The organism is Lentzea alba, assembly GCF_047445655.1.
Classification (GTDB): Bacteria; Actinomycetota; Actinomycetes; order Mycobacteriales; family Pseudonocardiaceae; genus Lentzea; species Lentzea alba_A.
The window spans coordinates 261,461-376,803 of the sequence record NZ_JAJAEG010000005.1 but is presented as its reverse complement, the minus strand read 5'-3'; the positions used below and the strand labels follow the sequence as shown (position 1 = coordinate 376,803).

94 protein-coding genes (2 of these 94 running past the window's edge) are annotated in these 115,343 nt (G+C 69.1%); 49 read left to right on the top strand and 45 right to left on the bottom strand.

Features of this window, described 5'->3' with window-relative positions; genetic code table 11:
• The 5 genes in view from LFM09_RS11285 to LFM09_RS11265 are tightly spaced (at most 34 nt apart) and all read left to right on the top strand, a layout consistent with a single transcriptional unit that may run on beyond the window.
• Positions 1-961: the 3' portion of a lyase family protein gene (locus LFM09_RS11285; RefSeq protein WP_414096335.1), read on the top strand. It extends 104 nt beyond the left edge of the window; the window shows 961 of its 1,065 coding nt (coding positions 105-1,065); its start codon lies beyond the left edge, outside the window; its stop codon occupies positions 959-961.
• The gene (locus tag LFM09_RS11280; RefSeq protein WP_414096301.1) at positions 951-1,706 is read left to right on the top strand and encodes an alpha/beta fold hydrolase; all 756 of its coding nucleotides are present in this window, start codon (positions 951-953) and stop codon (positions 1,704-1,706) included. The genes LFM09_RS11285 and LFM09_RS11280 overlap by 11 nt, the downstream gene beginning before the upstream one ends.
• Entirely contained in the window at positions 1,703-2,044 is a 342-nt protein-coding gene (gene pcaC / locus LFM09_RS11275; protein WP_414096334.1) for a 4-carboxymuconolactone decarboxylase, read from the top strand. Before LFM09_RS11280 ends, pcaC begins: the two co-directional genes overlap by 4 nt.
• The gene (locus LFM09_RS11270; RefSeq protein WP_414096300.1) at positions 2,041-3,207 is read left to right on the top strand and encodes a 4-hydroxybenzoate 3-monooxygenase; all 1,167 of its coding nucleotides are present in this window, start codon (positions 2,041-2,043) and stop codon (positions 3,205-3,207) included. The genes pcaC and LFM09_RS11270 overlap by 4 nt, the downstream gene beginning before the upstream one ends.
• A gap of 34 nt (positions 3,208-3,241) precedes the next feature.
• A complete protein-coding gene (locus LFM09_RS11265) occupies positions 3,242-4,327 on the top strand; it encodes a winged helix DNA-binding domain-containing protein (protein ID WP_414096299.1) in 1,086 nt (361 codons plus the stop codon).
• On the opposite strand, the gene LFM09_RS11260 is transcribed toward LFM09_RS11265, so the two are convergent.
• On the bottom strand, positions 4,305-5,699 hold the full coding sequence (locus LFM09_RS11260; RefSeq protein WP_414096298.1) for a molybdopterin molybdotransferase MoeA: 1,395 nt from the start codon (positions 5,697-5,699) through the stop codon (positions 4,305-4,307). The two genes, LFM09_RS11265 and LFM09_RS11260, sit on opposite strands and share 23 nt — an antisense overlap.
• A gap of 62 nt (positions 5,700-5,761) precedes the next feature.
• Here LFM09_RS11260 and LFM09_RS11255 point away from each other — a divergent pair, with 62 nt between their 5' ends.
• The 5 genes from LFM09_RS11255 to LFM09_RS11235 all read left to right on the top strand — a co-directional run bounded on the left by LFM09_RS11255 (position 5,762) and on the right by LFM09_RS11235 (position 11,182).
• Positions 5,762-7,003, top strand: a complete 1,242-nt coding sequence (locus tag LFM09_RS11255) for an MFS transporter (protein ID WP_414096297.1) — start codon at positions 5,762-5,764, stop codon at positions 7,001-7,003.
• 408 nt (positions 7,004-7,411) lie between these two features.
• Positions 7,412-8,251, top strand: coding sequence for a formate dehydrogenase accessory sulfurtransferase FdhD (gene fdhD, locus LFM09_RS11250; RefSeq protein WP_414096296.1), 840 nt, complete (start codon positions 7,412-7,414; stop codon positions 8,249-8,251).
• A 76-nt stretch (positions 8,252-8,327) separates the two neighbouring features.
• Complete coding sequence (locus LFM09_RS11245; RefSeq protein ID WP_414096295.1) at positions 8,328-9,197, top strand: ABC transporter ATP-binding protein; 870 nt, start codon at positions 8,328-8,330, stop codon at positions 9,195-9,197.
• Position 9,198: 1 nt separating this feature from the next.
• Positions 9,199-10,266, top strand: a complete 1,068-nt coding sequence (locus tag LFM09_RS11240; RefSeq protein WP_414096294.1) for an ABC transporter permease — start codon at positions 9,199-9,201, stop codon at positions 10,264-10,266.
• Positions 10,267-10,270: 4 nt separating this feature from the next.
• Positions 10,271-11,182, top strand: a complete 912-nt coding sequence (locus LFM09_RS11235) for a Gfo/Idh/MocA family protein (protein ID WP_414096293.1) — start codon at positions 10,271-10,273, stop codon at positions 11,180-11,182.
• On the opposite strand, the gene LFM09_RS11230 is transcribed toward LFM09_RS11235, so the two are convergent.
• Positions 11,179-12,024, bottom strand: a complete 846-nt coding sequence (locus LFM09_RS11230; protein WP_414096292.1) for an alpha/beta fold hydrolase — start codon at positions 12,022-12,024, stop codon at positions 11,179-11,181. The genes LFM09_RS11235 and LFM09_RS11230 overlap by 4 nt on opposite strands.
• A gap of 206 nt (positions 12,025-12,230) precedes the next feature.
• A complete protein-coding gene (locus LFM09_RS11225; protein ID WP_414096291.1) occupies positions 12,231-13,073 on the bottom strand; it encodes an alpha/beta fold hydrolase in 843 nt (280 codons plus the stop codon).
• A gap of 106 nt (positions 13,074-13,179) precedes the next feature.
• Between LFM09_RS11225 and LFM09_RS11220 the strand changes: the two genes are divergently transcribed.
• Complete coding sequence (locus tag LFM09_RS11220) at positions 13,180-13,899, top strand: SDR family NAD(P)-dependent oxidoreductase (protein ID WP_414096290.1); 720 nt, start codon at positions 13,180-13,182, stop codon at positions 13,897-13,899.
• Here the strand turns inward: LFM09_RS11220 and LFM09_RS11215 are convergent.
• Entirely contained in the window at positions 13,862-14,461 is a 600-nt protein-coding gene (locus LFM09_RS11215) for a DedA family protein (RefSeq protein ID WP_414096289.1), read from the bottom strand. The two genes, LFM09_RS11220 and LFM09_RS11215, sit on opposite strands and share 38 nt — an antisense overlap.
• An 88-nt stretch (positions 14,462-14,549) precedes the next feature.
• Between LFM09_RS11215 and LFM09_RS11210 the strand changes: the two genes are divergently transcribed.
• From LFM09_RS11210 to LFM09_RS11175, 8 genes are all read left to right on the top strand, one after another.
• Entirely contained in the window at positions 14,550-16,694 is a 2,145-nt protein-coding gene (locus LFM09_RS11210; protein ID WP_414096288.1) for a helix-turn-helix domain-containing protein, read from the top strand.
• Positions 16,695-16,793: 99 nt separating this feature from the next.
• A complete protein-coding gene (locus LFM09_RS11205; RefSeq protein ID WP_414096287.1) occupies positions 16,794-17,882 on the top strand; it encodes a hypothetical protein in 1,089 nt (362 codons plus the stop codon).
• Positions 17,879-18,178, top strand: coding sequence for a hypothetical protein (locus tag LFM09_RS11200; protein WP_414096286.1), 300 nt, complete (start codon positions 17,879-17,881; stop codon positions 18,176-18,178). The genes LFM09_RS11205 and LFM09_RS11200 overlap by 4 nt, the downstream gene beginning before the upstream one ends.
• Complete coding sequence (locus LFM09_RS11195) at positions 18,175-18,792, top strand: ESX secretion-associated protein EspG (RefSeq protein WP_414096285.1); 618 nt, start codon at positions 18,175-18,177, stop codon at positions 18,790-18,792. The genes LFM09_RS11200 and LFM09_RS11195 overlap by 4 nt, the downstream gene beginning before the upstream one ends.
• A 13-nt stretch (positions 18,793-18,805) precedes the next feature.
• Complete coding sequence (locus LFM09_RS11190) at positions 18,806-19,150, top strand: YbaB/EbfC family nucleoid-associated protein (protein WP_414096284.1); 345 nt, start codon at positions 18,806-18,808, stop codon at positions 19,148-19,150.
• Positions 19,147-19,446, top strand: coding sequence for a type VII secretion target (locus LFM09_RS11185; RefSeq protein WP_414096283.1), 300 nt, complete (start codon positions 19,147-19,149; stop codon positions 19,444-19,446). Before LFM09_RS11190 ends, LFM09_RS11185 begins: the two co-directional genes overlap by 4 nt.
• On the top strand, positions 19,443-20,216 hold the full coding sequence (locus LFM09_RS11180; protein ID WP_414096282.1) for a hypothetical protein: 774 nt from the start codon (positions 19,443-19,445) through the stop codon (positions 20,214-20,216). The genes LFM09_RS11185 and LFM09_RS11180 overlap by 4 nt, the downstream gene beginning before the upstream one ends.
• On the top strand, positions 20,213-21,280 hold the full coding sequence (locus LFM09_RS11175; RefSeq protein WP_414096281.1) for a serine hydrolase domain-containing protein: 1,068 nt from the start codon (positions 20,213-20,215) through the stop codon (positions 21,278-21,280). Before LFM09_RS11180 ends, LFM09_RS11175 begins: the two co-directional genes overlap by 4 nt.
• On the opposite strand, the gene sucD is transcribed toward LFM09_RS11175, so the two are convergent.
• Together sucD and sucC are read right to left on the bottom strand one after the other, a co-directional pair.
• The gene (gene sucD / locus LFM09_RS11170) at positions 21,277-22,155 is read right to left on the bottom strand and encodes a succinate--CoA ligase subunit alpha (RefSeq protein ID WP_414096280.1); all 879 of its coding nucleotides are present in this window, start codon (positions 22,153-22,155) and stop codon (positions 21,277-21,279) included. The two genes, LFM09_RS11175 and sucD, sit on opposite strands and share 4 nt — an antisense overlap.
• Positions 22,155-23,261 (bottom strand): ADP-forming succinate--CoA ligase subunit beta, encoded by a 1,107-nt coding sequence (gene sucC, locus LFM09_RS11165; protein WP_414096279.1) that lies wholly within the window; start codon positions 23,259-23,261, stop codon positions 22,155-22,157. Before sucC ends, sucD begins: the two co-directional genes overlap by 1 nt.
• A gap of 123 nt (positions 23,262-23,384) precedes the next feature.
• Here sucC and LFM09_RS11160 point away from each other — a divergent pair, with 123 nt between their 5' ends.
• From LFM09_RS11160 to LFM09_RS11135, 6 genes are all read left to right on the top strand, one after another.
• Positions 23,385-25,070, top strand: coding sequence for a thiamine pyrophosphate-binding protein (locus tag LFM09_RS11160; protein WP_414096278.1), 1,686 nt, complete (start codon positions 23,385-23,387; stop codon positions 25,068-25,070).
• 9 nt (positions 25,071-25,079) lie between these two features.
• Positions 25,080-26,321: a formyl-CoA transferase gene (gene frc / locus LFM09_RS11155; RefSeq protein ID WP_414096277.1), complete on the top strand. Its 1,242-nt coding sequence runs from the start codon at positions 25,080-25,082 to the stop codon at positions 26,319-26,321.
• Between the two features lie 25 nt (positions 26,322-26,346).
• Entirely contained in the window at positions 26,347-28,497 is a 2,151-nt protein-coding gene (locus tag LFM09_RS11150) for an acetate--CoA ligase family protein (RefSeq protein ID WP_414096276.1), read from the top strand.
• A 115-nt stretch (positions 28,498-28,612) separates the two neighbouring features.
• Positions 28,613-30,106, top strand: a complete 1,494-nt coding sequence (locus tag LFM09_RS11145) for an Nramp family divalent metal transporter (RefSeq protein ID WP_414096275.1) — start codon at positions 28,613-28,615, stop codon at positions 30,104-30,106.
• The gene (locus tag LFM09_RS11140) at positions 30,106-30,543 is read left to right on the top strand and encodes a hypothetical protein (RefSeq protein WP_414096274.1); all 438 of its coding nucleotides are present in this window, start codon (positions 30,106-30,108) and stop codon (positions 30,541-30,543) included. Before LFM09_RS11145 ends, LFM09_RS11140 begins: the two co-directional genes overlap by 1 nt.
• Positions 30,544-30,573: 30 nt before the next feature.
• A complete protein-coding gene (locus tag LFM09_RS11135) occupies positions 30,574-31,587 on the top strand; it encodes a TerC family protein (protein ID WP_414096333.1) in 1,014 nt (337 codons plus the stop codon).
• On the opposite strand, the gene LFM09_RS11130 is transcribed toward LFM09_RS11135, so the two are convergent.
• Both LFM09_RS11130 and LFM09_RS11125 read right to left on the bottom strand, forming a co-directional pair.
• Positions 31,578-31,763: a hypothetical protein gene (locus tag LFM09_RS11130; protein ID WP_414096273.1), complete on the bottom strand. Its 186-nt coding sequence runs from the start codon at positions 31,761-31,763 to the stop codon at positions 31,578-31,580. The genes LFM09_RS11135 and LFM09_RS11130 overlap by 10 nt on opposite strands.
• Positions 31,764-32,012: 249 nt before the next feature.
• The gene (locus LFM09_RS11125) at positions 32,013-32,726 is read right to left on the bottom strand and encodes a GntR family transcriptional regulator (protein ID WP_414096272.1); all 714 of its coding nucleotides are present in this window, start codon (positions 32,724-32,726) and stop codon (positions 32,013-32,015) included.
• Between the two features lie 211 nt (positions 32,727-32,937).
• Between LFM09_RS11125 and LFM09_RS11120 the strand changes: the two genes are divergently transcribed.
• The 3 genes from LFM09_RS11120 to LFM09_RS11110 all read left to right on the top strand — a co-directional run bounded on the left by LFM09_RS11120 (position 32,938) and on the right by LFM09_RS11110 (position 35,547).
• Positions 32,938-33,915, top strand: coding sequence for a 2-dehydropantoate 2-reductase (locus LFM09_RS11120; RefSeq protein WP_414096271.1), 978 nt, complete (start codon positions 32,938-32,940; stop codon positions 33,913-33,915).
• Positions 33,916-34,833 (top strand): LysR family transcriptional regulator, encoded by a 918-nt coding sequence (locus LFM09_RS11115; RefSeq protein ID WP_414096270.1) that lies wholly within the window; start codon positions 33,916-33,918, stop codon positions 34,831-34,833.
• Positions 34,834-34,902: 69 nt separating this feature from the next.
• On the top strand, positions 34,903-35,547 hold the full coding sequence (locus tag LFM09_RS11110; RefSeq protein ID WP_414096269.1) for a hypothetical protein: 645 nt from the start codon (positions 34,903-34,905) through the stop codon (positions 35,545-35,547).
• Between the two features lies 1 nt (position 35,548).
• On the opposite strand, the gene LFM09_RS11105 is transcribed toward LFM09_RS11110, so the two are convergent.
• Positions 35,549-36,439: an AraC family transcriptional regulator N-terminal domain-containing protein gene (locus LFM09_RS11105; protein ID WP_414096268.1), complete on the bottom strand. Its 891-nt coding sequence runs from the start codon at positions 36,437-36,439 to the stop codon at positions 35,549-35,551.
• 112 nt (positions 36,440-36,551) lie between these two features.
• Between LFM09_RS11105 and LFM09_RS11100 the strand changes: the two genes are divergently transcribed.
• The 8 genes from LFM09_RS11100 to LFM09_RS11065 all read left to right on the top strand — a co-directional run bounded on the left by LFM09_RS11100 (position 36,552) and on the right by LFM09_RS11065 (position 46,813).
• Complete coding sequence (locus tag LFM09_RS11100) at positions 36,552-37,616, top strand: aldo/keto reductase (protein WP_414096267.1); 1,065 nt, start codon at positions 36,552-36,554, stop codon at positions 37,614-37,616.
• Positions 37,617-37,618: 2 nt separating this feature from the next.
• Positions 37,619-39,205, top strand: a complete 1,587-nt coding sequence (locus LFM09_RS11095) for a CocE/NonD family hydrolase (protein ID WP_414096266.1) — start codon at positions 37,619-37,621, stop codon at positions 39,203-39,205.
• A gap of 121 nt (positions 39,206-39,326) precedes the next feature.
• Positions 39,327-41,252: a molybdopterin oxidoreductase family protein gene (locus LFM09_RS11090; protein WP_414096265.1), complete on the top strand. Its 1,926-nt coding sequence runs from the start codon at positions 39,327-39,329 to the stop codon at positions 41,250-41,252.
• Complete coding sequence (locus LFM09_RS11085) at positions 41,253-43,022, top strand: NAD(P)H-dependent oxidoreductase subunit E (RefSeq protein WP_414096264.1); 1,770 nt, start codon at positions 41,253-41,255, stop codon at positions 43,020-43,022.
• Positions 43,019-43,942, top strand: a complete 924-nt coding sequence (locus LFM09_RS11080) for a 2Fe-2S iron-sulfur cluster-binding protein (protein WP_414096263.1) — start codon at positions 43,019-43,021, stop codon at positions 43,940-43,942. Before LFM09_RS11085 ends, LFM09_RS11080 begins: the two co-directional genes overlap by 4 nt.
• Positions 43,943-43,981: 39 nt before the next feature.
• Positions 43,982-45,523 carry an aldehyde dehydrogenase family protein gene (locus LFM09_RS11075; protein ID WP_414096262.1) on the top strand — a complete coding sequence of 514 codons (1,542 nt, stop codon included), beginning with the start codon at positions 43,982-43,984 and terminating at the stop codon, positions 45,521-45,523.
• A 14-nt stretch (positions 45,524-45,537) separates the two neighbouring features.
• The gene (locus LFM09_RS11070) at positions 45,538-46,506 is read left to right on the top strand and encodes an acyl-CoA dehydrogenase family protein (protein ID WP_414096261.1); all 969 of its coding nucleotides are present in this window, start codon (positions 45,538-45,540) and stop codon (positions 46,504-46,506) included.
• Between the two features lie 25 nt (positions 46,507-46,531).
• The gene (locus tag LFM09_RS11065) at positions 46,532-46,813 is read left to right on the top strand and encodes a hypothetical protein (protein ID WP_414096260.1); all 282 of its coding nucleotides are present in this window, start codon (positions 46,532-46,534) and stop codon (positions 46,811-46,813) included.
• Here the strand turns inward: LFM09_RS11065 and LFM09_RS11060 are convergent.
• From LFM09_RS11060 to LFM09_RS11015, 10 genes are all read right to left on the bottom strand, one after another.
• On the bottom strand, positions 46,754-48,292 hold the full coding sequence (locus LFM09_RS11060; RefSeq protein WP_414096259.1) for a thiopeptide-type bacteriocin biosynthesis protein: 1,539 nt from the start codon (positions 48,290-48,292) through the stop codon (positions 46,754-46,756). The two genes, LFM09_RS11065 and LFM09_RS11060, sit on opposite strands and share 60 nt — an antisense overlap.
• Positions 48,289-49,317 carry a hypothetical protein gene (locus tag LFM09_RS11055; protein ID WP_414096258.1) on the bottom strand — a complete coding sequence of 343 codons (1,029 nt, stop codon included), beginning with the start codon at positions 49,315-49,317 and terminating at the stop codon, positions 48,289-48,291. The genes LFM09_RS11060 and LFM09_RS11055 overlap by 4 nt, the downstream gene beginning before the upstream one ends.
• Positions 49,314-50,846 carry a YcaO-like family protein gene (locus LFM09_RS11050; RefSeq protein ID WP_414096257.1) on the bottom strand — a complete coding sequence of 511 codons (1,533 nt, stop codon included), beginning with the start codon at positions 50,844-50,846 and terminating at the stop codon, positions 49,314-49,316. The genes LFM09_RS11055 and LFM09_RS11050 overlap by 4 nt, the downstream gene beginning before the upstream one ends.
• Positions 50,843-52,441, bottom strand: a complete 1,599-nt coding sequence (locus LFM09_RS11045; RefSeq protein WP_414096256.1) for a hypothetical protein — start codon at positions 52,439-52,441, stop codon at positions 50,843-50,845. The genes LFM09_RS11050 and LFM09_RS11045 overlap by 4 nt, the downstream gene beginning before the upstream one ends.
• 6 nt (positions 52,442-52,447) lie before the next feature.
• Positions 52,448-53,518, bottom strand: coding sequence for a hypothetical protein (locus LFM09_RS11040; protein ID WP_414096255.1), 1,071 nt, complete (start codon positions 53,516-53,518; stop codon positions 52,448-52,450).
• On the bottom strand, positions 53,515-55,914 hold the full coding sequence (locus LFM09_RS11035; protein WP_414096254.1) for a lantibiotic dehydratase: 2,400 nt from the start codon (positions 55,912-55,914) through the stop codon (positions 53,515-53,517). Before LFM09_RS11035 ends, LFM09_RS11040 begins: the two co-directional genes overlap by 4 nt.
• Positions 55,911-56,087, bottom strand: coding sequence for a thiazolylpeptide-type bacteriocin (locus LFM09_RS11030; protein WP_414096253.1), 177 nt, complete (start codon positions 56,085-56,087; stop codon positions 55,911-55,913). The genes LFM09_RS11035 and LFM09_RS11030 overlap by 4 nt, the downstream gene beginning before the upstream one ends.
• Positions 56,088-56,100: 13 nt before the next feature.
• Positions 56,101-56,283: a thiazolylpeptide-type bacteriocin gene (locus LFM09_RS11025; protein WP_414096252.1), complete on the bottom strand. Its 183-nt coding sequence runs from the start codon at positions 56,281-56,283 to the stop codon at positions 56,101-56,103.
• 92 nt (positions 56,284-56,375) lie between these two features.
• Positions 56,376-59,054: an AfsR/SARP family transcriptional regulator gene (locus LFM09_RS11020; protein WP_414096251.1), complete on the bottom strand. Its 2,679-nt coding sequence runs from the start codon at positions 59,052-59,054 to the stop codon at positions 56,376-56,378.
• 295 nt (positions 59,055-59,349) lie between these two features.
• Positions 59,350-60,081 carry a YqjF family protein gene (locus tag LFM09_RS11015; RefSeq protein ID WP_414096250.1) on the bottom strand — a complete coding sequence of 244 codons (732 nt, stop codon included), beginning with the start codon at positions 60,079-60,081 and terminating at the stop codon, positions 59,350-59,352.
• Between the two features lie 78 nt (positions 60,082-60,159).
• Here LFM09_RS11015 and LFM09_RS11010 point away from each other — a divergent pair, with 78 nt between their 5' ends.
• Positions 60,160-61,467 carry a nucleobase:cation symporter-2 family protein gene (locus LFM09_RS11010; RefSeq protein ID WP_414096249.1) on the top strand — a complete coding sequence of 436 codons (1,308 nt, stop codon included), beginning with the start codon at positions 60,160-60,162 and terminating at the stop codon, positions 61,465-61,467.
• On the opposite strand, the gene LFM09_RS11005 is transcribed toward LFM09_RS11010, so the two are convergent.
• The 3 genes from LFM09_RS11005 to LFM09_RS10995 are packed head-to-tail and all read right to left on the bottom strand — an operon-like array spanning position 61,442 to position 64,740.
• On the bottom strand, positions 61,442-61,726 hold the full coding sequence (locus tag LFM09_RS11005) for a PASTA domain-containing protein (RefSeq protein WP_414096248.1): 285 nt from the start codon (positions 61,724-61,726) through the stop codon (positions 61,442-61,444). The two genes, LFM09_RS11010 and LFM09_RS11005, sit on opposite strands and share 26 nt — an antisense overlap.
• Positions 61,727-61,732: 6 nt before the next feature.
• On the bottom strand, positions 61,733-62,368 hold the full coding sequence (locus LFM09_RS11000) for a TetR/AcrR family transcriptional regulator (protein ID WP_414096247.1): 636 nt from the start codon (positions 62,366-62,368) through the stop codon (positions 61,733-61,735).
• An 8-nt stretch (positions 62,369-62,376) separates the two neighbouring features.
• Positions 62,377-64,740 carry a glycoside hydrolase family 3 C-terminal domain-containing protein gene (locus LFM09_RS10995; protein ID WP_414096246.1) on the bottom strand — a complete coding sequence of 788 codons (2,364 nt, stop codon included), beginning with the start codon at positions 64,738-64,740 and terminating at the stop codon, positions 62,377-62,379.
• A 399-nt stretch (positions 64,741-65,139) separates the two neighbouring features.
• On the opposite strand from LFM09_RS10995, the gene LFM09_RS10990 reads away from it, so the two are divergent.
• Entirely contained in the window at positions 65,140-65,832 is a 693-nt protein-coding gene (locus LFM09_RS10990; RefSeq protein ID WP_414096245.1) for a hypothetical protein, read from the top strand.
• A 3-nt stretch (positions 65,833-65,835) separates the two neighbouring features.
• On the opposite strand, the gene LFM09_RS10985 is transcribed toward LFM09_RS10990, so the two are convergent.
• From LFM09_RS10985 to LFM09_RS10970, 4 genes are read right to left on the bottom strand one after another with little or no spacing between them, the layout of a single operon-like run.
• Positions 65,836-66,420 (bottom strand): hypothetical protein, encoded by a 585-nt coding sequence (locus LFM09_RS10985; RefSeq protein ID WP_414096244.1) that lies wholly within the window; start codon positions 66,418-66,420, stop codon positions 65,836-65,838.
• Positions 66,407-68,008 (bottom strand): substrate-binding domain-containing protein, encoded by a 1,602-nt coding sequence (locus LFM09_RS10980; protein WP_414096243.1) that lies wholly within the window; start codon positions 68,006-68,008, stop codon positions 66,407-66,409. Before LFM09_RS10980 ends, LFM09_RS10985 begins: the two co-directional genes overlap by 14 nt.
• On the bottom strand, positions 68,005-69,147 hold the full coding sequence (locus LFM09_RS10975; RefSeq protein WP_414096242.1) for a toxic anion resistance protein: 1,143 nt from the start codon (positions 69,145-69,147) through the stop codon (positions 68,005-68,007). Before LFM09_RS10975 ends, LFM09_RS10980 begins: the two co-directional genes overlap by 4 nt.
• 1 nt (position 69,148) lies before the next feature.
• Positions 69,149-70,222, bottom strand: coding sequence for a hypothetical protein (locus tag LFM09_RS10970; protein WP_414096241.1), 1,074 nt, complete (start codon positions 70,220-70,222; stop codon positions 69,149-69,151).
• A gap of 200 nt (positions 70,223-70,422) precedes the next feature.
• On the opposite strand from LFM09_RS10970, the gene LFM09_RS10965 reads away from it, so the two are divergent.
• Entirely contained in the window at positions 70,423-70,749 is a 327-nt protein-coding gene (locus tag LFM09_RS10965) for a transcription initiation protein (protein WP_414096240.1), read from the top strand.
• On the opposite strand, the gene LFM09_RS10960 is transcribed toward LFM09_RS10965, so the two are convergent.
• From LFM09_RS10960 to LFM09_RS10880, 17 genes are all read right to left on the bottom strand, one after another.
• Positions 70,741-71,130, bottom strand: coding sequence for a VOC family protein (locus LFM09_RS10960; protein WP_414096239.1), 390 nt, complete (start codon positions 71,128-71,130; stop codon positions 70,741-70,743). The genes LFM09_RS10965 and LFM09_RS10960 overlap by 9 nt on opposite strands.
• A gap of 22 nt (positions 71,131-71,152) precedes the next feature.
• The gene (locus LFM09_RS10955; protein WP_414096238.1) at positions 71,153-71,584 is read right to left on the bottom strand and encodes an HIT family protein; all 432 of its coding nucleotides are present in this window, start codon (positions 71,582-71,584) and stop codon (positions 71,153-71,155) included.
• 12 nt (positions 71,585-71,596) lie between these two features.
• Complete coding sequence (locus LFM09_RS10950; protein WP_414096237.1) at positions 71,597-72,598, bottom strand: alpha/beta hydrolase-fold protein; 1,002 nt, start codon at positions 72,596-72,598, stop codon at positions 71,597-71,599.
• Positions 72,595-74,271: an ABC transporter ATP-binding protein gene (locus LFM09_RS10945; RefSeq protein ID WP_414096236.1), complete on the bottom strand. Its 1,677-nt coding sequence runs from the start codon at positions 74,269-74,271 to the stop codon at positions 72,595-72,597. The genes LFM09_RS10950 and LFM09_RS10945 overlap by 4 nt, the downstream gene beginning before the upstream one ends.
• A gap of 4 nt (positions 74,272-74,275) precedes the next feature.
• Complete coding sequence (locus LFM09_RS10940; RefSeq protein WP_414096235.1) at positions 74,276-85,102, bottom strand: amino acid adenylation domain-containing protein; 10,827 nt, start codon at positions 85,100-85,102, stop codon at positions 74,276-74,278.
• Between the two features lie 30 nt (positions 85,103-85,132).
• On the bottom strand, positions 85,133-86,926 hold the full coding sequence (locus tag LFM09_RS10935) for an ABC transporter ATP-binding protein (protein ID WP_414096234.1): 1,794 nt from the start codon (positions 86,924-86,926) through the stop codon (positions 85,133-85,135).
• 38 nt (positions 86,927-86,964) lie between these two features.
• Entirely contained in the window at positions 86,965-87,993 is a 1,029-nt protein-coding gene (locus LFM09_RS10930; RefSeq protein WP_414096233.1) for an iron-siderophore ABC transporter substrate-binding protein, read from the bottom strand.
• A 94-nt stretch (positions 87,994-88,087) separates the two neighbouring features.
• Positions 88,088-88,921: an ABC transporter ATP-binding protein gene (locus tag LFM09_RS10925; RefSeq protein WP_414096232.1), complete on the bottom strand. Its 834-nt coding sequence runs from the start codon at positions 88,919-88,921 to the stop codon at positions 88,088-88,090.
• 29 nt (positions 88,922-88,950) lie between these two features.
• On the bottom strand, positions 88,951-89,988 hold the full coding sequence (locus tag LFM09_RS10920; RefSeq protein WP_414096231.1) for a FecCD family ABC transporter permease: 1,038 nt from the start codon (positions 89,986-89,988) through the stop codon (positions 88,951-88,953).
• A gap of 14 nt (positions 89,989-90,002) precedes the next feature.
• Positions 90,003-91,067, bottom strand: a complete 1,065-nt coding sequence (locus tag LFM09_RS10915; RefSeq protein WP_414096230.1) for a FecCD family ABC transporter permease — start codon at positions 91,065-91,067, stop codon at positions 90,003-90,005.
• Positions 91,068-91,117: 50 nt separating this feature from the next.
• Positions 91,118-91,567, bottom strand: coding sequence for a hypothetical protein (locus tag LFM09_RS10910; protein WP_414096229.1), 450 nt, complete (start codon positions 91,565-91,567; stop codon positions 91,118-91,120).
• 78 nt (positions 91,568-91,645) lie between these two features.
• On the bottom strand, positions 91,646-94,375 hold the full coding sequence (locus LFM09_RS10905; RefSeq protein ID WP_414096228.1) for a BTAD domain-containing putative transcriptional regulator: 2,730 nt from the start codon (positions 94,373-94,375) through the stop codon (positions 91,646-91,648).
• 55 nt (positions 94,376-94,430) lie between these two features.
• The gene (gene yjfF, locus LFM09_RS10900) at positions 94,431-95,399 is read right to left on the bottom strand and encodes a galactofuranose ABC transporter, permease protein YjfF (RefSeq protein WP_414096227.1); all 969 of its coding nucleotides are present in this window, start codon (positions 95,397-95,399) and stop codon (positions 94,431-94,433) included.
• Positions 95,396-96,376 carry an ABC transporter permease gene (locus tag LFM09_RS10895; RefSeq protein WP_414096226.1) on the bottom strand — a complete coding sequence of 327 codons (981 nt, stop codon included), beginning with the start codon at positions 96,374-96,376 and terminating at the stop codon, positions 95,396-95,398. Before LFM09_RS10895 ends, yjfF begins: the two co-directional genes overlap by 4 nt.
• Positions 96,373-96,525 carry a hypothetical protein gene (locus LFM09_RS10890; RefSeq protein WP_414096225.1) on the bottom strand — a complete coding sequence of 51 codons (153 nt, stop codon included), beginning with the start codon at positions 96,523-96,525 and terminating at the stop codon, positions 96,373-96,375. The genes LFM09_RS10895 and LFM09_RS10890 overlap by 4 nt, the downstream gene beginning before the upstream one ends.
• Positions 96,522-98,060, bottom strand: coding sequence for a sugar ABC transporter ATP-binding protein (locus tag LFM09_RS10885; RefSeq protein WP_414096224.1), 1,539 nt, complete (start codon positions 98,058-98,060; stop codon positions 96,522-96,524). The genes LFM09_RS10890 and LFM09_RS10885 overlap by 4 nt, the downstream gene beginning before the upstream one ends.
• A gap of 135 nt (positions 98,061-98,195) precedes the next feature.
• The gene (locus LFM09_RS10880) at positions 98,196-99,116 is read right to left on the bottom strand and encodes an ABC transporter substrate-binding protein (RefSeq protein ID WP_414096332.1); all 921 of its coding nucleotides are present in this window, start codon (positions 99,114-99,116) and stop codon (positions 98,196-98,198) included.
• 225 nt (positions 99,117-99,341) lie between these two features.
• On the opposite strand from LFM09_RS10880, the gene LFM09_RS10875 reads away from it, so the two are divergent.
• From LFM09_RS10875 to araA, 6 genes are all read left to right on the top strand, one after another.
• Positions 99,342-101,819, top strand: a complete 2,478-nt coding sequence (locus tag LFM09_RS10875) for an alpha-L-arabinofuranosidase C-terminal domain-containing protein (RefSeq protein ID WP_414096223.1) — start codon at positions 99,342-99,344, stop codon at positions 101,817-101,819.
• On the top strand, positions 101,816-103,255 hold the full coding sequence (locus LFM09_RS10870; RefSeq protein WP_414096222.1) for a family 43 glycosylhydrolase: 1,440 nt from the start codon (positions 101,816-101,818) through the stop codon (positions 103,253-103,255). The genes LFM09_RS10875 and LFM09_RS10870 overlap by 4 nt, the downstream gene beginning before the upstream one ends.
• Before the next feature lie 114 nt (positions 103,256-103,369).
• Positions 103,370-104,356: a LacI family DNA-binding transcriptional regulator gene (locus tag LFM09_RS10865; RefSeq protein ID WP_414096331.1), complete on the top strand. Its 987-nt coding sequence runs from the start codon at positions 103,370-103,372 to the stop codon at positions 104,354-104,356.
• A 285-nt stretch (positions 104,357-104,641) separates the two neighbouring features.
• Positions 104,642-106,324 carry a ribulokinase gene (araB, locus tag LFM09_RS10860; protein WP_414096221.1) on the top strand — a complete coding sequence of 561 codons (1,683 nt, stop codon included), beginning with the start codon at positions 104,642-104,644 and terminating at the stop codon, positions 106,322-106,324.
• Positions 106,324-106,977, top strand: a complete 654-nt coding sequence (locus tag LFM09_RS10855; RefSeq protein ID WP_414096220.1) for an L-ribulose-5-phosphate 4-epimerase — start codon at positions 106,324-106,326, stop codon at positions 106,975-106,977. Before araB ends, LFM09_RS10855 begins: the two co-directional genes overlap by 1 nt.
• Before the next feature lie 17 nt (positions 106,978-106,994).
• Positions 106,995-108,503 carry an L-arabinose isomerase gene (gene araA / locus LFM09_RS10850; RefSeq protein WP_414096219.1) on the top strand — a complete coding sequence of 503 codons (1,509 nt, stop codon included), beginning with the start codon at positions 106,995-106,997 and terminating at the stop codon, positions 108,501-108,503.
• Here the strand turns inward: araA and LFM09_RS10845 are convergent.
• A complete protein-coding gene (locus tag LFM09_RS10845; protein ID WP_414096218.1) occupies positions 108,473-109,255 on the bottom strand; it encodes an alpha/beta fold hydrolase in 783 nt (260 codons plus the stop codon). The genes araA and LFM09_RS10845 overlap by 31 nt on opposite strands.
• Positions 109,256-109,465: 210 nt before the next feature.
• On the opposite strand from LFM09_RS10845, the gene LFM09_RS10840 reads away from it, so the two are divergent.
• The 4 genes from LFM09_RS10840 (at position 109,466) to LFM09_RS10825 (ending at position 114,422) form a co-directional block, all read left to right on the top strand.
• On the top strand, positions 109,466-110,239 hold the full coding sequence (locus tag LFM09_RS10840; protein WP_414096217.1) for a hypothetical protein: 774 nt from the start codon (positions 109,466-109,468) through the stop codon (positions 110,237-110,239).
• A 157-nt stretch (positions 110,240-110,396) separates the two neighbouring features.
• Positions 110,397-112,376 (top strand): RICIN domain-containing protein, encoded by a 1,980-nt coding sequence (locus LFM09_RS10835; RefSeq protein WP_414096216.1) that lies wholly within the window; start codon positions 110,397-110,399, stop codon positions 112,374-112,376.
• Positions 112,377-112,405: 29 nt separating this feature from the next.
• A complete protein-coding gene (locus LFM09_RS10830) occupies positions 112,406-113,296 on the top strand; it encodes a cellulose binding domain-containing protein (protein WP_414096215.1) in 891 nt (296 codons plus the stop codon).
• A 169-nt stretch (positions 113,297-113,465) separates the two neighbouring features.
• Positions 113,466-114,422, top strand: coding sequence for a hypothetical protein (locus LFM09_RS10825; RefSeq protein ID WP_414096214.1), 957 nt, complete (start codon positions 113,466-113,468; stop codon positions 114,420-114,422).
• 3 nt (positions 114,423-114,425) lie between these two features.
• Here LFM09_RS10825 and LFM09_RS10820 read toward each other — a convergent pair whose 3' ends face one another.
• On the bottom strand, positions 114,426-115,343 hold the 3' portion of the coding sequence (locus LFM09_RS10820; RefSeq protein WP_414096213.1) for a hypothetical protein. 225 nt of this gene lie beyond the right edge of the window; the window shows 918 of its 1,143 coding nt (coding positions 226-1,143); the start codon falls outside the window, past its right edge — the gene reads right to left on this strand; it ends in the stop codon at positions 114,426-114,428.

Genomic DNA, 115,343 nt, shown 5'->3' with positions numbered 1-115,343 from the left:
TCCGGTGCTGCCGCTCGTTTCTGCCTTGCGTTCGAAGGTTTCCGAGACAGTCCACACCGGACTGACGTCTCAGGACGTGCTCGACACGGCGTTCATGTTGTTGGCGCGTGACGTCTTGGCGCGGGTGTCCGCGGACTTGGAACGGGTTGCTGCGGCGCTCGCTCGGCTTGCGGGCGAGCACCGGGACAGTGTGATGGCCGGGCGGACGTTGACGCAGTTCGCGGTGCCGATCACGTTCGGGTTGAAGGCCGCGCGGTGGTTGGCGGGCGTGCTGGACTCGCTCGACGAACTGGAGGCCGTGTCGCGGAACCTGCCGGTGCAGTGCGGGGGAGCGGCGGGAACGTTGTCCCGGGCGGCTTCTGTTGTGGATCCGGTTGCGGCTGCTTCGTCGTTCGCGGGGTATCTGGGGCTGGTGTGGCCGGGGATGCCTTGGCACACCTACCGCGCACCTGTTACCCGCCTTGGGGATGAGTTGGTGCGGGTGTGCTCCGTGCTCGGGGTTCTCGCTGCGGACGTGCTGACGTTGGGGCGTCCGGAGATCGGCGAGGTCGGTGAGGGTGCGGTTGCGGGGCGGGGCGGGTCGTCGACGATGCCGCACAAGCGGAACCCGGTGTTGTCCGTGCTGGTGAACAGCGCTGCTTTGCAGGCTCCGCAGTTGGGGGCGCAGTTGCATCTGTGTGCCGCGCGGGCGGTCGACGAGCGGCCGGACGGAGCTTGGCACGCGGAGTGGCCGGCGTTGCGGTCGTTGCTGGAGCTGGCGGTGGTGGCCGCTTCCCAGGCCGCAGAACTGGTTGAGGGCCTTGAGGTGCACGAGGACGTGATGGCTCGCCGGGCTGAGGCTGCGGCAGGTGAGTTGCTGGCCGAGGCGGGCGGGGGCGAGGACGTGACGGCGTATCTCGGCGCCGCGGGGTCGTTCGTGGACGAGGTGCTGAAGCGGTGGGAGGTGCGTCGTGGCGACTGAGCTGAGCCTGACCCGGCTCGCGGGGTCGGAGTCCTCGAACCGGCTGCTGCTCGTCGGTCCCTCGCTGGGCACGTCGGTGGCGGTGCTGTGGCGGGATTGCGCGATGGTGCTCGGGGCTGAGTTCGAGGTGATCGGCTGGGACATCCCTGGGCACGGCTCCGGATGTCCGGCCACCGGGCCGTTCACGATCGAGGACATCGCGGACGAGCTCGTGGAACGTGTTGAGGCGCTGGTGAGTGGACGACGGGTGGCGTACGCCGGGGTGTCGTTCGGTGGCGCGGTCGGGTTCGAGCTGGCGAGCCGGAGCGAAGGGCCGTTCGAGAACATCGCGTGCATCGGGGCGGCGCCGCGGATCGGGTCGCCGGAGATGTGGCAGGCGCGGGCCGCGTTGGTGCGGCGGGCCGGGACGCCGGTGATGGTCGAGGGGTCCGCGCAGCGGTGGTTCGCGCCCGGGTTCGTCGAGCGGGCGCCGCGGGTGGCTGGGGCCTTGCTGCGGTCGTTGGCCGATGCGGACCAGGAGTCTTACGCGTTGGCCTGTGAGGCGTTGGGCCGGTTCGAGGCCGGTGCGGCGGTCAGGCCCCTGTCGGTGTTGGTGGGGGAGCACGACGTGGTGGTGTCGGCGGAAGGCGCAGACCACGTTCTCGGCGGGTGTGGGCACTTGCCACCGGCCGAGGATCCGGCGGCGGTGGCGACGGTGCTGATGAAGGTGTTCGAGGAGACGCGGTGTCCTACGACGACGGCATGAAGGTTCGGCGTGAAGTGCTCGGGGACGCGCACGTTGATCGCGCCGCGCCGGACGAGTTCACAAAGGACTTCCAGGAGTTCATCACGCGGTACGCGTGGGGCGAGATCTGGACGCGGCCGGGGCTGGACCGGCGGATGCGGAGTGCGATCACGTTGACGGCGTTGATCGCGCGGGGGCATTGGGAAGAGCTGAAGTTGCACGTTGCCGCGGCTCGGCGGAACGGGTTGAGCGACGACGAGATCGGTGAGGTGATCTTGCAGAGCGCGATCTACTGCGGTGTGCCCGCGGCGAACCACGCGTTCGCGGTCGCCCGGCAGGTTCTCAAGGAGGACGTGTGAAGACCCAGGTGGGCATCGTCGGCGCGGGGCCAGCCGGGCTGATGCTCTCGCATCTGTTGTCCCTCAACGGGATCGACAGCGTTGTGATCGACAACAGGACGCGGCTGGAGATCGAGAACACGGTCCGCGCGGGCATCCTGGAGGCCGACAGCGCGCGGTTGCTCGTCGACACGGGTGTGTCCGACCGGGTGTTGCGCGACGGGCATCCGCACGAGGGCATCGATCTGCGGTTCGGCGGGGAGAGCCATCGCGTCGACTTCCGTGCGCTGGTCGGTGAGTCGGTGTGGCTGTACCCGCAGACGGACGTGTTCGTGGATCTGGCGAACGCACGTGAGCGCGACGGTGGTGACGTGCGGTTCGGTGTCAGCGACACGTCGGTGGACATCAACGAGCCCGCGATCCGGTTTGTCGACAGCGACGGGGTGCGGCAGGAGGTGCGGTGTGATCTCCTCGTGGGCGCGGACGGGTCCCGGTCGATCTGCCGCGCGGAAGTGCCGGAAGCGTTGCGCACGCACAGCTTCCGCGAGTACCCGTTCGCCTGGTTCGGCATCATCACCGAGGCGCCGCGCAGCGCACCCGAGCTGATCTACGCGCACTCGCCGCGCGGGTTCGCGTTGATCAGCCAGCGCACCGAGACCCATCAGCGGATGTACTTCCAGTGCGACCCGGAGACCGATCCTTCCGCGTGGTCGGCGGACCGCATCTGGGAGGAGCTGCAGGCGCGCGTGGCCGGGCCCGACGGGTTCACGTTGAACGAGGGCCCGATCACCGAGAAGACCGTGCTGCGGTTCCGGTCGTTCGTCGCGGAACCCATGCGCCACGGCAACCTGCTGCTCGCCGGCGACGCCGCCCACACCGTGCCGCCGACGGGTGCGAAGGGGCTGAACCTGGCGCTGGCCGATGTCAGCGTTCTCAGTGAGCTGATCGAGCGGGCGTTGCTCAAGAACGACCCCGACGCGCTGGACGAGTACGGGCCGCGGGCGTTGAACCGCGTGTGGAAGGCTCAGCACTTCTCGTACTGGATGACCACGATGCTGCACGCGTTGCCGGGCGCGACGGACTTCGACGTGCGGCGCCAGCTCGGTGAGCTGGGGTCGGTCGTCGCGTCGGAGGCGGGGTCGCGGTTCCTGGCCGAGGGCTACACCGGCTGCTGGCCCGCTTGAGCGAGGCTGGAGCGCCGTCGTCCAGACTGCCCTGATGGACATCGCGGCGCTGCGCCTCGGCAACATCGGGCAGCTCGGGTCGGCCTTGGACGTCGTCCGGTCGCTGGGCGCCGTGCAGGCTCAGGACTACGGCCAGTCGTTGTGGGCGTTGGGCCTGCGCACCTCCGGCGGGATCTCCGACGTCGAGGAGGAGCTGAAGGCCGGGCGGATCGTGCGCACGTGGTTGATGCGCGGCACGATCCACTACGTGCCGGCTGAGGACGTCCGGTGGATGCTCGACCTCTTCGGTGCCCGCGATCTCGCGCGGCTCACGCCAAAGGCCTGGCAGTACCACCGGATGACGCCCGAGCTGATGTCGTTGGCGCGCAAGACGTTCGTGGAGGCCTTGAGCGGCGGCGGGTGTCTTACGCGGCGCGAGATGATCGACCTGATGGCATCCGCGGGTATCCCGGACGACCGGCAGCAGAGCTACTTCACGTTCATCCACCTCGCCCAGGAGGGGCTGGTGGTGCCCGGTCCGCCGCGGGGCAAGGAGCAGACGTTCGTGCTGCTGGAGGAGTGGGCTCCTCAGCAACGTTCGCTGGACCCGGACGAGGCGTTGTCCGTGCTGGCGTCGCGGTTCTTCGGGTCTCACGGGCCGGCGACGGTGGCGGACTTCGCGAACTGGGCCGGGATCGGGATCCGGGAGGCCACGCGCGGGTTCGATCCGGTGCGCGGGTCGTTCGTGCGGGAGGCGTTTGACGGCAAGGAGTACTGGCTGCCGCCTGATCTGGTGCCGGGCTCGGGGGCGTTGATCGTGCCCGCGTACGACGAGCTCGTGATCGGGTACAAGGATCGCGGCGCGTTCTTCACGCGGTACGAGGAGATCCCGATCTCCACTTACAACGGCATGTTCTACGCGACGATCATCGAGGACGGGCAGATCGCCGGGCTGTGGAAGCGGGTCATGAAGAAGACCTCGGTGGACGTGGAGCTGCGGCCGTTGCCGGGGTTCGACGTCTCGTCGTTGGACTCGCACGTCGAGCGGTTCAGCTCGTTCTTGGGGTTGCCGGTGCGGACCCTGGTGAAGGACGCGCCGGAGGTCGGGTCGTCGAAGGTCAGCTGGCGCTCGCGAAAGTGAGCAGTTCGACCTCGCCGCCGTGGTGGCCGGGCGGGACTACTGCGATCGCGTCGGCCAGTGCGGCGCCCCACAGCGAGCCGGGGCGGTCGTGGCCCACGGGGACGCCGGACCTGGTCACGGGAACCAGGCGGGTGTCTTCGGGGTGGGCGCCGACGTCCGGGAGCCAGGTGGTGATCGGTGGGCGGGTGGTGTGGCCGCCGAGCGTGTTCAACAGGGGGTTCAGCAGGGTGAGGACTGCGGCCAGGGCGGCGAACGGGTTGCCGGGGAGGCCGACCACGCAGCGGCCGTCGGGGAGGACGGCGAGCAGCATCGGGTGGCCTGGGCGGCAGGCGACGCCGCTGACGAGGATGTCGGCGTCGAGGTCGGCCAGGACGCGGCGGAGGTGGTCGGCCGGGCCGACGGAGGTGGCTCCGCAGGTGACTATTACGTCGGCTTGGTCGAACGTGACGGCGTCGGCCTGGTCGGCCTGGTCGAACGAAAGCGCGTCGGCGAGGGCGGCCGGATCGTCGCGCAGGTGGGTGGTGCCGAGGAGGTCGGCACCCGTCAGCAGGCTCGGGAGCATGGGGCCGATGGCGTCGCGGACCCGGCCTGGGCGGGGTGGGCCGGAGTGGAGGAGTTCGTCGCCGGTCACCACCACGGCCACTCGGGGGCGGCGGTGGACCAGGAGGGTGTCGTGGCCGGCTCCGGCGGCGAGGCCCAGGACAGCAGCGGTGACGAGGGAGCCGGCGGGGACGAGCTCGTCGCCGGCTGACCAGTCCTCGCCGCGGCGGCGGATGTGTTTGCCGAGCTGGAGGTTGGTGGCGCCGGGTCGGCGGCTCGCGTTGCCGGGCTGGAGGTTGGTGGTAGCGCCGGACTGGTGACCGGTCTGCCCGCTGGGCTGGAGGTTGGTGGTGGCACCGGACTGGTGACCGGTGCGCCCGCTGGGCTGGTGGCTGGTGTCGCCACTGGTCTGGAGGTCGGCGTTGCCGCCCGGCCGGTGGTCGGTGTCGCAGCCGCGGTGCCGGCCGCCGGTGCGGGCGTCGACCTGGATGAGCCGCGTGCCCTCCACCGAGCACAACTCCACCGGGATCACCAGGTCCGACCCGTCCGGCACCGGAGCCCCGGTGGCCACGGCGAACGCCTCCCCAGCCCCAATCCGCACCCCGGGCACCGGATCGCCAGCCGTCACCCGTCCCACGACCGTCCACGGCCCCGGCCCGCGCACCGCGTAACCGTCCATCGCCGAGGTGTCGCAGCTCGGTTGGCTGACGAAGGCCTGCACTCCGGAGGCCAGCGCGAAGCCGGCAGCCTCTGCGAGAGCGACCTCGACGGCCTCCAGTGGCTTGGCCGCTTCGAGTGCGGTCTGACGGGCGAGCGTCCAAGGCATGTTCATGTGGGCTCCCGTGGTATAGCCTACCTCATACTGTATGCAATCCTCGGAACGGGGTGAAGGGCATGCCAGTCGCGACTTACGTACGTGACCACGTCGGCAGGCTCTACCGGGTGGGGGAGACCGACGTAGAGGTGTCGGGTCGCTCGCGCCGGACGGTGTTGTGGGCGGCTTGGGCGGCGATGCTCGCGGCCGGCATCGGGCAGTACGGGTTCGGGGCGCTGATCCCGCAGCTGCAGGACCGGTGGAGTGTGCCGGAGCTGTTCTGGGCCTTGGCGTTGTGGACCGTGTGCCAAGCGGGCACGGCGTTTCCCGCGGCCTGGTTGAGAGAGCAGAAGCGGCTCACGGCCACCGGGGCGATGTGGATCGGCGCGATCCTGTGCGGCGCGGGACTTCTGACACTCGGGCAGGGCCAGCTGATCGGCTACGCGGTCCTGGGCGGCATTGGTGCGGGGCTCGTCTACGCGACGTGCCTTGGGACTGTTGTGCGCTGGTATCCGGAGAAGGTGACGCGGAAGGTCGCGTTCGTCAGCGCCGCCTTCCCGTACGGGTCGGTGCCGTTCGTGCTCGCCGCCGGCTTCTGGTCCGGCAACGGGTTCCTCACGCAGGCGGCGATCGCGATCACGGTCGTCCTCGCGGTGGCGGGAGCCTTGATCAAGGAACCGCCCGAGCACTGGTGGCCGCCGCACATCCAGCCGCGCGAATGGGCGCTGGACCGGGCGCGGGTGCCGAACCGGGCCGCACTCAAGGAGTTCCGGCCGGACGAGGCGATGCGGTGCGGCACGTTCTGGTGGCTGTACGGCGGGGTGGCGTTCGCGGCGGCGGTGTCGCTCTACGACCTGGCTTACCTGCCGTTGTTCGTGGGCAACAAGGTGCTTGGCGTGGTCGCGCTGGCCACGCTCGCTGCGGCCACGGGTACCGGACGCGTGCTGGTCGGGTGGATCTCGGATCGGGTCGGCAGGAGAAAGGCGCTGGTCTGGACGTTGGCGACGGGTGGGCTGGCGCAGTTCGTGTTGCTGTACAGCCAGAACGTCACGGGGCTGCTCATCGGCGCGACGCTCGCCGGGTTCGGCACGGGGTGCTGCTACTCGCTGCTGGTCGGCGTCACCCGGGAGTACTTCGGCGAGTCGAACGGCGCGCAGAACTTCGGCGTGCTCTACACGGCGAAGGCTGCCGGAGCGTTGATCGCCGCGATTGTCCTTGCGTCGCAAGGGGCCACGTTCGCGTTCATCGCGGCCGGGGTGCTCGGGCTGGCGGGTGCGGTGCTCACCGGGCACCTCTCGCAACCGGGGAGGCCGCGCCTGTGAGCCGGGTGCCGACGCTGTCGAAGGGCTGGCATCGGACTCCCGCGGAGGGCTGTTGCCTGATGGAACTGACGTCGGTGCTCGCGGGCGAGGTGTGGTCGGACCGGCCCGCCTGCGTGCATCCGGTGCTGGCGTGCGTGGCGCGGTGTGTCAACGATCAGTCCACGGCGGACGGTCGGCAGAAGCTGTTGCCGTTCGCCATCAAGGTTATCGGCACGGACAGCGCACCGGTCGGGAACAGGCTCACGGCACATTGTGTGCGCAGGGCCGGGATCGTCGTGCCGAGGTGGTGGCCGCGCAACTGGATCGTGGCCAGGTCCGTGCGGGCGTTGACCGGGGACGAGGTGTTGCGGCGCCTGCTCGGGGAGTGTGTCGCGATCTGCAGGGAGGCTCCCGAAAGGATGGATGCCGATGGGACGAGTGACGAGCCGGCGGCGCGTGGTGCGGCTGGTGGACGACGCGGTGACCGCCCGGCCGGACACGCTGGCGGTCGAGGAACCGCTGGAGATCCGCGTCCGGGGCAAGTCGCTCGCCGTCACCATGCGCACGCCGGGTGACGACTTCGACCTCGCCGCGGGCTTCCTGGTCAGCGAAGGCGTCGTGCGGCACCCGTCCGACATCGCCTCGATCCGCTACTGCGCGGGTGCGACGGCGGACGGTTCCAACACCTACAACGTGCTGGACGTCGGCCTGTCGGAGGGTGTCGCGCCGCCGGATCCGTCGATCGAGCGCAACTTCTACACGACGTCGAGCTGCGGGTTGTGCGGCAAGGCGAGCCTGGACGCCGTGCGCACCACGGCGACCTGGCAGGTGGCGGCCGACCCGATCAGGATCGACCCGCGGATGATCACCGAGTTCCCGACGAAACTCCGGGCGGCACAACGGGTCTTCGATCGCACGGGTGGCCTGCACGCAGCCGGGCTGTTCGACGCTCAGGGCAACCTGCTGTGCCTGCGGGAGGACGTCGGCCGGCACAACGCGGTGGACAAGGTCGTCGGCTGGGCCACGCGCAACGGCCGGCTGCCCCTGACGAGCACCGTGCTGATGGTGAGTGGACGGGCGTCGTTCGAGCTGGTGCAGAAGGCGGTCATGGCCGGCATCCCGGTGCTCACGGCGGTGTCCGCGCCGTCGTCGCTCGCCGCCGACCTGGCCGAGGAGATGGGCGTGACGCTCGTCGGGTTCCTGCGCGGCACGTCGATGAACGTCTACACAGGAGGGCACCGCCTCGGAGTCACGGCCGGGGCGCGTTAGCCCGATCAGCGTCCTCCGCGCGGATGATGCCGCGCGGCGGACGCGATCTTGAACGCCGCCGCCTACCGTTCCTCCCATGTTGACTGTGAGGGGGATCAGCCGGAGCTTCGGCGACCACCGCGTCCTCGACGAGGTGAGCTTCGACGTGCGGCCAGGCCGGATGACCGGCTTCCTGGGCGCCAACGGCTCCGGCAAGACGACGACGATGCGCATCGTGCTGGGGGTGCTCGCCGCGCACGGGGGTTCGGTGAGCTGGCAGGGCGTGGAGATCACGCCGCAGAACCGGCCGCACTTCGGGTACATGCCGGAGGAACGCGGGCTGTACCCGAAGATGAAGGTCCGTGAGCAGATCACGTGGCTCGGGCGGTTGCACGGCGTTGAGCGGACGGTCGCGCAGCGCAACACCGACCAGCTGCTCGACGACCTGGAGCTGACCGACCGCGCGAACGACCGGCTGGAGCAGCTGTCGCTGGGCAACCAGCAGCGCGTGCAGATCGCGGCCGCGCTCGTGCACGACCCGGACCTGCTGATCCTGGACGAGCCGTTCTCCGGCCTCGACCCGATCGCCGTCGACACCGTGCTGGACGTGCTGCGCAAACGGGCCGCGAGCGGTGTGCCCGTGCTGTTCTCCAGTCACCAGCTGGCGATCGTGGAACGGCTCTGCGACGACGTCGTGATCATCTCAAAGGGACGGATCGTGGCGAACGGATCGCGCGAGGAGCTGCGCGGCAAGCACGCGGGGGACCGCTACGAGATCGTCGTGGCGGAGGACGCCGGCTGGGTCCGCGACGTGCCCGGCACGACGGTACTGGAGCTCGACGGGCCGCGCGCGGTGTTCGAGGCGGCACCTCAGCACGTTCTCGCGGAAGCCGTGAAGCGCGGCGAGGTCCGTTCGTTCACGCCGGTCGTCCCCACGCTCGACGAGATCTTCAAGGAAGTGAGCTGACATGGCCAAGGCGTCGTTCAGTCAGGCGACCTGGCTTGTCGCCGAACGTGAGATGAAGACCTTCGTCACCACGAAGGGCTTCTGGATCGGGTTCCTCGCCACGATCGTCGGGTTGTTCGCGCTCACCATCCTGCCGACGGTGTTCGGTGGCGACGACCCGAAGGTCGCGGCGGTCGGCTCGGCCGTGCAGGTGGTGCAGGGCAAGCAGCTCGACGTCCGCGAGGTCGCCGACGTCGCCACCGCGTCCGAGCTGGTCCGTGACGACGAGGTCGAGGCCGCGATCGTGCCGGACGGCAGCGGCATCAAGGTCCTCGCGTTGAACGACCCGCCGGACGACGTGATCTCCCAGCTCGTCGCGGCGCCGCCGGTCGAACTGCTGGACGCCTCGGAGGTGAGCTCCGGCCAGCGGTCCGTGACGGTGGTGGTGTTCGGGCTGATCTTCCTGATGTTCGGCATGGGCGGCGCGGCGATCGCGCAGAGCACCGTGACCGAGAAGCAGACCCGGATCGTCGAGATCCTGGTGTCGACGGTGCCGGTGCGGGCCCTGCTCGCGGGCAAGATCCTCGGGCACGTGATCCTCACGCTCGGCCAGGTGGTCGTGTTGGCGCTCACCGCACCGATCGCGCTGCGGGTCGCGGGCCAGGGCGAATTGCTGGCGGTGGTGGCGCCCGCGCTGGGGTGGTTCGTGCCGTTCCTCATGCTCGGGTTCGTGCTGGTCTCGTCGATGTGGGCGGTGGCGGGCGCGCTGGTCAGCCGGCAGGAGGACCTCGGCTCGACGATGGGCCTGGTCATGCTGGCGGTGATGGGTCCGTACTTCGCCGTGCAGTTCTTCTTCGAGAACCCCACTGTGCTCGCCGTGCTGTCGTTCGTTCCGTTCACGGCCGGGGTCGCGATGCCGGTGCGGATGTTCGCGCAGCAGGCCCAGCCCTGGGAGGCGCTGGCCTCGCTCGGCATCCTCGCGGCGACCGTCACGGTGATCCTGCTGATCGCCTCGCGCCTCTACACCGGCTCGCTGTTGCAGACCGGCGGGCGGGTGAAGCTGTCCCGCGCGTGGGCACCTGCAGAATAGGCGCATGATCGCTGATCCGATTCGTCTCGCCGTCGTCGGCCTGGGCGCCATGGGCACCCGGATGCTGACGGCGGCGCAGGCACATCCCGACTACACCGTGGTCGCCGGCGTCGACGTCGTACCCCGCACGCTCGACGTTCCCGTGGTGAGCTCGTTGGACGACGTGCTGTCCGATGTGGACGCGGTGTACATCGCGACCCCGCCCGCCCTGCACGCGTCGCTTGCGGCCAAGGCGTTCGCGGCGGGCAAGGCGGTGTTCTGCGAGAAGCCGTTGGCCGTCGACCTCGGCGAGGCCCGCGCGATGGCCGAAGCCGCACAGGGACGCCCGAACGCGGTGAACTTCGCGTTGTCGGACATGGTCGCGACGATCGAGATCGAACGGCGGCTGCCGGAGCTCGGCGCGCTGCGGGGCGTGGAGATCAGGCTGCAGTTCCCGCGCTGGCCGCGGGCGTTCCAGGCGGAGGCGGCCTGGCTCGCGCGGTCCGAGCAGGGCGGGTTCGTCCGCGAGGTGCTGTCGCACTTCATCTACCTGACCGACCGCGTGCTCGGGCCGCTGACGGTCGAGTCGGTGTCCTCGGACTTCCCCGAGCCCGGTGCCGCCGAGGTGGCGGCACGCGGCGTGCTCCGGGGCAGCGGTGTGCCGGTGCACGTGTCGGCGTTCTCGGGACCGGCCGGTCCGGAGATCTACGAGTGGACGGTGTGGGGCACCGAACGCTCGCTGCGCCTCGACCAGTGGGCCTCCCTGTCCACTTCGGACGGTGGGCCGTGGGAGCCGGTGTCGTTGGAGCAGACCGGTTCCGACTACTCCCGGCTCACGCTGTTCGCGCAGGCCGTGCGGGGCGAGCACCCGCGCGACCTGGCGGACTTCGAGAGCGGCCTGCGGGTGGCCGAGGTGATCGAGGCCTTCCTGCGTTAGGACCCGCGGACGTGTTCGAGGATCGCCTCGGCCAGCACCGGGTGCATCGCCGCCGGGAGGCTGTGTCCGAGGCCCTCGAACTCCCGCAGTCGTGCGTTCGGCAGCAGGTTCGCCAGGTGGCGGCCGAAACCGAGCGGGTAGAACGGATCCTGGCCGCCCTGGAGGATCAGGGTCGGGGTCTCGGCCTTGCGCAGGTCGTCGGCGCCGCGCGGTAACGCAGTGGCGCCCAGCCGAACGTGTCCGGTGGCCGGGAGGAACGTGCCCGCGTGCGCGATGGCGCGTTCCTCCAGCCGCCGGTACTGCGCGGCGTCGAACGGCAACACGTCGCCGTGCAGCACTCGCCAGAGCGCGACCCGGCGCGCCAGCTCGGACTCCTCGTCCGCACCCGGCTCGGCCAGCGCGATCATCCGGCTGATGCGTTCGCCCTGGTCCTGCGCCTCCTCCGTCGACCCCATGTCGAGGGAACCGGTGATGGCGAGCGTGAGGGAGCGCAGGCGTTCGGGGTGGTCGACGGCCAGCAGCTGACCGATGAGTCCACCCATCGACACGCCGACGACGTGCGCGCTCTCGACGCCGTGCGCGTCCAGCACCGCCACCGCGTCCTGGGTGAGGTCGGCGAAGTCGTAGGTGGCGTCGGGCACCGTCGTCGACTTCCCGGTGTCGCGGTGGTCGTACCGGATCACCCTGTGCCCGCCGTCGAGCAGCAGCCCGACGAACTCCTCGGGCCACCCCATCGCGGACGCGTTCGCGCCCATGATCAGGAAGATCGGCGTGGCCGCCGGGTCACCGAGGTCCTCGCTCCACAGCCGGACCTCTCCGGTCTCCACGACTCGTTCCGTCACAACGTCCTCCCGAACTTGATCAACGGAACCTCACGCTACACAACGAAAAGTCCGTTGACCTGGTTCGGCAGGATCGGGGAACGGGCATCTTGGTCGTCACGCTCGCGGGGCGCGGCCATGTCACGCCGACACTCGCGGTGGTCGAGGAGCTCGTGCGGCGCCGAGGCAAAGCCGGGGCGGCGCCCCACGGGCCGCCGACGTGATCCTCAGCCGAGCACGTCGCGCAGCTTGGCCCCGAACTCCTCGGGCTTGCCCGCGTAGCCGAACTCGCCGCCCATGAACCCGCCGTGGTGGCTGGGGAACACGGTGGCCTCCTGACCGAGGAGCTTCGCGGTGTGCACGGCGGTCCGCGCGGTGAACGCGTTGCCCGTCTCCTCACCGACGGCGATCACGATCCGGGTCGGCGCGGCCGCGAGCGCGTCCACCTTCACCTGGTAGTCGGTGATCGCGAGGGAGTCCCGTGACAGCAACGGGTTGTCGCGCGTGCCGTCGTCCTCGGAGGGCATGCCGAACTGGGCGGGATCGGCCGGCGGCTGGGCGAAGTACTCGTCGGTGTACTCGCCCTGCCACGACGACATCACCATGAACTGCGCCATGCCCGCGCCGAACCCGCTGGCGAAGTAGGCGTCGATGAAGCCGTCGCGGGCGCGGCGGGCGTCGGAGGCGTCCGGCAGCACGTCGATGATCGGCGGCTCGTGCGCCACGAGCGTCACCACGTCGTCCGGGTAGGTCGCGACGAGTTCGAGGGCCGTGACCGCGCCGCCGCTGGACGCGAACAGGTCGACCGGGCCACCGACCGCCTGGATCACCGCGTGCACGTCCGCGGCCTGCAGCTCCGGCGTGTTCAGGGTGCTGCCGTCCGAACGAGTGCTTCTGCCCAGGCCGCGCGGGTCGTAGGTGATCACCGTGCGGTCGCGGAACTGCTCCTTGAGCGCGTTGAAGCCGCTCGCGTCCATGGGCTGGCCGATCATCATCAACGGACGGCCGCCCTCGCCGTGCACGTCGTACGTGATGGCCGCTTTGTCGGTTTCGAGAACGTGAGTCGCCATTGATTCTCCCCAGTGGAGTAGGTGTGAGCAGCCTAGTCACAGACGTGAACCCGTATCGGCTGATAGGCCGATCGACCTGCATGTATTCGGCTGTTATCAAGATCGCATGACGCGAACAGCAGTGGTGACCGGCGGCGGCACGGGCATCGGCAAAGCGGTGGCGGCCCGGCTCGTGGAGCAGGGTCTGGACGTGGTGATCACGGGACGACGGGAGGACGTCCTGAAGACGGCGGCCGAGGAGATCGGCGCGCGGGCGGTGGTGTTCGACGCGGCGGACCCGGACGCGGTGGAGGCGGCGCTGAGCGATCTGCCCGCGAGCGTGGATGTTCTCGTCAACAACGCGGGCGGCAACATGACTCGCAGGCTGCCGGCGCCGGAGAACTTGGCGGACGTGCGGAACCTGTGGCTCGCGAACTACGAGTCCAACGTGATCAGCGCGGTGCTCGTGACGACCGCGCTGGAACCGAGGCTGGCCGACAACGCCCGTGTGGTGACGCTCGGCTCGATCGCGGGCCGGCGGGGGTCTGGTGCCTACGGCGCGGCGAAGTCGGCGGTCGAGGCGTGGACGGCGGACCTCGCGTTCGCGGTCGGAGCACGGGGGATCACGGTCAACGTCGTGTCGCCCGGCGTCACCGAGGACACCGAGTTCTTCGGCGGGACGCTGTCCGAGGAGCGGCGCAAGAAGCTCGTGGGCAACCCCGCCAACGGCCGTGCCGGGACGCCTGCCGACGTGGCTGCCGCGGTGGCGTTCCTGACCTCGCCCGAGGCCGGGCACATCACGGCCCAGGTCATCGGGGTGAACGGCGGAGCCGGGCTCGGACGCTGAACCCGATCACCACGAGCAGCACGACGACCAGCGCGATCCACGAGAACTCGGCGAGGTAGTGCTCGGCCGCCTCGCCGACGAAGTAGACCGCCGCCGTCGTGCCACCGGCCCACGCGATGCCGCCAGCGGCGTTGGCCAGGAGGAACTTTCCGTAATGCATGCCCATCGTGGCCGCGAGCGGACCGGACAGGATCCGCAGCAACGCCACGAAACGGCCGAAGAAGACCGCCCAGGCGCCGTAGCGTTCGAACAGCGCCTGGGCGCGGCCGATCTTGTCCGCGCTGAAGTGGCTGGGGAACTTCTCGCCCGCCCACCCGAAGATCCGCGGCCCGAACCGCTTGCCCAGCGCGTATCCGACGCTGTCGCCGATGATCGCGCCCGCCGACGCGCAGACGCCGACCAGGATCGGCGAGACACCGTCGTGGTGTGAGGCCATGAGCGCCGCCGTGACGAGGACGATCTCGCCCGGCAACGGGATCCCGACGCTCTCGATGCCCACCACCAGGCCCACGACGACGTAGACCAGCAGCGGTGGAACGGTGTGGAGCCACTGCGTCAGCACACTCTCGATCTTCCTCCGATGGCCGGATCCGTGCAGGGGAACGCCCCAGGCTCGATAAGGTGTGGATCACTGGGACGAGGGGGCGGTTGTGGCGAGCCAGTTCGGCTTACTGCTGCGTCAGTGGCGGCAGCGGGCGGGCTTGAGCCAGGAGGCGCTCGCCCAGCGCGCTGCCGTGGGGATTCGCACCGTGCGCGGGCTGGAGACGGGCGAGCGAACCGATCCGCGGATGGGCACCGTGCGGTCGTTGGCCGATGCCCTGGAACTGACCGGGGCCGAGCGGGCCGAGTTGTTCGCTGCGGCGGGTCGCGACGAGCCGATGCCCGTCGAGCCGGTGCGGTTCGACCCGTTGGGTGAGGCCGCCGAGACGTTGAAAGCCGCGGTCGAGGCGCGGTGGCGGCGTGAGGAGGAGCAGCGGCAGATCCACGACCCGGTGCCGTTGCCGGTGCGGTGGGACGCGGCGCCTGAGGAACTTCGCGACAGCTGGCTCAACATCGGCGGTGAGGTGGAGCTCGGTGCCCGGCTCGACCAGGTCGTCGAGGTCCACCGGCGGGTCGGGTCGCGGCGGCTGGTCGTGCTCGGGAGGGCCGGTGCCGGGAAGACGGTGCTGACCACGCGGTTCGTGCTCGACCTGCTGGCGGCGAAGGACGTCTCGGATCCCGTGCCGGTGATCTTCAGCCTCGGGTCGTGGCATCCGGAACGGGTCGGGCTGCGCGACTGGCTGGCCGAGCAGCTGATCAGGGACCACCCGTTCCTCGGGGCGCCGGGACCCAGCGGCGGCACGCTGGCCGCGGCTCTGGTGGACGCGCAGCGGGTGTTGCCGGTGCTGGACGGGTTCGACGAGATCGCGGCCGGGCTGCACCGACCTGCTTTGAACGCGTTGAACACCACCACTCTGCCGTTGCTGCTCACGAGCCGTGTTGACGAGTACCGGGACGCGGTGGCGGGCACTGACGTGCTCACGTCGGCGGCCGCGGTGGTGCTGGTGGACCTGACGTGCGACGACCTGGCGGACTACCTGCCGCGGACCACGCGCAAGAGCGGGCCGGCCGGCAACGTGTGGAAGCCGGTGCTCGACGAGGTGCGCATCGGCGGACCGCTCGCAGCGGTGTTGAAGACGCCGTTGATGGTGGCGCTGGCACGGCGGATCTACAGCGACACCCCGGATCACGACCCGGCGGAGCTGCTGCGGTTCCACTCGTCCGAAGAGATCGAACGGCACCTGCTGGGCAGCTTCGTGCCGGCGGTCTACGGATCCGAGGCCGAGCAGGTCAAGCCGTGGCTCGGGTACCTGGCTGATCATTTGAGCGGGCTCGGTTCGCACGACCTCGCGTGGTGGCAGATCGGCACCACGTCGAAGCGCCGGGCGTCGATCATCGGGCTCGGTGTCGGGGTCGCGGTCGGGGTGGCGGACCTGCTGGTCGAGGCTGCGTTGCTCGGGGCGCTGACCGTTCGCGGGTTGTTGTTCGCGGTCATGATCGGGGCGGTCACCGGGGTGTTCTCCGGCCTGGCGCACTGGCGGGCCGTGAGGATGGCGCCGCTCGAACCCGTGCGGACCCGGCTGCGCCTGCTGGGCAGCAGGGCGGGGTCATCCGGCTCCGCGGCGGGAGGGCCGCGGGTGTGGGAGCGGATCTGGCTCGGGCTGCGGTTCGGCGGGGCGGTCGGGGCCGCGTACGGGGTGGTGCGCGCGATGGCGTACTGGCTGGTCACGGACTACCGGATGTCGGTGGGGGTGCTGGTCGACGTCGGGGTGTTCGCCGTGGTCTTCGGGGTCGGGGCCGGGTTGGTGTTCGGGCTCGTGGCCGCCGCCGAGGCGCCGTTGGACGTGCGGTCGGCGGGGAGCCCGTTCAGTCTCCTGAAGGCGAACCGGCGGGCGGTGCTCGTCATGGTGGCGATGTGCGTGCCGGTGTTCGCCGTGTTCGTGGCGGCGGTGACCGGGGTGGTCGCCGGTGGGCTGACGGCGCTGCGGTTCGACGTCGCGTGGAGTCCGCTCACGGCGCTGGCGCTCGGGCTCGTCGGCGGTATCGGGGGCGGGCTGGCGTACGTGCTGAGCCTGACCGCGTGGGGGCAGTGGGTGGTGTTCGCCCGCGTCTGGTTGCCGTTGACCGGACGGCTGCCGTGGGGGCTGCCGGCGTTCCTCGACGACGCGTACCGGCGTGGCGTGCTGCGGCGGGCCGGTGCGGTCTACCAGTTCCGGCACGCGCGCCTTCAGGATCACTTCGCACGTTTGCGCTGATCAGAGCGACCGGCCACAAGTGGCCGGTCGTCTGGCCTGTCCTTCGTTTGGCCCTGCTGTGATCGTTTCCCCTGCCGGACGAGGGAGGGGAACGCAGGGGTGTCAGGCAACGAAACGCCGCCGCCGGACGCGATCAACTGGGAGGCGTACAGCCACGAAGAACTGCATCGGATGCTGTGGCAGGACGCCGATGTCGCGGACGTGAGCACGGTCGCCGAGGAGTGGACGCGCCACCGCGCCGCATTGGACGCGCACGCCGAGGTGCTGAGGGAGCAGCGCACGGCGTTGCTCGACGGGTGGCAGGGTGCTGCCGCCGAGGAGGCCGCGGGCCGGCTCACCAAGCTGGCCGAGCGGATCGAGAAGATCAGTGCGCTGGCTGCTGCGGGGCAGAAGGCCGCGCAGGACTCGGCCGACGCGTTGGCGGCGGCTCGGGCAGCTATGCCGCCACCGCCGAACACGGCCACCATGCCGGCCTTCGCGGGATTGCCGACGGCAAGTCCCGCGCCAGCCGGGTTGCCGAGCGCTCCAGCGCCCTTCGCGTTGCCGAATGCGCCCGCGCCGATTGGGCTGCCGGGTGCTCCGGCGCCGTTCGCGTTGCCGAGCGCTCCCGCCCCGTTCGCATTGCCGAGCGCTCCGACCATGCCGGCCGGTGCGACCTCGGGCTTCTACTTCTACTTCGGTGCCGCCTCGGCGGACCAGCAGAAAGCCCAGGCCGTGCGCGCGATGCAGACCTACGAGACCAGTCTCAACGGCAGCGGCCGCCTGATCGACGACGCCCGCGGCAACGTCCCCCAGGCCACCACCACACCACCGTCCAGAGCCACGTCACCGGTGAAAACCCCCAGCTCAGGCGGCGTTCCGTGGCAACGCCTGACCGGTGGTGGCGGCGCGGCCACCACGCGCGTGCCCACGACCGGCGCCATCAGCCCGGTCAGCCAGCAGACCCAGCTGAGCCCGGGCATGCGCACCGGCGTCATCGGCCACCCGGCAGCGCTCGCCATGTCAGGCCAGATGACGGCGGACAACACCGCCCGCTCCAACGCGCAGGCCAGCGGGATGGCCCCACCAGCGGGAGCCGGTCGCAAGGACGAAGACCAACCGCACGAGAACCAGATGCCGACGCTCGACCACGGCCTGTTCGTGGTCGAGGGACGGGTGTCTCCGGCAGTCATCGGGGAAGAAGCGTGAACGGCTACGAGGTCGCACCAGACCTGCTGCACGACCGGATCAAGACCCTGACCAGGCTCGCGGAGCTGACCGGTGACCTGGTCGCGACCGCGAGCCGGCTCGCCGAGCGGCAGCCGTTGCTCGGCACCGCCCCGCCCGCCCAGGACCTGTCGCACCGTCTCAAGTCGGCCGGGTCGGGCCTCGCCGACGAGGTGAAGGCCGCCGAAGGCGAGGTCCGGGCGTTCCAGCAGATGCTCGGCGAGATCAAGACGGTCTACACCGCGGCCGAGGAGCAGGCCGCGAGGACGCCGCGATGATCGCCTTCGACCTCGTGGAGATGGACCTGCTCGCCACCCACGCCGGGGTGCGCTGGCCGTTCCCGCTGCGGGTGCCGTCTTTCGGCACCCGAGCGAGTGAACGGGACGCGCTCCTCGCCGAGGCGGCCCGCGGACTGCAGGCCCGCGGCCTCGCCGAAGCCCACGGACCGATCGGGATGGCCGCCGAACTGGTCACCGCATTGAGAGGACACACCAGCGTCGTGGACCTCGTGACAGGCACAACGGGTGCGGTCGCGATGGTCTACGAGGACCAGGCGGTCGTGTGCGCGCAGTCCGAGAGCACGGTCCGCGTCATCCACGTCGCCGCGGAGACCTGCGGCGACGAGCTCGCCGCGTTGGTCCCGGAAGCCAGGGCCGCCCAGCTCATGCCGATCACCCTGCCACCGGGTGCGGCGCTGGACCTGGAGCCCACCGGGCAGGGCCAGGCCGGGGTGATCAAGGCAGGCGAGCGGCGCGAAGTGTCCTGGTTGGACAGTGCGACCGGCCGGGTCAGGGTCGACCGCGGCGAGGACGGCTGGGTCAGCGTGAACCCGATGCGGCACAACGACCTGATCCGCGTGATAGGTGAGCTCGCCGCGATGGCGCGAGCGTAGAAGAGGGGGAGAAGTGGATCCAGCACAGTGGCTGGCGGACTACCAGGAACGGCTCGAACGGGCCGCGTACGGCGCACGAAGCGTCAGTGCGAGCCTCGCGGAGGTGGGCGCCAGCGCGACCTCGCCACGCGGTGAGGTCACCGTGACGGTCAACGCGGCGGGCGTCCTCGGCGACGTCGCGCTGACCCCGGCGGCCCGCAAGCTCGACGTAGACACGCTCGCGATGCTGATCGTCAGCACCGCGCGGGAGGCGCAACGACTGGCGAGCGCCAGGATGACCGAGGTGATGGCGAACTACCTCGGCGAGAGCGACGCGCTGCACCAGATCACCTCGCACCAGCCGGAGGCCGTGCGATGACGTTCACCGTCGACCACGAGCAGTTGCGCCGGCACGCCGCGACGCTCGCCGGTTGCGCCGACCAGCTCGCCAACACCGGTACCGCGCTGCCGAACCAGCTGGGCCAGGAGTCACTCGGTTCGTTCTCCCAGTTCCTCACGTCCGGGCTGGGCAACGCGATGAACGAGACACTGCAAGCCTTCGCGCATGTGGCGTCCACAATGGACAAGGTGGGCGAGGGCATGCGGCAGACCGCAGACCTGTACCAGCGCACCGACGACGACAGCGTCGTGAACCTGAACGGGGCCGCCCGATGACCACCGCGACGGACGCGGGCACGATCGCCGCCCTGCTCAACGAACTGCGCACCACCACCAGCTCGATCGCCAACGACGAGTGGCTGTCTCAAGACCTCGCTGCCACGCCCAAGGCGAACATGAACGAGCTCGGCTCGAGCGGGAAACCGCTGCAGGCGCTGGACAGCGCGGGTGTCGGCTTCCTCACGCCGATGATCTCGTTCCTCGAAGAACCGCTGAATCAGCTGCGCGGCAACCCCGACGGCGTCCAGCAGGGCGCGGGGGAGTTCCAGGACGCGAGCAAGTCGGCGACCACGGTCGCCGACACCTACCGCGAGAAGGCGAGCAGCGAGACCAGCGGCTGGACCGGCGACAGCGCGACGGACTACGCCAAGACCGGCAAGGAGATCGCCGACGGCGTGCTGTCGGTGGCCGAGACCGCGCTGACCAACGCGACCGCGATGATCAAGGCCGGCGAGGTGGTGGCCCAGGTCGTCGCCGAGGTCACCCGGCTCATCACCGAGGCGCTCGGGAAGATCGTGCCGATCATGACCCAGGCGATCGCGGCGGCGCCGGCGACGTTCGGGCAGAGCATCGCCGCCGCCATTCCGCAGTGCGTGCAGATCGCCGTCGACTGCGGCGTGCAGATCGCGGGCAAGCTCGCCGAGCTGCTGGCTAGTGGCGAGAACCTGATCAAGCTGGTCGAGGGCGCGCAGGCCGTGCTGAAGGTCGTGAAGCAGGCGCTGTCCGTCATCGGTGACAAGAGCACTTCCCAGGAGGCGACCGCGTGAAGCGGCTGATCGCAATCGTCGCGGGCGTCGCGCTCGCCATCAGCGTCGCGCCCGCGAAGGCGGACGACGCGGTGCAGACGGTGCTCAACCAGTTCCAGGCCCAGGCCGGACCCGGTGCCGCCGTGCACTTCGGTGGCGGCACACGCTCGGCCGGCACCGCGAAGATCCACGAACAGCGTGCGATCACCGCGGCCGACCACTTCCGGATCGGCAGCCAGACCAAGACGTTCACCGCCGTGGTGGTGCTGCAGCTCGTCGACGAGGGCCGGGTCGAGCTGGACGCGCCGATTTCTCGTTACCTGCCAGGCGTTGTGAACGGCAACTACAACGGCGACGTGATCACCGTCCGCCAGCTGCTGCAGCACACCAGCGGCATGGTCAACTACGTGCGCGACGCACGCGCCAACCCCGACGGCACGTACAGCCTCGCCGAACTGGTCCGCTCGGCCATGGACGAACCGGCCCAGGCCGCGCCCGGCGCCGCGCAGCTCTACTCCAACGTGGCGTACCTGGTGCTGGGCCTGCTGATCGAACAGCTCACCGGCAAGCAGGCGGCCGACGCGATCACCGAACGGATCATCAGCCCGCTCGGCCTCACGCAGACGAAGTTCCCGGCACCCGGCAACCGCGCGCTGCCGAACCCGTTCCTGCCCGGCTACATCGGCGGCCGCCTCGGCCCGATCTTCTTCTGGACCGAGGCGACCACCGCGATCGAACTGTCGTTCTGGAGCACCGCCGGCGCGATGTCGTCCACATTGGACGACCTCCAGCGGTTCTACCGCGCACTGATCGGCGGCCAGGTCGTCTCACCCGCGGCTCTCGCCGAGATGAAGACGACCTGGGGCCAGAACGGCACCTACGGGCTCGCCCTGGTGAAGCTGCCGCTGACCTGCGGCGGCGTGGCGTGGGGCCACAACGGCGCCCTGCCCACGGGCCACCACTCGTTCACGCTGGTCACCGACGACGGCCGGTACGCGTCGGTCGTGACCAACAACAACGGGATGAACTCGAAGCCCTCCTCGTTCGACGTGGCAGACAAGGCGCTCTGCTCAACGGGCAGCTAGCTGGTCAAGATGGCCCTGGCCAGGGCGGCGGTCTCGGAAGGCGTCTTGCCGACCTTGACTCCCACCGCCTCCATGGCCTGCTTCTTGGCCTCCGCCGTGCCCGAGGACCCCGAGACGATGGCGCCCGCGTGGCCCATCGTCTTGCCCTCGGGCGCGGTGAAGCCGGCGACGTACCCGACGACCGGCTTGGACACGTTGTCCCGCACGAACTCCGCGGCCCGCTCCTCGGCGTCGCCACCGATCTCGCCGATCATCACGATCAGTTCGGTCTCCGGATCGGCCTCGAACGCCGCGATCGCGTCGATGTGCGTGGTGCCGACGATCGGGTCGCCGCCGATGCCCACGCACGTCGTGAAGCCGAAGTCCTTCAGCTCGTGCATCAGCTGGTAGGTCAGCGTTCCGGACTTCGACACCAGCCCGATCGACCCAGGCTTGGTGATGTCCGCCGGAATGATCCCCGCGTTCGACTTGCCAGGACTGATGATGCCGGGGCAGTTCGGCCCGATGATCCGCGTCGAGCGGCCCTGAGCGTGCGCCCAGAACCGCGCGGTGTCGTGCACCGGCACGCCTTCGGTGATCACCACCGCAAGTCCGATCTCGGCGTCGATCGCCTCGATCACCGCGTCGCCGGTGAACGCCGGCGGCACGAACAGCACCGACACGTTCGCGCCGGTCTGCTCCATCGCCTCGGCGACCGTGCCGAACACCGGCAGTGACACGTCGTCGAACGAAACCGACGTACCGGCCTTGCGAGCGTTCACACCGCCCACGACCTGAGTGCCGGCCGCCAGCATGCGACGGGTGTGCTTGGAGCCCTCCGACCCGGTCATGCCCTGCACGACCACGCGGCTGTTCTCGTCGAGGAAGATCGCCATCAGGACTCCTTACCGGCGCCGGCGAGCGCGGCGGCACGCCCGGCCGCGTCGTCCATCGTGTGCGCCACGGTGATCAGCGGGTGTCGTGCGTCGTCGAGGATGCGGTGCCCGGCCTCGGCGTTGTTGCCGTCCAGCCGCACGACCAGCGGCTTGTCGGCGCGGTCGCCCAGGAGCCCGAGCGCTTGCACGATTCCGTTGGCCACCGCGTCGCACGCGGTGATGCCGCCGAACACGTTCACGAACACGCTGCGCACCGACGGGTCGGACAGGATGACGTCGAGACCGTCGGCCATCACCTGCGCCGAGGCACCGCCGCCGATGTCGAGGAAGTTCGCGGGCGCGGCGCCGGCCAGCGCGACCACGTCCAATGTGGACATCACGAGCCCGGCGCCGTTGCCGATCACTCCGACCGTGCCGTCGAGCTTGACGTAGTTGAGCCCCTTCTCGGCCGCCCGCACCTCCAGCGGGTCGCCCTCCGCGCTGTCTGAGGGCCGTGTGTGCCGGAACGACGCGTTGTCGTCCAGCGTCACCTTGCCGTCCAGCGCCAGGACCTTGCCGGATTTCGTGAGCGCCAACGGGTTCACTTCGACCAATGTCGCGTCCTCGGAGACGAAGACCTTCCACAAAGCGGAAGCGACAGCGTTCACCTGGGCGGCGATTTCCGGTGAGAACACCGCAGATGCGTCGAAGGACGAAGCTGGCATTCGAGTGATCGAATCCGCCATCTCCTCGATTTCCATGCCACCGGTCGCCGACACCATCGCGATGAATGTCCTGTTGGCACGATCAAGAAGAAACGACAGGTAGTACTCCTCGGCGATCTCGCTCGCCTCGGTCACCAGCACCTTGTGCACGGTGTGGCCCTTGATGTCCATCCCCAGGATGGCCGAGGCCGCCGCAAATGCTTCGTCGGGCGACGAAGCGAGCTTGATGCCGCCGGCCTTCCCGCGGCCGCCGGTCTTCACCTGAGCCTTCACGACAACGGTTCCGCCCAGCGTTGCGGCCGCCTCGCGCGCGGATTCAGGAGTGTCCGCCACGAAACCACGCGGAACGGGGACCCCGTACCGCTCGAAGAGGTCCCGTGCCTCGTGTTCGAAAAGATCCACCGTCTACGTCCTCTCGCCGAAAACTTGCGGCCATCTATGGACATCCGGTTGGCAGCGGAGTAACGATATGCCTACCTCATACGGTATGCAATCTACAGTCGAGCGCTAAGGGGCTGATCGCCGATGACGAGTTCCGCGGAGCCGGAGTCGATCTCTGGGGGCCATTTGGTCGCCAAAGCGCTCAAGGCTGAGGGCGTCGACACCATCTTCACGCTGTGCGGTGGACACATCATCGACATCTACGACGGTTGCGTGGACGAGGGCATCGCCGTCGTCGACGTCCGACACGAACAAGTAGCCGCGCACGCGGCGGACGGCTACGCACGCATCACCGGCAAGCCCGGTTGCGCCGTGGTCACCGCGGGGCCGGGTACCACCGACGCCGTCACCGGTGTCGCGAACGCGTTCCGCGCGGAGAGCCCGATGCTGCTGATCGGCGGCCAGGGCGCGTTGAGCCAGCACAAGATGGGCTCACTGCAGGACCTCCCGCACGTGGACATGATGACCCCGATCACCAAGTTCGCGGCCAACGTCCAGCACACCGCCCGCATCGCGGACATGGTGTCGATGGCGTTCCGCGAGGCCAACGCCGGCGCACCCGGCCCGTCGTTCCTGGAGATCCCGCGCGACGTGCTGGACGCCAGGGTGCCGGTGTCGCAGGCACGCATCCCGCAGGCCGGCCACTACCGCGCGTCCACGCGCAGCGTCGGTGACCCGGCGGACGTCGAGAAGCTCGCGGACCTGTTGGTGCACGCCAAGAAGCCCGCGATCCTGCTGGGCAGCCAGGTGTGGACGACGCGCGCCACGGACTCGGCGATCGAGCTCGTCCGCACCCTCAACATCCCGGCCTACATGAACGGCGCGGGTCGCGGCACCCTGCCTCCCGGCGACCCGCACCACTTCCAGCTGTCGCGCCGCTACGCCTTCGACAACGCCGACGTGATCGTCATCGTCGGCACGCCGTTCGACTTCCGGATGGGTTACGGCCGAAGGCTTTCCGCGAACGCGACGGTCGTCCAGATCGACCTCGACTACCGCACGGTCGGCAAGAACCGCGACGTCGACCTCGGCATCGTGGGCGACGCGGACCTCGTGCTCTCCAGCGTCACCCAGGCCGCGTCGGGCCGTGAGGACAACGGCGCGATGGGCCGCAAGGTGTGGCTGGAGGAGCTGCAGGCGGTCGAGGAGAAGGCCCGGCAGAAGCGCTCGGAGCACCTGCGCTCCGACGACATGCCGATCCACCCGTACCGCCTGGTGAGCGAGATCAACGACTTCCTCACCGAGGACTCCATCTACATCGGTGACGGTGGCGACGTCGTCACGTTCTCCGGCCAGGTCGTGCAGCCGAAGTCGCCCGGCCACTGGATGGACCCCGGTCCACTCGGGACGCTCGGCGTCGGCATCCCGTTCGTGCTCGCCGCGAAACTGGCGCGCCCGGACAAGGAGGTCGTCGCCCTGTTCGGTGACGGCGCGTTCAGCCTCACCGGCTGGGACTTCGAGACACTCGTCCGCTACAACCTGCCGTTCGTCGGCATCGTCGGCAACAACTCGTCGATGAACCAGATCCGCTACGGCCAGGCGGCGAAGTACGGCCTGGAGCGGGAGCGCGTCGGCAACACGCTCGGCGACGTGAAGTACGACCAGTTCGCCAAGATGCTCGGAGGCTACGGCGAGGAAGTGCGCGACCCCAAGGACATCGGTCCCGCGCTGCAGCGCGCCCGCGAGTCCGGCAAGCCGTCTCTGATCAACGTGTGGATCGACCCCGATGTGTACGCGCCCGGAACCATGAACCAGACGATGTACAAGTAGGTGAGCCCTGTGACTGCTTCTGGGACAAAGGCTTTGGAGGGCGTCAAGGTCCTCGACATGACGCACGTGCAGTCCGGTCCGTCGTCGACCCAGCTGCTCGCCTGGCTGGGTGCGGACGTCATCAAGCTGGAGACGCCGGGACGGGGCGACATCACCCGCGGCCAGCTGCGCGATCTGCCCGATGTGGACAGTCTCTACTTCACGATGCTCAACTGCAACAAGCGGAGCATCACGCTCAACATGAAGGCGCCCGAAGGCAAGGAGGTCTTCGAGAAGCTCATCGCCGACGTCGACATCCTCGTCGAGAACTTCGGCCCCGGCGTGGTCGAGCGGTTCGGCTACCCGTGGGAGAAGCTGCACGAGCTCAACCCGAAGCTCATCTACGCGTCCATCAAGGGCTTCGGCCCCGGCCGCTACGCCGACTTCAAGGCCTACGAGGTGATCGCGCAGGCCATGGGCGGTTCGATGAGCACCACCGGGTTCGAGGACGGCCCGCCGCTCGCGACCGGTTCGCAGATCGGTGACTCCGGCACCGGGATCCACCTGGTGGCCGCGATCCTGGCCGCGCTGTACCAACGCACGAACACAGGCCGTGGGCAGCGCGTCCAGGTGGCGATGCAGGACGCGGTGCTCAACTTGTGCCGGGTGAAGCTGCGCGACCAGCAGCGGCTCGCCCACGGGCCGCTGGGGGAGTATCCGAACGAGCAGTTCGGGGACGAGGTGCCCCGCTCCGGCAACGCATCCGGTGGTGGCCAGCCCGGCTGGGCGGTGCGCTGTGCCCCCGGCGGCCCCAACGACTACATCTACGTGATCATCCAGCCGGTCGGGTGGAAGCCGCTGACCGAGCTGATCGGCAGGCCGGAGCTCGCCGAGGACCCCGCGTGGGCGACGCCGGAAGTCCGGCTCTCCAAGCTGGACAAGGCGTTCGCGCTGATCGAGGAGTGGACGGAGAAGCACACCAAGTGGGAGGTGATGGACAAGCTCAACGCCCACAACATCCCGTGCGGACCCATTCTGTCCACAAAGGAGATCATTGAGGACGAGACGCTGGCCGAGCTGGGCACCGTCGTCGAGGTCGACCACCCCGAACGCGGCACGTTCAAGACGGTCGGCAACCCGCTCAAGCTCTCCGACTCGGTGACCGAGGTGCAGCGTCCGCCGCTGCTCGGTGAGCACAACGACGAAGTCCTGAGCGCGCTGGGCTACAGCGCCGACAGGCTGGCCGAACTTCGCACCGCCGGCGTCATCTAAGAATCCTTTAGGGAGACGAAATCTCATGCCGGACAACGGCTACGACCGCGCCGCGGTCGAGAACGTACTCGCGAAGGTGCGGGCGGAGGGACGCTCGTCCCTCACCGCACCGGAGGGCAAGCGGGTCTGTGACGCCTACGGGATCGCGACCCCGGCCGAGGCGCTGGCGAAGTCGTCCGAGGGCGCGGTCGCGTTCGCCGAGGAGATCGGCTACCCGGTCGTGCTCAAGATCGTCTCGCCGGACATCCTGCACAAGACCGAGGCCGGCGGCGTGCTGGTGGGCCTCAAGAACTCGGCCGAGGTCGCCGAGGGCTACCGCACGATCATCCACAACGCCGAGAACTACAAGGCGGACGCCGACATCACCGGCGTCCAGGTCCAGCAGCAGCTGCCGACCGGGAACGAGGTCCACGAGGTCATCGTGGGCGCCACGACCGACGAGACGTTCGGCAAGATCGTCGCGTTCGGCCTCGGCGGGATCCTGGTGGAGGTGCTCAAGGACGTCACCTTCCGGCTGGCGCCCACGAGCAACTCCGAGGCGCTGTCGATGGTCAACGGCATCGCCGCCGCGGAGATCCTGAAGGGTGTCCGCGGCGCGGAGGGCGTCGACGCGCACAAGCTCGCCGACCTGATCCACCGCGTGTCGGATCTGGTGACGGACTTCCCGCAGCTGGCCGAGGTCGACCTGAACCCCGTGCTGGCGACGCCTTCCGGGGCCACCGCGGTCGACGTGCGGATCCTCGTGGACGAGAACGCGGGCAAGGAACCGCATCGCTTCACGCAGGACGAGATCCTCACCTCGATGAACCGGATCATGAAGCCGGCCGCCGTGGCCGTGATCGGTGCCTCGAACGAAGAGGGCAAGATCGGCAACTCGGTGATGAAGAACCTCGTCAACGGCGGGTTCGGGGGCGAGATCTACCCGATCAACCCCAAGGCCGACGAGATTCTCGACCGCAAGGCGTTCGCGAGCATCGCCGATGTCCCAGGAGACATCGACGTCGCGGTGTTCGCCATCCCGGCCAAGTTCGTGCCCGCCGCCCTGGAAGAGGTCGGCAAGAAGGGCGTCGCCGGCGCCATCATGATCCCGTCCGGCTTCGGTGAAACGGGCAACCAGGAGCTGCAGGACGAGATCGTGGGCATCGCGCGCAAACACGGCGTGCGCATCCTCGGTCCGAACATCTACGGCTACTACTACACGCCGGAGAACCTCTCAGCGACGTTCTGCACGCCGTACGACGTCAAGGGCGGCGTCGCACTCTCGTCGCAGAGTGGCGGAATCGGCATGGCGATCCTCGGATTCAGCCGTTCCGCGGGCATGGGCGTGAGCGCGATCGTGGGTGTGGGCAACAAGGCCGACATCGACGAGGACGACCTGCTGACGTTCTTCGAGCAGGACCCGAACACCCAGCTCGTCGCGATGCACCTGGAGGACCTGAAAGACGGTCGTTCCTTCGCGGAGACGGCGAAGCGGGTGTCCACAAAGAAACCGGTCGTGGTGCTCAAGGCGGGACGAACCGACCAGGGTGCCAAGGCGGCGAGCTCGCACACCGGCGCACTGGCCGGCAACGACCGCGTCTACGACGACATCCTCAAGCAGAGCGGCGTGATCCGCGCACCCGGCCTGAACGACCTGCTGGAGTACGCGCGCGGCATCCCGCTGCTGGCAACGCCGAAGGGCGAGAACGTCGTCATCATCACCGGCGCGGGCGGCTCGGGCGTGCTGCTCTCGGATGCCTGTGTCGACAACGGGTTGTCGCTGATGACCATTCCGGACGATCTGGACGCGGCGTTCCGGAAGTTCATCCCGCCCTTCGGCGCGGCCGGCAACCCGGTCGACATCACCGGCGGGGAACCGCCGTCGACGTACCGGAACACGATCGCGCTCGGTCTCGCCGACGAGCGCATCCACTCGCTGATCCTGGGCTACTGGCACACCATCGTCACGCCACCGATGGTGTTCGCGAAGCTCGTGGTCGACGTCGTGGAGGAGTACCGGGCGAACGGGATCCACAAGCCTGTCGTGGCGTCGCTCGCGGGCGACGTCCAGGTGGAGGAGGCCAGCGAGTACCTGTACCGGAACGGGGTAGTTGCGTATCCGTACACAACGGAGAAGCCTGTCGCAGTGTTGGGCGCGAAGTATCGGTGGGCGAGGGCCGCCGGACTGCTGGGCTAGCGGCAGCGTGAGTTTGTAAGGGAGAGATGGCCCGTCCGCGACCGTGTCACGCCCACGGTCGCGAACCCGCCAGGGAGGTCAACGAAGACAGCCGGTCCTCTGGAGGTTGTTAACCGTGGATGATCCAAATCTGGTCGCCCGCACCGACGTCACCACACCGCCTGAAAAGGAACGCGTGTGGCCTGCGGGCAGGCTGGAAGCGATGCCCATCAGGAAACTGCCCGACGCACCACCGTCGATCCACCTGCTCGGCCCCACGGTGTTCCTGGTGGCGCTTGGCGTGGGCATGGGCGAGTCCTACATGTGGCCGCGCCTGGTGCTGGTCTTCGGACCGGACATCAGGTGGCTCTTCCTGGTCGGCGTGACGTTGCAGGCCGTCGTCATGCTGGAGATGGCCAGGTACGCGATGGCGACGGGGGAGAGCATCTTCTTCGGCGCCGCACGCGTGTTCAAACCGATCATGTGGTTCTTCTTCGTAGTGGCGATACTCGTCTACATCTGGCCGGGCCATCTCTCCGCCGGGGCGGCGGCCCTGGAGAAGATAACCGGCATACCGTGGACGGTGTCGGCCTGTGTGGGCCTGATCCTGGTCGGGATCCTGTTCAGCCTGGCCAAGGTCATCTACAACCTGCTCGAGAACCTGCTGTCCATCCTCATCGGACTGCTCGTGGTCAGCACGGCCGTGGTGGCGGCGATGGTCGGCACCTGGGGCGACCTGACCAGCACGGTGACCGGCATGTTCCAGTTCGGGTACTTCCCGGCGCAGGCCATGTCACCGGAGTGGTTCCCGATCATCGTCGGCTCGATCGCGTTCGCCGGCCCGTCCGGCATGCAGCAGATGTGGTACACGCTGCACCTGCGCGACAGCGGAGCCGGCATGGGCGCGCACATCCCGAAACTGCGCGGGTTGCGGCACGCGGGCGAGGAAGAGCAGATGCCGTCCCGCGGCTTCATGTTCGACACCGACGACAAGGCGGAGCTGGCCAAGTGGAAGGGCTGGCGGCGCTGGGTGACGTTCGACGCCTTGCTGTTGTTCTGGGGCATCACGATGCTCGTCACGGTCTCGTTCACGGTTCTCGCGCAGTCGGCGAGCCGGACTTCACCCGACGTCAAGGCGTTGATCGAGTCCGGTGAACGCGAGGCGGCACTCAACGCCATGTCGGACGCCTTCGCGTCAGCAGGCGGACCGGTACTGGGTGGCGTGTTCCTCGGGTTCATCGCGTTGATCGGCCTGAACGCGACGCTGGGTCTGTTCGACTCGTTCTCCCGCGGCCAGGCGGACATGACGTACCACTTCGTCAAGGGCGCGAAGAGGTTCCGCATGTCCCACCTCTACGCGGGATTCCTGTGGGGCGTCATCACGTTCGGCATCCTGATCCTGCTGTTCGGACCTGCCGACGGACCTGGTGCGATCCTCGACGTGCTCGCGTTCCTGTCGACGTTCGCCATGGGCGCCTACTGCGTGGTGCTCCTGCTGGTGAACAACCGGATGCTGCCCAAACCCATCCGGCCCAAGCTGATCACGAACGTCATCATCGGCTTCGGTGCCGTGTTCTATCTGGGCATGCTGTTCTTCAGTCTCGTCAAGTTCGGTGTCGTGGTGGGCTGATGATGCAGATCCGCGAAGGCTTTCTGAAAGAGGCTGTGCCGGGCGCGTTCGTCGGGCTGGCCGCCGGGCTCATCGCGGGAGGGCTGGCCGCGCTCGTCGGCCAGCCGCTCGGGTGGGCTCTCGTCACCATGGTCGCTCTGGGGCTGCCGCTGGGCGCGTTCGGCGGCGGTTTCGGTCTGCTGGTGGCGGCCGGTCGGCTCCCTGCCGGGCGGTTCGCCCCCGTGGCGCTTTACTGGCTCGTGGCGTTCCCGGCAGCCAGGTTGCTGCACGAGATCTCCGTGAGCCTCGTGCTCACCGGTCAGGTTCGACTGCCCTCGGACCTGGCCGGTTTCCTCGCCTACCAGGGGATCGTGAGTTTCGGCTGGGCCATCGGATTCCTGTGGCTGCACGAACGCATCGCCATGCGGCTGCGTTCGAAGACCACCGCTGCCCGCTGACCTTCCCTTCCGCCGAAGGAGCCATGCATGTTGGATCTGCCTGTCTGGGTTTGGGTCGCGACCATGGGCGGGATCGCCGCCGTGATCGCGTTCGACTTCTATCTGGTAGCACGGAAACCGCACGAGCCGTCGTTCCGCGAGTCGTTGTACTGGGTGCTGTTCTACGTCGGCCTGGCCGTCCTGTTCGGACTCGGCGTCACGTTGTTCGCCGGGCCTGGCCACGGCGGTGAGTTCTTCGCCGGCTGGATCACCGAGTACTCGCTGAGCGTCGACAACCTGTTCGTGTTCGTGCTGATCATGGCCAGGTTCGCGGTGCCGCGGGAGTACCGGCAAAAGGTACTCATCGTCGGCATCGTGCTGGCCCTGTTGCTACGCGCTGTCTTCATCGCCTTGGGAGCACAGGCGATCGCGCGGTTCGACTGGCTCTTCTACCTCTTCGGCGCCTTCCTGATCTACACCGCGTGGAAGCTCTTGCGGCAGGAAGAGACCGAGGAGGCCGAGTTCTCCGAGAACGCCGCGTTGCGCGCGGTGAAGAAGGTCGTGCCGGCGACCACGACCTATCACGGCGCTTCACTGACGACCGTGATCGACGGCAAGCGCTTCGTGACGCCGATGCTGATCGTCATGGTCGCCGTCGGCACCACGGACCTGCTGTTCGCGGTGGACTCGATCCCGGCGATCTTCGGCCTCACCAAGGAGCCCTACCTGGTGCTGACCGCCAACGCGTTCGCGTTGATGGGCCTGCGCCAGCTGTTCTTCCTGGTGGGTGGCCTGCTGGATCGCCTGGTGCACCTGAGCAAGGGCCTCGCGGTGGTGCTCGCGTTCATCGGGCTCAAGCTCATCTTCGAGGCGATGCACCACCACGGCGTCTCGTGGGCTCCGGAGATCCCGATCGTGGTGTCGCTCGGGGTCATCGTGGTGACGCTCGCCATCACCACGGTGTGGAGCCTCCACACCTCCCGGCGGGCCGCCCAGTCCGCCGTGGAGGGCGCTGAGAGTGCACAAAGGAGCGAAGAGGCTCCCGTGAAGGACACTCAGCCGTGAATCGTGTGGCCTTCGGCGTCCTTGCGGAGCGTCTTCGCCACGGCCGCGACGGCCTCGGAGTCCTTGCGCTGCTCGTTGAGCGCGGTGGACAGTCCGAGGCCGAGCGCGCGGCCGTCGGCGGAGAAACCGGCTCGCGGCTCGGTGAGAGAGCGCGCGAAGTTCTTCAAGCGAGACATGGTTTTCCTACTCTCCCTGTCGATGGTCGTCACTCCCGGGGCGCGCAGAAGCCCAACTGGGACTGTCGCACGGGAGTAGCGAGGTTGCGGCTGGGGCCTTCGCCACCGGGTACCCACTACGGGTCCTCTTCGACCCCACCCTCGCTGCGATTCAGCATACTGCGTTTTGTATGCAATCGGCCGCCATCGTGTCGCGGATCACCCGTGTGGCACCAAATGACCGATTTCAGATGATCTGAGCGTAATGACTTACTTACTCTCGGTGGTCTTCCGGTCGTGGTAGGTCTGCCGGGTCTGCTCCGCGTGACGGTGCATGACCTCGCCTGCTCGCTCAGCGTCACCGTCGGCGATGGCCGCGATCAACTCAGCGTGTTCGTTCCACGAGTCACGGCTGCGCGGACGGGCGATCGGGGTGTAGTACCAGCGGACCCGGCGGTCGACGAGCCCGATCATCTCGGACAGGACCTTGTTGCGGCCGATCGCCGCGACGGCCGCGTGCAGGTTGGCGTTCGCCTCGACCAGGCGTTCCACGTCCTCGGCGGCCAGGGCGTCCTCGCCGGCCTTCTGCAGCTTCTTGAGCTGCTTCACGTCACCCGAGGTGGCGTGTTCGGCGGCGAGCTTGGCGGAGTAGGTCTCCAGCACGCTGCGCACGGCGAGCAGCTGGTCGGCCTCCTCCTCGGTCGGGGTGTGCACGAAGGCGCCCTGGGCGGGGCGCAGGTCGACCCAGCCGTCGGTCTGAAGCCGTTGCAGGGCCTCGCGGACCGGCTGCCTGCTCACGCCCAGGTACTCGGCGAGCTCGGCCTCCACCAGGTGCTGGCCGGGCGCGAGGGTGCGGTTGACGATGAGCTCGAGCAGAGCGTCGTAAACGGCCTGTCGCAGCGGTGCCGGCCGTTCGACCCGGCGGCTCGCCGCGGCGCTGAGCGGGCCGCGGGCGGCCCGGCGGCCACTGGGCAAAGAGGTCATGCGGGACAGAATACAGCTTTTGGCATACAAAAAGCAGTAAGTGCCCGCCTCATGGGTCCTGTTCGCGATAGTCGGACCTGAGGCCGCCAGGAACCACCTCAGGCCTGACTCTCATCGAACGAGACCCCCGAGGCGGGCACTGGAGGAATCGTCGGGTTGTCCGTATACTGTATGCAATCTTGCCAGGGTATGTGGCAGAGCGGGGCGTGACATGAAGATCGCTGTTCTCGGAGCCGGAGCGATCGGTGCCTACGTCGGTGCGGCGTTGCATCGTGCGGGCGTGGAGGTCCACCTGATCGCGCGGGGAGCCCACCTCGCCGCCATGCGGGAGCACGGCGTGCGGGTGCTGAGTCCTCGTGGTGATTTCACCGCGCGTCCACATGCGACGGACTCACCGTCGGAGGTGGGCGAGGTCGACTACGTGTTCCTCGGTCTGAAGGCGTACTCGTACGCGTCGTCAGGCGATCTGCTGAAGCCGCTGCTGGGACCCGACACCGCGGTGATCGCGGCGCAGAACGGGATCCCGTGGTGGTACTTCCACGGCATGGCGGGGCATCCGCTGGAAGGACAGCGGATCGAGGCCGTCGACCCCGGTGGTTCGGTGACGGCCGTGCTGCCGATGGAACGGGCCATCGGGTGCGTCGTCTACTGCTCTACCGAGATCGAGTCGCCGGGTGTCATCCGGCACCTCGAAGGCACGCGGTTCTCGATCGGGGAGCCGGATCGGAGCATCTCCCCGCGGTGCGTCGCGCTGAGCGAGGCGATGATCGCGGGCGGGCTGAAGTGCCCGGTGGAGAAGGACGTCCGCGAGGACATCTGGATCAAGCTCATGGGCAACGTGGCGTTCAACCCGCTGAGCGCGCTGACCCGCGCGACGATGGTGGAGATCTGCGACCACACAGACAGCCGCGACCTCGTGGCCCAGATGATGGCCGAGACCCTGACCATCGCGCGGGCCGCGGGCTGTGACCCGCAGATCTCCATCGACAAGCGCATCGACGGGGCCCGGCGGGTCGGGCACCACAAGACGTCGATGCTGCAGGACCTGGAGGCCGGCAAACGGCTGGAGATCGACGCGATCATCGGCGCGGTGGTGGAGATCGCCGAGCTGACGCGTGTGCCGGCACCGACGTTGCGGCACGTCTACGCGGCGATCGACCTGCTGTCGCGCACTTCGTTGGTGTCCTAGTTGCTGCTGCGACAGCTGGAATATCTGGTCGCCCTGGCCCGCGAACGCCACTTCGCCCGTGCCGCGGAGGCCTGTCACGTGTCCCAGCCGTCGCTGTCGGCGGCGATCAGCAAGCTCGAACGCGAGCTCGGGGTGCCGATCGTGTCCCGGGGCCGTCGCTTCGAGTCGCTGACGCCGGAGGGGGAGCGGGTCCTGCTGTGGGCGCATCGCATGCTCGCGGATCGCGATGCCCTGCAGCAGGACCTGTCGCGCATGCGCGAGTCCCTGTCCGGGGTGTTGCGGATCGGCGCGATCCCGACCGCCCTGCCGGCCGCTCCGCTGTTGACCACGCCGTTCTGCGAGCGGTACCCGCACGTGCGGATCACGTTGGAGTCGTTGTCCTCGCGGGAGATCGTGCGACGGCTCGACGAGTTCGAGCTCGACATCGCGATGACCTATGTGGACAGTTCGGCACGCGCCGTGCCGTTGTACGAGGAGCGGTACGTGCTGCTGACTCCCGACGACGAGGAGATCGCCGCGCGGCCGGTGGCCCGGTGGGCCGATGTGGCGGCGCTGCCGTTGTGCTTGCTGTCCCCGAAGATGCGGAACCGGCGGATCCTGGACGGGATCTTCGCCGATGCCGGGGTGCAGCCGGTGCCGGTGATCGAGGCCGACACGGTGGCGACGTTGTACGCCCATGTGGCCACTCGGAAGTGGTCGTCGGTCATCGCGCACGCCTGGCTGCAGATGTTCGGCACGCCGGAGGGGATGCGGGTGGTGCGGATCGAGGATCCGCAGCGGGTGCCGCAGATCGGGCTGGTCGCAGGGGGCCAGGTCTCGGTGCTGGCGCGGGCGATGCTGGGGCTGACGCGCGGCCTCGACCTGCGGGGTGAGCTGGATCGCATGCTGCACAAACATCTCGACAGACGCCACCTGTGACGCGGAGGTAGGCTCTCGGGGCGTGTGGCCGAGCGGCCCGCGGTTTTCTGGGGGGAAGCAAAGTTGTTCATGAGGTTTTGTGCTGCCGTCGCGGCTGTGGCCGCGCTGACTTCAGCCTGCACCAACGCGGCTCCGGTTCCAGCTCCTGCGCCCGTCCCGCCGCCGACGACCACCACCAGCGCTGCTCCTACGTTGGCGGAGCTGGACGCGCGAGCCAAGGCAGCCCTCCCTGCGCCTGCGGCCTTTGACGCTCTCGGAGGCAAGTACGACGACGCCACCGCTGCTCTCGACGACCTGCCCATGCCCCTGGAAGGCCAGGCGATCGGCGAGGTCTGCGGCGCACTGTTGCGCGTGGACAAGGGCACGTCGGCGGCGCGTTCCCGTTCCTGGTCGGGCGGGGTCTACCTGCTCGAACGGGTGCACGTCACGTCTGAGCAGCCGGCGAAGGCGCTGGTGCCGGTGGTGCGACAGCAGGCAGGCGTCTGCGCGCCGGGCGGCGAGTTCGCGGTGACCACGCCTGAGGGTGTCGAGGAGTCGTTCGCTTATTGCGAGCCGAACGACGGTGCCGGTGCACTTCCGTGGACCTGCCAGGTGGCGCTCGCGCGGGGCAACGTCTTCGCGCTCGTGTCCATCAGCGGTCAGAGCAAGAAGGCCCTGTCGGGGCAGCTCTCATTCGTGTTGCCGATCGTCGCGGAGCCGTTCCTCAAGGCCTGACTCACTCCTGGACGATGGACGCGTTCTGCAGCCGGAGCGCGTCCTGTCCCGGTGGTGCGCCGAACATCCGCCGGTACTCGCGGCTGAACTGCGACGGGTTGTCGTAGCCGACGGAGTACCCGACCGCGGCGACGTCGTGCGGCGCCGAGACGAGGGCGGCTCGGGCCCGTTGCAGCCGGATCTGCTTCTGGTACTGCAGCGGGCTCATCGCCGTGACCGTGCGGAAGTGCCGGTTGAGCGTCGAGACGCTGGTGCCGATGTCGGCGGCGAGGTCGTCTATGCGGATCACCTGGTCGTAGCGGTTCTTGATCCAGGCGATCGCGGCGGCGACCAGGGCCAGGCGGCTGTCGGCCGTGCCCGCCTGTCGCATCAGCGCCGCCTGCGGGCTGTTCAGCAGCCGCCAGTGGATCTCGCGGCGCACGGACGGCCCCAGCACGCGCAGGTCACGTGGCTCGTCGAGCAGCCGCAACAGCCGGACGAGCGCGTCGAGCAGCTTGTCGTCGGCGTCGCTGATCTGCATTCCGGGCCCGTCGTGCGGCCGGATCGGGCCGGGGCCGCCCTCCACCAGCAGTTGCGCGATGGTCGCGGGTTCCAGCCTGAGCCCGAGCGCCAGAAACGGCTTCGACGGGCTGGCTTCGGTGATGTGGCCGGTCAGGGGCAGGTCGACCGTGACGACCGAGATCTTGCCGGGGCTGTGCTCGAAGACGTGGTCGCCGAGCATCGTGCGTTTGGTGCCTTGGGCGACGAGGGTGAGTACTGGTTCGGTGACCGTGCCCATCGGCTCGGTGACCCGGTCGGAGACGAAGGTCAGCACGCCTTCGGTCCACAGTGGACGACCGTTCGGCCCGGCGTGCCGGATGATCCGCCGGCGGATCTCGTCCAGGTGGTCCATGCCTCGCAGTCTTGCACGCTTGTGGAGTGATCGGCGCGAAGTTGAGCGGATCGTGCAACGGTTCGAGCCCATCGGCCTAGGTGATGGGCCTTGGGGCGCCTTGAATTGAGCCATGTCGCTGGATTCGTACATCACTCTCGGCCGGTCAGGCCTGCGCGTCAGCCCGTTCACCCTCGGCACCATGACCTTCGGCGAGGACCACGGCTGGGGGAGCAGTCCCGAGGAGTCGTCGAAGATCCTGGGGTCCTACGTGGACCAGGGCGGCAACTCGATCGACACCGCCAACCTCTACACCAACGGCCACTCCGAGAAGATCATCGGAGACTTCCTCGCCGGCCGGTCCTCGCTGCGCGACCGGCTCGTGCTCGCCACGAAGTTCTTCGGCAACCTGCACGCCGGCGACCCGAACGGCGGCGGCCCCAGCCGCAAGGCGATCGTGCACCAGCTCGAAGACTCCCTGCGCCGCCTGCAAACCGACTACATCGACCTCTACTGGCTGCACAACTTCGACCCCGTCACCCCGGTCGAGGAGACGTTGCGGGCCCTGGACGACCAGGTGCGGCTCGGCAAGATCCGGTACATCGGGTTCTCGGACGTGCCGGCCTGGGCGACGGCGCACGCCGCCACTCTCGCGCAGTGGCACGGGTGGTCGCCGATCATCGCGTTGCAGCTGGAGCACTCGCTGCTGGAACGCACCCCGGAAGGTGAGCTCATCCCGATGGCGCAGGCGATGGGGATGGGTGTGATGCCGTGGTCGCCGTTGCGCGGCGGGTTCCTGTCCGGCAAGTACACCTCGGGCGGCGCTCCGGTCTCCGGTCGCGGTCGTGTGCCGAGTCCGGAGGAGTTCGTGGTGATCGACGCGGTCAACGCTGTGGCCGCGGAGATCGGTGTTCCTGCCTCTCAGGTCGCTTTGGCCTGGTTGCGCGGACGGTCCGGGGTCAGCTCGGTGGTGATCGGCGCGCGGCGGTTCGACCAGTTCGAGATGAACCTCGGTGCGTTGGACGTGACGCTCACCGACGCACAACGGGCCGTGCTGGATGAGGTTTCGACGCCGAAGCTGAACTTCCCGGCGGAGAACAACCGCGAGCTGGCCCCGCACCTGCAGTTCGCGGGGGCCGCGGTCGACGGCCGGTCGTCCACGATGCTGCCGATGTTCGCTTCGGGCACGAGGTACTGACCATGAGCGTGGCGAGTGCGGTGCTCGGCCGGGTGTGGGGTCTGCCGCCGAGGCGCAACCGGGTGCGGGTGGACCGGGCGATCGAGGTGACGATGCGGGACGGGGTGCGGTTGCTCGCCGACCACTTCGTGCCCGTGACCGCTGAGCGCGCGCCCACGATCTTGGTCCGCTGCCCGTACGGCCGCAGCGCGCCCTACACCCTGCTCCAGGCGCGCTTCTACGCCGAACGCGGCTACCACGTGCTGTTCCAGAGCTGCCGCGGCACGTTCGGATCCGGCGGTGTCTTCACGCCTGGGGTCGACGAGACCCGGGACGCGCAGGACACCGTCGCGTGGCTGCGTGACCAGGACTGGTTCGACGGCAGGCTCGCGGTCCTCGGCGGCAGCTACCTCGGGTTCACGGGCTGGGCGCTCGCCGCCGACCCACCGCCCGAGCTGACCGCGATGGTGGTGATGATCGGCGTGCACGACCTCGGCGCCGCCATGTACCGCCAGGGACCGTTGGAGCTCTACAACGGACGCTCGTGGGCGGACCTCATCGCCGGTCAGGAGTCCACCGGCCCGCTCAGGGGCCTGGTCAGGGCGATGCGCGCGGAACGCAGGCTGGCGGACGAGATGACGCGGCTGCCGCTGAGCGGAACCGGTGTGCCGTGGTACGACGACTGGGCCCGGCGGCCGGACCTCACCGACCCGTACTGGGAACGGTTCCGGGTCACCGAGGCGCTGCGGCGGTCCACCGTGCCAACTCTGCTCATCGGTGGGTGGCACGACTTCTTCCTCAACCAGACGATCGAGCAGTACGAAGCCTTGCGAGCACGGGACGTCGACGTCGCGATGACGGTCGGACCGTGGACTCACCTGAACGTGGACAACCGGATTTCGTTGACAGAAGGCATTTCCTGGTTCGACGCGCACACCGCCCGGCGAGCTCCCGCGCGTCGCGGAACACCGGTGCGCGTGTTCGTCGGCGGCGCCGGCTGGCAGAACCACCGGTCCTGGCCACCGCCGGACACCCGGTCCGCGACCTGGTACCTGCACTCAGGGCAGCGGCTCGCCGAACAGCCCTCCACTCAGGACTCCTCAGGTACGGCGTTCCGCTACGACCCGCGGGACCCCACGCCGTCGGTCGGCGGACGGGTGATGGCGCTCAGCGGTGGTGCGAAGGACAACCGGAAGCTGGAGGCACGCCCGGACGTGCTGGTCTTCACGTCCGAACCGCTCACCACCCCTGTCGAGGTGCACGGCTCACCCGTGGTCGAGCTGCACGTGACCTCGGACAACGCCAACGCGGACCTGTTCGCGAGGCTCTGCGACGTGAGCCCGGCCGGTCGGTCCACGAACGTCACCGACCAGATCGTGCGGTGTGACGGCCGGGAGGCGGTGCGCATCACCCTCGATCCCACGGCCCACCGGTTCGAGGCCGGTCACCGGGTGCGGCTGCAGGTCTCCGGTGGTGCCTTTCCCCGCTTCGCCCGCAACCTCGGCACCGGTGACGATCCCGGTACCGGCACGACCGTGCGGGCGGCCGCCCGCACGGTCCACCACGACGCCGGACGGCCATCGCACCTCTCCCTGCCCGTCCGCGGTTGAAGCTGCTCCTCTCCCACGCGGTCGCGGCAACCGTTTTCTCGCTGCGACCGCGTCAAGAAAACACGGCAGGGGGTAGCGCATACCGCAGATTGCATACAGTATGGACGCAGGAGGTGTCGTGATGAGCAGGCGGAAGAAGACCGAGCCCTACGTGCGGCTCACCCAGCCGCTGGTGCGCGACGCAGGCATCCTGCGCCCGGCCACCTGGGACGAAGCGCTGGACCGCGCGGCCGAGGGGTTCCAGCGCAACGTGGCCAAGCACGGACCGGACGCGTTCGGGATGTTCTCCTGTGCCAGGGCCACCAACGAGATGAACTACATGGCGCAGAAGTTCACGAGGGCGGTCATCGGCACGAACAACGTCGACTCGTGCAACCGCACGTGTCACGCGCCGAGCGTGGCGGGATTGGCGAAGGTCTTCGGCAGTGGCGGCGGTACCTCCTCCTACCAGGAGATCGAGGACGCCGACCTCATCATTCTGTGGGGTTCCAACGCGCGTGAGGCGCACCCGATCTTCTTCCAGCACGTGCTGAAGGCGGTCAACAAGGGCGCGAAGCTGTACGTGGTCGACCCGCGGCTGACCAGCACCGGCAGGTGGGCGCACAAGTGGTTGCGGCTCAACGTCGGCACGGACATCCCGCTGGCCCACGCCATCGCGCGCGAGATCGTCGCGTCGGGGCTCACGAACATGTCGTTCATCGAGCGGGCGACCGAGGGCTTCGAGGAGTTCGTCAAGGCCGTCGAGCCGTGGACGCTGCCGGTGGCGGAGCTGGAGACGGGCGTGCCGGCCGAGCTCATCCGCGAGCTCGCGCACGCCTACGCCAAGGCCGACCGGGGGCAGCTCAGCTGGACGCTCGGCATCACCGAGCACCACAACGGCACGGACAACGTGCTCAGCCTCATCAACCTGTCGCTGCTCACCGGGCAGGTCGGGCGCTACGGCGCGGGGCTGAACCCGTTGCGGGGGCAGAACAACGTCCAGGGCGGCGGCGACATGGGGGCGATCCCGGACCGCATGCCGGGTTTCCAGGACATCACGGACCCGAACGTGGCGGCCAAGTTCAACGCCGCCTGGGGCTCGAACATCCAGCCGAAGAAGGGCTGGAACCTCACGCAGATGCTGGAGGCGATGGAACGCGGTGACATGACCACCGTGTACATCATCGGTGAGAACCCGGTGCAGTCCGAAGCCGACTGCGAGCACACGATCAAACGACTGTCCAATCTGGACCACATCGTCGTGCAGGACATCTTCCTCACCAAGACGGCGAAGATGGCGCACGTCGTGCTGCCCGCCGCGGCCGCGTGGTGCGAGACCGACGGCACGTTCACGAACAGCGAGCGTCGCGTTCAACGGGTCCGCAAAGCCCTCAACCCGCCGGAGGGGGCGCGCGACGACATCGAGATCATGAGCGAGATCGCCGCGCGGCTCGGGGCGAAGTGGCAGCACATGACCGGTGAGGCCGTGTGGGACGAGCTGCGCAGCCTGTCGCCGTTGCACACCGGCATGTCCTACCAGCGCCTGGAAGAGCTCGGCGGCATCCAGTGGCCGTGCCCGAGCGAGGACTCGCTGGAACCCAGCTTCCTGCACGGCCGGCTCTGGGAGGAGGACCCGGTCAAGCGCGGCATGCCCGCGACGTTCTCGCCGGTGCTGCACAGTCCACCGGTCGACGAGCTGACCGAGGAGTTCCCGTTCCGGCTCACCACCGGGCGCCGGCTCGACTCCTACAACACCGGCGTGCAGTCGCACGGGTTCGAGTCGCCGCTGCGCAAGGGCGAGACGCTCGACCTCTGCCCGCAGGACGCCGAGGCACTCGGTGTGCAGGACGGTGAGGAAGTGCAGATCACGTCCAGGCGCGGGCAGATCCAGGCGCCGGTGCGGATCGACGACGGTCTGACGCCCGGCCTGGTGTTCATGACGTTCCACTTCCCGGACGAGATCGACGTCAACATCATCACGATCGAGGCGACCTGCCCGATCGCGGGCACCGCGGAGTACAAGGCGGCGGCGATCCGCATCGACAAGCTTCCGGTGAAGGTGGGCTGAGTGGACCTCAAACTGCTCGACGTCGAACCCACCGAGGCGGAACGGGTCGTCGTCGACCTGTTCACCGGCATGGGGCGGGACCAGCTGCTGCCAGCCCTGCACGCGGTCAACGACCGGGTCGGCTGGATCAGCCAGGGCGCGCTGAACCACATCTGCCGCGTCCTGCACATCCCGCCGGCCGAGGCGTACGGGGTGGCGAGCTTCTACTCGCTGTTCTCGCTCACCGAACGCCCGGCGAAGATCACGCACGTCTGCGTCGACCTGGCGTGCCAGGTCAACGGCGCGAAGGCGTTGTGCGACAGGCTGACCGACGAGCTCGGTCCGGCCGGTGCGAAGAGCGGCTGGCTGCGCAGCCCCTGTCTAGGGGTGTGCGAGAAGGCTCCGGCGGCGCTCGCGTTCGAGGCGGGGGAGGTGGCGAAGGAGCAGCTCCTGGCGCCCACCCACGCCGGTGAGGTGATCGCGGTGGCGGCCGCTGGTCCCTCCCACTCCGACGGTGAGCGCGCGGAGGTGCCGCAGGCCGGTGACCCCGGCCTGCGGCTGCTCAAGAGGGTCGGTGTCGTGGATCCGGAGTCGTTGGACGACTACCGGGCGACGGGCGGGTATCACGCGCTGCGGACGGCGCTGCTGCTCGGGCCGTCCGGGGTGATCCGCGAGGTCAGCGACGCGAAGCTGATGGGGCGTGGCGGCGCGGCGTTCCCGACGGGACGCAAGTGGGACGCGACCGCCCGCCAGCCGGTCCGGCCGCACTACCTGGTGTGCAACGCGGACGAGAGCGAGCCCGGCACGTTCAAGGACCGGCTGCTCATGGAGGGCGACCCGTTCGCGGTGATCGAGTCCATGACGATCGCCGGGTTCGCGGCCGGGTGCTCGCGCGGCTACCTGTACCTGCGCGGTGAGTACCCGCGGGCGTTGCACCTGCTGCGCAACGCGATCGCGAAGGCGCGCGAACGGAACTTCCTCGGCGAGAACATCATGGGCCACGAGGGTTTCTCGTTCGACATCGAGATCCGCCGCGGCGCCGGCGCGTACATCTGCGGTGAGGAGACCGCGATCTTCAACTCCATCGAGGGCTTCCGCGGGGAACCGCGCTCGAAGCCGCCGTTCCCGGTGGAGGTCGGTCTCTTCGGCAAACCGACGGTGGTCAACAACGTGGAGACGCTGGTCAACGTGCCGGTGATCCTCACGGAGGGCTGCGAGGCCTACACCCGGATGGGCACCGAGGGCTCCACGGGCCCGAAGCTCTTCTGCCTGTCCGGGAACGTGAGTCGTCCGGGCGTGTACGAGGTGCCGTTCGGCACCACGCTCGGGGAACTCCTCGATCTGGCGGGTGGCGTGCCGCCAGGCCGGGAGCTGCGAGCGGTACTGCTCGGCGGGGCGGCAGGCGGGTTCGTTCGCCCGGACGAGCTCGACCTGCCGCTCACCCTGGAGGACGCGCGCGCCGCCGGCACCACCCTCGGCTCCGGTGTCGTGCTGGTGCTGGACGACACCGCCGACCTGGGCAGCTTCCTGTTGCGCATCGCCGCGTTCTTCCGCGACGAGTCGTGCGGGCAGTGCGTTCCGTGCCGGATCGGCACCGTGCGGCAGGAAGAGGCGATGCACCGGCTCGTCGGCAAGCGTCCGCTGAGCACCAGTGCCAAGGATCTCCAGCTGCTGCGGGAAGTCGGGCAGGTCATGCGCGACTCGTCCATCTGCGGTCTCGGGCAGACCGCCTGGAACGCCATCGAATCAGCCCTCGACCGGTTGGGTTACGCGCAGGAGGCGACGTCATGACGATCGTCGAGATCGGCCTTCCGAAGCGACTGGTCGAGATGACTTTGGACGGCGAAAGCGTTCGGGTGCCTGAAGGTGCGACGATCCTGGACGCGTGCACGGCTGTGGGGAAGTCGATCCCGACGCTGTGCTACGGCGACACTTTGAAGCCCGCCAACGCCTGTCGTGTCTGCATGGTCGAGGTAGAGGGATCGCGCACGCTCGTGCCGTCGTGCTCGCGCAAGGTCGAGCCGGGCATGGTCGTGCACACGGAGTCTGACCGGACCAAGCACAGCCGCAAGCTGGTGCTGGAACTTCTGGGGTCCGCCACGGACCTTTCCACCACGCCGCACGTGGACGAGTGGATGTCCGCGTGCGGTGCCGACCCCTCCCGGTTCGGGCCTTCCGCTCCTCCCTCGGAGGACCGCGACGACCGCCGTCCGGGTGAGCACGAGGAAATTGACGGTTCGGTGGCCGCGACGGTCCGGCAACCGACCAAAGTGGACAATCCGCTGTACGTCCGCGACTACGGCAAGTGCATCATGTGTTACAAGTGCGTCGACGCGTGCGGCGACCAGTGGCAGAACAGCTTCGCGATCTCGGTGGCCGGCCGCGGGTTCGACGCGCGGATCTCCACGGAGTTCGCGACGCCGCTGCCGGACAGCGCGTGCGTCTACTGCGGCAACTGCATCGAGGTCTGCCCGACCGGTGCGCTGAGCTTCAAGCGCGAGCACGACAAGCGCGAAGACGGCACCTGGGACGAGTCGAAGCAGACCGAGACGACCACCGTGTGCACGTTCTGCGGCGTCGGGTGCAACCTCACCCTGCACGTGCAGGACAACGAGATCGTGAAGGTGACGTCTCCGCACGAAAGCACTGTCACGCACGGAAACCTGTGCATCAAGGGCCGATTCGGCTGGCAGCACGTGCAAAACCGCTGATCAACTGGGCCAGATCCATTTGGCTGGGAGGGCGCTCCGATGTCGTTGATCTTGAAGCCTGGCACCTCGTGGGACGAGGTCTACTCGCAGTGCGTGAAGATCGCACCCGAAGCGTTCCACGACGATCGGCTGCTCAACCACTTCGGCGGCGGGTGGAGTCGTTCCGGCGAACCGATGCCCGCCACCACTCCGGTCGACGGCTCCACCATCGCGGGCCCGCCGTTCCTCGACTTCGACGTCGCGGGCCGCGCGGTGGTGGCCGCTGTCGACCAGCACATCGAGTGGCGCAACGTGCCGCCGGCCGAACGCAAAGCACGTGTGTCCTCGGCCCTGGACGCGCTGACCGAGCACCGCGACCTGCTGTCGTTGCTGCTGGTCTGGGAGATCGGCAAGCCGTGGCGGCTCGCGACGGCCGACGTCGACCGCTGCATCGAGGGCGTGCGCTGGTACGTCGAGGAGATCGACTCGATGCTGGCGGGCCGGGAGCCGTTGTCCGGCCCGGTCAGCAACATCGCCTCGTGGAACTACCCGATGAGCGTGCTGATGCACGCGATGCTCGTGCAGGCGCTGGCGGGCAACGCGGTCATCGCCAAGGCGCCGACCGACGGTGGCGTCAGCTGCCTGACTTTGGCCACGGCGCTGGCGGTGCGGTCCGGCCTGCCGTTGACGTTGGTCAGCGGTAGCGGCGCTGAACTCGCGCCGGTGCTGGTCGGGTCGTCCTTCCTGGGTTGTGTGTCCTTTGTGGGCGGTCGCGATGTCGGCAGCGCGATCGCGGCTCGGCTGGTCGACTCGAACCGGCGGCACGTGTTGGAGCAGGAGGGCCTGAACTGCTGGGGGATCTGGGAGACCGACTCCTGGGACATGCTCGGCACCCAGATCCGCAAGGCGTTCGACTACGGCAAGCAGCGCTGCACCGCCTATCCGCGGTATGTCGTGCAGCGGTCGTTGTTCGACAAGTTCCTGGACGTCTACCTGCCCGCGGTGCGGGACGTGACGTTCGGGCACCCGCTCGCCGTCGCTTCGCCCGGCGACGAGTTGCCCTCCTTGGACTTCGGGCCGTTGATCAACGACGCGAAGGCCAAGGAGCTCGGTGACGTCGTGGACGAGGCGATCCGGGCCGGGGGCGTGCCGCTGTACCGGGGATCGCCGGACTCCGGCCGTTTCCTGCCGGGCCAGCAGACCGCCGCGTACCTGGCTCCGGTGGCGATCCTCGACCCGCCGCGGTCTTCGGTGCTGCACCACGCGGAGCCGTTCGGGCCGGTCGACACGATCGTCCTGGTGGACACCGAGGCCGAGCTGCTGGCCGCGATGAACGCCTCGAACGGCGCTCTGGTCGCATCTCTGGCCTGCGACGACGAGGCGACGGCCCGCCGGCTGAGCGCGGACGTCCAGGCCTTCAAGGTCGGCATCAACAAGCCGCGTTCCCGTGGTGACCGGGACGAGGTGTTCGGTGGGCGCGGGGCTTCCTGGCGCGGTGCGTTCGTGGGCGGTGAGTTGCTGGTCCACGCCGTGACAGAGGGACCTCCCGGCGAACAGCCGTACGGCAACTTCCCCTCCTACTCGCTCTACCCGCCAACGTGACCTACCGCGCGGACTTGCTCCGCATCGTGCAGAACGTGGTGGCGCCGTCCGCCGCCGATGTCGACCAGCACGCCAGATTCCCGCGCGCCGCCCTGAACGCTCTGGGGGCGCGCGGCCTGCTGGGAATGACGATCTCCCGCACGGTCGGCGGGGGAGGACAGGATCTCCGGTCGGCCGGCCGGGTGGTCGAGCACGTCGCTCAGGTCTGTGGCGCAACGGCTTCGGTGCTGCGCTCGCACTACTCCGCGGCCGCGGTCCTGGATCGTTCCGGGCCACACTGGCTGCGGGCGGAGATCGCGGCCGGCCGGCATCTGTCGACGCTGGCGGCTTTCGGTTCGTCCGGTGCGATGTCGACGCACGGCGACGTGGTGCAGGTGCGGGCGCGCAAGAGCTGGGTGATCGCGGCGGGCGAGGCGGACAGTTACGTCTGGTCGTGCGGCTCGGAGTTGTTGCTGGTCCCGGCCGAGGCTCCGGGGCTGTTGGTCCCCGCGGACCATGCCGGGATGGGGCTGCGGGGGACGGTCGCCACGTGTGTGGAGGCGGATCCCGTGCGGGTGCCGGCGTCCAACCGGCTGTGGTCCGAGGAGCTGGCGTACCCGTGGTTCCTGGTGCTGGGCGCTGCCGTGTCGCTGGGGTTGATGGAAGGTGCGCTGGCCGCGGCGGTGGGGCACCTGGGTGGCGGGGACTCACGGACGCGGTCGGACCTCGCTCGGATGCGGCTGCGGACCGACTCGGTCCGGGTGCTCTACAACGACACCCTTTCCGCCGTGACGTGGCATCCGGACCGGTCTGCCGACCGGGTTCGGCTCCTGGCGGTCACCGCCACCGAGGCCGCCGTGGCGGTGACGGACCTGGCGATGAAGGTGTGCGGGGACGCGGCGTTCCGGCGGGACCTGGGGATCGAGCGCAGGTTCCGGGACGCGCGGGCGGCCGCCGCGATCGAGCCGACCGTCGACTCCCTGTTGGATTCGGTGGAGATCTAAATGCTCGTTGGTCAGGGTCGCGGGCATGTCCAACGGACCGCAGGTCACTGTCAAAGGACCTCTGCTGGGGGTGCTCGCACTGATCCTCGGGGCGGTCGGGGTTGTGGCGACGTTCCTCCCGATCAACCTGGATCTGGTGCGCCCCTACGTGGCGTGGATGTTCGGGTGGCCCGGAATCGTGGTCGCGGTCTTCGGTCTCCTGGGACAGTGCAAGGGCAAGCCGCTGGCCGGCATCGGCGCGATGCTGTCACTGCTGGCGTTGGCCATCGGGGCGATCGCGCTCGGCAACCTGGTCGGCCGGGCCTGAGGCCAGAGGCAGCAGGTAGACGAGTGCGTCGTCCACGCCGTCGAGTCCCATGACGTCGTGGGCGATGTCGTCGTAGAAGCCGCCGATCAGCCCTGTGCGGATGCCCTGGTTCGCCGCTGCGACGGTGAGGTTCTGGGCTAGATGCCCGGCTTCGGTGAACGCGAACCTGAGTGCTCTTAGGCCGTAGGTCTGTCTGAGGCTGCCGATCCTGACGTAGAGCGCCAGGACGGCTGGGGTTTCCGTGAGCTCGGTGGTGTCCTTGCCGAACCACATCGAGGTGGCTTCCAGGTCTTCGACGGTGGGGGCGTTGCCGAGCCGGATCAGGGTCCGGTCGATCTCGTTGACCTCGTAGCGGCCTGGTTCGAGGCCTTCCACGTTCAGCGCTGTCAGTCTCAGTCGCGCGCAGTACTGGGCGCCGGCGCTCGGGTACGGCCATCGACCGTCGGTGGGGGACATCGCTGTCCACAGCAGTTTGCCGAGCTGGTCGGCGTTGAGGGTGCCTTGCAGGTTTCGGCTGGTTTTGCGTGCTTGGAAGATCTCACTGACCGCTGGGTCCACTGTGGACTTGAGGTCGGTGGTTGGTGGCCGGGGTGCGATCCACGGCTGCGGGGTGGCCTTGCGGGGGAGTTGGTCGGTGAAGCCGGGCAGGAACTTGCTCGCCTCCAGGTAACGGCGGTCCGGGGCGGTGGCGCTGTCCTCGTGGAAGTCGCCCAGGCCGGTCGGGCTCAGGGCGGCTGCCGCGGTGGCCCAGCAGATCATGCGTTCCTCGTCGGGGCTGATGCCGAGGCGGTTGAGCAGCATGTGCAGCTGGGAGGCCCAGACGTGGGGGAGCCAGGTGCCGATCTTGTGCTGTGCCGTGCGGATCGCGGTGGCCCAGTGTTCGTTCGGCTCGCGGTGCCACCTGTCGGCGATCGCTTGTCCGCGTTGGGCGATCAGCTGGTGGGCGGCGGCGTGGGTGCCCAGGCTGATCGGGTGTTCCTGGACGTCGCGCCAACCCGTGCCGAGGCTGCGCAGCCAGGCGGCGGCTTTGGGCTGGGTCAGATCCAGGGCTTTGGCCGTGTCGATGGTCAGCTGGATCGCGGCGGTGAGGCGGGCGCTGTCCGTGCGGGCGGCTTTGAGCACCGCCACGGCTACTTCTGTGCTGCGGCAGAACACTTCTTCGGCGATGGGGAGGTTGGCCGGGCCGCCGTAGCGGGTGGTTTCCGGGACGTACTCGACCTCGCGGACGTCGCCGTGCGGCAGCCAGTCCGGTTGGTCTGGCTCCGTGGCGAAGTCCTGCTGGGCGATCAGGTCTTGTACGACGCTCTGGAGTTCGCCGGGGTCGCCGTTCACCCTGATGCGCAGGTGTGGGCCGGTTTCCCAGTACCTGAGGAAGTACCACTCGCGGCCGGCCATGGCGGGGGCGAGCGTGTCGGCGATGAACATGTCGACGTCCGCTCGTTTCCACGAGACCCTGCAGTGCAGGCCGGTCCAGGTCACAGCTGCTCCAACGGGGTCAGGTCGTAGGGGAAGCATCTTGTTCTCTGCCTGCCGGCCAGGAGCACGTACAGGAGGCTGTGGCTCGCTGGGGCTCCTGCTTTGGCTTCCAGGCTCTGGTCTTCGACGCTGCGGACCGGTCTGCAGAACATCCCCGCCTCCGCCGCGGCTTCGCACACGTTCTGGGCGGTGCTGCCGGCTTGCCTGAGGAGGTTGCGGTAGTTGCCTTTCCGGACGTCCGCGGTCATGACCAGGGCCAGGTTCATGCCGGCCACGTCGGTGTTGGTCCTCGGGTGGCCGTACGTGCTCTGGACCTCGCTCATGGCGTCTTTCAGGGTGTGTTCTAGCGGGTTGAGGCGGTACCAGCCGTCCTCCACGCCTTCGACGTTGCGCACGGCGAGGTTGTGCGTCAGGTGGTGGTCGATGGCGGCGATGAACTTGTGGAAGGCCTTGTTCGGCAACGGTCTTGGGTCGGCTGACAGTCCTCTTGGGCCGATACCTGACGTTCTTGGTGGTGTCTTGATCCGTGTGGTTTCACCGGGCTGGAGCGTGATGCCCTCTGGGTCGGTCTTCGTGTTGAGGCCCATGCGGTTCGCGTGGTTCGTGAGGGCTGCGAGGACGTGTCCGGCTTCGAGTTCGGCCAGGGCGTCGCGGAAGTCGCCGTAGCCTTCGGAGAGGCGTTCCGGGTGGGTGGTGATTTCCAGCCTTGCTCGGGTGAGGTGCTTCGGGGCTGTGCCGATCAACGCTCGTCTGGCGGGATCGAGCAGAGTGTTGTTCAGGGTGACGTCGACGAGGTAGGCCGCTCGGGGTGACGGGTAGGCGCGGTGGTCGTTGTACTGGTTCCACGGCTCCCAGCGCTGGGGTGTCATGACGTCGATCAGCAGCTGTGCGACGGCTGCGGGGAACTCGCCTTGCAGGGTTTGGAGCGGGATCCGGGGGCCCGGTGCCGGCGGTGTTCTTGGTGTCGGCCCCGGCTCGATGTGTTTGCCCGGGCCGTGCGCGTAGGCGGCTTCGAGTTGGCTGCTCATGGGAACGGGTGGGGGTGCAGGTGGGCCGGGGTGAGCCTGGGGAGGCCGGTGGTGCGGCGGTTTCGGTGGCCGAACGTCATCGGAACCGTGCCGGGCACGATCACCTTGGCCGAGTGCAGGCCCAGCTTGTTCACGATCACCGGGTCGGACTGGTCGACCGCGATCAGCTCCAGACCCAGGTTTCGGAGGTGCTCGGTGTGGTGGCCGAGCAGGTCTCGGAGGTCTGTGTGTTCGAGCTTCGCGGTGAGCTCGACCGGGTCGTTGTCGCTGACCAGGAACGCGTGCCTGGCCTGCGCTTCCGGCAGGGTGTTGACTGCGACGTGGTCGTCCATCGTCCTGACCAGGCCGGGGTTTTCGAGGAGTTCCCTGGTTCTGCGGTACTGCTCGGGGTTCGCCCTGACTCGGTCGGCCATCGTCTCGACGTCCACCACGACCTCGGCCGCCGCTGAGAGCATCGCCTTGTGCGGGTCCGGGTTGGCGCCTGCCGCGAAGAACGCTCGTGGCAGGTCTCTGTCGGTGCGGGCCAGGCTGAGGACCGCGGGGATGCCGATGTCGTTGGTGGCGTCGAGGAACAGCAGTTCGTAGCCGAGTTCTTCGAGTCGGTCTCTTAAGTGCGGCAGGACCGGGTCTGAGTCCGGTGTCTTGAGTCGTGTGAGTGGCGTCTTGCCGTACCAGGCCATGAGGAACGCGTCTCGTTCCGCGACCTCGAACAGGCCGTGCAGCACGGCTTCCGTCAGGCTGTTGCCCAGGCCGCAGCCGTTGGACGTCTCGTAGAGGAAACGCTGGGTTGGCGGCGTTCTTGTCGCCCAGTAGGCGACCTGCTCCGGCACGGCGATCGGCCTGTTGTGGGTGTAGGACCAACCTTCTACCCAGCGCATCTTCAGGTCCGGTGTGTAGCGGTGGCCAACATCGGGGAGCCCGAGGCGTTCTGGGTCGAGGGCGTGCTGCAGTTGGGCGTAGGAGGCTTCGATGCCGGGCTTGGTGCGTGGGCGCATGCCGTTGTGGCGCTCCACCGCCTCGAACAGAGCGACTCTCTCGGCTTCTTCGAACGTGTACGTGCGCCCGTAGCCGGCTTCGGGCGTGGCGAAGTCGCGGACCAGTTCGGCGCTCATCATGGCCAAGGGCAGGTGCCCGGTCCGGAACGTGCCGATGATCGGGCCGTGCCGCCGGTCGACCAGTGCCGCCTTCAGGCCTTCTACCGTGGTCTTCTCGTTCGGTTGCCGCAGCGCGCCTTTCTCCACCGGGACGGGTCCGTTAGCGGTCTCTTCTGGTGGTGGGCCGCAGCTGTCGTTGACGTGATGGGTCGCGACCACGCCCAGATCGGTGCGAACGGCGATCACGGTGTCTTCGCAGTCCTGCTTCGCGAGAACCTCGATCAGCGGGGTGAACGCCGGCGCGATGAGCCCGCCGGTGTTGAGGTTGTCGCGTGGGACTTCCGGGCCCAGTGCGGCCAGTCTTGCGTCTTCCGCGCAGGCCACGCAGGTGCCGCTGGTCGGGCCGATCAGGACCAGGCTGCCGTCCAGCCTCACCTCGCACCGTCCAGGGTCGATGGCTCGATCTTGATGTTCGGTAGCGCTGCCAGGGTGGTTTGGAGGGCTTCCTCGCGGTCACGCACGTCGGCGGGCCACAGCCATTCCGGGGTGATCCAGTCGGGCTGTTCGTCGTCGACTTTCTGGGGAGCGGCGCCGTTGAGGTGGGCGGTGCCGTCGCGTCCGGCCTGGGCGTAACCGGTGGCGGCCAGGGCGGCGAACGCGACCGCGTCTCCGGCGGTTGCTTCGATGCTCCAGGCCAGGATTCGCTGCTGGTGGCGGATTTCGGCTTTGAAGGCGTTCGGGGCCAGGCGTTCCACGGTCGCCTCGGCTGGTACTGCGAACCTGAGGGTGAGTGCTTTCCACCAGCGGCGGGCTGTTGCGTGGGTGGCCCATTCGCGTTCTGGGACTGGCTCGCCTTGATGGAAGCGGGCGGCCAGGCGCAGGGCAGAGCCGCGGGCGTGGGACTTGGTGAGGCCGACTACTCCGTCGGTCTTGATGGCGTTGAGTGCGGCGTCCAGGCGGGCGGCTTCTGCGGTGGTGCCGATGCCCAGGGCGTCGCCGCTGGTGGCCAGGTTTGCCGGGACCTGGGGGAGGGCGCCGAACCTCGGTGTTTCCACGGGGCCGAGTTCAGGGTCGACGAGGGCTTCGAAGGCTCGCCATGGGTCGTCGGTCGTCAGGTGGGTGGCGTCGAGTGTGCGCTGAGACCGGGTCAGGAGTGGGTGGTACGTCGCGCGGAGTGGGTCGAGCCGCGCGACCAGTGCCATCGGGAAGGTGGTCTCTGGCACGGCTTCACCGGGGTGGACGACGAACTCCGTGGACGGGTCGGGCAGGCCGGCCACCGCACAGATCAGGCGGTGTACTGCCGCGGATCCGATGAGTGCGGCGAGCACCTCGGTCGGTTCGCCGGTGAGACCGAGCCGGTCAGCTACATCAATAGCTTCAGTGTTGACCAAATTCAAGCGCGGCTCGGTGGGTGGTAGGACATGACCGACATCGGCACCACAACCCGCCAGGACGAGGAACTTGCCTGCCGAGACGACGAGCGAGGAGTCGTCGGCGGCTACGAGAGAAGTGTCCGCCGCGCCGACGTGCGGGGTGCCTCCGGTCGTCTCCACCGCCACGGACCCTGCCGCGGCAGTTTCCCCGCCCGGTACCACTACGACCGCAAGTCCGGCCGCCGTGGCCGCCCGCACCGCCATCCCCGCCAGCACCCCGGTCCCGGCAACCGTGACCGTCACGGCCCGCAGTCGCCGCCAAGCCTCCACCGGACGATCGGCCACCGACTCCAGCCAGGCCGCGATGTCCGGAGCCGGAGCGTCCGGACCCCACTCCTCCGGCACCTCGACGAGCATGTCGTGCGCCCGCAACTGCTCCAGGATCATCTCGACCGCCGCCCGCACGGCGGGCGCCGTCCCCTCTGGCACGCCCAGGTCGGAGGCCGGCAGACCCTCGGCCAGTTGTGGAGCGAGGCGTTGCCACACCTTCCACAGCCCGGCGCCACCCGTGATCGTGCAGCTGGACGCCCACCCGCGCAGGTGCAGGCCGTCGGGCGCGGGCGAGGCGTGGACGACAGGACGCAGACGTACCAACAAGAGCCGTCACCCGGCCTTCGACATCGCGGCGAACTGGTCGGACCACCGCACGCCCATGACCTCCTGAGCGGCTTGGGCGAGCAGATGGGCGGCTGCGTAGCGTTCCATCGGAGTGATGTCGAGGATTGCCAGCAGCTGGTAGAGGACGTTGGTGCCGAAGCGGTAGACGGTCAGCGGGCGGCGGACGGCCGGCTGTTCGACGTCGACGGTCCACAAAGCCGTGTGGTAGTCGCTGAACCGCGGCCGCTCGGCGTAGTTGTAGCGCTGGATGGCGGCGGGGTCGCCGATCTCGTAGGCGCGTTCGCCGTAGCGAGGGTTCAGGCCGGAGTCCAGCAGGCCGGCGTCGTAGCGCTCCTCGGCGGCCAGGCGCATGGCGATCGTCCACGTCTGCCAGGCGGCTTCCAACGAGTCGGTGGGATGGCCGGAAGCCACTCGCGACGCCAACGCGCAGGCGGCGTCGGAGTTCTTGGCCCACACCGCGTCCAGAGACGTGCGGACCTCGCCGGAAGGGTCGCTGGCGAGCAGGAAGTCTTCGACGTGCGAGAGGAACGAGTGGTAGCCGTACTCCAGGCCGGGCGGGAAGCGGCTGGCGTGCACGGCCATCGCGGTCAGAGCCAGCACGACCCCGGATGAAGAAAGAGACGCGCGGAGAGCCGGCACGCCGAGACGCAGGCCGACAGCGCGCAGCTCGACTTGCGCGGGGGTGAGGAAGGCCGGCAACCGGGGTGAGGAGGTGGGTTCGATGCGGACGGAGTTGTTGGGGTACAGCGGGGTGAACGGCGGCAGCAGCAGTTCGGCGACCGCGGCCGAGCGGGCGTGGGCCAGCTGGGCGTCCGCCGAAAGCTCCACAGTGGAGGGATGTGTTGTCAGATAAGATCGCAGCAGGGTGGCCAGAAGTCGAGCGGGAGCGGAGCTGGAGAGGCTCACGCGGAGGTGCGGGCCGTGCAGCCAGTGGCGTTCGACGTGGCCGACCGTGCCGGGGAACGCGGCTGTCACCGTGGAAAGGGCCGGGAGCACGCCGTCGTGGAGCAGTGCGGCCTTGAGAGGGTCGTGGTAGTAGCAGACGACGTCGGTCATCCGGCCCTCCGGTAGGTCTCCGCGATCACCTCTAGCACCTGGCCGGACGGGGCCGGGAGGGCTTCGGTCAGCTGGACGCGGTCGGGGTAGCGGGTGAGCAGGCGCGGCAGGCAGTGCAGGTGCAGGGCGTTGGTGAAGTCCACGTACTGGGGTTTCGGGGCGTTGAGGCGGCGTTCGAAGTCGGCGCGTGAGGTGATGGAGCCACCGGTGCCGACGAAGACGGACGCCGGCAGGTCGTACCGGGCGCGCAGAGCGGCGACCGAGGCCGCCGAAGACACTGGCAGTGAAGAGAACTCCCACGAGCGACGCAAAAGCACGACGTCTCGGTACGTCAAGCGGTCGGCGATACGCGCGCCGTCACGCTCCACTGTGGATTGCAACGGGGAGAGATCGGCCCAGCCGCAGGCCAGGTCGGCGTGCAGGGCGGCCACGCGGTCAGGCAAGGACATCGGCATGAGGTAGCCGAGGTAGAGGACGTCCACGACAGTGCCGCCCCGGCGCAGGCGCAGCTCGTCGGCACCGGGGTCGTGGAAGACCTCCAGGGCGTCCGGGGTGTGGTCGGACCAGCGCGGGTCCTCGCCGACGTCGAAACGGCCGAGCATCGGGTGGAGGTTCGGGTTGAAGCCCTGGACCGGGCGGTACTCGGTGAAGCCGCGCGGGAAGAGGCCGTCCAGCTGGGTGCGCACGGACGCGTAAGCCTCGGGTGGCAGCAGGTCCAGGAAACGGCCGGGGAACCGGCCGAAGCCGTCGTAGACGTGGTTCACGACCAGGCCGTCGGATAGCGGCTGGGTGAAGAACGAGTAGGAGACCGGGCGGGTCTTCATCCACGCGGGCAACAGGTCCGCGGCGGCGGACACGGCCTCGTCGGTGATCACGCCGTCCGTCACCAGATCCGCCACCTGGGCCCGGCTGGCGCTCAACCCGCCGGTCAACGCGTCGACCAGCGCGGCCTGCAACAACGGCGCGCACGCGGCCGGGCGGGCGACGCCGCCGTGGCCGAACTCGACGACGAAGCGGTCGCGGGCGAACCGGCGGACGGCCAGCTGGCGGTCGAACAGCATCAGCAACGGCGTCAGGTCGGCCAGTGAGCGCATCGACGAGTACCCGTGCGCGCGGCCGAGCCGGACCGGTTGGGGGAGCACGACGTCCTCGCTCAACGGCACCACGTCGCCCACCTCGAACCCGACGAGCGAGCCGAGCTGCTCCCAGCGCGAGGTCAACGCGGCCAGGGCGGCGGGGCGCGCGACAGCGTCGAGGGAGCCGAAAGCCGTGGTGTCGCGGTACAAAGACGTCACAAGATCCGCAACAGCGGACTGGTCTCGATCACGGAGCCAGGACGCCAGGGCGAGGCAGGCAGAAGGGTCCTGCGGGTCGACCGGCCACACGGGTACGAGCAGCTTGATCGTGAGGAGCAACGCGACGTAGTGCTGGGCGCGTTCGGACTCGCCGTCGGGCAGCCGGGTGGCGAGCGCGGTCGTCAGCTCGGCCGGGCTGATGCCCTTGGGGTTCGCGCCGGTCAGCCCGACGAGGAACCGCAACGGCGGCGAGGCGGCGACCGAGACGCTCTCCTCGATGCCGACGTACGCACGCACCGCGCCACTGGCGGGCACATCCCGCCGGAAATGCAGCGAACCGTCGTCCTCGAACACGTCGGGCGCCAGGCGGTGAGGCAGGTCGAAGAGCCGAGTGCGGTCGGCGACCAACGCGGCGATCAACCGGGTCAGCAACACCCCGTTGACCCGCGTCACGGCGACCGGCGAGCCCCAGTCGGGATCGCCGGCGTGGGCAGACCAGGTGCCCCAGCCGACGGAGGCGTACCAGGAGAACGGACTGGTCTTCGAGGTGGCGCGCAGGGCATATCGCAGCACGGTCGGCTCGGCCTTGCGGGCACGGCGATCGCCAGCCCCCGCACGGGCCAGCCCCTGCCACAGGTCACGTCCACTGAGGACGGATGCCCGCCGCACCGCCTCCGACGAGCACACCGAGGCCAGCACCTCGCGTTCCGCGGCCAGAGCGGCAGGAAGCGCACGTTCGATCTCCGAGATCAGCGAGGCTCGCGACGACATCAACGACAACCACGACCCCAGCTGCGGAAACCGCGACACCAGAGAGTCAGCGGCGGCAAGCAAGGAGGGGCGCGGCGTCCGTCCGTTGTGGACGTCACGGCGCAACGGCAGCACGACGCGCTGGTGGTACGAATCCGGATGGGTCCCCGCGCTGTCGTGCAGCAGAACGGACACCGGACCGGCGAGTTCCAGCAACGACGACTCCACACGCGCCAGCTCAAGAACCGCCCGCCGGAACGGCGCCGCCTCGGCAGCGCCGTCCGGGTGCGGCAGGGCCGCCAGGCGCACGAGTGCGTATGGCGCGAGTTCTCCCTGCACGCGATCGGTCATGCGGGCAGCTGCGGCTGGTGCGGTTGGCAGCAGCAGCACGAGGAGCTGCCGCAGGAACAGGACGAGCCACCGCCCGACGCACCGGACTCGGGCAGTGCCACGGAGTCCCGCATGGAAGTCACGGCGAGCTCACCGAGCTCGAGGTCGTCGAGGTCGAACGAAAGGTCCTTCATGAGGGCAGTCCTCTCAGAGGGCGGGGATCTCGGGCTGGGGCTGGCAGCAACAGCAGGAGGAGCTGCCGCACGAGCAGGAGTTGCACGAGCCACCGCCGGAGGCGCCGGACTCGGGCAGCGCCACCGAATCCCTCATGGAGGTCACGGCGAGTTCGCCGAGTTCGAGGTCGTCGAGGTCGAACGAGAGGTCTTTCATTAAGTTGTCCTTCCCGAAAATGGCCGGGGGGCCGTTCGGGCAGGTTGGCAAAGCGCGATCCGGCACGGATCGCGCTTTACTTGATCGCGCCGCTACAGCCGCGAACGGACCTCGTCGGCCTTGGGCTCGCCGAGCTCCTCGAACAGCGTCACGGACTCCACCCAGCACTTCTCCGCACCACGGCGGTCACCGAGGCCCTCCAGCGCCAGCCCGAGGTTGTCCAGCGACTCGGCCTGCCCGAAGAGGTCGCCGATCCGCCGGAACGTCTCCAGCGCGCGGTCGACGTACGAGACCGCCGAGGGGAAGTCGGCCAGCCCCCGGTACACCTCGCCGATGTTGTTGAGCAGGATGGCCTCGCTGTAGGGATCCTTGATCGAGGCTCGAAGTTCCAAGGAACGCAGATACCGCGCCAATGCCTGATCGAACCGGCCGGCGTCGGCGTGCATCAGGCCGATGTTGTTCAGCAGCACCGCTTCCGTGTGCGAGTTGCCCAGCGAGCGGGCGATCTCGGCGGACTGCTCGTAGCACTCCAACGCGTCGTCGACCCGGCCCGTGACCATGTACGCGATGCCGAGGTTGTTGAGCACCCGCTCCTGCCGGGCCCGGTCGCCGAGCGCGCGGAAGATCGTGAGTGCCTGCAGGCTGCACTCGATCGCCTCGTCGTGGCGGCGGATCTCGCGCAGACCGATGCCGAGTGTGACCAACGTCAGGCCCTCGCCGACGCGGTCACCGGCCGAACGCGCGGCGGCCAGGGCCACCGTGTGGGTGTCGATCCAGTCGGCCCAGTGCTTGCGCAGGTTGAAGAAGTCCCACAGGCATTGAGCCAGGCTCCAGGAATGCACCGGCAGGCCGTGCTGCGCCGCGTCGCGCACAGCCGCCACCAGGTTCGCCCGCTCGGTGTCGCACCACCGCAGCGCGGCGTCGCGGTCGTCGAACGTGCGCGGGTGCACGGATGGATCAGCGGTGGCGATGTCGAGTTTGCGCACCGGGTTGAGCTGCAGTGAGGCGTGCCACGACGTGTGCACGTACCAGTCGAGCACGCGGCGTCGTGCCAACGCGCGCGCAGGCGGTGGTTCCGCGGCGACAACCTGCTCAACGGCGTAGGTGCGCAACAGGTCGTGCAAGCTGTAGCGGCCTGGAGTGTGCTGCTGGAGCAGGTGCTCGTCGAGCAACGTCTCCAGCAGGTCCTCGGCCTCGTACGCGGTCAGCCCGGCGAGCGCGGCGGCGGAGTCGGCGGTGACGTCCTCGCCGGGGTGGAGACCGAGAAGTCGAAAAAACCGCCTCTGGTGGTCCGGCAACGCCTGGTACGAGAGGTCGAACACGCCTCGCACACCGAGACCGCCCCCTCGTTCCAGCTGTGCCACCAGATCGGCAACAGTCCACTGTGGTCGGCGAGCGAGTCGTTTCGCGGCCAGGGCGACCGCGATCGGCAGGTGCCCGCACAGCTCGGCGACCCGCGCGGCGCCACCGGGATCGGCCGAGATCCGGTCGGCACCGGCGATGCGCGAGAGCAACGCGATGGCCTCGTCAGCGGTGAAGACGTCCAGGAAGACCGACTTCGCCCCGTCGAGCCCCATCAGGCTGCGGCGGCTGGTGATCAGCACGAGACAGGAGGCACCACCCGGCAGCAACGGCCGGACCTGGTCCTCACCCGCCGCGTTGTCCAGCAGCACCAACGCCCGCTTGCCCGCCAGCCGGTCGCGGTACAGGGCGGCCCGCTCCGCCAAGGACTCCGGGATCTGCCCGCCCGGCACACCCAGCAGACGCAGGAAGCTCTCCAGCACAGCGGAAGGATCGGCAGGCAGCTCATCAGCGTCGAACCCGTGCAGATCGGCCCACAGCTGGACGTCCGGATACCGTTCCACGAGCTGGTGTGCCGCCCGGACCGCGAGCTTCGTCTTGCCGACACCCGCCATGCCCTCGATCGCGGAGATCACCACGGTGGTGTGCGCCTCCGGAGAGCACAGCCGCCGCAGCTCCGCCTCGCGCCCGGTGAACTCGGCGATGTCCATCGGCAGCTGGCGGTGCGCGTTCAGAGCCGCGGGCGATGGCACCCGGCTCTCCAGGATCACCTGCTGCAGCTGCCGCAACCGCGCGCCTGGTTCGACCCCGAGCTGTTCGACCACGTGCTTCCGCGCTGCCGCATAGGCTTCCAGCGCCTCGCCACGCCGGCCGGAGCGGTCCAGCGCGAGCATCAACTGCGCCCACAGTTCCTCACGCAACGGCTGTTGTGCCGTCTCCCGCCGCAGCCGGTCGATCACGTCGTCGAACCGGCCCAGCTCCAGCGCCGCCCTGGCGTACCGCTCGACGGCGGCCAGCCGACGTTCCCGCAGCCGCGTGAACTCCGCGTGCAGCAACGGTCCCGCGTTCGGCGCAGGAGTGCCCTGCCACTTGGCCAGCGCCTGCGCGAACAGGTCCGCCGCCGCTTCGGCATCACTCTCGGCGGCGGCTTCCTCGCCTTGGCGCACAAGGGCGTTGAACGTGTCCAGGTCGAGCTCACCGGGTTCGACGACGAGCTGGTAGCCGTGGCCCGGCCGGGTGATCAGCCGGTCGCCCAGGACCTTGCGCAACCCCGCCACGTACGTGCGCAGGTTCGACTCGGGCGACACCGGCGGCGCGTCCCAGACCGCGTCGGTGAGCTGTGCGACGCTGACCGCCTCGTTGGCGTGCAGCAACAGCATCATGAGCACCGCGCGCTGCCGGGGGCCGCCCAGCTCCAGCGATGTGCCAGCCCGCCGGACCGTCAGCGAGCCGAGCAGCAGGAACTCCACCGGTGTATCTCTCCTCGATGCACTGAGAACGTTCGGATCCGAGTCATCCTCGCGCACTTCAACGGCTTCTGTGCGCGGCCTGGGCGAAATCTGTGCGCACCGCGTGACACTGTCGTCCCCAGATCCGGTACCTGCGCCGTCCGGGCCCGAACACCCGGGACAGGGGGTCGGCGCAGTTGCCTGGTCCGGTTCCCCCAAGAACCCGGCCGGCGTGTGAAAGTCACCGCACACGTCGGCCACCTCGTAGAGACCGGTGGCCCGGACGGGTCCCCCAGACTGCACCGGGCCACCACCTCTACTCGCGCACCGCCATGGGAACGCCGAACCGAACGGGCACGCCCGGCGAGTGCAGCACGCTGACCGGTGGACCCGAGGGGGCGTCCAGACCGGCCGCGGCCACCAGCCCGTCGTCCAGCTCCAGCAGCCCGGCCTCGTGCAGCGGCCACTCCGGGTGGTCGTTCGGGAGGTAGAGGGTCCGGCCGTGCCACGCCACGTGCAGTCCCCATCTCGCGGTCAGGAACCGCTCCAGCTCACCGGCCTTCAGTGCAGGCCCGGTCCTGACGACAACGCGACTCGACGCGCCACGAGGCCCCGGCCAGATGCGCCGGCACGTGTAAGTGAGCACGTCACCAGCGCGTTCCAGCCGCATCGACGACCACTTGTACGGCAGCCGCGCGCTGATCGTGGCACCGAGCACGGGCACGAGCCTGCTCGCGTCGAGAGACAGGAACACGACCCCGCGCCTGCCCGCCGAGTCGACGGAGTACAGCCGGACGTTGGTCTCGCAGAACGTGCCCACGTACGGCAACCGCGGCCCGACCCGCCCGCCGATGGGATGCATCCGGAACGGCACCAGCCCGAGGTACGTGACGCCGTCCAGCACGTCCGGCACCGTGCCGGCGGGCATGAACCCGGCGACCGACTCGGGCCGCGCGGCCCAGTGCAGGAACGTGACGTCACGCCACCACTGGCTGACCGCGGCGAACGGCACAGGACGCGGTGTCAACGGCGTCACCGGCTCCGTCATGGCACCGAACGTACCGCTGAGCGGGCGAGTTCTCGTCCACGTGACGCGGCCGCAACTCGAAGGCACTAGAAGAGGTGCATGGAAACCGCCGTGAAGCATCCGGTCGACCAGGTGCTGCCACCTGCCCGGCTGGGACTGCTCGGTTTGCAGCACGTCCTCGCCATGTACACCGGCTGCGTCACGGTGCCGCTCGTCTTCGGCGCCGCCGCGGGCCTCGACACCCACACCATCGGCCTGCTGGTCAACGCGGACCTGCTGGTAGCGGGCCTGATCACGCTGCTGCAGGCGCTGGGCATCGGCACCGTCCTGGGCATCCGGCTGCCGGTCGTGGCGGGCGCGACGTTCACCGCCGTGACGCCGATGATCCTGATCGCCGGCCAGTACGGCGTGCAGGCCGTCTACGGCTCGATGCTCGCCGCGGGCGTGTTCGGGATCCTGATCGCGGTGCCGTTCGCTCGCGCGGTCCGGTTCTTCCCGCCCGTGGTCACCGGCTCGGTGATCACCGTGATCGGGTTGTCGCTGATCGGGGTCGGCGCCGGGCTGATCACCGGCCAGGACCCGGCGGCCGCCGACTACGCGTCGCCGCGCAAGCTCGCGCTGGCGTTCGGCATCGTGCTGGTGATCGTGCTCGTCGGCCGGTTCGCCCGCGGCCTGATCGGCCAGTTGGGTGTGCTGATCGGGCTGGTCGGCGGCACGATCGCGGCGATCTTCCTGGGCATGACCGACTTCTCCGACGTGGGCGGTGCCGCGTGGCTCGGGATCGCGCAGCCGTTCCACTTCGGCGCGCCGCAGTTCCCGCTCGCCGCGGTGATCTCCATGTGTGTCGTGATGCTGGTGACGTTCACCGAGTCGACCGCGTCGATGCTCGCGGTGGGCGAGATGACCGGGCGTCAGGTGACTTCCCGCGACCTGGCCAGGGGATTGGCCGCCGAGGGCGTCTCAGGCGTGCTGGGCGGGGCCATGAACGGCTTCCTGGACACCGTTTTCGGGCAGAACGTCGGGCTGGTCGGCATCACGAAGGTGAGCAGCCGGTACGTGGCGGCGGTCGCCGGCGGGATCCTGGTGGTGCTGGGGCTGATCCCGAAGCTCGGCGAGATCGTCGCGGCCCTGCCCGGACCCGTGGTGGGCGCGGCCGGGCTCGTCATGTTCGCGACCGTCGCCGCCCTGGGCATCGGGATCCTGCGCAGGGTCGACTTCGAGAACACCGGGAACCTGCTGATCGTCGCCGTGACGATCGGAGTGGGGCTGCTCCCGGTCGTGGCACCGAAGATCTACCACTCGTTCCCCGCCTGGGCACAGGTGATCGCGGGCAGCGCCATCACCAGTGCGGCGCTGACCGCGTTCCTGCTCAACCTGCTGTTCAACCACACTCGTCGGAACACTTAGTGGCTTCACGACGGTGCGGTAGCGGACGACGCGGCTCACGGACCCCGCTGCCGTCACCGCCGCCCTCGACCCAGACGGTCACGACATCCCAGCGTTCGGCGTGCGTGCCCGCGGCAGGGCGCTGCGCCACCACGACGCCGTTCATCAGGGGATGGGGACTGTCCGGATCCGGACCCTGCAGGAGCAACCCCGCGTCGTGGCCTGCCAGCCACGCGTCAAGCGCCTGCTTGCCGTGGAAGTTCGGAACTACTACTGCCACACGACTTCACCCGCTGACGACGGTACCCCACCGAGCGCGCAGCGTGTCCGTGAACGCCTCGAATTCTGCCGCCATCGAGACGTTTTCGGGCTCCAGCAACCACTGCTGCTGCAGGCCGTCGATCACCGCGATCGTCGTGCGCACGATCGTGCCGACCGGGGCGTCCTCGCTGATCTCGCCGCGCTCCTGTCCGATGTGGACGGCGTCGGTCAGCCAGTTCCGGATGCTGTCGTAGTGCTCGCGGACCCACGCGTGCGCGGGGTGGCCTGGCTCGATCGCCTCCGCCGCGAGCCGCACGAACAACCCGACCAGCTGCGGGCGGGTCGAGTTGCGGGCCACCAGCGCCGTCAGCGCGTCGAACGCCGCCCAGCCCAGCGGCGGCTCGCTCGTTCCGGACAGGAAGTCGCCGTCCTGCCGGTCGCGTTCCTCGAGCACCGCGGCGAGCAGCGCCGCCTTGCTGGGGAAGTGGTGCAGCAGACCGGACTGCGAGAGCCCGGTCTTCGCCGCCACCGCCGCCACCGACGTGCCGCGGAACCCGGACGTGGCGAACAGCTCGGTCGCGACGGCCACGGCCTTGGCCCTGGACTCCTCGCCCGAGATGTCGACCCGCGACCTGGCCCGGTACTTCGGTGGGAACGACACGGCTCACCTCACTCCTGATCGGCCCGCAGGGTAACGCGAACGTCGCCCAGACCCCGCGCGATGAGCACCTCACCGCCGGTCAACGGGTGCCAGCCGTCGTCCCAGACCCGTTGGACGCGCGGTGAGCACTGGACCTCGACGACGGTGGTCTCACCGGCCGTGAGGTCCGCAGTGGCCCAGCCGATGAGGCGGACGGGTTCGTGTTCTGGGCGCAGGTAGACCTGGACGACCTCGCGGCCGGGCCTGGAACCTGAGTTCGTCAGCTCCACCGACACCGAGCTCACGATCCCGTCCACAGTGGACAGTGTGGCCGGGCCGTAGGTCCAGGTGGTGTAGCCGAGGCCGTGGCCGAACCAGAAGAGGGGGTTGGTGGCGGCTCGGTAGCCGATCGCGGTGCCTTCGGCGTAGGGGAGGACGCCGTCGACAGGCTGCACCGGGAGAACCGCGTCGGACACCGCCGCCCCTGCACCGGCCTCAGCCACCTCGTCGGTGCGCGGGAAGGTCGTCACGAGTCGCCCGGCAGGTTCGACGTGCCCGAGCAACGCCGCCGCCACCGCGTCCCCTGCCTCCTGTCCCGGCAATCCTGCCCACAACACCGCGTCGACCTGCGACAACCACGGCATCAGCACGGGCGTCGCGGCGTTCACCACGACCACAGTGCGTTTCGCAGCCGCCGCCACCGCCGCGACGAGCGCGTCCTGCTCACCGGGCAACGCGAGCGTGGTCTTGTCGAAACCCTCGGTCTCCTGCTCGTCGGTGAGGCCGACGACCACGACCGCCACCTCCGCCTCGCGCGCGGCCCGCACCGCGGCACCGATCACCTCGGCGGGAGGGCGGGGAACCGGCTGGGCGATCAGGCCGACCAGCGCGGCAGCCTCGCGCACGCGAGCCGTGATCCGGTCGCAGGGGGAGACGACGACCTCGGTCGTCCAGAACGGCGGCTTCAGCAGCGCCTCCTCCACGATGCCGTCCGCCCAGGCCAGGCGCGTGGCGTGCTGCCCACCGGAGACCTCCAGCGTCCAGTCGCCGAACCCGCGCACGCCGACCAGCATCCGCGTCGGCTCGGACAGCACGACCTCGCCGGACACCTCGATCGACGCGGCACCCTGCGCCCAGCCGCCGTACGCCGCGAGCTCGGCGATCTCCATCTCCCGCGACGCCAGCACCGCTCCGGACGCGTCGAACGTCGTGGCGCGGATGTCGCGCAGCACTCCGGGACTGGGAGCGGCGTGTCGGAACCGCACCTCCACACCGTCCACAACGGACACGTCGTTCAGCGCCGAGTTCAGGCCGTCGGCGATGCTGATGACGTGCGGCGGCCGCAACCCGGCCGAACCACCGCCCTGCGCGACGGTGTCGAGCGCGTGCCTGCCGATCAACGTGACCCGCGAGGTGTCGGAGAGCGGCAGCACGCCGTTGTTCGTCAGCACGGTCATGCCACCCGCGGCGAACCTGCGCAGCTGCTCACGGCGAACCGCGCTGTCCGGCGCGGGCACATCGACGGGCCACGCGCGTTCGCCGCCGAAAGCGCCGGTGCGGGAGGCGAGGAGCAGCAGGCGGCGCAGGTGGTCGTCGATCACCGACTCGGCGACCTCGCCCGCCTCGACCGCGGCGACGAGCTTGTCCTCCCACGGCCCGCCAGGACCGGGCATCACCAGGTCGAGCCCGCCGTTCGCGCTCGCGGCCGTCGAGGAGGTGGCGAACCAGTCGGACATGACCAGGCCGTCGAACCCCCACTCGCCCTTGAGCACGCCCTCCACCAGTTCGGTGTGCTCGGTCGCGGGGATGCCGTTGACCTTGTTGTAGGCCGCCATGATCGCCCACGGAGAGGCGTCCTCGACGACGATCTCGAACGGCAGCAGGTACACCTCGCGCAACGTCCTCGCGTCCAGCGCCGAGCTCACCGTGCGCCGCTCGGTCTCCGACTCGTTGGCCACGTAGTGCTTCGGGGTCGCCGCGATGCCCTTGTCCTGCAAGCCACTCACGTAGGCGGCGGCGAGCACGCCCGTCAGCAGCGGGTCCTCGCTGTAGGCCTCGAACAGCCGGCCACCGAGCGGTGTGCGGTGCAGGTTGATCGTCGGCCCGAGCACGACGTGGACCTGTTGTGCGGCCGCCTCGTCCGCGAGCACCTCGCCGACCTCGCGGGCCAGCGCGGGATCCCAGTGCTGGGCGAGCAGCGTCGCGTTCGGCAGGACGCAGGCGATCACACCGCCCCTGAGCTCGGCGCCGCGCACCCCGGTGGGCCCGTCGGACAGCTTCAGCTCGGCCAGCCCGATCGCCGGCTCCGGCCACAGGGCGAAGAGCGCGGAACCGGTCAGCAGTCGCACCTTCCGGGGCAGGTCCAGGCTCGCGATCGCCTTCTCGATGTCCATACCTGGGAGAGTACCGACCGAGTGCTCGGTCGGTATACCTCACCGTGATCGGTGCGTTATCGCGCGGTTACGTTGGGGTGAGCGTGAAGGCGTCGGCTCTACGTCGCGAACGCATCGGTTCCCAATTGGACAAACTGGGGCGGGTCGTGGCCGGTGCGGCACGAGATCTATTCACGACTTTGGGTTTTTCCGTCTCCTGAGCGGATTTGAGACGTCGTCCTCACGTCGGTGATCCACAAAGGATGGCTGTGAGCTGCTGTTCTCGTCGGCAAAATGCGAACGAAACGCATGTTTAGCACTGGTTCCGGTCTGGTTGCCGGGCTGTGGTCGGCCGTCGACCGGGCGGCGTATTACAGTTCGTCCATGTCCCGACTGGGTGTGGCTTTTATTCCAGTTTTGTTGGCATCGCTAGCCGTTCCGGCGCTCGCCGCGGACGGCTCGACCGTGAAGACCGTGGAGGACGCGACCGTCACGATCGACAGCGTGCACGCCACCGAGAACGGCTCGGTGGTGGTGGGCGGCAGCTACTCGTGCGAGTACCGGACGACCGTCGACCTCGAGGCCGGCTACCTCGGCCACCTGGACCCCGCCGACGGTTCCGGGTTCGCCCAGGGGCTGTACTGCGGCCCGAAGGCGCGGGCCTTCACGGTCGAGGTGCCCCTCGACGACCTGGTCATCCCCGGCCGGCCCGGCACCGCCGAGGTGCGGCTGACCGGCGCCCAGGGCGAGGTCCTGGAGTACGTCACCGCCGACCGTTCCGTGGACTGGGCGGACGCGAAGCCCGACTGGGAGTCCTACATCCTCAAGGCCGACGCGGCGGGAGCCGCGGCGAAGATCGACGTGGCGCTGAAGTGCGTGGTCGGTGCGCAGTACTGGGTCCGGCTCGCCGTGTGGGAAGCCGACGGGCCCAAGGGCGCGACGCGCAGCCCGTTGACGCCGTGCGAGTCCGGCACCGCCCGGACCACCATCTCGGTGCCGGGTGACGGTCCCGCGCACACCGATGGCGCGGACGTCACCGTCACCATGCGACTGGAGACCGGGGACGGTGCCGTCCTCAACGAACGATCCATCGGCACCCGATTCGGTTACTGAGCCTCATTCGCGGTCTTCCAGATAACGGGTGTGGTCGGCCTGCCTCTGTGCGTCGGCCGCGTGGAAGCGCTCTGCCACGCGCACGGCGTCGGTCTTGAGCAGGTCGAGCTGCCGCACGAGCTCCGTGCCGGAACCTCGTGCGGCGGCGTACCACCACGGCAGGTTCAGGTAGGTCTGCACCGACAGCGGCAGATCCGTGCCGACCAGCCGCGTCACGGCGTGCAGGGCGTCCGGGTCGGCGCGCAGCTCGCGGGGCCGGTCCAGCATGCCGCGCAGGACCTCGGCGATCTCCGCGAGCTTCGGCGCCACCTCACCGGGCACCCGGCCGCCGAAGCCGCGCACCCGTTGCACCAACGCGTCCAGCTCGGTTCTGAGCTGGCTGGCTTCTTCCTCGGGGTCGGTCACCAGGATGATCCGCTCCGGCGGTGCGGCGAGCGCGCCCACGCCGTAGAGGCCGATCACGACGAGCACCCAGTAGGAGCCCGCGAGCCCGGCGAAGTGCAGGAGCAGGCCGATCAGCCCGCCGGTGCAGCCCGCGAGGTTCTTCCAGGACGCCAGATAGCGCAGCACCGGGTTACTGGTAGCCACGGATCTCCTTGAAGGCCGCGGACAACGACCGGCTGCGGGCGTCGAACACCTTGCCACCGCTCATCTTCGCCACCGCGTCCATCTCGGCCGTCGCGCTCTCGCCGAAGAGCACCGGGAAGATCGGGATGCCCTTGAGGTGCTGCGGCAGGCCGGCGTGGAAGGTGGCGAACGCGTTGACGTCCTCGGGTCCGGTGTTCTCGCCGTCGGTCATCAGCACGATCGACGTGAACCGGTCCGGGTCCGCGTCGATCTGTTCGCGCAGGACGTCGTACCCGCCCCGCAAGCTGCTGTAGATCGCCGTGCCGCCGGACGCGTCGAGCGACGTCGCGGTGTTGCGGATCTGGTCGAGGATCGGGCGCGGGTTGTCCGCCGGCACCTCGTACTTCAACGCCGGCTGCGCGGTGCTGTTGAACGGCAGCAACGTCACCTGCTCGCGGCCGTGGAACCGGTTGAACTTGCCCGCGAGCGACTCGTCGGCGCCGGTGAGCCCGACGAGTGCCTGACGCAGGCTCTCGATGCGATCGCCTTCCATGGAACCGGACGTGTCGAGCACGTAGAGCGTGCGGGAGGGGCGGCGCAGCTGGTCGAAGTACGTGGTGATCAGACCGTCCACAGCGGACTGACTGCCGGGGAACGGCAGCTCTACGAGGTCCTTCACGGCGAACTTCGGGTCGAGCTGGACCTGCGGCACGGCCGGGCGGCGGTGCGTGGTGTCCATGATCTTGCGTTGGACGTCCGCGCTTCTCAGGTGATCGGAGAGCTTCTGGTGCGCGTCGCGGGCTTCCGACGAAGCCGCCGTGAGCAGCGTGAGCGGGTAGTCCGCGGTGACGACGCCGTCGCTCGGGTAGACGAGCGTCAACGGCTCGTTCTGCGACAACAACACCGACTCGTAGTTGATCAGACCGTCCACTTTGGCGCCGGGGTCCTCGCCCTTCGCCCGGCGTTGGTAGGCCTCGGAAAGCCAGCCGGACGAGCCCGCGGACAGCTGCTGCGCCGAGAAGAACTGCTTGAGCTGCGGTGCGACGGCGGCGATCCTGGCCGCGTCCAGGGCCGAACCCGAGCCGGACAACGCGGCCGCCACGCCGACCAGGGCGGAGAAGCCCGAGTTCGAGACGGACGGGTCCGTCATGCCGTAGGTGAACTTCTGGGCACCGGCCGCCTCGGCGATCTCGGTCCAGCCGACGCGTTTGGTGTCCCAGCCCAGCTCCTTGACCTTCGCGGTGGGCAGGCCCAGCACGACGGGGGAGGACATCACCTTGGTCGGCGTGCCGAGGCGTTTCTGGGCCTCCGGCACGAGTTCGAGGTAGCGGTTGGAGGAGAACCAGACGGCGTCGAAGCCCTGTTCGGCGGTGCCGCCGGCGACCTTGTCCGCGCCCTCGATGGTGCCGGTGAAGCTGAACTTCACCGTGATCCCGGTGGCCTTGGCGGCCTCGTCGAGGATCGGCTGGAGGTCGGCCAGCTCACTGCCCGCGAGCACGCGCAGGACACCCGGCTCGGGGTCGCCGACAGGTCTGGACGGGTCGGCTTCGTCGGAACATCCCGCCAGCAGCACCAGGACGGCTGCTGCGGGGATGAGGCGGCGGATCATTCTTGCTCCTCGGCGCCGCGCACGCGGCTCAGGTGGTCGTGGGCGCGCCGGATCTCCGTGTCCAACGCGGACACCGTGCTGGACATGGAGTCGGCCGCGCGGGCCTTGAACGTGTCGATGGCGTCGATCGCCGCGTAGATCTGGTCGAACGAGGTGCGCACCGCCTCGATGCCGACCGCCGGCGTCGCCGCGATGCGCTGGATGTCCGGTCCCTGCAACGACATCAGCGTGGCGTTCGACTTCAGGATCGAGTCGGTGAGCCCGCGCACGGCGTCGACCTGGTCGATCACCTCGCGCTGCCCTGCGAGCGCCGCGGCGACCGCGACCCCGATCCGCAGCGCTGTGACGGTGGTGCTGACCGCCCGTTCGATGCCCTTGATCAGCTCGTCGTTGTTGCGGCGCACGACATCCAGCGCCAGGTAGCCCTGCGCGCAGACCGCGAGCTGGGTCAGCAGGTCCTGATGCCGTTGCCGCAGCCCGAACAGCACATCTGCCCGCAACGCGTTGGCACGGCCGGGATCGGACAGGTCGAGGATCGCGACCTGCCGTTCGACCGCCTCGTCCATCTCGGCCGCGAGCGCGGCGTCCTGCGACAGCTTGGTCATCAGGTCCCACAACCGCTGCCGCTCGCCCTTGATGGCGGCGTTGTCGCGCTTGAGCGAGTCCTGGCCGGACCGCAGCTTGAGCACGATCCGGTTGACCGGCTCGTCGGCCGCTCGCAGCCGGGCGAGCAGGCCCTTCGCCGCGTTGCCGCTGGGGACGAACCCGAGGATCTTGCGGCCGGTCAGCTTGGTGAGGTCCTGCGGGTCGAGCTCGCGGACTGACCGCCGCAGTTCCGTCAGGCTGGTGGAGACCTGCGTGGTGTTCGGCGACGACACCGACGCGAGGGTGCGGTCGAGGAGGCGGCCGGCGATCTGTGCGGCCACCCGCATTTCCGCCTCGCCCAGCACCAGCGCCTCGTCGACGATCCGGCTGAAGTCCGGTGACTGCGGGTCGACCGCGGCCAGCGCTTCGATGAACTCCACGGCTTTTGCGGAGAGTTCGACCTTGGTGTCGTCGGCGACGGGGATGAGGCCGGCGGCGCGGTCGACCGGCACGGGTTCGACGGGCTCCGGCGGCGTGAGCACGAAGTCGGACATGTCAGTACTGCTTCGCGATCGCTTCGAGCATCCGCTCCAGGGTCTCGTGCGCGGGCGGTTCGACGACGTCCACGATCGTCTGCGGCACGGTCAGGTTCTTCTCCTTGACGATGTCGTTGAAGTGCTTGGGATCGGCGGTGCGGAACCCGAACGTCGCCGCGAGCTTGCCCAGCTCGGCGTCGCTCGTGAGCAACTGCCCGACCTTGTCGCCGGCTTCTCTCAGTGGCACCACCGTGTGCTTGGACAGCACGGTCGGCGCCGGGTAGAGCAGCTTCATGTCCGGCCGGATCGTCGAGTCGCCGCGCACCACCCGGTCGACGAACTGCGCCTCGTACGCCAGCACCAGCGGCGTCTTGCCCATGCCCGCGGACAGGTAGTCCTCGAACGGCCCCTCGGTGCTGCTCTGCGTGTAACCCTGGTCCAGGAACAGCTTCGACACCGCCGGCAGCACCTCGGCCTCGGCGTCCTGCGTGCTCACGACCCCGCCGTTCGCGACGAACGACGTGATCGCCAGGTACATCGCCGCCGAGTTGGAGTCACGCGGGTCGGTCGTCGTGACCAGCAGGTTCTTGCGCGCCGGGTAGGAGGTGTTGGCGGGCAACTGGTCCCAGCGCGTGCCCTTGGCGGCGAGGTCCAGATAGGCCTGCACGTCGAACGTCCGGTAGCCCGGGCCGTCCTTGACCACACCGGCCTTCGTCAGCAGGTCGACGATCGGGTCGAACGTCGCGACCACCATCGGCGACGAGAACGGCGCGTACGTCCGCGCGGCCTTGCGGTCGCGCTGGATCTTCTCGGCGGCGGGTGCGGACGAGGGAAACGCGAAGTCGTACGAGTTCAGGTCGGTGGCCGTCGCGATCTGCCGCGACCCGGCCGGATCCACCTCGACCTTGAGCCCGTGCTTGGCGAACACGTCCTTGACCCGCTGGTCGGCGAAGAAGGCTAGCTTCTCCGAACCGATGACGCCGCGCACCGTCGTGAGCTGGGCCGTCTTCTCGTCGCCCTGTCCCAGGACGATCGCGGTCACGACCCCGACCAACAGCACTACCGCCAGCCCGATGCCGAGCGTTCTCTTCACTGGGCCCACTTCTTTCTGGCCAACCCTGCTGAAACCCTGTCGGGAAACAGATCTTTCGTCACTTCGACGCCGCGATGGGGGCGGTCGTCGCAATCGTGAGGTGAACTCTCGATGAACGGCCTCGGCGTTACCCGATGAGTTCTCGCGGCTACCCGAGTCGGTACGGGTGAAGGGTTCGACTGGACCGGAAGGAGCAACCCATGCCGAAGTTCGTGACGATCGGGTACGGCGACCGCGAGGGCTATGACCGGACCGCGGTGTCCGTCCGCGACGAGGCGCACGCGCACGACTCGCGGCTGCGCGCGGCGGGGGTGGAGATGGGCATCGCCGGGTCGCCCGTGCAGGTGCGCAACCCCGACGGCGCGGGGGTGAGTGTGCAGGAAGGGGCGTTCCTGTCTTCCGCGCTGCCGATCGCGGGTTTCGCGATCATCGAGGCCGGGTCGGTGGAAGAGGCCGTCGAGCTCGTGTCGAAGACCCCGTGCGCGGTCGCCCACGGCGTGGTCGAGGTGTGGCCGCTGTCAGGGTGAGCGCAGCGGTGACCTGTCGCCCACGGACCACTTGTGCCCGAACGGATCCGTGAAGCCGCCCTGCCGGTGCGTGCCCCACGGCATCTGGTGGTTCACGACCTCCGATCCGGCGGTGGCTCCGGCGGTGACGGCGCGCGCGATGAAACCGTCGGGGTCGTCGGTGAACACCTCGACGCGGACGCTCGTCACCTGGCCCGGGCTGGTCTCCGCGGGGTTGTCCGGGTTGTCCTCGTGGAGGAAGAACGCGGCGCCGCCGATCTCCAGGCCTGCCACGGTGCCGAGGTTCCACAGCTCGGTGGCACCCAGCGCGTCGCGGTACCAGGCGAGTGCGGCTGGGGCGTCCGGCACGATCAGCATCACTGAGATCACCGGCGGTTCCATGCCGCACAGCGTCGCACGACTGCTAGAGGCCAGCCAGGCCGCGGCGAACGGCCTGCGCCTCCTCGTCGAGCAGGTGACGGGCACGGGTGGCCCAGTCCGCGGAGATGCGGAAGCTGTCGCCGTCGAAGCGCGGGAAGACGTGCAGGTGGAAGTGGAAGATCTCCTGGAACGCCGCTTCACCGTCGGCGAGGAACACGTTGACGCCCTCGCACCGCAGACCCGAGCGCCGGAGCGCGCGGCCGACGCGGTGGCCGATTCGCCAGACGTGCGCGCCCGTGTCCTCGTCGAGGTCCTCCAGCCCCACGGCGTGCAGACGCGGCACGACGAGGACGTGACCGGGTGTCACCGCACCCAGGTCCATGAACGCGACCACCCGGTCGTCCTCGTGCACCACGCTCGCCTCGGCCTCGCCGGCGACGATCGCGCAGAACACGCACCCCTCTGGTTCATCCACCGGGGAATCGTGTCAGAGATCGTTCAGCAACCAAGCCACATCACGCACCAGCGCGTGCCGCCACCCGGCCCGATCATGCCCGGCGGGGGACCGGTGCACTCGCACCGTCGCGCCCGCCGATGCCGCCAGCTCCTCCACCACCGAGCAGTGCCGGTGCATGCGCGGTTCGTGCTCGCCGACGTCGAACGCCACCCGCAGACCGGACAGATCAGGGCGTGCCCGCAACCGTTCCGCGGTGTCACCACCGGCCGGCCCGTCGAGCGAGATCCCGGCACCGGGCAGATCGGCAGACCGCCAGAACGAGCCGGACTGGCAAGCCACCCGCGTCACCAGATCCGGAAAGTCCAGCGCCGCCTGGACAGCGCTGAGCCCACCCAGACTCTGCCCCGCGACCACGAACGGAGCCGGATCGACGGCAACGCCGTTCGAGCCCAGCAACGGCAGCAGCTCGTCCCGGATCGCCTGCCACAGCCCGGAACTGCTGTACTCGGCGTCCCGATCCCGTGGTGTGGGCAGGAAGACCAGCGTGGCGGCAGGCATCTCGCCGTTCTTCACCGCCGACTCGAACGCAGCCACAGCCGGGTGCACGTACATCCAGTCGTCGCCGTCGAGCAGCAGCACGACAGGTTCGCCGCCCTGGTGAACGCGAACAGTCTTGCGCCCCAACGCACCGTTCCACCGGATGCGCAACGACGGCACGTCCAGCACCTCGTCCGGCCCGACGACGGGCCAGTGCGGCTGCGGCTCCAAGTCCGGGGTGGCGAAGATCGACCGGTTCGGGCCGGCACCACAGGGGTTGAGCGGATCGGCGTGCTCGCCGTCCAGCTCGTCGCCGTCGAAGAAGTGGTAGGTCACCCGCAGCCGGGCGGGCATCTCGACCTCGGCGAACCAAAGCTCGCCCCGTTGCTGCAACGCGACCGGTTCCAGGACGCTCTCGAACCGGACCTCGCCAGGCCCGGTCCACTGGAAGGTCGTCAGGTACCCGTCACCGGAAGGAACGGACGAGGGGTTCATCGGGCCACCGCCAGCTGGTACGAGGAGTCACGGCCGAGCAGGTCGCGGTGCGTGCCCTCACCGGTCACCGTGCCGTCGTCGAGCACGATCACGCGGTCGGCCACGTCGAGCAGCGCCGGGCTGCTGGTGATCACGATGGTGGTTCGGCCGCGGCGCAACGCCGTGACGTTGCGGGCGATGAGCTGTTCGGTCACCGCGTCGACGGCCGTGGTCGGGTCGTGCAGCACCAGGATCTCCGGGTTCGCGGCGAGTGCGCGGGCCAGCGACAACCGCTGCCGTTGACCGCCGGAGAGGTTCGCGCCGCGGTCGCGGACGGCGTAGTCGAGGCCTTCGGAGTGCATCGCGACGACGTCGGTCAACATTGCGGCATCAACGGCCTCCGAGACCAACGCGCTGGTGCCCGCCGGATCCACGTTGTCGCGCAACGTTCCCGCGAACACCTCGTGGTGCGAGGGGTTGACCAGCAAGCAGGTCCGCACGCCGGTGATCGTCAGCGACGCGATCTCCCGCTTGCCCACCCGGATCACGCCAGAGTACGACGCCGGCGGCACGTCGACCGCCAGCAACGAAGCCAGCTCGGCCGCCGCCTGCGGTTGGTAGGCCGCGATCGCCACGAACTCACCGGGCCGCACGGAGAAGGTCAGGTCCCGCAACGATCCGTGCGTGACACCATCGAGCTCCAGCCCGCTGTCCGGGCCGGGTTCCTCCACACCGGGCGTCATCAGCGGGGGAGCGGCCAAGATCAACGCCATCCGTTCGGCCGAGGCGCGCGCGATCATGACGTACTTCGGCATCTCGGAGAACATCTTCAGCGGCTCGATCAGGAACTGCGCCAGCCCGACCGCCGTCACCAGCTCACCGATCGTGATCTGGCCCTGGAACGTCAGCCAGCCCGCCCACAACGTGACCGTCGCGGCCAGCAACGAGTTCAAAGCCAGCGCGGTGCCGGCGTACACACCGTTGACCCGAGCCACGACGATCGACTGCTTCTTGGCCTCGGTGCTCACCCGGCGGTAGGCCTGGAAAGCCTGGTAGCTGCCACCGAAACCGTGCAGCGGCCGCAACCCGGCGATCAGGTCGGACACCTTCGCACCGGCCCTCGCCACCTTCGCCTGCTGCGACTGGGTCGACGCGCCGATCCGCCGTGACATCACGCTCAGCACGGTCAGAATCGCGGCTGTACCAGCGAAAACGAGGACACCGAGCGGCACGCTGATCACCGCCAGCACGACACCCGTGATCACCACCGACACCAGCGAGCTGATCAGCAGCGGCAGCACCTCGATGATGTCCGCGGTCTGGTCGGCGTCCTCGGTGGCGATGGTCAGCACCTCGCCGGACTTCAGGTCGACGTCGCGCGCCACCGGCTGCAGGCCGCGGTCCGCGACCGCGACCCGCCACCGGTGCGCTTCCGTCGTGTTCGCCTTCTGCAGTGCGCGCATGCCGAACCGCCACGAGTACGACACCGTGGCCATCACGAGCCCGAGTGCCAGCAACGCGAGCCCCAGCGAGCTGAGCTCACCGCCGCGCAACGCGTACTCGACGATCGCACCGAGCACGATCGGCACCGCCGTCTCCGCGCCCTGGTACATGCCCATCAGCACGGTGCCCTTGACCATCGCGCCCACGTTGCGGCGCAACGCGACCCGCAAGATCTCCGGGCCGGTGTGCACGTTCTCAGGATTCGTCAATGTGCTGCGCAATCGCTTCGGGGGTGGAGAGGGAGAGCAGGTCGCGGATCGTGATCACCGGGCCGAACTCGCGGCGGAGCAGGCCGATGAGCCGCACCGCGAGCATCGAGTGCCCGCCCAGGTCGGTGAAGCCGCTCGCCATGCCCACCTCGTCCTCGTCGAGGTCGAGCGCCTCGGCGAACATCTCGCGCACCACGGTCTCGGTCTCGGTGAGCTCGCGGTCCTCGGCCTTGGTCATCAGCGTGCCGAGCGGGCGGGCCTCGGGCAAGGCCGAGGTGTCGGCCTTCCCGTTGACCGTCAGCGGGATCGCGTCGACCTGGGCGTAGTGCGACGGCCGCAGGTAGTCCGGCATCCCGGCGCCCACCGCGGAAGCGATCGACGGGATGTCCGCGCCGTCGGCGAGCACCAGGTAGGCCGCGAGCCGGTACGCGCCGTCGACCTGCGGGTCGGACTGCGCGACCGCGGCGACGAACCGGACGTCCGGATGCGCGGCGAACCGGGCCTCCACCTCGCCCAGCTCCACGCGGTGACCGCGGATCTTGACCTGCTTGTCGGTGCGGCCCAGGTAGAGCAGGTTGCCGTCGGGACGCCGGATCACGAGGTCGCCCGTCCGGTACATCCGCTCACCCGGCACCCACGGGCATGCCACGAACCGCTCGGCCGACTGCCCCGGCTGCCCGAGGTAACCGCGTGCGATACCCACGCCGGACACGTAAAGCTCGCCGGGAACACCGTCCGGCACGTGCCGCAGCCACGCGTCGAGCACGTAGACGTCGGTGTTGTCGATCGCCACGCCGACCACCGGGTCGACGCAGTCGAACGTACCGACGCCCAGCGTGTTGATCGTGTACTCCGTTGGCCCGTAAAGGTTGTAGCCGACCGTGCCGGGAGTGTCGGCGAGCAGCCGCCACAGCGTCGGCGTCACGGCCTCGCCACCCAGCAGCACCAGCGCGGGCTTGTGCTCGGGGTCGTTCAGCAGGCCCTCGGCCACCAGCTGCTGCGCGTAGGTCGGCGTCACGTTGATGACGTCGATCTCGTGCTTCAGGCAGTACTCGACCAGCCCGGTCGCGTCGCGGCGCAGCTCCTCGTCGCAGATGTGCACCTCGTGGCCGTCAGCCAGCCACAGCAGCTCTTCCCACGACATGTCGAACGCGAACGACACGGTGTGCGCGATCCGGAACATCCGGTGTCCGTGCTCGGCCAGCACCGGCTCGAAGATCCGCCGCTGGTGGTTGACCAGCATGTTCGTCAGGCCCGCGTACTCGGTCACCACGCCCTTGGGCTTGCCCGTCGAACCGGACGTGTAGATCGTGTAGGCCGCGTGCTTGAGCCGGTCCGGGTTGTTCTCCTCGAACGTGATCACCGGCTCCGCGGCAGGCCACGGCTCGTCCAGCTGGAAGACGTCGCCGCGGATCCGCGGCGCCACCGCGCTGGTCGTGATGATCAACGCCGGCTGCGCGTCGTCCACGATCGCGGCGATCCGCTCGTCCGGGTGGTCCAGCTCCAACGGCACATAGGCGGCGCCGCAGCGCAGGATTCCGAACAGCGCGACGACCCACTCCAGCGACCTCGGCACCGCGATGGCGACCGACGTCTCGACCCCGATGCCCTTGTCCGACAGCACACCCGCGAGGTGCCGGCTGCGGTCCCTGAGCTCGGCGAACGTCATCGTCTTGCCGTGCGCGACCAACGCGATCCGGTCCGGGTTGCGGTCGGCCGCGGTGTCGAACAGGTCGACGACGGTCTGGTTGCCGAAGTCGTTGGCGGGGTTGAGCTCCGGCGTCGGCCCGGTGCTCTTGATCGCCCCGACCGGGCCTTCGCCAGCAGCAAGGTCGTTGAGAACGCGCACGTAGTCTTCGAACAGCCGCTCCGCGAGCGCGGGGTCGGTGACCTCTGGCCGGTACTCCAGCTTGACCGTCAGCTGCCTGCCCGGCGTCACGACCCACGTGAACGGGTAGTGCGTCGAGTCCTCCGACTCGTGGTCGATGATCCCGTTCGCCGCGTTGAGCTCGTCGAACGTGTCGTCGCCCAGGAAGTTCTGCAGCACGAACAGGTTGTCGAACAGCTGGTCGTGCCCGCTGGCCCGCTGGATCTCGCCGAGCCCGATGTGCTCGTGCTCCATCGCGTCGACCCGGCTGTTCTGCACGTTCGCGAGGAACCGCGCCGCGGTGTCGTCGGGCCGGGCGGACACCCGCATCGGCACGGTGTTGAGCAGCACGCCGACGATCCCGTCGGTGCCCTCCTCCTCACGGCCGGAGACCGTGACGCCGAAGACCACGTCCCCGCGCCCGGTCTCGCTGCCGAGCAACAACCCGAGCGCGCCGGTGACGACCGAGTTGAGCGTCACCCCGTGCTTGCTCGCGGCCTCACGGATCCTCTGCGAGTCCTCTTCGGACAGTGTCCGCACGATCTTCGTGGGCAGCGTGTCCGAAGTGGACGCGGTGCCGGTGATCGTCGGGCCGGGCAGATCCGCGAGGTACTGCGCCCAGAACCGTTCCGCCGCTTGCGCGTCCTTCGCCGCCAACGCACGGGTGTAGCTCTCGAAGCTCGGCGTGGCGGGGGAGGAGTCGAGCGGCTCGTTGCGCAGGATCGCCTGGTACGCCCCGAACAGGTCGCGCAGCACGATCTCGCGCGACCAGCCGTCCCACAGCAGCAGGTGGTAGCTGAACAGCAACGCGTCCGGGCCGTCCGGCAACCGCAGCACCGTCAGCCGGACCAGCGGCGGCCGGGTGAGGTCGAAGCCCGTGCCGCGGTCCTCGGTCCGCAGCGCCTCCACGGCTTCCTGGTTGAGCACGTCGACCGTGCGCACCTCGACCTCGCCACCGGGCGTGAGCACCTGGACGGGCGTGCCGCCCTCGTCCTCGAAGCCCGCGCCGATCACCGGGTGCTTCGCGATGACGTGCGCCATCGCCTTCTGGAGCGCTCGGACGTCGAGGCGGCGGTCGAACGTGAAGTAGCTCTGCGCCACGTAGTGCCCGGCGCTGCCGGCCAGCTCCGCCTGGAAGTGCAGACCGCGCTGCAACGGCGACACCGGCGCGGTCCGGCGCGCGCTCACCGAGGCGTCCGCGATCCGTTCGAGCGCCAGCAACCACCGTGCCGCGATCTCGTCGGACACGTCCTCGGCCAACGCGAACGTCGCCCGCAGACTCCCTGTCGTCGTGTCGACCCAGCAGTTGACCTCGACCGCGTACGGGCTGGGCTGCGAGCCCAGGTCGACGTGCAGCGCCTGCGACTCGCTGCCGCGCCCGAGGTAGTTGAACAACACCTGCGGCCGGGGCAGCGCCGCCAGCACGGGCGCGGTCTGCGGGTTGAGGTACCGCAGCTGCCCGTAGCCGACGTGTGCCTGCTCGTCCGGCTGTCGCTGAACGAGCTCGCGAGCGGCGTCGACGGGGTTGGTGTGCGGGCTGAGCTTCACCGGCGCGATCGAGGTGAACCAGCCGACCGTGCGGGTGTAGTCGTGGTGTTCCTGCACTGGAACGCGGCCGTGCCGCTCCAGCTCGATCACCAGATCCGTTGGCGTGCCCTGGATCTCGGTCAGCGCCGTCCGAAGGGCACCGCACAGCAGCTCGGTCAGTCCGATGCCGAGCGCTGTCGGCGCGGTGTGCACGACGCGGTCGGTGATGTCGGCGGACAGGTTGACCGTGATCTCGCGCTGGTCACCGATCTGCGGGGTGAGGACCGGGGTGTCGAGCACCTCGATCCACCGGCGAAGATCGCCGCCGGACTGGGCCTGGATCGTGAGCGCACTGGTGTAGGCCGCGAACGGTGTGGTCGGCGGCGCGAGTTCTTCTCCGCGCAGGGCCGCGGTGAAGTCGTCGAGCAGGATCAGCCACGACACCGCGTCCACGGCGAGGTGGTGCACGACGACGACCAGCGTCCGGGTGTTCTCGATCCACGCGAACGCGATCATGTTCGCGGTCTCGGGGTTGATGAAGTCCCGCGCGAGGTTCGCCGCCGCGGTGGGGTCGTCGTCCGTGTCCGCGAGGACCATGTTGCAGTCCTTCTCGGGCTCGGTGTGCAGCGACCAGACGCCGTCTTCGACCTGCAACCGCGTCCGCAGTGCGGGGTGCGTGTCGATCAGGGCCTTCCCGGCGCCCCCGATCTCGCGCAGCTCGACGCCTTCCGGCACGTGCACCTGCCTGGCCTGGACGAACCGCTTGAGGTTCCCGCCCAGTTCCCGCTGGCGCAGCACGATCGGCGTCGGCACCAGCTGCCCGCCCTGCTCCACCGGCGCGACCGGCGCGGCCACCGGCGCGACGGCGAACTTCTCCGCCAACGCCCGAGGGGTCTTGTGCAGGAACAGGTCACGCGGCGCGATCTGGACGCCCAAAGCACGAGCCCGGTTCACCACACCGATCGCGATGATGCTGTCGCCACCGGCCACGAAGAAGTCCGTATCAGCGTCCACAGTGGACCCCGGCAGCACGTCCGCGAAGATTCGGACCAGCGAGTCCAGCGCCGGCGAGTCGTTCGTCGGCGAGCCCGCGAACGGAACCGGCGGGTGCTCCCGCCGGGCGCGCTCTTCGAGGGCCTTGCGGTCGAGCTTGCCGTTGACCGTCAGCGGCAGCGCGTCGACCGGGATCACCCGCTGCGGCACCATGTGCACCGGCAGCGTCGCGCCGAGCCGGACCGCGACGTCGGTGGACGGCCTGCCCACGACGTGCGCGACGAGGTGGTCGGCGGTGTCGGCCACCGTCACGGCGGCGTCGACGACACCGGGCACCGAACGGATCGCCGCCTCGACCTCGCCCAGCTCGATCCGGAAACCCTTGAGCTGCACCTGGTCGTCGGCGCGGCCGACGAACTCCAGCTCACCGTCGAGGTTGCGGCGGGCGAGGTCGCCCGAGTTGTACATGCGCGAGCCGTCACCCGCGAACGGGTCGGCGACGAACCGCGTGGAGGTGAGCTCCGGCCGGTTGTGGTACCCGAGTGAGAGCTGGTCGCCGGCCACGTAGATCGCGCCGACCTGGCCCGGTGCGACCGGTCGCACCGAGTCGTCCAGCAGGTAGGTGCGCAGACCTGGGATCGGCCCGCCGATCGGGCTGACGTCACCGGCCGCGAAGTCCAGGTCGTCCAGGACGCGGTGGGTGACGTGCACCGTGGTCTCGGTGATCCCGTACATGTTGACCAGCTCGGGACGCCCGGTGCCGTACCGCTCGACCCAGCCGCGCAGGCGTGACAGGTCCAGCGCCTCACCGCCGAAGACGACCCGCCGCAACGCGGGCAGCGGCTCGCTCAGCCGGTCGGCCTCGATGAACTGGTAGAAGGCCGACGGGGTCTGGTTGAGGACCGTGACGCCCTTCGCGCGCACGAGTCGGTGGAAGTCGACCGGCGACCGGGTGAGGCCGTGGTCCGGGATCACCAGTTCGCCGCCGTGCACCAGCGCGCCCCAGAGTTCCCAGACCGCGAAGTCGAACGAGTACGAGTGGAACTGCGTCCACACGTCCGAAGGCCCGAAGTTCATGTCCGGCTGGGTGTTCGCCAGCAGTGTCACCACGTTCGCGTGCGACACGACGACGCCCTTGGGCTTGCCGGTCGAGCCGGACGTGTAGATCACGTACGCCGGGTTCCGCCAGTCGAACTCCCGAAGCTCCGCGTCGCCCGGAACCTCCTCGCCGTGGACGAGAACCCGTGCCGCGACACCGGCCTGAGCCAGCAGGCGTTCGAAGCGCTCCCGGTGCTCCCGTTCCACCAGAACCACCTGGGGTGCGGAGTCGGCGAGGATGTACTCCAGTCGCTCGTCCGGGTACGCGAGGTCCAGCGGCACGTACGCGCCACCGGCCGACACGATCGCGACCAGCGCGACGACCTGCTCCAGGGACCGCGGGATGGCGACCGCGACCCGCTGGTCCGGACCGACACCGGCGTTGACCAGTGACTGTGCCAGGCGGGTCTTGGTCTCCGCGAGCTGTCCGTACGACATGGCGTCGATGCGACCGTCGAGGTGGCACATCGTCAGAGCCCGCGCCACCGGGTCGCGCTCGGCGGCGGTGTCGAACAGCTGCGCCAGCGTCTTCGGCTCGATCTCCGTGGCCTCCCGAGCCGAGGTGAGCTGCGGCGTGGGGACAACGCCCCCGGTGAGCAACGAGCGAAGCGTTTCGACGAACGCCTCCAGGATCGTGCGGGCACCGGCCTCGCGCACGACCGTCGTGTCGTAGATGAGGTTGAACCGCAGCGCGCCGTCGTTCCCGCGCTCCACGACCAGCGTCAACGGGTAGTGCGGCGCACCCTCGTTCACGACCTCGGCGATCGTGAACGGGCCCTGCAGGGACGTCACGTCCGTGGCGACGTCGAACACCACGAGCGTGTCGAACGCCGAACCGTTGGGGGACTGACGTCCGATCCGGGTCAGCGAGACGTGCTGGTGCGGCAGCACAGCGGTCTGGTGGTCGCGCACCGAAGCCAGCAACTCGCCGGCGGACGTGTCAGAAGACCACTTGGCGCGCACCGGAATCGTGTTGATGAACAGGCCGACCATCTCGGCGATGCCGGGAACATCGGCGTCACGGCCGGAAACCGTCGAACCGAACACGACGTCCTGGCTGCCCAGCAGACCGCCCAGGGTCACACCCCACGCGCTGTGCACGGCGACGCTGAGCGACACCCCGGCCGCCCGAGTCGCCGAGTCCAGGTCAGGAGCCGCGTCGACCACCAGGTCGTCGAAGCGCTCCGACGGCGTGTGTCCCTCGGCGACCAGCGAGGACGTCGAAAGGCCGGCGAGCTCAGCGGCCCAGACCCGGTCGCTCTCCTCGGCGTCACTCGTCACGAGCCAACGCACGTAGTCCGCGTAGCTGCCCCGCACGTGCACCGAACCCGGCGCGTCGTACTCAGCCAGCAGCGCCCGCAGCATCGGCGGCACCGACCAGCCGTCCGCGATGATGTGGTGCACGGTCTGCACCAGCACATAGCGCCCAGGAGCGGTCCGGATCAGCGTGAACCGCATCAACGGCCCGCGCGCGAGATCGAACCCGGCGACGCGGTCCCGTTCGGCGTACTCGCGGATCTCCTCGTCGGTCATGCCCTGACCGTCCACAGTGGAGAACTCGGGCCGCACCCCGGACTCCAGCACCGAGACGACGCGGCCGTCCGGCAGCCCGACGAACCGCGCCGCGAGGTTCGGGAACAGCTCCAGCACCCGAGCAGCGGCGGCTTCGAGCCGTGAAGCGTCCACGGCACCGGTCAACGTCAGCAGCTGCTGCTCGACGTACCGGTGCGACGACTCGTCGTCGAAGATCGAGTGGAAGTACAGGCCTTCCTGCAACGGCGTCATCGGCAGGACGTCGCGCAGCGCCGGGCTGTCCAGCGAGTCGACGTCGGCCTGGGTCATCGGCACCAGGTCGAAGTCGCTGGGGGAGTGGCCGCCCTTCGTCAGCGCGGCCAGCCCTTCCAGCGCCTCGACGAAGTACGAGCCGATCCGGGCGATGTCGTCGGAGGTGAACACACCGGACGGCCACGAGATGACCGTGACCAGCTCCAACGAGCCATCGGCGCCGGGTTCGGCGGAGGCGTTGAACTCCAGTGCACGCGGCAGCCGCATCGCCGGGTCGCGCTTCTCGCCGAGCTGGCCCGCGTTCTCCGCGAGCTGCCAGTCGCCCGTCGTGCCGCCGCTGAACCGGCCGAGGTAGTTGAACAGCACCTGCGGCCGTGACGCGGCGAAGTCGTTGCGTCCCAGGTACTTCAGTGCGCCGTACGAGACACCGTTGCTCGGCACCTGAGCGAGGTCTTCCTTGACCCGCTTCAAAGCGGAGGCCAGGTCGTCGGAGCCCGGATCCACGGTGACCGGGAACAGCGTGGTGAACCAGCCGACCGTGCGCGACAGGTCCGGGTCGAGCGGCACGAACCGGCCCTCGCGGCCGTGGCCCTCCAGCTCGATGTGCGCGAACGTCTGGTCCTGCCCGTTGTCCCGCCGCCAGCGCGCCAGCGCGACCGCGAGACCGGTCAGCAGCACGTCGTTGACCTTGGCGTGGAACAACGCCGGCACGTCGCCCAGCAGCGCCGAGGTGGCCGCGGAGCCGACGGTGACCGTGCGGACCTGCTCGTCCGCGACGACGTCATCATCGGCCAGCTCACGCCGGCCGAGCAGCTGGTCCACACCCGGCAGCGCGCGCTGGTAGTACTCGCGGTCCCCATCGAACCCGGCTTTCTCCAGCAGCTGGGTCCAGCGCCGGAACGACGTGCCGACCGGCCGCAGCTCCACGGCCGCACCGGACGAAACCTGCTGCCACGCCAACGCGAGGTCGTCGAACAGGATGCGCCACGAGACACCGTCGATCACCACGTGGTGGATCACGATGACGAGCTGGCGCGCCTCGGAACGCCACACCGCCCGCAGCATGATTCCGGCGTCCGGGTTCAGCCCTTCGGTCGCGGCGGCAACGCACTCGTCGAGCGGCGCGTTGCTCTCCTCCCACTGCGCGACACCGGTTTCCGGGATGTCGAACGACCAGCGCTCGCCCCGCACCAGCTTGGCGCGCAGCATGTCGTGCCGGTCGACCACAGCGTCGAGGATCTGCGTGAGTGCCGGAGCAGTCAGCTCGGCGGGCGTGTTGAGCACGACGGACTGCACGAACCCGTCGATCGCGTCCGTGGTCTCACCGAGCCACTGCACGATCGGCAGACCGGCCACTGGGCCGACAGGGACGTCGTCGTGATCAACGGTCGAGGCACCGTCGCGCGACGCCACGGCCGCGAGTGCGCGTGGCGTGCGGTTGACGAAGATCTGGGTGGCGGTGACGAAGATGCCGGCCGCCCGCAACGCGCTGAGCAGCGAGATCGCCAGGATGCTGTCGCCGCCGAGCTCGAAGAAGTCCTGGTCCGCGCCGACCTGCTCGACCCGCAGCACCGACGCGATCGCCGCGCAGATCTCGGCCTCGTCGTCGTTCGCGGCCGCGGTGACCGGACCGGCGTCGACCGTCGGCTCCGGCAGCGCGCGCCGGTCGAGCTTGCCGTTGGCGGTCAACGGGAACTCGCTCATCACGACGATGTGCGTCGGCACCATGTACTCGACCATGTGCTCGACGGCCCACTGCTTCACCGCGTCGGCGGTCAGCCCGTCCTCCGCCGGGATGACGTACCCGACGAGGTAGTTGCCGCCCGCGGAGTTCTTCTTGACCACGACACAGGTGTGCCGGACCTGCGGGTGCTCGGCGAGCCCGGACTCGACGTCCTCCAGCTCCAGCCGCATGCCGCGGATCTTGACCTGGTTGTCGACGCGGCCGAGGAAGTCCAGCGACCCGTCCGGCGCGAACCGCGCCAGGTCGCCGGTCCGGTAGAGCCGTGAGCCGTCCGAGGCGAACGGGTTCGCCACGAACCGCGACGCGGTCAGGCCGGGAGCGTTGACATAGCCGCGCCCCAACAGGAATCCGCCGATGTACAGCTCGCCGCCGACCCCGACCGGGCACGGCCGCAGCTCGTCGTCGAGCACGTAGAGGTCGGTGTTCGGGTTCGCCTTGCCGATCGACGTCGACAGCCGCTCGGCCTCGCCGCGGTAGATCACGTGCGAGACGCCGATCGTGGCCTCGGCCGGGCCGTAACCGTGGTACATCGGGATGTCGAGCTGCGTGCGGAACCGCTCGTACAGCTCAGGAGTCAGCACCTCGCCGCCGCACCACACGTGCCGGAGACTCGAAAGCTCTCCGTCGCCGGCGATGTTCAGCAGCACGTCCAGCATCGACGACACCAGGTAAACGAACGTGACGCGGTGCCGGGCGATCGTGCCGAGCAGGTGGTGCGGGTCGCGCTCGCCGCCGGACCGCACGACGACCGTGCGGCCACCGCACACCAGCGGCAGGAAGATCTCGTTGATGGAGATGTCGAACGACAGCGGTGCCTTGAACAGCGACGCGTCGTCGTGTCCGAAGTGGAGGATGTGGTGCACCTGCCACAGCAGGCGCTCGCTGATCGCCTCGTGCCGGATCATCGCGCCCTTGGGGCGACCGGTCGAGCCGGACGTGAACATCACGTACGCCAGCTGCGCCCCGAGGATCGTGACCTCGGTCGGCTCCTCCGAGTACGCACCGAAAGCCCACGCGGCCAGATCAACAGCGATCGCTTCGGGCTCACCCTCGGAGCCGGTGCCGAGGAGTAGGACGACCGCCGCGTCGGTGATCACGGACTCGCGGCGCGCGGCCGGCCACTGCGGGTCCAGCGGCACGAACGCGCCACCGGCCTGCAGCACGGCGAGCAGGCTGACGATCATCTCGGCCGAGCGGTCCAGCGAGATGCCGACGACCTGCTCGGCGGTCAGGCCGCGGTCGAGCAGGTGGCGGGCCAGCTGGTTCGACCGCGCCAGCGCCTCGCCGTAGGTGAGAGCGCGCTCGCCGTCGTTGATCGCGACGGCGTCCGGGCGCTGGGCGGCCTGCGCGCGGAACAGCTCCACGATGCTGGGGCGTTCGCGCGGGAACTCGTTGTCGTTCCACCGCGCCAGCTCCGCCAGCCGTTCGTCGAGCGTCTGGGCGGTCAGCGTGCCGATGGCGCGGTTGGGGAACTCGGCCAGGTCGTCCAGCGCCCGCTGTGCGTCCGCCGCCTCCACCCCCTGGGGAAGCGGAATCCGCCAGCCGTCAACGTCTTCGGCCACGTCCGACTGCTGACCCTTGTCGGCCCACACGAGCAGGTCGCCGAAGAGCGTGGCGTCGTTGAGTTCGATTCCGTCGACCTGGAAACCGGGGATCGCCCAGTGGTTCAGTGCGACGGCACTCGCGACGGCGATGGTCCGCTGCGGGTACTCACCGGCACGGCGCCGAACGGAGGCGATCCGGGCGGTCGAAAGAAGTACGTCACGGTCGGCCATCAGTTCCATCGACGACTCAGCCATCCCTTCATCTTCGGTGAAGGTGAGCCTAACCTAAGTATTTGCGGATCCGAATCGCCAAGCGGCCCAAAGTGCCGCGTAACGCCCGTCACGCGCCACAAGTTCTTCGTGCGTGCCCTGTTCCACGACCCGTCCGGCGTCGAGCACAGCGATGCGGTCCGCGGCGATGGCCTGAGTGAGCCGGTGCGCCACGAGAAGCGTTGTGCGGCCACCACAGGCCGCCAGCGCCGCGCGTTCGAGCTGAGCGGCACCCTGGCTGCCCGCCTCGGCCGTCGACTCGTCCAGCACGACGACGGGGGAGCGGCCGAGCACCAGCCGGGCCAGCGCGATCTGGGCGATCTTGGTCACGTCGAGGCGTTCGCCACCCTCGCCGACATCGGTCTGCAGCCCCTGCGGAAGCGCTTCGACCCACGTGTCAGCGCCAACAACCGTTAGAGCGTCGAGAAGTTCGGCGTCCGTGGCGTCCGGCGCGGCCAATCGCAGATCCTCGGCGAGTGGACCCGCGAAGACGTGCGCCTCCTGGGTCAGGATGCTGACCAGCGCACGGGCACCGGCCTCGTCGACGTCGGCGAGGTCGGTCGGCCCGATGTGCACGGATCCGGTCAACGGAGTGCCGGTTCCGGCGACGAGTGCGGCCAACGTCGTCTTGCCCGCACCGGTGGCGCCGACCAACGCGAGCGAAGTGCCCGCGGGGATTTCCAGGTCGATGTCCATCAGCACGTCGTGCTCGGATTCGGGATACCGGAAGGAAAGCCCGCGCACCGACACCGGAAGTGGTTCGGCGTTGGCATCAACCGCCACCGCGCTGCGCACGAGTTTGTCGCCGTCGGATTCGCTGAGCACGCCGACCAATCGCGTCAGACCGGCGCCGGATTTCTGCGCCTCGTCGAAGAACGCCATGATCAGTCCGAGCGGGTTGAACAACCGGTGGAACAACAGCGCGGCAACGGAAACCTGGCCGAGCGACGATTGCCCGTTGGTCACCAGGAGATAGCCGACCACGATGATCAGTCCGAGCCCGATGAACTCGGCGCGGTTCTCCCGGCCGATGAACCGCCCGAAGAAGCGGAAAACGTCGATGCCGATGTTGCGCACCCGCCACGACTCGGCGGTCACCTTGTCCCGGAACGCGTTCTCCAGGCGATAAGCGCGCACGGTAGCGATGCCGTCCAGGCCGCTGATCAACGCCTGCGCGCGGTCGGCCTGCGCCTCGGACCGCGCCCGGTACAGCGGCGCCGACCGCGGCAGGTACCAGCGCAGCGCCAGCGCGTACGCGGGAAGCGCGCAGGCACCGGCGATGCCGAGCCGCCAGTCGAGCCCGAACATGCCGGCGGTGGCGATGACGACCAGCACGGTCGCCGAGAAGATCGTCGGGATCGCCGTGCGGAAACCCTTGGAGATGACGGCAACGTCGTCGCCCACGCGCGACAGCACGTCACCGCGGCCGACCTGCTCGATCCGCGTGCTCGGCATGCCGAGCACGGCCCGCACGACACCTTCTCGCAGCCGCGCCAGCATTTCCGCGCCGACGCGGCCGATCAGGTAGGTCGACACCGCGGTCATCACCGCGCCACCGAGGGCGGCCACGACCGTCGCGATGCCGATCGACCAGAGGATCGACGGGTCGCGCTTCTCGACGAACCCGTCCACCACGGTGCCCAGCAGGAACACCGGGACGATCTGCAGCACCGCCCCGGCCACCGTCGCCAGCACGGTGGCGAGCGGCAGGCCGGGGGCGGCCCGGCAGTGGTCGAGCACCCAGCGAAGGGCCTCCCGTCCGGTCGCCGTGTTGAGCTTGGACACGGGTGCGGACAGAGCGGTGCTCACAGGGGGAGGCCTTTCGGGGGAGGGTTGAGCTGTGTGGATCAGGCTGCCGACTTGGCGGCCTTCACCAGCTCGTCGACCGCGTACGGCATGGACGCCAGGGTGGCCTGCGAGATCGCGGCACCCACGGCGGGACCCTCGCTGTCGAGGATCCAGTGGACCTTGCCGGCCTTGACCGCGGGCAGGTTCGCGAACAGCGGGAACGCCTTCAGCGCGTCCGCGTCCGCCTTGTCCGCGATCACGAAGATGCGGTCGACGTTCATCACGTCGATGCGCTCGGGCGACAGCTGCACGTAGAACTTGCCGGCCGCGAGCTCGTCGATCTTCGTGTTGCCCTTGAAGCCGATGCCCGTGACGACCTGGCCACGCACGTCAGTCGTGGTGAACGGCGCGATGGCGTCCTTGTACCAGGAGGTGACGACCGCGGTCTCGTTCGCCCACGCGGCGTTGGACTTCTTGGCCTCGGCCATCTTGTCGTCGACGGCCTTGATCATCTTGGCGCCCTCGGACTCCTTGCCGAGCGCCTTGGCGATCTGCAGGGCGTTGTCCTGCCACTTCGCGCTGAACGGCTCGGTCTCGGCCTTGGTGCGGCCGACCGTCGGGGCGATCTTCGACAGCTTGTCGTACCAGGCCTGGTCGGCCTCGGAGTACACCGCGATGATCAGGTCGGGGCGCAGCTGCGCGATCTTCTCGTAGTTCGGCTCGGTGTCGCCGTTCTTCATGACGACCTCGGGCGTCGTCGAACCCCACTTGTCCTTCACCCAGGCCCACTGGGTGTTGATGTCGGGCTTCTTGCCCTCGGGGTTCGGGTACTGGTCGACCATGCCGACCGGGACGGTGCCCAGCGCGAGCATCGTCTGGTCGTCGGTGTAGCCGAGGGAGACGACGCGCTTGGGCGCTTCCTTGATCTCCGTCGTGCCGAAGAAGTGCTCGACCTTGGTCGGGAACGTGCCACCGGAGGCGTTGTTCGAGTCAGTCGTGGTCGCAGGCGTGGAAGAACCGCACCCGGCGAGGACGCTGGCACCGACCACCACGGCTGCTGCCACAGCGGTCAATCGCTTCCAGGTCATGGTCGTTCTCTGGCCCATTCGGCACCTCGTTCTTCGCTGCCCACGCGGCGGGGGAAATTAGGACAGGCGAACCTTATCACCCGGTTAGGGCAGGCTAACCTAGTCCTTGGTCACTCTTCGATACCACGTGAGTCCGACCGATAGGCACGATCAACGGGCGTTCGCTGACGGGGTCGTCGATGACTTTTGCGACCAAACCGAACGTGTCCAGCAACAACTCGCTCGTGATCACTTCGCTCGGATGTCCTTGCGCGACAATCGATCCCGACTTCATCACGATCAGGTTGTCGCTGTAACGAACGGCCAGGTTCAGATCGTGAAGGACCATCACGATCGTGCAGCCGCCCTCGTGCAGGTCGTCGACGAGGTCGATGACGTCGATCGCGTGCGCGAGGTCGAGATAGGTCGTCGGCTCGTCGAGCAGCAGCAGATCGGTGCCCTGGGCGAGCGTCATGGAGATCCACACCCGCTGTCGCTGACCGCCCGAGAGCGAGTCGACCGGCCGGTGGGCCAGATCGGCGACGCCGGTCATCTGCAGCGCCTTCGCCACGACATCCGCGTCGTCGCTGGACCATTGGCGCACCCAGCTCTGGTGCGGGTGCCGGCCGCGGGCCACCAGGTCGGCGACGGTCAGTCCCTCTGGCGCGATCGGGGTCTGCGGGAGCAGGCCCATCCGCTTCGCGACGTCCTTGGTCTTGAGCCGCGCGATGTCGTTGCCGTCGAGCAGCACCGTGCCTTTGCGGGGCTTGAGGAGGCGGGACAGGGTGCGCAGGAGCGTCGACTTGCCGCAGCCGTTGGGGCCGATCACGGTGGTGATCACCCCGGTCGGGATGGCGACGTCGAGGTTGTCGAGCACGACCCGGTCGGCGTACCCGACCGTGACGCCCTCGGCACCCAATCGGGCGGCATCGTTGCGCAGCGCGGTCATAGGGCAACCTTACTTAACTGAGGTTTACCTCAGGCCGCGCGCTTCACGTTCGCGCGCACCAGGAGGTAGACGAGGAACGGTCCGCCGATGATCGCCGTGACGATGCCGACGGGCAGGTCGTTCGGCAGCACGACCCGTGCGACGAGGTCTGAGCCGATCAGCAGCAACGCACCGAAGAGCCCCGACGCGAGCAACGGCGGAACGGGCGTGCGCAGCAGTCGCATGGTGATCTGTGGCGCGACCAGCGCGACGAACGGCACCGGCCCGGCCGCGGAGACCGCGACACCGGCCAGAAGCACCGCGCACAGCAGCAGAACGGCCCGCACGGCCGTGTACCGCACACCCAAGCCCGCGGCGACGTCGTCACCGAAGTGCATCGGCCGCAGCTGGAAGGCGGTGACCAGCACGATCACGACCAGCGCGACGGTGATCCACAGCGAGGTCCACACCTCGGTCCACGACCGCGCGTCCAGCGACCCGACGAGCCAGGCCTGCGCGCGGGCGACGTCGCGGATGTCCGCCAGCGCCAGCAGCCACGTCGTGAGCGCCTGCATCGCCGCGTTGACCGCGATGCCGATCAGGATCAGCCGGAACCCGTCGATGCCCCTGCGCCACGCCAGGAAGTAGACGAGGAGCCCGGTCAGCAGGCCGCCGAGCAACGCCGCCGCGGGCAGCCCGATCGAACTGGTGATCGCAGCGCCGCCGGTGGCTGTGACGAGGAAGACCGCGGTGGCACTGGCGCCCGAGGTGATGCCGAGAACGTCGGGGCTGGCCAACGGGTTGCGGGCGATCGACTGGGTCAGCGCGCCGGAGATCCCCAGCGCGGTCCCGACGATCAGGCCGACCAGCGCCCGCGGCATCCGCAGGTCCATGATCACGAACTCGTCGACCCGCGCACCCTCGGCGAAGATCGTCTGGAACACGGCGGACAGCTCGATGGTGAAGTCGCCGACGGAGATCGAGATGCAGAAGATCAGGAAGGTCAGCGCGGCGAGCACCGCCGTGGCGAGCACGATCCAGGGCCGCCAGACCCAGGACCAGCCGCCGATGCGGACGCCAGAGTGCATTTGGGGTTCGGTGATCATGCCTGCCTGAACTTTCCGAGCCACACCAGCGCCGCGAAGAAAGGTGCGCCGAGAAGAGCGACGACGATGCCTGCCTGCAGCTCGGCCGGCCGCACGACCAGCCGGCCCGCGATGTCGCACACCAGCAGCACGACACCCCCGAGCAACCCCGCGAACGGGACCAGCCAGCGGTAGTCCGGCCCGGTCAGCCACCGCGCCACGTGCGCGACCATCAGCCCGAGGAACGCGATCGGCCCGCACGCCGCCGTCGCCGCACCCGCCAGCAACGTCACGGCCAGCACGCCGATCGTCCGGCCCGCCGCGATGTTCACGCCGAGCCCGCGCGCGACGTCGTCACCGAGGTTGAGCAGGTTGATCGTGGGTGTGTTGACCACGGCCAGCACCAGCCCGACGACCACGAAGATCGCCGCGACCCCGATGACGTCGTACCCGACGCCCTGCACCGACCCCGCGTTCCAGAACCGCAGCACGTCCAGCGACTGCGTGTCGGACAACGCGACCGCGACCGTCATCGAGGCGAGGAACACCGTGACGCCCTGCCCGGCGAGCACCAGCGTCAACGGGTTGCCCGCGCCGCGCCCGAGACTGGACAGCCCGAACACGGCCACCCCGGCGACCGCGGTCCCGATGAACGCGAACCACATGTACTGCAACGGGTTCCCGAGCCCGAACAGGTAGACCGCGAGCACCACCGCGAACGACGCCCCGGCGTTGACGCCCAGCAGACCCGTGTCCGCGATGGGGTTGCGGGTGTGGCCCTGGATCAACGCGCCCGCCGCGCCGAGCGCGATGCCCGCCACGATCGCGAGGATCGTGCGCGGGATCCGCAGCGTCTGCACGATGAGCGTGATCTCGGTGAGCCGCTGGTCCGTGCCGGGATCGCCGAACAGGCCCTGCCACACCTCGGCGGGGGTGAGGGCCCGTGCGCCGACGACCAGGGACAGCACCGCCGCGACGGCGAGCAACGCCACCAATCCGGCCAGACCGAGGAGACGCCGCCTGCGCGGGCTCTCTGCGGCCGGTGCGGACTCCAGTCCGCGTTGCTCCACCACTGTGCTCACGACGGGCTACGTTAGCCGCCCGGCCCCGGAGAAACCCAGGGCACCCTTACCTAACTGTTTGGAACGGACGCCTCGATGGCCTTCACGGTCTTCGCGAGCGCTCCACCCAGGACGTTCTTGCCGAAGATCCCGAGCACGACCCCGAGCAGGCGGCCCTTGAGGTTCTTGCCCTCGCGCACCACCTCGGCTCGCACCTCGGTCGTGCCGTCGGCGTGGCGCGTGAACGTGTAGGTGTGGCCGGACCTGCCGCCCCACACGTTGGAGTCGACGGTGGTCAGCACGACGTGGCCCGGGTCGGACCAGTCGTAGTGCAGCCGTTCCCAGATCCCGCCGGACCCCTCGGTCACGTCGGCGAACTCGTCGCCCTGCTCGTGCACCTTCAGGAAGTCGTCGGCGCTGTTGGGGAACAGCTCGGCGCGACCCGGCCCGAAGTCGGTGAGCCCGGCGATGAACTGCTCGGGCGTCGCGGTGGTGTGCTGGGTCAGGACGATGGTGGACATTTCGTGGCTCCTCATGTTGTTCGCAGGAACCACTTTCGTCCGGCACGGGGGCTGTTCGCGCCCGTGAGGAACCCTGGTCTAAGGGCCCTGGGGGTCCAGGGTGGCCAGTTGTTTGCGCACCTGATCAGCTTCTTCGGTGCGTCCCTGCTGCTCGAACTGGTCGAGTGCCGCACGCCACACCGCTTCGGCCGCGGCGTGGTCGCCGAGCGCCAGGTGCGGGTGGCCGAGGTCCCGCAGCGTGCTGGCCTCGTGGTAGGAGTCCTGTTCCTCGTGGTAGATCGCGAGGGTGTCGCGGTAGAGCTTGATGGACTCGGCGTGGTTGCCGCTCTGGTGCTCGATGCGGCCGAGCGTGTCGAACGCGTTCGCTTGGCCGTACCGGTCGGCCAGCCGCACGAAGATGTCCAACGCCGTGGTGGCGTGCTCGCGTGCCTGGTCGAGGTTGCCGATCTCGGCGGCGCAGTAGCCGATGTTGTTGTGCGCCATGGCGAGCAGCATCTGGTTGCCGGCTTCGCGGTAGTGCGGCAGGGAGGCTTCGGCGTGCTGGATCGCCCGCTGGAACTCGCCGCGGTTCGCCCAGAGCCACGCGAGCGTGCCGCGGGTGTCGCCCAGCTGCAGCGGGTCGCCGACCTGCTCGGCCAGCTCCAGCGCCGCGTCGAGGTGGTGCTGGGCCTCGTCGAAGCGCTGCACCTGGCCGAGGCTGCTGCCCATGATCCGGTGGGCGACGACCCGTTGCGCGGGGTCGTCGGCGGCGTCGATCGCGGTCTGCCACATGGTCAGCTCGTCGTCGAGATGACCGCGCAACTGATGGTACGCATGGGAAATCCGGGCCAGCAGCACGACCCGGTCGTTCCAGCCCCGTGCTGCCGCGGCCTGCTGCACGGCCTGGCGCGTGGCGCGTTCCGCGTCGAACCACGCCAGCGCGCCGGCCTTGTCGTTCGCCGACGTGACCAAGGCCTTGTCGGTGAGGTCCGGCAGCTCGATCAACGGCCGGTGCGGGTCGATCAGCCGGTCGTTCGCGTGGGCGGAGTGCGTGTGGTGGTCGACGAGCCGTCGAAGCGGTTCGTCGCTGTTGGTCTGCTTGGCCTTCTCAGCGGCGTAAGCCCGCACCAGGTCGTGCATCCGGGTGCGGAACCCGCTGCCGATCGTGACCAGTGACGCCTGTTCCAAGGCTCTGAGCGTTCTCCGTGCGTCCTCTTTGGACACACCTGTGAGGCTGGCTGCGGCGTCGAGCCCGATGTCCTCGCCCGGTGCGATCCCCAGGAGCGCGAACATGTCTTTCTGGTGTTGGGAGAGCGCGCGGTAGGACCAGGACAGCACGACGGGCACGCTCACACTCGGATCCGCGTCGAGCGCGCCGAGACCGAGTTCTTCGAGCTGCTGGGCGATGGCGGCGAGCGACAGCTCCGGTTCGGTGAGGACCCGCGCGCTGACGATGCTCAACGCCAGCGGCAGCCCGCCGCACAGGTCGACCAGCCGCGCCACCGCGAGCGGTTCGCCGGTCAGCCTGGTCGCGCCGATCCGGTTGGCCAGCAACGTGCTCGCGTCACCCTCGGCCAGCACGTCCAGCCCGACCGGCCGGGCGCCGTGCGCGGTGACGAGCCCGAGCAGCCGGTTGCGACTGGTCACGAGCACGCGGCAGGTGCCGCCGCCGGGCAGGATCGGCACGACCTGGGAGGCGTCGACCGCGTTGTCGATCACGATGAGGATCCGCCGGTCCGCGGTGAGGCTGCGGAACAGCGTCGCCCGCGCGTGCGGGTCGGCCGGGACGCGGTTCGCGTCGAGGCCGAGCGCGTGCAGGAACCCGCGGATCGCGACGTCCGGTTCCATCGGCGCCTCGTCAGGGCTGAACCCGCGCAGGTCCACGAACAGCTGGCCGTCCGGGAACCGGTGCAGGTTGCGGTGCGCCCAGTGCAGAGCGAGCCACGTCTTGCCCATGCCGCCCGCGCCCGCGATCGCCGCGACCCCGACGGTGCGCATCGCGTTGTCGAGCTGCATCAGGTCCTGCTCTCGCCCGACGAACTGCGCGGGCGCCGACGGCAGCTGCCGCGGCACGTCGACTTGCTGGGGCCGTTCGTCACTGATCAGCAGCTTCTCGTGCAGCCTGCGCAGTTCCGCGCCCGGTTCCGTGCCGAGGTCCTCGACGAGCCGCGTCCTCACGGCCCGGAAGTGCTCCAGCGCCTCGGAGATCCGCCCGGCCTGCGCGAGGGCCTGCATGTGCTGGCCCGCCACGCGTTCGTCGAGCGGCCAGGTCGTGACGAACACAGAGGTCGTCGCGAGCAGCTCCGGGCCCTGGTCGAGCCGGAGCCGTGCGTCGATCCGGTCCAGTTCGGCGGCGTCGCGCTCCTGGGCGAGCCGTTCGCGGGTGACGTCGGCCCACTCGCCACCGATGCCGGTCAGCGGTTCGCCTCGCCACAGCGCCATCGCCTGCTCCAGGACGTGGGCCACGTCCTGGCTGTGGTTGTGGTGGCGTGCCTCGTCCCGCAGCTTGCGGAACCTGGTCAGGTCCACCGTCTGCGCATCGGCGATGAGCACGTAGCCGTTCGACCGGCTGGCCAGCGTGATCTGGTCCGTCCCGGCGAACGCCTGCCGCAACCGCGACAGGTAGCTGTGCAGCGTCGCTCTGGACCGCGGCGGAGGGTCGTCACCCCAGACCCTGTGGGTCAGCTGCGCCACCGACACGGCCTTGTTGACGTCGACCGCCAGTGCCGCGAGCACACACCGCTGCCGGGCCGGCCCGAGCTCGACGATCCGGCCGCCGACCCGCGCGTTCACCTCTCCGAGCAGGGCGATCTCGACCGCCGATGCCAACCGGTCCTCCCGTCCGCCCCCTGCTTCACCCTAGTGCGGAGGACGGGAGGGTCCGCTAAATACGTGGACGCCGGACCAATGTGCGCTGGACCGCGATGAAGACCAGCAGCAGCGCCCCGATCACGATCTTGGTCCACCACGAGCTGAGCGTGCCCTGGAACGAGATCAGCGTCTGGATCGTGCCGAGCACCAGCACGCCGGCGAGGCTGCCGAGCACGTACCCGACGCCGCCCGCCAGCAGCGTGCCGCCGATGACGACCGCGGCGATCGCGTCCAGCTCCATGCCGACGGCGTGCAGGCCGTAGCCGGACAGCATGTAGAGGCTGAACAGCAGGCCGGCCAGCGCCGAGCAGAAACCGCTGATCACGTACACGCCGACCTTGACCCGTGCCGTCGGCAGGCCCATGAGCAGCGCGGACGACTCGTTGCCGCCCACTGCGTAGACCGTCCGGCCGAACCGCGTGCGGTGCAGGATCCAGAGTGCCGCCGCGACCACGATGAGAGCGATAACAACGTTGTAGGTGATGGTCACGCCTGCGAGGTCGATGGTGGCGGTCGCGACGTCGCGGAACGTGCTGTCCTTGATGGACACCGACTCGACGCTGATCAGGAAGCACAGGCCGCGGGCCAGGAACATGCCGGCCAGCGTCACGATGAACGGCTGGATGTCGAACTTGTGGATCACCAGCCCCATCAGCAGGCCGAGCGTGCTGCCGATCACCAGCACCGCGACGACCACGAGCGGTACCGGCCAGCCCGCCTTGAGCCCTGCGGCCGTGACCATCGTGGAGAGCGCGACGACCGAGCCGACGGACAGGTCGATGCCGCCGCTGAGGATCACGAACGTCATGCCCGCCGCGAGCACGATCAGGAAGGCGTTGTCGATGAACAGGTTCGCTATGACCTGCCCGGACGCGAACCCGTCGTAGCTCACCGACCCCACACCGAAGGTGAGCGCGAACAGGATCACGGTCGCGAGCACCGGCAGGAACCGCGACGGCAGCCGGGTAGCGAGAGCGGTCACGAGACGGCCACCTTCCGGAAGCTGAGCGCGGCGCGTGCCTTCGGCGCCTGGACCAGGCACACGGCGATGACGACGACCGCCTTGAACACCAACGTGACCTCGGGCGCCACACCGATCGTGTAGACCGTGGTCGTGAGCGTCTGGATGATCAACGCCCCGAGCAACGTGCCCGTGAGCGAGTAGCGCCCGCCGGCCAGGGACGTGCCGCCGATGACGACGGCCAGGATCGCGTCCATCTCGATCCACAGCCCGGCGTTGTTGGCGTCGGCCGCGCTGACGTTCGAGCTGATCATCAGGCCCGCGATGCCCGCGCACACCGCCGCGAACACGTACACGGTCCAGATGATGGTCTTCGCTTTGACACCGGCCAGCCGCGACGCCTCCGGGTTCACGCCCACCGCCTCGATCAGCATGCCCAGCGCGGTCTTGCGAGTGGTGAGCGCTACCAGTCCGAGGACCGCGAGGCTGATCAGGATGGAGATCGGCAGGATCACGAACCCGGCGCCGACCTGCCGGTACGCGTCGTTGTTGACGGTGATGATCTGGCCCTCGGTGACGAGCATGGCGATGCCGCGGCCGGCCGTCATCAGCACCAGGGTGGCGATGATCGGCTGGATGCCCAGGCCTGCCACCAGAAGGCCGTTCCACAGGCCCAGCACCGCGCACAGAACCAGTGCGATCGCCATGCCGACGAATGCCGTGCCCGCGTCCGGGGACGATCCGATGTGGACACACGTGACGGCGCCCGCGATGGCGGCTACCGCGCCCACGGACAGGTCGATGCCGCGGGTGGCGATGACCAGGGTCATGCCGAGCGCGATCAGGAGGGTGGGGGCGCCGTTCTTGAGAACGTCGACCAGGCCGCCGTAGAGGTGGCCGTCCTGGATGCGCAAGGAGAAGAAGGACGGGGTGACGACGAGGTTGAGCAGAAGGAGGGCGACGAGCGCCAGGAGTGGCCAGAGGAGGCGGTTCTTCACCACGCCACCTCCTTTGCCGTCCAGGTGAGCACGCGTGTGGGCCGCAGGTTCGGCACGGCAGCGGTCCTTCCTGCATCTGGCTGGTCGCGCCGTGGCGGGGTGTTGAGGTCGCGACCGGTGCCGTCGACCGGGGGAAGGCCGGGGTTCATGACGCAGTCCTTTCCGGCACCTGGTCGCCCTGCTCGCCGGCGATCAGCTCCACGACCTCGTCCAGGCTCGACCCACCGGCCAGCTCCGCGATCTTGTGGCGGTCGCGCAGCACCACGATCCGGTCGGCGATCCGCACGACCTCCTCGAGTTCCGCCGAGATGAACAGCACCGCGGTTCCGTCGGCGGCCAGCTGCGTGACGAGCTGCTGGATCTGGGCCTTGGCGCCGATGTCGATGCCGCGCGTGGGCTCGTCGAGGATCAGCAGCCGCGGTTCGGTGACCAGCCAGCGCGCCAGCAGCACCTTTTGCTGGTTGCCGCCGGACAGCGTGCGCACCAGTGCGTCCGGGTTCGCGGGGCGGATGTCCAGCGCCGCCAGGTACTTCTCGACCAGGTGGTCCTTGAGCCGGCGGGGCACCGGGCGGCTCCAGCCGCGTGCGGCCTGCATCGCCAGGACCAGGTTGTCGCGGATCGACAGGTCCGCCACCAGGCCTTCGCCCTTGCGGTCCTCCGAGCAGAACGCGATGCCGTGCGCGATCGCCGACCGCGGGCCGCGCAGGTGCAGCGGTGCGCCGTCGACGAGCAGCCGGCCCTCGGTCGCGCGGTCCGCGCCGAACAGCAGGCGCGCCAGTTCCGTGCGGCCGGAGCCGAGCAGGCCGGCCAGGCCGACCACTTCGCCCGAGCGGATGTCGAGGTCGAACGGGGCGATCGCCCCGCGCCGGCCGAGGCCCTCGGCACGCACGAGCACCGGGCCGGAGGCGGTTCGGCGTTCGCTCGCGTCCTCGATCGCCTCCAGGGTGCCGAGCTCGCGGCCGATCATCTGGGAGATCAGCGAGCGGCGGTCCAGCGAGGCGGTCAGGTGCTCGCCTACCAGGGTTCCGTTGCGCAGCACCGTCATGCGGTCCGCGATCTCGTAGACCTGGTCCAGGAAGTGCGACACGAACAGGATCGCCACGCCCTCGTCGCGCAGCACCCGCATGATCCGGAACAGCTCGGCGACCTCGCCCGCGTCCAGGCTGGACGTGGGTTCGTCGAGCACCAGCACGCGGCAGTCGACGGCGATCGCGCGGGCGATTGCGACCAGTTGCTGCACGGCGATGGGATGCGACGAGAGGACCGACGCCGGGTCGATGTGCACGCCGATGCGGGCCAGCACCTCGGCGGCCCTCACCCGCATCGCCGGGAAGTCGACGCCGCCGAACCGGCGGGGTTCGCGGCCCAGCAGGATGTTCTCCGCGACGGTGAGGTTCGCGCAGAGGTTGACCTCCTGGTACACCGTGCTGATCCCGGCCTGCTGGGCCTGGCCGGGGGAGGAGAACGCGACGGTGTCCCCGGCCAGCGCGACCGTTCCGCTGTCGGGGGTGTGGACGCCGGTGAGCGTCTTGATCAGGGTGGACTTGCCGGCGCCGTTCTCGCCCATGAGAGCGTGCACTTCGCCGGGGAACAGCCGGAAGTCGACGTCCTGCAACGCCTTCACGCCGGGGAACGCGAGGCTGATGCCCCGCATCTCCACGACCGGTGGCGGTGACTCGGTCATAGCGAGCGCCTTCGTTGCTGGGGCGCGGGACCCGTCACCGGATGGGAGAGAGCGACGGGCCCCGCGAGTCTTTGGGGTGCGGGACCCGTCACCACTTGGGCGGCCATGACGGGTCCCGCGGACTGGGGGAGAACCTCAGTACTGGCGCTGGGGGAGTGCGGCCTTGGCCTGCTCCTGGGTGAACGTGCCCTCCTCGGTCACGACCCGCGCGGGCACCTCCTCGCCCTTCACGACCTTCTTGGTCAGCTCCATCAACTGCTTGCCCAGCAACGGGTTGCACTCCACGATGAAGTTGATCTCGCCGTTGGCCAGCGCCTGCATGCCGTCCTTCACCGCGTCGACGGTGATGATCTTGATGTCCTTGCCGGGCACCTTGCCCGCGGCCTTGATCGCCTCGATCGCGCCCAGGCCCATGTCGTCGTTGTGCGCGTACACGACGTCGATGTCCGGCTGGGACTTGAGGAACGCCTCCATCACCTGCTTGCCGCCGGACCGGGTGAAGTCACCGGTCTGCGAGGCGACGACCTTGATGTCGGGCTTGGCGGCGATCTTCTCCTCGAAGCCCTTCTTGCGGTCGATCGCGGGCGCGGCACCGGTCGTGCCCTGCAGCTCCACCACGTTCGTCGGGCCGGACGCGTTGGCGACCAGCCAGTCGCCGGCCTTGCGGCCCTCCTCGACGAAGTCCGAGCCGAGGAACGTCTTGTACAGCGACGTGTCGTCGGAATCGATCGCGCGGTCCGTGAGGATCACCGGGATGTTCGCGCGCTTGGCTTCGAGCAGCACGGTGTCCCAACCCGTCTCGACGACCGGGCTGAACGCGATCACGCTCACCTTCTGCTGGATGTAGGAGCGGATCGCCTTGATCTGGTTCTCCTGCTTCTGCTGCGCGTCGGAGAACTTCAGGTCGATGCCGGCGGCCTGGGCCTCGTCCTGGATCGACTTGGTGTTCGCGGTGCGCCAGCCGCTCTCGGCGCCCACCTGGGCGAAGCCCATCGTGATGGTGTCGCTCGACGCGGCCGTACCGCCGCCTGAGCCGCACGCTGAGAGCGCGCCCATCAGGACCACGCTGGCGACTGTCGTGATCTTCTTCAGCACTGGGATTTCCTCCGAGGTGACGACGGTGTCGTGGAGCCCGCGTTGTGGTGGGTAAGAGTGAACGCTCACATCCGTGCCGTCAAGCCCCCGGCCATAACGACTTCTGACCGTTGACCCGGGATGTGAGCGCAACTATGTTAGCGCTCACTTTTGCAGCTGGCACCCCCGAACGCCGGGAGCTCATCGATGTCCCCCAGGCACGTTCTGCTGTCGGCCGCGCTCGCGGCCTCCCTGCTGGCCGCCGTCCCCGGTTCGGGTGCGGCGGCCGAGACCGACTACACGCTCAAAGTCGACGCCACGAAGAAGGGCGCGACCATCGACGACACGATGTACGGCGTCTTCTTCGAGGACATCAACCGGGCCGCCGACGGTGGCCTCTACTCCGAGCTCGTGCAGAACCGCTCGTTCGAGTACGACAAGGCCGACAACGCGACCTACACGAGCCTGACAGCGTGGGCACCGCACAGCGGCACCGTCGACGTGATCGACGACAACGGCCGGATGAACGAGCGCAACCGCCGTTACCTCAAGCTCGGCCTGCCCGCCGGTGTCATCAACTCGGGCTACAACAGCGGAATCGCGGTCCAGGAGGGCCAGCGCTACGACTTCTCCGTCTGGGCGCGCACCGACCAGGCCGCCACCGCGCTCACCGCCACGATCACAGACCCTGCCGGAAACCCGCTCGGCGACGCGGTGAAGATCCAGGTGAGGGGCGACGGCTGGGCCCGCTACGCCGGCTCCGTCCGCGCCAGGAAGTCCACGACGACCGGCCGGCTGCTGGTCACCGGCGGCGGAACCGGCACCCTGCGGCTCGACATGATCTCGCTGATGCCGCAGGACACCTTCAAGGGCCACGGCCTGCGTCGCGACCTCGCCGAGAAGATCGCCGCGCTCAAGCCCGGTTTCGTGCGGTTCCCCGGCGGCTGCCTGGTCAACACCGGCAGCCACTACGGCTACGACGCGCCGAACTACGAGCGCCGCCGCTCGTACCAGTGGAAGGACACCATCGGCCCGGTCGAGCAACGCGCCACGAACTGGAACTTCTGGGGCTACAACCAGTCCTACGGCCTCGGCTACTACGAGTACTTCCAGTTCTCCGAGGACGTCGGCGCCATGCCGCTGCCCGTCGTGCCCGCGCTCGTCACCGGCTGCGGCCAGAACCGCGCCACCAACGACCCCGCGCTGCTGCAGCGGCACATCCAGGACACCCTCGACCTGATCGAGTTCGCCAACGGGCCCGCCGACTCGACCTGGGGCCGCAAGCGCGCCGAAATGGGACACCCCAAGCCGTTCAAGCTCACCCATCTCGCGGTCGGCAACGAGGAGAACCTGCCGGACGAGTTCTTCGCCCGGTTCACCGAGTTCCGCAAGGCGATCAACGCGAGGTACCCGGACATCACCGTCGTCAGCAACTCCGGCCCGGACGACACCGGCGGCACGTTCGACCGCTTGTGGCAGCTCAACAAGCAGGCCGGCGTGCAGATGGTCGACGAGCACTACTACAACAGCCCGAACTGGTTCCTGGAGAACAACAACCGTTACGACTCCTACGACCGCAACGGGCCGAAGGTCTTCCTCGGCGAGTACGCCTCGCTGGACAACAAGTACTTCAACGCGCTGAGCGAAGCCGCGTTCATGACTGGCCTCGAACGCAACGCCGACGTCGTGAAGCTCGCCTCCTACGCACCGCTGCTGTCCAATGAGGACTACGTGCAGTGGAAACCGGACATGATCTGGTTCAACAACCACGCGTCGTGGGGTTCGGCGAGCTACGAGACGCAGAAGCTGTTCATGAACAACGTGGGCGACGAGGTCGTGCCCAGCACCGCGTCGGCCACCCCGTCGACCCAGGCACCGATCACCGGCGCGATCGGCCTCTCGACGTGGGCGACTGCGGCTGCGTACGACGATGTGCGCGTTACCAACGCCTCCGGCCAGCAGCTGTTCGCCGACGACTTCTCCGGCACCGACGCCCAGTGGACGAAGAACGGCCGCGGCGCCTGGAACGTAGTGAACGGCGCCTACGTCCAGTCGGACGCCGCCGCCGAGGACACGCTCGTCACCGCCGGCGACAAGACCTGGCGTGACTACACGCTGAACGTCAAGGCCACCAAGCAATCCGGCCGCGAGGGTTTCCTCGTCGCGTTCGGCGTGCAGGACACCGGCAACTACTACTGGTGGAACCTCGGCGGCTGGAACAACACCCAGTCGGCCGTGGAAAAGGCCGTCGGTGGCGGCAAGAGCACGCTGATCAGCAACGGCACGCGCGTCGACACGGGCCGCACCTACGACGTCCGGGTCGAGGTGCGCGGCCGGCAGGTCTCGCTGTTCCTCGACGGCCAGAAGTGGGGCGAGTTCACCGACGACTCGCGCGCCGAACCGTTCCGGCAGGTCGTCACCCGCGATCTCGCGACCGGCGAGCTGATCGTCAAGGTCGTCAACGCCCAGGACAACGCCGCCCGTACGAAGATCGACCTCGGTGTGCCGGTGGCGTCGACCGCGCGGGTGACCGTCATGCAGGGACGTCCCGACGACGTGAACACCGAGTTCGCCCAGCCGATCAAGCCCCGCACCCAGCAGGTGAGCGTGCGCAGCTCGTTCACCCACACGTTCCCGCCGAACTCCATCACGGTCTTCCGCGTCAAGGACAGGAGCCGCAAGTGATCGACCGCAGATCCCTGCTGCTGGGCACGGGCGGTGTTATCGCTGCCACCGGTGCGTTGTCGCTCGCGGCCTCGGCTCCTGTCGTGGCCGCACCGGAACCGCCCGCCGAGCTGCCGACCCGCAACCCGCTGGTCGAGCAGCGCGCTGACCCGTTCATCACGCCGCCGACCGACGGCATGTACTACCTGACGGGTTCGGTGCCGGAGTACGACCGGATCGTCGTTCGCGGAGCGTCCACTCTGGACGGTCTGACGGCCGCGCGGGAACGGACGATCTGGCGCCGGCCGGCCACCGGGAAGATGGGCGGCTACATCTGGGCGCCGGAGCTCCACCGCATCGATGGCAAGTGGTACATCTACTTCGCCGCCGGTGACAAGGACGATCCGTTCCGCATCCGCACCTACGTCCTGGAGTCGGCCAACGCCGATCCGCGTGAGAGCGGCTGGGTGCTGCGCGGGCAGGTCGTCACGCACCTGGACACGTTCACGTTGGACGCGACCACGTTCGCGCATCGCGGGAAGCGCTACTTCCTGTGGGCGCAGAACGAGCCGAGCGTCGGCTCCGGCACCAACCTCTACATCGCCGAGATGGCCTCACCGCTGGCGCTCAAGACCGCCCCGGTGCGGATCGCGACGCCGACGCTGTCGTGGGAGGTGCAGGGGTTCCGGGTGAACGAGGGTCCGGCGGTGCTGATCCGCAACGGCCGGGTGTTCGTGACGTTCTCCGCGAGCGCCACCGACGCCCGTTACTGCATGGGCCTGCTGACCGCGGATGAGAACGCGAACCTGCTCGACGCGCGGTCGTGGACCAAGTCCGCTCAGCCCGTGTTCGCCACTCACGTGCCGACGTCGCAGTACGGGCCGGGGCACAACTCGTTCACCACGGTCGGCGATGTGGACGTGCTCGTCTACCACGCCCGCGACTACCGCGACATCAACGGCGATCCGCTGTTCGACCCGAACCGGCACACTCGCGTGCAGCGGCTGCACTGGAACGCCGACGGCACGCCGTCGTTCGGTGTCCCGGTCGGTCGAGGCGGTCCGATCGTGCGGCTGGCCACTCTGGACGGGTTGATGCTGCGGCACTACGAGTACCGGCTGCGGGTCGACGGCAACGTCCGCGAGCTCGCCGACTCGCAGTTCCGGTTCGTACCGGGATTTCTCGGTTCCGGCACGGTCGCGCTGCAGTCGGTCAACTTCCCCGACCGGTACGTGCGGGTTGATGGCGAGGTCGTTCGCATCGACCCGTTCGAGGACACGGACGCTTACGGCCGGTCAGCGAGCTTCCGCCGGGTTCCGGGACTGGCCGACGGGACCGCGATTTCGTTGAATGTTGGAGCAGATTCTTATCTCATCCACGACCGGGGCAGACTGGTGATCGGCGGACCCGGAAATGACCGCGACGCGCGCCGACGTGCGACGTTCCGGCTCGAATAGCGGTCACAATGGGTGCGCTGAAGCGAGGCCGACGGGTGTTATCGCTAACATCATCGGTCTAGACCAAAGGATCGGAGATCGTCCGTGGAGCAGAAGACTCAGCGTGACCCCGCGATGACCGACGTCGCCCGCCTCGCCGGGGTTTCGCACCAGACGGTCTCGCGTGTGCTCAACGAGCACCCGAACGTCCGCGAGCAGACCCGCCTGCGGGTGCGCGCCGCCATCAAGGAGCTCGGCTACCGCCCCAACCGGGCGGCTCGCGCGCTGGTCACGGGCAAGACGCAGCTGATCGGCGTGGTGGCGCAGAACTCGACGCTGTACGGCCCGGCCTCGCTGCTGTCCGCCTTCGAGGAGGCGGCGAACGAGGCCGGGTTCGCGGTGAGCGTCGGCAGGGTCAAGGTGCTCGACCGCGAGTCGATAGCAGCCGCGGTCGAACGCCACCGCGACCAGCGCGTGGCCGGCATCGTGGTGATCGCCCCGAACTCGTCGGCCGCCGACGCGCTGGCCGACGTGCCGGCCGAACTGCCGCTGGTGACCGTGGACGGCGACCCCGAACGCCCGACGCCGCTGGTCACGGTGGACCAGCGGTCGGGTGCGTTCGACGCGACAACGCACCTGCTGCAGGCCGGACACGAGACGGTGTGGCACGTGTCCGGGCCCACGGACTGGTTCGACGCGGCCGGCCGCGTGCAGGGCTGGCGTCAGGCCCTGGAGTCGGTGCACGCCGAGGTGCCGCCGGTGATGGCGGCCGACTGGAGCGCCGCGGCCGGGTACAAGGCCGGGCAGATGCTGGCCAGGATGCCCGAGGTCACCGCCGTGTTCGCCTCGAACGACCACCTCGCACTCGGGGTGCTGCGGGCGATGCACGAGCGCGGCCGCCGGGTGCCGCACGACGTCAGCGTCGTCGGGTTCGACGACGTGCCGGAGGCGGCCTACTTCATCCCGCCGCTCACGACAGTCCGCCCGGACTTCGCGGCGGTGGCGCGGGAGACGCTCGGGCTGCTGCTCGAGCAGGTCAGCGAAGGGGAGTCGGCTCGGCCGCGGCGGACGATCGCTCCGGTTCTGGTCGAACGGGAGAGCGTGGGGCCGCCAGCGGCCTGACATTGCTGTGGTCAGCGCGGGTGCTGGTGGTGCGGGGCACGGTGGGTCCACCCGCGGCGTGACTTGGTTGTGGACGGTTCCGCTCACGACGATCCGTCCTGTTTCTCGGCGGTGGGGCGGGAGGGCGTCGGGCTACCGCCGGCTATCGGACAACAAGCCCGTGCCGACGTCGGCGCGGGTTGTTTGTCGTGCGTTCACTCCGGTGCTCATACCGGTTCTATCAAGGGTTTCAGGACGTTCGAACGGCATCTTGACGGACGGAATGTTAGCGATAACACTCAGCTCGTGACTGACGAGACGAATGCTTCCGACGCCTGTGTGGTGGGCGTCGACTTCGGCACCCTGTCCGGTCGCGCGGTGGTGGTTCGTGTTCGTGACGGTGCCGAGCTCGGCACCGCGGTTCACGAGTACCGCCACGGCGTGGTGGACCGCGTGTTGCCCGTGACGGGCGAGGCCCTGCCGCCGGAGTGGGCGCTGCAGGTCCCCGCCGACTACCTCGACGTCCTGCGGTTCGCCGTCCCGCAGGCCGTCGAGGCCGCGGGTGTCGGGGCGAAGCAGGTCATCGGGATCGGTACGGACTTCACGGCCTGCACGATGGTTCCGGTGACGGTGGATGGAACGCCGTTGTGCGAGCTGCCGGAGTACGAGCGCAACCCGCACGCGTACGTCAAGCTGTGGCGCCACCACGCCGCCCAGCCGCAGGCCGACCGCATCAACGACCTGGCGCGCCAACGGAAAGAGCCGTGGCTGCCGCGCTACGGCGGGCTGATCTCCTCGGAATGGGAGTTCGCCAAGGGCCTGCAGGTGCTGGAGGAAGCGCCCGAGGTCTACGACGCGATGGCCCGCTGGGTCGAGGCCGCCGACTGGATCATCTGGCAGCTCACCGGCGTCTACACCCGCAACGCCTGCACCGCCGGCTACAAGGGAATCCTCCAGGACGGCGCGTATCCGGGCGAGGAGTTCCTGGCCGAGCTCAACCCGAAGTTCGCGACGTTCGTCAAGGACAAGCTCGACCACCCGTTGTCGGCGCTGGGCGACAAGGCCGGAACCCTCACCACGAAAGCAGCGGAACTGACCGGGCTGCCGGAGGGGATCGCCGTCGCGGTCGGCAACGTCGACGCGCACGTCACCGCGCCCGCCGCGCAAGCCGTGGAGCCGGGCCAGATGGTCGCGATCATGGGCACTTCCACTTGCCACGTGATGAGCGGCGACGTGCTGCGCGAGGTGCCGGGCATGTGCGGCGTGGTCGACGGCGGGATCATCAAGGGCCTCTGGGGTTACGAGGCCGGGCAGAGCGGCGTCGGCGACATCTTCGCGTGGTTCGTGAACAACCAGGTGCCGCCCGCCTACCACGACGAGGCGTGCGAGCGCGGGATCAGCGTGCACGAACTGCTTTCCGAGCTGGCGGCGACGCAGGCCGTCGGCGAGCACGGGCTGGTCGCGCTGGACTGGCACAGCGGCAACAGGTCCGTGCTGGTCGACCACGAGCTGTCCGGTGTGGTCCTCGGGCAGACGCTGGCGACGAAGGCCGAGGACGTCTACCGCGCACTGCTGGAGGCCACGGCGTTCGGCACGCGGGTGATCGTGGACGCGTTCACCGACGCGGGCGTGCCGGTGACCGAGCTGGTGATCGCGGGCGGCCTCACCAAGAACACGCTCCTGATGCAGATCTACTCCGACGTCACCGACCTGCCGTTGTCCGTCATCGGCTCCGCCCAGGGACCCGCGCTCGGTTCAGCGATCCACGCTGCGGTCGCCGCGGGCGCCTATGAGGACGTCCGGGCAGCCGCGAAGGCCATGGGATCGGTGCGCCGCAACGTCTTCACGCCCATCCCGGACAACGTCGACGCCTACGAACGGTTGTTCCTGGAGTACCAGGAGCTGCACGACCACTTCGGTCGCGGTGGCAACGATGTCATGCGCCGGCTGCGCAAGCTCCGTCGTGACGCGCTGGAGGGGAAGAACTGATGTCCGCCACGGCAGAGCTGCGCCGCACGGTCGCCGACCTGCACCGCGAGCTGACGAAGTACGAGCTCGTGATCTGGACCGCGGGCAACGTCTCCGCGCGCGTGCCCGGCCACGAGCTGATGGTGATCAAGCCGTCCGGGGTGTCCTACGACGAGCTCGGGCCTGACGCCATGGTCGTCACCGACCTGCACGGCAACCTCGTGGAAGGCGACCTGAGCCCCTCCTCGGACACCGCGGCGCACGCGTACGTGTACCGGCACATGCCCGGCGTGAACGGTGTCGTGCACACGCACTCCCCTTATGCCACGGCGTGGGCGGCGCGCGGCGAGCCCATCCCGTGCGTGCTGACGATGATCGCGGACGAGTTCGGCGGCGAGATCCCGGTCGGACCGTTCGCGCTGATCGGCGACGACTCGATCGGCAAGGGCATCGTGGAGACGTTGAAGGCCAGCAGGTCGAAAGCCGTGCTGATGCGCAACCACGGCCCGTTCACCGTCGGCCCGAGCGCGCGGTCGGCGGTGAAGTCCGCGGTGATGTTGGAGGACGTCGCACGCACTGTCCACTTCGCACTCCAGCTCGGCAAGGCCCCCGCGATCGACCAGCAGGACGTCGACCGGCTTTATGAGCGCTACCAGAACGTCTACGGGCAGTGAGCCCACGAGGAGAGCAGATGTCGTTCGCGGGCAAGCCACAGGTCTGGTTCCTCACCGGCAGCCAGCACCTGTACGGCCAGGAGACGCTCGACCAGGTGGCCGCGCAGTCCCAGCAGATCCAGCGGATGCTCAGCGAGTCGGGCCGGATCAGCGCCGAGATCGTGTGGAAACCGGTGTTGACGGACACGGCCGCGATCCGCACGGCGATGCAGAACGCCAACAACGACCCGTCGTGCGTCGGCGTGATCGCGTGGATGCACACGTTCTCGCCGGCGAAGATGTGGATCACCGGGCTCGACCTGCTGCGCAAGCCGCTGCTGCACCTGCACACCCAGCTCAACGAGGCGCTGCCGTGGTCCAGCATCGACATGGACTTCATGAACCTCAACCAGGCCGCGCACGGTGACCGCGAGTTCGCCTACGTGCAGACGCGCATCGGGGTGGCGCGCAAGACCGTGGCGGGACACGCCGGCGATCCGCACCTGGCCGAGCGGATCGACGGCTGGGCGCGGGCCGCCGCCGGTCTCGCGCACCTGCGCGGGCTGAAGCTGGCGCGGTTCGGCGACAACATGCGCGACGTCGCGGTGACCGAAGGCGACAAGGTCGAGGCGGAGCTGCGGTTCGGCGTCTCGGTCAACACCTACGGCGTCAACGACCTCGTGGCCGTGGTCGACGCGGTGCCGGACGCCGACATCGACCTGCTGGTGGCCGACTACGCCGAGGCGTACCGGCTCGCGCCCGAGCTGGCGCGCGGAGGAGAGCGGCACGCGTCACTCAGGTACGCCGCCCGCATCGAGATCGGTCTGCGATCCTTTTTGGACGACGGCGGGTTCGGTGCGTTCACGACGAACTTCCAGGACCTGGGCGGGTTGCGCCAGCTGCCGGGCCTCGCCGTGCAGCGGCTGATGGCCGACGGCTACGGCTTCGGCGGCGAAGGTGACTGGAAGACCTCGGCGTTGCTGGCCGCCGTGAAGGTGATGGGCGCCGGCACCGGTCGCGGCACGTCGTTCATGGAGGACTACACCTACCACTTCGGACCGGGTGTGCCGAAGGTGCTGGGCGCGCACATGCTGGAGGTGTGCCCGACGATCGCGGACGGCGTGCCGTCGTGCGAGATCCACCCGCTCGGTATCGGCGACCGGGAGGACCCGGTGCGGCTGGTGTTCGACGCGGCGGCCGGCCCGGCCGTGGTGATCGGTCTCGCCGACCTCGGCGACCGCTTCCGGTTGGTGGCCAACGAGGTCGAGGTCGTCGGCCCGGACGAGCCGCTGCCGAACCTGCCGGTCGCGCGGGCGGTGTGGCGGCCGGCGCCGTCGCTCACGACGTCCGCCGAGTGCTGGCTCACCGCGGGCGGCCCGCACCACACCGTGCTCACGCAGGCCGTCGGCGCGGAACCGTTGCGGGACTTCGCGACCATGGCGGCCACCGAACTGGTGCTGATCGACGCGGCGACGACCCCGGACCAGTTCGGCGATCGGCTGCGCTGGAACTCCGCCTACCACCGCCTGGCCGCGGGGATGCGCTGACTGAGGTCGCCGGCGTAGAACGCGGCGATCCGCTTCCAGGTCGCCACGGGGTTGGAGTACAGCGGGAGGTGCCCGCTGTGCGGGATCTCCGCGAGCTCCACCCCGTGCGCGTCCAGGGACGGCAGATAGGACAGTGACGCGCACTCCTCGCCGTAGAGGTACATCCTCGGGAAGGGGAGTGCGAGGAACTTGTTCAGCAGGTCGCCGTGGTCGGCCAGTTCGAGCACCGACCGGAAGATGCTGTGCACGGCGCCGCGGCGCACCTTGTGCGGGAGGTTCGCCGCGTACAGGCCGCTCGAGTACCCCGGCGCGTGGCGGATGCCCTCCACGAACTGTCCGAAGACGTCGCCCTGGTTCTGATGCGACAGCACCTGCCTGGTCGGCTCGCAGTCCTCGGGGGCCAGCGTGCCCTTGATGTTGACGAAGCTCAGGACCCGGCCCGGTTCGCGGTGCGCGAGCAGCAGCGCGGTGAGACCTCCGAGCGAATGCCCGACGAGGTGGTACCTGCCGATGCCTGCCCGATCGAGCATCGCGCGTGCGGTGTCCACCAGGAACGGCACGTCGATCGCCCCGAGATCGGCGCATTCCGTGGCACCGCAGCCCGGTGCGTCGTAGGCGAGGAAGGCGCGGCCGGCGAAGTCGTGCCGCTGCGTTATGTCGGTGTAGTCCTCCTTGCTCGTGCCGAAGCCGTGCAGGAACACGATCGGCTCCGTGTCTCCGCCGCGGTGCACCGCGGCGATCTTGAGGTTCACGCCCTGGACTCTCAGGCGAACCAGTTCGTGCACGACTCTTTGCCCCAGCGGCATGTCGGTCCCCGAATTCTGCGCAGGTGCGATCTGCGGTACGAGACATGCAGCATGGCACCTGCTGTGAGCGCTCACAAGTAGTTGAACCCTTGACCGTCCCGGTCCGTATCCCGGTGTGCCGGCAAATTTCGTCCACCAATTCGTGAGGGTTCGAACATGTCGAGAGCACATGCAAAACCAGAGCGCGGCAAGCGGGTGCTCGTTGCCGGAATCGCCGTCGCCGCCTCCCTGACCGCTGCGACAGCGGTCGCGGCGTTCGCGATGAACGACGGCGGCAGCACTCAGTCGATCGCCTGTCCGCAACCCGTCGTGCCCGCGGTTCCGGCCCAGGCGCAGGCCGAGGTGCAGCGTGAACTGGCCAATCTGGACAAGCAGATAGCCGAGGCGAACAACCGGCTGCGCACGTCCGCGGGCGAGGGCGGGCCGAACTTCGTGCAGAACGCGATTCTCGGTCCGCTCGCGAGCAAGCGGGTCGCCGCGTTGAACCGGATCGAGACCGCCATCGGTCGCGTCGCGGAGAAGCCGGAGGGTCTCGAACGGTTCGCCACCTGCGGACTTGGTCAGGCGCCCGCGGTGTCCTCGCCGCCGACGACGTCTCGTTCGTCGTCCACCGGAACGGGGTCGGGCACCGGGTCGTCGGCGTCGGGGAAGACGATCGAGTGTCCGTTGCCGGTGCTGCAGAACGTTCCCGCCAGGGCTCAGGCCGAAGTGGACCGGGAGCTCGCGAACCTGAGCAAGCAGCAGGCCGAGGCGAACGACCGGCTGCGCACGTCGGCCGGGCAGGGCGGGCCGAACTTCGTGCAGAACGCGATTCTCGGGCCGTTGGCGAGCAAGCGGACCGCCGCGCTCGACCGGATCGCGATCGCCATCGGCCGCGCGGGAACGCGGCCTCAGGGACTGGAACGCTTCGCCACCTGTTCGCTCAAGTAACTCTCCTCGGGGTTCGAGCGCCAGGCCCGCCTCCTCGGGGGCGAGCGTTGCCAGGGGTCCTGCTGAGCGGACGCGCCACCGCTCGGCAGGACCTTGACGCACTACCGGCAGGTGGGTAGATGTTAACGCGAACATCGTCCCGTTCAACGGAGAACCGATGACCAGAATCCCTGCCTTTCTCGCCGCTTCGGCGCTCGCACTGTCCACAGTGGTCTCAAGCTTTCCTGCAGCGGCCGCCGTGGAATCTGTGACCGTGCGGCCGGATCCGACGTATCAGCAAGAGCCGTTCCAGGGCTGGGGCACGAGCCTCATCTGGTTCGCGAACGCCACCGGGGGCTACCCGGACGAGATCCGCAACCAGCTCGCGGAGCTGCTGTTCGGTGAGGACGGGCTGAACCTCAACATCGCCCGGTACAACATCGGCGGCGGCAACGCCCCGGACGTGCCGCAGTACCTCCGCGCGGGTGCGGCTGTGCCCGGCTGGTGGAAGGCGCCCGCGGGTACGAAGCGCACCGACACCGACTGGTGGAAGCCCGGTGATCCCCGCTTCTTCGACGCCTCGGCGGACCCGAACCAGCGCTGGTGGGTCGACCGGATCAAGTCGCAGGTCACCAAGTGGGAGGCGTTCAGCAACTCCCCGCCGTGGTTCCAGACCGTCAGCGGCTATGTCTCAGGCGGCTTCGACGCGACCGCGGACCAGCTGCGCGAGGACCGCGTCAAGGACTTCGCCGCGTACATGGCGCAGGCGACCGCCGAACTTGAACGCTCACACGGGATCAGGTTCGCGACGGTGGATCCGTTCAACGAGCCGAACACCCCGTACTGGCGCACCACGCTCGGCCCGGACGGCAACCCGACCGGTGGCCGGCAGGAGGGTGCGCACATGAGCCCCGCGCTGCAGGCGAAGGTCGTGCCCGCGATGGCGGAAGCGTTGCGCGCCAGCCGGTTGAAGGCCGTCGTGTCCGCTCCGGACGAGACCAACCCCGGCATCTTCGCAGAGGACTGGGCGGGCTACCCGGCGTCCGTGCGCGAGAAGGTCGGGCAGTTGAACGTGCACACCTACGGCCAGGACCGTCGCACGTCCGCGCGCGACATCGCCAAGGGCGCGAACAAGCCGCTGTGGATGAGCGAGGTCGACGGGTCGTGGGGCACTTCGCAGAACTTCACCGCGATGGACTCCGGCCTGGGCATCGCCGCACGGGTGATCGACGACGTCCGGGAGCTGGAGCCAAGCGCCTGGCTGCTCTGGCAGGCGATCGAGGACTACGACAACATGAAGCCCGGTGGTGAGACGCCGAACGGCATGAACTGGGGCGTCGTCCAGATCCCGTTCAACTGCGGCCCGCAGGACACGCTCGCCACGTGCCCGGCCCGCGTCAACACGAAGTTCCACACGCTGCGGAACTTCACCCACTACGTGAAGCCCGGCGACCGCATGATCAAGGTCAACACCAGGACCGATCTCGCGGCGGTGCGCAACACCGAGCTGAAGACCGTGGTGCACCTGAACCAGTCCGAGCAGCCGCAGTCCGTGACGCTCGACGTCTCGGCGTTCGGTTCGGTGCGGCCGAACGCTTCCGTGCGGCCCATCGTCACCGACATGTTCGGCGCGCTGGTGAAGGGCGCCCCGGTGCGCGTCAAGGACAAGAAGGCCACGCTCACCGTGCCGGCCAAGTCCGTCGTCACGTTCGACGTCACCGGTGTCAGCGGCCTGAACCGTGCCGAGGCGCTGGGCGGCAGCCACCGGCTCACCGGCGTGCAGAGCGGCAAGTCCCTTGCGCCTTCGGGAACCTCGTTGGTCCAGCGCACCACTGATGTGAACGCGACCAACCAGGTGTGGAAGCTGGAACGGCGGACGGGCGGGTACGGCAACGACGTCCAGTTCTCCGTGGTCAACGCCGCGACGGGGCAGCGGATCGCCGCTGTGAACGGTAACGCCGCGCTGACTTCCACCGACAGTCCCGCAGCCAGGTGGGTGCTCTCGTCCACCGGGGACGGCAGCTGGACGTTCGTGAACGCCGCCACCGGCGCGCTGCTCGACGTGGTCGGGGAGTCGCGTGAGGACGGTGCGAGAATCGGTTTGTACCACGCGACTTCCGGTGCGAACCAACGTTGGACAGCTTCTTCAGTCAGATAGTCCGGAAAGCCAGTTAGTCGGGAGTGACGGTGGCGCGCAGCCAGTTGCTGGTGTTGTTGGTACTGCTCACCGGAGCGTGCACGGCTGATCCGGCCGCGCCGCCACCGTCCACTCGCCCTTCGATGAAACCGCCCACGCTCATCAACGAGGTGGTGCCGCCGCAGGACGTCCTGACCGTCGTGCGCGACGTGATCGACGGCCGCACGGTCGAGCTGGCCGACGGCTCCCGCGTGCGGGTCGCCCTGCTGGCAGCACCCGCCGCGTGCTGGTCAGAGGCCGCGCTGACGTTCGCCAGGACCACCCTGCTGGCCGGGTCGGTCCGGACCACCGGCATCGCGCCCGGCGAGGTGCACCTGGTGCTGGAGGACGGCACCGACTACGCGGTCCTGGCCGTGCAACAAGGCGCTCTGCGGCCGGAAGGTGTCGACGGTGGACCGCTGATCAACGCCGAAGCCGAGGCCTCCGCCGCCAAGCGCGGTCTGTGGGGCCCGCCCTGCGACGGGTCGGCCACGGCGCCGCCATCTCCTTCCCGGACCACAACAACGCAGCCGGTGTCTCGCCCGGCGCCCACCACCACGACCACCCCGCCACCGCCCGCGCGGACGTGCGCCGTCGCCTACCGGATCACCGGGCAGTGGCAGGGCGGCTTCCAGGCCAGTGTGACCGTGCGCAACACCGGCACCACAACGGCCAACGGCTGGACGCTGCGGTGGGCCATGACCAACGGCGACTCCGTCCGGGAGATGTGGAACGCGTCGGCGCGGCAGTCCGGTGCGACCGTCAACGCGGTGAACGCCGACTACAACCCGCAGATCGCACCGGGCGGCTCGGTGCAGATCGGATACAACGGAAATTCGCGCGGTTCACACGCAGTGCCCACCGCGTTCACGTTCAACGGAGCCCAATGCTCGGTTGAGTGAGGCTCGCGCTGCACTTTCTCCAACTCCTGGCATCATTCCTGCTGTCTGTCGTCGAGCGATTTGAGACGGGCGATTTGGGACGGGCGAGCACGTCGCGGAATGTTTCGTGGCGGACCGCACCTGCGGCCGTCCCGGATTCCCAGCAGCACCGACATCTGACGGGGAGCTCATGACAACGCCGAGCACGGGGTGGCAGGAAGTCGTTGCCCCGGACGAAGAACAGCGGCACAAGCGGCAGGCGGACCTGTTCGCCGAGATGCAGCGGCGCAAGTCCGGCCGGTTCGGCACCGGCCGCGCGCTGCACCGCAAGCAACGACCGGCGCTGCGAGCCACGCTCGAGGTGCCGGCCGACCTGCCGCAGGAGGCCAAGCACGGCATCTTCGCCACCGAGGCGAACTACGAGGTGTGGGTCCGGCTGTCCAACGGCGGCTTCGACCGCGCTCCCGACCGCGTGCCGGACATCCGGGGTTTCGCCTTCAAGGTGCTCGGTGTCGACGGTCAGTCGGTGTTCGGCGGTCCGGCCGCGAGCCAGGACTTCGTGCTGATCAACCACGAGAAGTTCAGCTCCTCGACCAGCAAGGAGTTCAGCCAGGTCACCCTCGCCGGCGGTGGTGGCCTGAGCGGCATCCTCCGTGCACTGCTGCGGTCGCCGCGGTTGTTCAGGGATCTCAAGGAAGTGCGCGGTGCGTTGAACAAGCCGTTCAGCGGGTTCGCCACGGAGGACTTCTTCAGCGCGGCCCCGATCTCGTGCGGCCCGTACGCGGTGCGCGTCCGGGTGCGGGCGGCGTCCGGTGAGCTGAATCCTCAGGCGAGTGATGACTGGTCGGCGGACATCTACGCCCGCCTGGCCGAGGCTCCGCTGGTGTACGAGGTGCAGCTGCAGTTCTTCCTCGACGAGGAGCGCACTCCGATCGAGGACGCCGCGGCGATCTGGGACTCGCCGTACCAGACCGTGGCACGACTGGTGATCGGGCGGCAGGAGCCGGACGAGGAGTTCGCGGCCGAGGTCGAGGCCGCGAAGTTCGACCCGTGGAACGCGATCGTGGAACACCGGCCGTTGGGTGAGGTGATGCGCGCACGCAAGGCGGCCTACCGTCCGAGTCAGCTGGGGCGGGGCGCCGTCTGACCGTCACGGGCAGACGTTCGACGTGCTGTTGTTCAGCTTGAGGTCGCGGAACGTCGTGTTGGTGCCACAAGGGCTTTCGCGGACCGACGAGTTGGTCACCGTCAGGTTCTGGACGGTGATGTCGCGGTTGTTCGGGAACTCCGAGCGGGCCGCCAGCCGGATCTCGCCGCCACCGGTCACGGTGCCGCTCTGCGCGGCGAGGTTCACGTTCTGGCAGTTCTCGATCAGCACCGCGTTGTTGCCGGTGTTCGCGAGATCGACGTGGTCGATCGTGAGCCCGCCGCTCTCCGAAACGCAGAACACGCCACGGCCGCCGCCGCGGGCCCGCACTGTGCCGACCCGGATGTTGGTGGGGTAGCTGGAACCGATGCGGCCGTTGCGGTTGGCCGTGCGGAACGCCGCGTAGCCGGTGCCCGCGCCTGCGTTCTCGGCGTCGACCGTGCCGACGGTGGCGTTGACGGTGTCGTTGAGCAGCAAGCCGGACTCGCCGACGTTGCGGGCCGTCACCGTGCCGATCGTGATGCCGTCCACGCCGTACGTCTCGACGGCGTGGCTGCTCGCGCCGGACACGAACACGTTGTCCATCCTGATGTTCCGGCTGCGCACGCTGGTGTTGCCGCGGTTGTCGACGCGCACGCCGAGGCCGCCGGACAGGCGCATGTCGATCTGCCCGAGGGTGAGGTTGTCGACGTTGCGCATGAAGATCCCGTACAGCGGCCGGCCGGTGAGGCTGAGGTAGCGGACCTCGACGTCGCGGGTGCCCCTGGAGTAGATCGGCGCCTGGTCACCGGATCCGGTACCCGTCACGTTGATCGTGCCGCAGACGTCGATGCCGGTGTAGCTCGGCAACGAGATCCGCGAACCGGCGCTCATCGAACCGCTTCCGCGCACCAGCACCCACTGCTTCGCGGTGCGTCCCGC

Bases quoted from the DNA above. Each gene is read 5' to 3' on its own strand.
- sucD (WP_414096280.1), bottom strand. From the start codon at position 22,155: ATGGCGATCTTCCTCGACGAGAACAGCCGCGTGGTCGTGCAGGGCATG.
- LFM09_RS11185 (WP_414096283.1), top strand. From the start codon at position 19,147: ATGACGTTCACCGTCGACCACGAGCAGTTGCGCCGGCACGCCGCGACG.
- LFM09_RS11130 (WP_414096273.1), bottom strand. From the start codon at position 31,763: ATGTCTCGCTTGAAGAACTTCGCGCGCTCTCTCACCGAGCCGCGAGCC.
- LFM09_RS11015 (WP_414096250.1), bottom strand. From the start codon at position 60,081: ATGACGGAGCCGGTGACGCCGTTGACACCGCGTCCTGTGCCGTTCGCC.
- fdhD (WP_414096296.1), top strand. From the start codon at position 7,412: ATGGGACGAGTGACGAGCCGGCGGCGCGTGGTGCGGCTGGTGGACGAC.
- LFM09_RS11035 (WP_414096254.1), bottom strand. From the start codon at position 55,914: ATGACCGATCGCGTGCAGGGAGAACTCGCGCCATACGCACTCGTGCGC.
- LFM09_RS11025 (WP_414096252.1), bottom strand. From the start codon at position 56,283: ATGAAAGACCTCTCGTTCGACCTCGACGACCTCGAACTCGGCGAACTC.
- LFM09_RS11100 (WP_414096267.1), top strand. From the start codon at position 36,552: ATGTCGCTGGATTCGTACATCACTCTCGGCCGGTCAGGCCTGCGCGTC.
- LFM09_RS11055 (WP_414096258.1), bottom strand. From the start codon at position 49,317: ATGAGCAGCCAACTCGAAGCCGCCTACGCGCACGGCCCGGGCAAACAC.
- LFM09_RS10925 (WP_414096232.1), bottom strand. From the start codon at position 88,921: ATGACCGCGCTGCGCAACGATGCCGCCCGATTGGGTGCCGAGGGCGTC.
- LFM09_RS11265 (WP_414096299.1), top strand. From the start codon at position 3,242: ATGGACATCGCGGCGCTGCGCCTCGGCAACATCGGGCAGCTCGGGTCG.
- LFM09_RS10885 (WP_414096224.1), bottom strand. From the start codon at position 98,060: ATGACCGAGTCACCGCCACCGGTCGTGGAGATGCGGGGCATCAGCCTC.
- LFM09_RS10995 (WP_414096246.1), bottom strand. From the start codon at position 64,740: ATGGACATCGAGAAGGCGATCGCGAGCCTGGACCTGCCCCGGAAGGTG.
- LFM09_RS11105 (WP_414096268.1), bottom strand. From the start codon at position 36,439: ATGGACCACCTGGACGAGATCCGCCGGCGGATCATCCGGCACGCCGGG.
- LFM09_RS10855 (WP_414096220.1), top strand. From the start codon at position 106,324: ATGTCCGCCACGGCAGAGCTGCGCCGCACGGTCGCCGACCTGCACCGC.
- LFM09_RS10940 (WP_414096235.1), bottom strand. From the start codon at position 85,102: ATGGCTGAGTCGTCGATGGAACTGATGGCCGACCGTGACGTACTTCTT.
- LFM09_RS10965 (WP_414096240.1), top strand. From the start codon at position 70,423: ATGCCGAAGTTCGTGACGATCGGGTACGGCGACCGCGAGGGCTATGAC.
- LFM09_RS11195 (WP_414096285.1), top strand. From the start codon at position 18,175: ATGATCGCCTTCGACCTCGTGGAGATGGACCTGCTCGCCACCCACGCC.
- LFM09_RS11235 (WP_414096293.1), top strand. From the start codon at position 10,271: ATGATCGCTGATCCGATTCGTCTCGCCGTCGTCGGCCTGGGCGCCATG.
- LFM09_RS11245 (WP_414096295.1), top strand. From the start codon at position 8,328: ATGTTGACTGTGAGGGGGATCAGCCGGAGCTTCGGCGACCACCGCGTC.
- LFM09_RS11120 (WP_414096271.1), top strand. From the start codon at position 32,938: ATGAAGATCGCTGTTCTCGGAGCCGGAGCGATCGGTGCCTACGTCGGT.
- LFM09_RS11125 (WP_414096272.1), bottom strand. From the start codon at position 32,726: ATGACCTCTTTGCCCAGTGGCCGCCGGGCCGCCCGCGGCCCGCTCAGC.
- LFM09_RS11240 (WP_414096294.1), top strand. From the start codon at position 9,199: ATGGCCAAGGCGTCGTTCAGTCAGGCGACCTGGCTTGTCGCCGAACGT.
- LFM09_RS10880 (WP_414096332.1), bottom strand. From the start codon at position 99,116: ATGGGCGCGCTCTCAGCGTGCGGCTCAGGCGGCGGTACGGCCGCGTCG.
- LFM09_RS11140 (WP_414096274.1), top strand. From the start codon at position 30,106: ATGATGCAGATCCGCGAAGGCTTTCTGAAAGAGGCTGTGCCGGGCGCG.
- LFM09_RS11090 (WP_414096265.1), top strand. From the start codon at position 39,327: ATGAGCAGGCGGAAGAAGACCGAGCCCTACGTGCGGCTCACCCAGCCG.
- LFM09_RS10980 (WP_414096243.1), bottom strand. From the start codon at position 68,008: ATGATCCGCCGCCTCATCCCCGCAGCAGCCGTCCTGGTGCTGCTGGCG.
- LFM09_RS10875 (WP_414096223.1), top strand. From the start codon at position 99,342: ATGTCCCCCAGGCACGTTCTGCTGTCGGCCGCGCTCGCGGCCTCCCTG.
- LFM09_RS10890 (WP_414096225.1), bottom strand. From the start codon at position 96,525: ATGAACCCCGGCCTTCCCCCGGTCGACGGCACCGGTCGCGACCTCAAC.
- LFM09_RS11150 (WP_414096276.1), top strand. From the start codon at position 26,347: ATGCCGGACAACGGCTACGACCGCGCCGCGGTCGAGAACGTACTCGCG.
- LFM09_RS11040 (WP_414096255.1), bottom strand. From the start codon at position 53,518: ATGACCGACGTCGTCTGCTACTACCACGACCCTCTCAAGGCCGCACTG.
- LFM09_RS10930 (WP_414096233.1), bottom strand. From the start codon at position 87,993: ATGACCTGGAAGCGATTGACCGCTGTGGCAGCAGCCGTGGTGGTCGGT.
- LFM09_RS11075 (WP_414096262.1), top strand. From the start codon at position 43,982: ATGTCGTTGATCTTGAAGCCTGGCACCTCGTGGGACGAGGTCTACTCG.
- LFM09_RS11110 (WP_414096269.1), top strand. From the start codon at position 34,903: ATGAGGTTTTGTGCTGCCGTCGCGGCTGTGGCCGCGCTGACTTCAGCC.
- LFM09_RS11255 (WP_414096297.1), top strand. From the start codon at position 5,762: ATGCCAGTCGCGACTTACGTACGTGACCACGTCGGCAGGCTCTACCGG.
- LFM09_RS10975 (WP_414096242.1), bottom strand. From the start codon at position 69,147: ATGTCCGACTTCGTGCTCACGCCGCCGGAGCCCGTCGAACCCGTGCCG.
- LFM09_RS11220 (WP_414096290.1), top strand. From the start codon at position 13,180: ATGACGCGAACAGCAGTGGTGACCGGCGGCGGCACGGGCATCGGCAAA.
- LFM09_RS10950 (WP_414096237.1), bottom strand. From the start codon at position 72,598: ATGAACCCCTCGTCCGTTCCTTCCGGTGACGGGTACCTGACGACCTTC.
- LFM09_RS11160 (WP_414096278.1), top strand. From the start codon at position 23,385: ATGACGAGTTCCGCGGAGCCGGAGTCGATCTCTGGGGGCCATTTGGTC.
- LFM09_RS11225 (WP_414096291.1), bottom strand. From the start codon at position 13,073: ATGGCGACTCACGTTCTCGAAACCGACAAAGCGGCCATCACGTACGAC.
- LFM09_RS11095 (WP_414096266.1), top strand. From the start codon at position 37,619: ATGAGCGTGGCGAGTGCGGTGCTCGGCCGGGTGTGGGGTCTGCCGCCG.
- LFM09_RS10825 (WP_414096214.1), top strand. From the start codon at position 113,466: ATGACAACGCCGAGCACGGGGTGGCAGGAAGTCGTTGCCCCGGACGAA.
- LFM09_RS11180 (WP_414096282.1), top strand. From the start codon at position 19,443: ATGACCACCGCGACGGACGCGGGCACGATCGCCGCCCTGCTCAACGAA.
- pcaC (WP_414096334.1), top strand. From the start codon at position 1,703: ATGAAGGTTCGGCGTGAAGTGCTCGGGGACGCGCACGTTGATCGCGCC.
- araA (WP_414096219.1), top strand. From the start codon at position 106,995: ATGTCGTTCGCGGGCAAGCCACAGGTCTGGTTCCTCACCGGCAGCCAG.
- LFM09_RS10835 (WP_414096216.1), top strand. From the start codon at position 110,397: ATGACCAGAATCCCTGCCTTTCTCGCCGCTTCGGCGCTCGCACTGTCC.
- LFM09_RS11030 (WP_414096253.1), bottom strand. From the start codon at position 56,087: ATGAAGGACCTTTCGTTCGACCTCGACGACCTCGAGCTCGGTGAGCTC.
- LFM09_RS11010 (WP_414096249.1), top strand. From the start codon at position 60,160: ATGGAAACCGCCGTGAAGCATCCGGTCGACCAGGTGCTGCCACCTGCC.
- LFM09_RS11260 (WP_414096298.1), bottom strand. From the start codon at position 5,699: ATGAACATGCCTTGGACGCTCGCCCGTCAGACCGCACTCGAAGCGGCC.
- LFM09_RS10840 (WP_414096217.1), top strand. From the start codon at position 109,466: ATGTCGAGAGCACATGCAAAACCAGAGCGCGGCAAGCGGGTGCTCGTT.
- LFM09_RS10920 (WP_414096231.1), bottom strand. From the start codon at position 89,988: ATGCACTCTGGCGTCCGCATCGGCGGCTGGTCCTGGGTCTGGCGGCCC.
- LFM09_RS10910 (WP_414096229.1), bottom strand. From the start codon at position 91,567: ATGTCCACCATCGTCCTGACCCAGCACACCACCGCGACGCCCGAGCAG.
- LFM09_RS10865 (WP_414096331.1), top strand. From the start codon at position 103,370: ATGACCGACGTCGCCCGCCTCGCCGGGGTTTCGCACCAGACGGTCTCG.
- LFM09_RS11065 (WP_414096260.1), top strand. From the start codon at position 46,532: ATGTCCAACGGACCGCAGGTCACTGTCAAAGGACCTCTGCTGGGGGTG.
- LFM09_RS10960 (WP_414096239.1), bottom strand. From the start codon at position 71,130: ATGGAACCGCCGGTGATCTCAGTGATGCTGATCGTGCCGGACGCCCCA.
- LFM09_RS11080 (WP_414096263.1), top strand. From the start codon at position 43,019: ATGACGATCGTCGAGATCGGCCTTCCGAAGCGACTGGTCGAGATGACT.